Origin of the sequence: Streptomyces sp. TS71-3, from assembly GCF_018327685.1 — a bacterium.
Classification (GTDB): domain Bacteria; phylum Actinomycetota; class Actinomycetes; order Streptomycetales; family Streptomycetaceae; genus Streptomyces.
This window is the reverse complement of the sequence record NZ_BNEL01000001.1, coordinates 3,048,847-3,164,189: the sequence shown is the minus strand read 5'-3', so window position 1 is coordinate 3,164,189 and position 115,343 is coordinate 3,048,847. Positions and strand designations below refer to the sequence as shown.

Genomic DNA, 115,343 nt, shown 5'->3' with positions numbered 1-115,343 from the left:
CGCTCGTCGAGCCCCGGGTCGCCCTCGGCCTGGGTGATGAGCCGTTCGACGATCGCGTCGTACTCGCGGCGCATGCTCCAGAACCGGCCCCACGGGGTCCACTTCCCCCAGGCGACCGTCGGCAGCGGCACCACGGCGATCCGCGATCCGAGGGTGACCATCCGCGGCAGCAGGTCGCGCAGCTCGCCGAACTCGGCGCCCTCGGCCCCGAAGACCGCGCGCAGGATGATGTTGAGCGTGATGCGCATGGTCGACGGCAGCGTCGGGAACTCGCGGTCCTGCGGCCACCGCGCCATCTCGCGCTCCGCCTCCTCCTCGACGATCCTCTCGTACGCCGTGAGGCGGCGGCCGTGGAACGGAGGGATGAGCAGCTTGCGCTGCTTGCGGTGCTCCTCGCCGCTGAGCGCGAACAGCGACCCGGGGCCCAGCACCCGGCCCAGGTTGCGCCCGAGGTTGGAGGCGACGTCGTCACCGGTCATGAACAACTGCCTGATCTCGTCAGGGGCGCTGATGACGACGGCGTGGCCGAAGATCGGCAGGTTGACGGTGAAGGCGTCTCCGTAGCGCTCGCGCATCCGGCGCATACCGCGCCGGGAGACGAGCAACGTGTAGGCGCCCTGGACGAAACGGGGGGCCGACGGGCCCGGCGGAAGTGTGGCGGTCGTCATCGGTTCAGTACCTTCCCGGCGTGGTACGCGAGCGTACCAGCCGTACGGTACGCCGGCGTACCATCGGCCCCAAGGGGCACGTGCGAATAAGGAGATAAGGTGACCAGCGTGATGATTGCGGGTCGCGTCAGGCATGCCGGGGGGCCGGCCTCCACCTCCGACGACGCGGACACCTTCCGCAGGCGGCTGCTCGACGGCCTCGCCGACTCGATCGCGGCGAACGGCTACCGCAACACCACCATCGCCGACATCGTGCGCCAGGCGCGCACCTCGCGGCGCACGTTCTACGAGCACTTCCCCAGCCGGGAGGCGTGCTTCGTCGCGCTGCTCACCGAGAAGAACGCGGAGATGGTCGGCAAGATCTCCGCCGCCGTCGACCCGGCCTCGCCCTGGGAGGTCCAGGTGCGGCAGGCGGTGGCGACCTGGATCAGGAGCGCGGAGTCCGCGCCCGCCATCACCGTCAGCTGGATCCGTGACGTGCCCTCACTCGGCGCCGCGGCGCGCGAGTTGCAGCGCGACATGATGGAGTCCTTCATCACCATGATCCAGACGCTGTGCGACACCGAGGAGTGGCACGCCGCCGGCGCCGGTCCGGTCTCCCGGCAGGTCGTGATCATCCTCCTCGGCGGGCTGCGCGAGCTGATCGCGACAACGGTCGAGGACGACGGGCGCGTCGGCGACATCACCGAGCCGGCGGTGCGCGCCTCGGTGGCACTCCTCGGGCCGCGCGCCTGAAGCGGGCTCGAAGCGGGCTCGAAGCGGGCTCAGGGTCTGGAGGTCTGGAGGTCTGGAGGTCTGCCTCCGCGCGTCGATGCTCAGGATCAAGGACCTCGGCCGGGCCGCTCGATGATCCCGACTCGGCTGCTACTCCGTCGCTGACCAGGGAGCGGAGCGCAACTGCGCGACGCTGCGCCGGTCACGGCCCTTGGGAGGTCCGCCTGCCGCCCTGCCCACCGCGACCATGGACACGATCGCCCAGCCCGGGTCCGGGTCCAGCTCCTTGGTGAGCCCTGCGAGGTCGAAGGCCCGGAACTGGTGCCCGGCCAGTCCCATGGCCTCGGCCTGAACGGTCATGTGGGCGACGGCCTGGCCGAGGTCGTAGTCCGCGAACTCGGAGTAGAGCAGCTGCGTGCCATCGACGTACCGGCGCGTCAGCGTGACGACGAGCAGGCCCGCATCCGCCGCCCAGCGGGCCGAACTCGCGGCAAGGTGAGGGAGCACCCGGTCGTGCTCCGGCTCACCGGGCCTGGCGGTGAAGAAGCCCCACGGTTGGGAGTTTCCCGCCGACGGCGCCCACCGCGCGGCTTCCAGCAGCAGCCCGAGGGCATGGTCGTCGACGACCGCCGACGGGTCGAACCGGTAGGGGCTGAAGCGCCCGGCAAGCAGCGGGTGAATACCGCCGGGCCTCTCCTGAGGATCCTGCACGTTCCGCTCCAACCGGCTGCCGTGAGCCCGTATTCCGGCCGGCGCGAGCACGGGCACCGGCCCGCCGGCCGGTTTGCCGCCGGCCGCCTCCCCGGCCGCCGATTTCCAACGTTCAACCGGGGTTCGCGTTGCGGTGCGGCATGCATCCGATGCCTGCCGCACTGTCTCTCGCAGCCAGGGCTGCGATGTGATGGACAGACGCAGCGGAACGAGCGGAAGGGCACCTACCTATGAACGGCAACGGCAGACCGTCCCGGCGAACATCGGCCAACTCCCGGCTCGGTGGGGCGGTTCTCGCGGCACTCCTCGCCGCCTCGACGATCGGATCCGTCCCGACCACGGCGTCGGCCGCCCCGGAGCAGGACCGCAACGGCACCCGCGTGGCGTCGAACGTCATGGTCAAGCGCGGGCAGCACGCCCGGACGACGGCGTTCGTCGCCCCTCGCACCGGCGAGGCCGTGCTCACCCTGACCTCGCGGGCGCCCGGCGCCTCGTGGCAGACGGAGGGCAGCGAGTCCGGTGTGGTGTCGGTGCACGTCGACAACCGCTACGTCACCGACATCGTCATCCCGTCCGACCAGGCGACCGCGCGGAGCTTCACCATCGGGCACCTCACCAAGGGAGTGCACACGCTGCGGTTGCAGTTCGCCTCCGACCGGTCCCCGAGCGGGGTGGACAGCGCGCGGCTGAGCAACATCTCCGTGCGGGTGCACGACGAGAACAGCGAGGAGGGCCTGGTGCTGAGGCACTCCCCCGTGATGTACGGGAGGAACGTCGCCGACCTCGGCAGCCGGTTCCAGAGCGCCACCACCGACACCCCGCTGATCGCCTACCACGAGGTGCTTCCCGCGACGGCCCCCGGGCACAGGATCCTCCAGTACACGATCGTCTGGAGCAACGAGGACGGCGGCACCGACTCCCCCGCGCTGATGGCACGGTGGGGCCGCACCACGGACATCGAGTGGGCCTACCGGGTCGAGGTCGACGCCCGCGGCGACGCCGTCCCCGGCACCGGGGTCTACCAGGCAGCCAACCACCAGACGCTCGTCTTCGCCGGCACCCGCGAGGGCGACCGCCCGCTGCTGGAGACCTGCACGTCCAACAACAACATGTGCGACGAGGTCGACGACCCGATGCGCTTCTCGCCGTCCACCCTGGAGGCGCTGCCCGCCGGGGCGGCCCGCGAGCACCAGATGGACGTCAATCCGTGGACGTACCCGGTCATGGCGCAGGAGATGCTGCGCGAGGGGCAGATCGAGTCGCCGTCCGACCCGGCGACCGTCCAGGTCGGCGACCAGCGCACCTACCTGTACGTCGCGGTGGCCCACACCGCCACGCCGGCCGCCGAGACGTCGGCCGTGGGCCTCGCCGTCGGCGTCCGCCTCAAGGGCGACGACACCCTCTACACCTCGGACCACGACGTCCCCACGTCCTCGGTGAACCGGGACGGCACCGCCGCGACCACCGTGGAACTGCCGGCGGGCACCCGGCAGTCGGACATCTCCGAGATCGTGGCGCTGCGCAGGCCCATCCAGGAGACCGGGGCCACGCTGACGGTGACCGGGATCAGCCGGGCGTTCCTCCTCAAGGACGACTACTACCCCGACGCCTCGTTCGTGGACGTCAGCGGGAGCCGGACCCTGACCCAGGAGGCACCGACGGCCGTGCTGTGGAGCGCGAACGGCTGACGGGCGCGGAGCGGAGGCGGGGGCGCGGCGGCGCCCCCGCCGCCTTTGCCCGCCCTTCCGGTCGACGGGGAGTCAGGGCCGTTCAGGGCTCTCAGAGCCGGGGAGCCCTGGCCCGGAGAATCCTGGACCGGGAAGTCCTGGTCCGGGGAGCCCCGGGCCGGAGACTCCCGCGATACTCTCGACCGGAAGGGCGTGCGCGACGCGGCCGCCGGTGGACCGGACGGTCGTGGCCGCCAGCAGCGCGTCGAGGACCGCTTCCTCGACGGCGTCCATGGCCGCCTCGAACGCCGCCGACGTCTGGTGGTTCGTCAGGGCGACGGTCGGGCGGCCGGCCTCCGAGGTCGAGACGGCCAGCGCGTAGTCGCCGCTGCCGTGGCTGAAGCGGGCGCCGACCCGCGCGAGGGCGTACACGGCGCGGGAGGCCAGGCGCCGCAGCAGGTTCGCGTCGAACGGGGCGTCGACGGCGATGACGATCACGCACGAGCCGCCGTCCGCCCGGGGCCCGGCGGCGGGCAGGCCGTGGTCGGCGGGCAGCACGGTCCGGCCGAGGGCCCTGAGACTCCCGCCCATGTTGATCTGGGCGAGCGCGCCGATGGCGACTTCACCGGTGGCGGCCTCACCGGTGGCGGCCCCACCGCCGAGGTCGACGACCCGCGAGGAGGACCCGATGCCGCCCTTGAACCCGAGCGCGCAGGCACCGGTGCCGCCGCCCACGTTGCCCATGGGAACGGCCTCGGTGGAGGCGCCGTCGATCGCCTCCAGGACGTGCTCAGCCGTGACCGGACGGGGCTCGGCCGTGGAGAGCCAGGAGTCGTTGACCTCCCCGACGACGGGATTGACGGACGTCACCGCCCGCCCGTGCCGGCGCAGCACCCACGTCACCACGGCGTCGGCCGCGCGGAAGGCGGAGAGCGTCGAGGTGAGCACGATCGGGGTCTCCACCTGGCCGAGCTCGGCGATCTGGGTGGCCCCGACGAACTTCCCGTAGCCGTTGCCCACGAACATGCCGGCGCGCACGGGCGTCGCCGACGACGCGCCGTCCACGACGATCGCGGTGGCACCGCTGAAGGTCGCACGACCGTCGCTGACGGTCCTGTGCCCCACCCGCACCCCGCGCACGTCGACGATCGAGTTCGTCGCGCCGACGGGGAAGCCGCCGACCGCCACGCCCGCCTGGCGCAGCCGAATCCCTGCCACGTCCGGACATCCCTTGCTCTCGAATCCCGCCGGTGCAGTGGACACACTGCCGTACGCCGACACGCGCGTGCGGGCCAGCATGCCTGGCCCCTTCGGACACGACGGAGACTGCCCCTTTCGGCCGGTGACGACGCATCATCGTGGCTGCTCGCGGCCGTGATCGGGGCGCGGCCCCGTCCCTGGGCGCCGGGGAACTCGCGCGAATGGGACCCGGAAATCCTGCGCGAAGGCCCCCACCGGCCGGTATCAGGTGATCGACGTCACCAGGATCGCGATACAGGCGCCACCAGGATCGCGATACATGGGATGTTAGGCTGTTTGGGTCGTAGGATGAATATCAGGAGACCGAACACGAGAGGGATCCATGCCGCTCCGCAGCCCCGCGCGCTCCAATCTCGTCGACTCGGTCATCGAGCAGGTCGAGGACCTGATCCGGCGCGGCGAGTGGCCGGTCGGCAGCAAGGTCCCCGCCGAACCGGTGCTGGTCGAGGAGCTGGGGGTCGGGCGCAACACCGTGCGCGAGGCCCTGCGCGCGCTCGCGCACACCGGGCTTCTCGCCCCCCGCCCGGGAGACGGCACCTACGTGCTGGCCGACAGCGGGCTGGGTGCCGCGGTCCGGCGCCGGCTGCGGCACAGCGACACGATCGAGGCGTACGAGGTGCGTGCCAGCCTGGAGCGGGACGCCGCGAGGTACGCGGCGCTGCGCCGCACGGAGGCGGACGTCACCCGGCTCTGGGACGCGCTGGCCGTGCGCGAGGACGCGTGGGGCGAGGACGGCGCGGACACCTCCGCGTTCGTCGAGGCCGATCTCCAGTTCCACCGAGCGGTGGCCGCCGCCGCCGGCAACGCGGTCCTCGCCGAGCTCTACGACCAGTTCAGCGACTCGCTCCGCCGCGCGCTCCGCTCGGTCGTGGGGGCGCCCCTGCCGGAGGCCGCGCGCCGGCAGGTCGCCGAGCACACCGCCATCGTCGTCGCCATCGAGAGCGGCGACGCCGAGGCGGCCGAGCGTGCCGCGCTGCACCACCTGTCCGCTGCCATGGACGCGCTGCGCGACCTCTCCGGGTAGCGGGCCGCGCACGGGCGCACGGGCCCACCAACCCCCGGGGGCCACGCGGCCCTTCGACTCCCCACGAACCACGCAGAGGAAGCGACGATGGAACACGAGATCGCGAAGGCGGGCCCCGAGCGGGTCCCCGCTGGACCCGAGCAGGTCTCAGCGGACCCCGAGCGGGTCTCAGCGCGCTCCGAGCAGGTCTCAGTGCGCTCCGAGCAGGTCTCCGCGGGGCCCGGCCGGGCAGGCGACGAGGGGACGGGCCGGGGCCGCGCCGGATGGCTGCTGGTCGCGGGGATCGTGCTGCTCACCCTGAACCTCCGGCCCGCGCTCGTCGCGGTGTCGCCGCTGACCCCGCTCATCGGCGGTGGCGGCACCGGCGGGCTGTCCTCCTCCGCGATCAGCCTGCTGACGTCGCTGCCGCTGCTCTGCTTCGGACTGCTCGCCCCGGTCTCCCCCCGGGTCGGCCGGCGCCTCGGCATCGAGCGTTCCCTCGTCGTCGCCATGGCGCTGGTGATCGCGGGTACGGCCGTGCGTGCGATCCCGGACACGGTCGCGCTCTTCGCGGGGACGGTCGTCATCGGGGCCGGCATCGCCATCGGCAACGTGCTGTTGCCCAGCCTCATCAAGCGGGACTTCCCCCAGCGGGTCGGGCCCATGATGGGGATGTTCTCCATGACGCTGTTCGGCGGAGCCGCCGTCGCGGCCGGCCTCACCGTGCCCCTTCAGCACGCGTCCGGGCTCGGCTGGCGCGCGATGCTGGCCTGCTGGGGCGCGCCGGCCGTGCTCGCCGCGGTCGTGTGGCTGCCCCAGCTGCGCAGCCGTTCACGGCTGTCCGCCCAGGGCGTGCGGGACGCGGCACACCCTGTCAGGGGACTGTGGCGGCAACCGCTCGCATGGCACGTCACGGCCTTCATGGGCCTGCAGTCCCTGACCTACTACGCGGCCACCGCCTGGATTCCCACCCTGCTCCAGAGCAGCGGAACGAGCCAGGGGACCGCCGGCTGGATGCTGTCCTTCTCGTCCCTGCTCGGGATCGCCGGCTCGTTCCTCGCCCCCGTTGTCGCCGAGCGGCAGATGCCGGCCGGAGCGGTGGCGGTGCTGTCGTCCGTGCTGTGCGCGGGCGGCATAGCGGGGATACTCGCGGCGCCGGCCGCCGTCCCCTACCTGTGGATGGTCCTGCTGGGCCTCGGCCAGGGCGGGGCGATCAGCCTGGCGCTGCTGTTCATCGTGCAGAGGGCACCCGACACCCGTCACGTCGCCCAACTGTCCAGCATGGCCCAGAGCTTCGGCTACGTCCTGGCCGCCTTCGGCCCGCTGGCCCTGGGCGCCCTCCACGACGCGACCGGCCACTGGACCCTCCCCCTGGTCGTCCTGCTGGCGCTGCTCGTGCCGCAGGCGTGCTTCGGGGTGGCGGCGGGGCGCAACCGCCACGTACGGGCGGACGACACGACCACCGCCGTCCCGAGCCGTTGATCGCCCAGTAGCCCCGCACCGGCGCCGCTCGACCGGGATCCCGTGAGCGCTCACGCCGGGTAGCCATCACCCGCACCAACCACCCCATGCCTGAACGGCGGCAACCGGCGGCGCCCGGGGGCCAGAAGCGCTCCGCCTGCACATTTGATGCGCCCGGATGCTGCCGTTGTGCGGTCCGTTTCAGATGAGGAAAACTTCACACAAACTCTAGATGAACGGAAGGTATATTAGCTGTAGATATTCGTGGGTCGTAGTTTGCGATTCACGTATACACGGCATCTGTAAGTGAGATGACCGAGATGCCGAACCACCCCCCGACGGTACTCCGGACAGTGACCGCTTCGTTCGCACCGGAGACCGCTCCGCCGCCCCGCTCCCCGGGCCGCGGAGATCCGTGCGCCGGAGTACTTCCGGCCCGCACACCCACCCCGAGCACGCTTGCGCGCACCCGCCGCGCGGCGGGTCCTCCCCTTCACGTCCCCCCACCCCACCACGCCGCTCCGTCGTCCCCTTCGTGCGGCCGCCGACCCCCGTGTCCGGGGTTCCGGTGATCACCGGTACTCGCAAGGCCCGGGTGCCGTTCAGACCTGAGTGACGAGCCGCCCTCTCCCGAGGGAACCGCCACCATGGTGAACACCCGGCGTGCGCACCGCCCTCGTCACGTTCTCCCGCAGCAGACGCCCCGTCAGGGCGTGTCGCGCGTACGTGGCACCTACGCCTTCCGGCACCGACCACGGACAGGTTCACCTGATCAAGAGGTGAGGCAGACACGTGCCACTTCAACTCTCCGGTATCCGCTTCCTCGTTCTGGGCCCTCTTGAGGCGTGGGAGGGGGAGCGGCGGATACACCTCGGCGGCGTGGTGAACGAACGGGTACTTGCCGTCCTGCTGCTGGAGGCGGGGCGCGTGGTCCCGATCTTCCGGCTGGTGCAGGCGGTGTGGTCGGAGACCCCCCCGGTCACCGCGTCCCACCAGATCCGCAAGGCCGTCGCCGAACTGCGCCGGCGGATACCCGACGGCAGCGACCTGATCAACACCGAGCCGTCCGGCTACCGCATGACCCTCCAGGAGTGGCAGCTCGACCTGAGCCTGTTCACCGCACGCGAGGAGAGCGCCCGGCAGGCGCTCGCGGTCGGCGCACGGGCGGAGGCCGCCGAGCAGCTGGACGAAGCCCTCACCCTGTGGCGGGGCCCCGTCCTGCCGGACACGGGCAGCGCCACCATCGACGCGGCCGCCGCCGTGCTGGAGGAGCGCCGGCTGACCGCCACCGAGACGCTGTTCGACCTGCGGCTGTCCAGGGGCGAGGCCGCCGGGATCATCGGCGAGCTGCGCGGCGTCGTCGCGGCCCACCCCTACCGCGAGTCGGTGCGCCGCCAGCTCCTGCTCGCCCTCTACCGTGCGGGCCGCCAGGCCGAGGCGATCGACGAGTACGCGAACGCCCGCAAGCTGCTGTCCGACGAGCTCGGCATCGACCCGGGCCCCGAGCTGTCCGCCCTGTACGAGTCGATCCTGCGCAAGAGCCCGGAACTCACGCTCTCCCAGGAGCTGGACGAGGCCGCCGGCCGGCGGGCCGTCCCCCGCGCCGAGCCTGCCACCGAGCCGCCCTGCACCCTCCCCTACGACCTGGGCGACTTCACGGGCCGGCAGGAAGAGGTCAGCAGGCTGCTGGAGGAGGCGGCGGGCTCCCCGGGCCGCTTCCCCCGCATCGTGGTGATCGACGGCATGGGCGGCAGCGGCAAGACGACCCTGGCGGTGCACGTCGCCCACCGCATGGCGGACCAGTACCCGGACGGCCAGCTGTATTTAGATCTTCGGGGCTACAGCCTGGACGAGGAGGCGGTCTCGCTGTCCACCGCCCTCGACACCCTGCTGCGGGTGCTGGGCCTTTCCGGCAACGACATCCCCGACGACGTCGGCGGACGCCTCGCCCTGTGGCGCGTCTTCACCTCCCAGTTCCGGCTGCTGCTGATCCTGGACAACGCGGCCAACCGCGACCTGGTGCGCCAGTTGATGCCGCCGTCGCAGGACAGCTTCGTGATGGTCACCAGCCGCTCGCCGCTGGTCGAGCTCGACGGCGCCGAGCGCCTGTCGCTCGGGATGCTGCCCGAGAAGGACAGCATCGAGCTGCTCAGCCGCTCCATCGGCGCCACCCGCGCGGGTGCGGAGGCGGACGCGACGGCCGAACTCGCGCGGCTGTGCGGGTACCTGCCGCTGGCCCTGCGGATCGCCAGCGCCCGGCTGCGCAAGCGGCGGCACTGGACCGTCCGCTACCTCGTGGAGCGGCTGCGCAACGACGGCCACCGCCTCGACGAGCTGCACTCCGGCGACCTCAGCGTGGCCGCCGCGCTGACCATGTCGTACGAGTCCATGCAGCCCCAGCTCCGCAGCGGTTTCCAATTGCTGAGTCTGCATCCCGGACCCGACTTCGACGTGGTGTCCGCCGCCGCGCTGCTCGGCACCGACCTGACCGGCGCCGAGGAGACGCTGGAGTACCTGCTCGACGCGCACCTCCTCCAGCAGTACGACCAGGGCAGGTACTCCTTCCACAACCTCGTGCGGGCCTTCGCGCAGACGCTGCCCAGGCACCCCGCCGAGCAGGAGGTCGTCAAGCGGCTCGTGAGGCAGTACTTCGCCTTCGTCGAGCGGGCCTGCGACACGCTCTACCCCGGGCGCGTCGACTACGGCGAGGCGCACCCCTCCGGCGCGGGCGTCGTGCTGCCCGACCTGACCACGCCCGAGCGGGCGCTGGCCTGGTTCGACAACGAGCAGCCCCGGATCACCGGGATCATCGACCTGGCCTTCCGGCACGGCCTGCACCGGCAGGCGACGCGCATCGGCCGGAGCCTCTGCTTCTACCTGCACGACCAGAGCTATTTCGAGCAGTTCGAGGCGGTGGCGGGCACCGCCGTGGAGGCGGCGCGCGCCGGCGGCGACCCGGAGCTGCTGTGCGTCTCCCTGACCAACCTCGCCGTCGCGTACTGGCAGCGCGACCAGTACCAGGACGGGGTCGCGTCGCTGGAGGAGGCGCTGAAGACGGCGGCCGGGCTGAACGACTCCCGGGCGGAGGGCGCGTGTCTGAGCCGCCTGAGCGTCTTCCATACCAGCCTGGGCAACTTCGGCTCCGCCCTGCGCTACCTGACCCAGGCCGTCCGCACGCACAACGAGACGGGAAGCCTCCGCGAGGAGGCGGAGGCGCTGGCCAACCTGTGCCATGTCACGGAGTCCCTCGGCCGGTACACCGAGTCCGTGAACGCGGGGCGCCGTGCGGTGGCCCTCGCGCGGGAGACGGGGGCCCGCGGCGTCGAGACCACCGGCCTCGCCAACCTCTCGCTGGCCCACCTCGGGCAGGGCGATCCGGCGGCGGCGCGGGACTGCCTGACCCGGGCGCACGCCCTGTGCGAGGAGATGCGCGTGCCCGCCAGGACGTCCCTGGTCCTGACGAACCTCGCCCGGTTCCACCTGGACGCCGGCGACCTCGCCGACGCCTCGGACCACGCGGCCCGCGCGCTCCTGCTGGCCAGGGACATCGGCTCCGTCTCGCGGCAGGCGACCGTCCTGAACGTGCTCGGCTCGATCGACCTGGCGGCCGGCAACAGCAGTTCGGCGCTCACCCGCTTCCGCGCGGCGCTCAACCTCGCGGAGTCCATCGGGCTGCGGCTGGAGGCGGCGCGCGCGCTCGACGGTCTCGCCCGCGGGACGCAGGCCCTGCACCTGAGGCGGGCCGCCGTGCGCCTGCGGAACGCCGCCCGGGAGTACCTCGCGAGGCTCGACCTGCCCTCCGACTACTTCTCCTTCCGCGGCCCGGAGGGGTCCCTCCAGTCGCAGGGCGACGGCAGCCTGCTGGGCACGGGCAGCGGCGCGACGGGGGTACAAGGGGCCTGACGCCTCCACACACCGGCCCCTGACTCCACCGCCACGGCCCCTGGCTCCACCGCCACGCAAGAGGGCGCCGGACCGTCGCCCTCGCGACGGTCCGGCGCCCTGAACGCTGTCAGTGGTGAGTCGGGCCTATGTCCGTCGCCACGGTGCGCAAGCCTGTCGTGCCGTGGCCGCCCTCACCTGCCGCGGCGTACGCACCGCACATCATCGCCGTCGCCAGGGCCACTGCTGCCGCGTACCGCAACCGTCGCATCTTCCGTACCTCCTGTGACTGTTCGGACACCCAGTCGTCTACCGCCCGCTCATCCCGTTCGGTTCCCCCATCGATCCCGCCCTGGCCGCGTACCAGGTCACGGCCTTGCCGACGTGCCGGGAACCGGACGCCATGGCTCCGGCACCTCTGGCGGACCCCGTGACGGCGGCCGGCGCCGGCCCGAGCCGCCCGTTCCGCGGGGCCCGCCCCGTCACCGGCACGACAGCGCCGGTGACGCACGGGAACGGATCGGGAACCGATCGGGAAAGCGACGCGGCAGTGTTCTTCCCGTCAGCGACGGATCCCGTCGGATCAGGGCCCAGGCCCTGGACGGCGGCCATGTCCCAGGCACCGAGGAGACCAGGTGACCCGCATCGTTCTCATCTCCGGCAGCATGCGCGGCCAGTCGGTGAACACCGCGGCCATCGCCACGCTGCGCCGGATCCTCACCGGGGGCCCCGATCCCGTCGAGACGCGCGTGCTCCTGCCCTCCCGCATCCCGTTCTACGACCAGGACGCGGACGCGGAGGACCGGATCGACGCGGCAGCGCGGGGTGCGCGCCGGCTGGTGGAATCCGCCGATGCCGTGGTGATCAGCACCCCCTCGTACAACGGCCTGATCTCCGGCCTGCTGATGAACGCCCTCGACTGGCTGTCACGGCCCTGGCACCAGGGTGCGATCGCCGGCAAGCCCGTCGCCATGCTCAGCGCCTCACCAGGCGCGCGTGGCGCGGTGGACGCGCAGCCCGTGCTGCGCTCGGTGCTCCTGCGGGCCGACGCGGTGATGATCGACGCCCCGACGGTGGCGATCCGCTACGCCGAGGACCTGCCGAGAGCGGACGGCCACTTCACCGATCCGGGCGTGATCGCCGACCTCACCGAACTCGCCCGCGCGGTGCTCGACCACCTGGGTCGCTCGCCGTGCACCGGCGGCCTGGACGGCCGGCTGCTGTCGGCCCAGCACACCTGATCCCCCGACGGGCGCGCCGGCACCGCCGGCACGCGCCGCGGGCCAAGCGCCCGGCGGCCGCCCGCCAACCCCACAAGCCTGTCTCCGACGGCGCCATCTCGGAGACACGCCGCGCCCCGGCCCCGGGCCCGCGGACCGACGAGCAAAGAGAGGAGGTGTGTGTCATGACCATCGTTCGCCGCAGCTCGCGCCCCAACGTCTGAGCCCCACGCGCTCAGACACGCTAGGAACGCTGCCCCGGAAGGAAGGCACGGCTTTCCTTCCGGGGCAAGCCTGCAAACAAGCCCCTATGGGCGGTGGCGCCGCTCACCCCGCGGCGCCGTGCGCGGGCCGTCGGTCCGCAAGCACCAGAGTTCATGACTGACACAAGTGGGGTTCTCACCATGGAAATCCGAGAGAGGATCACTCGGATCGTCAGCGACGCCGGCCGCGGCATCCTGGTAGCAGATGCGCGCGGCAGCCTTCACTGGCTCGACTCCGAGCTGCGGGTGCTGCGGTCCTCGTCCGACAGCGCGATCGCCCAGTCCATCGCGGCCCACCCCATCTACGGGGTCAAGATCGTCGGCGACTGGATCATCACCCGCGACAAGGTCGGCAACATCTGCCGCTGGGACGCGAATTCACTCCGCCTGATCGACCACCTGGACGCCGCCGCGACGGCCGACGAATCGCTCCTCCTGGAGGGGGAGCAGCCCTCGCTGGCCATCCTGCGCGGCATCGGCGTGTGGAACGGCAAGGTCTACGTCGACAACGGCTACTACCAGCTGGTCATCCTGGACCTGGAGACGTTCGCCGTCGAGCGGATCGTCCTGTGGCCGCACGGCTACGACATGCTGGAGTGGTTCTCCACCGCCGCGCCGGGCGTACACGCCGTCGCCGACCGGAACGGCCGCATCCAGTTCGGGGACCTGGAGACCCTCTCGTTCCCGACCGTCGTCAAGGTCGACAACTCCAACGTGCACCGCCTGGTCTACGACAAGCGCCACAACCGGTTCTGGGCGACGCTCGACGGGGGCCTCGACGACAAGCGCCTCGTCGAGAACGGCGTGCTCACCATCGGCGTGGACGGCGTCGTGCAGTGGCGGCACCTGTACGCCCGCAACGACGTCGAGGGCCTGGCCTTCTCGCCCGACTACACCAAGGCGTACGTCGGCGGGTTCGACGGCGAGCTGATGATCTACGACAACACCGAGCCGGAGATGAACCTCCAGGCCCGGGTCGGCGGGTTCAGCCACCAGCTCCTCGACATCACGGTCGACCCGGACGGGCAGGTGTACGTCCTCACCCAGGACGGCGACATCACCGTCTGCACGCCCGACGGCCGCTTCGTGCGCCGGCTCGGCTACGAGCGCAACTGCGTGTGGGAGCTCCAGCCGCTGCCCGGCGAGGACCGCGCGCTGATCGCCTCCACCGACAGCGGCACCCGCGTCGTGCGCATGGTGGACCCGCTGCCCGGCAAGCCGACGCTGGTGCCCGGCGAGAGCTACACCAGCGGCCTCGGCTTCACCCGCCGGATCGTCCTCGCCGACGACGGCTGGGCCGGGATCTTCTGGCCGCGCACGGTGCGGCGGGTCGACGGCAAGGGGCGCACCGTGTGGGAGCGCGAGCTTCCCGGAATCGTGCACACCCTCGCCCTCTCCCCCGACCAGTCGCGGCTGCTGGTGGCCTGCAACGCCGGCGGCTTCGAGTTCGACGCCGAGACCGGCGACCAGCTCGACCACCTGGACAAGCTGCCCACCAGCGCGTGGGTGGCCGGCTACCTCGACGACGGCCGCAGGCTGCTGGGCTCGCGCAACGGCATCCTGTCCGCCTACGACGCCGACGGCGAGGAGACCTGGACGGTCGACCTCGACAACTACCCGAAGCGGCTGTTCGTGAACGGCGACGAGCTGCGGATCACCGGCGGCGTCGGCGTCAAGGAGTACGTGGTCGGCGAGGACAAGGAGCGGCGGCAGTTCATCGAGCTGCTGGACAACACCGCGGAGAACGCGGCGCTGATCGAGAACACGATGTGCGTCGTCACCTACGGCTTCCAGCTCGCCGCCTACGACCACGACACGTGCCAGTTGCTGGCGCTCCACGAGGACCTGCCGGACTTCGCCAAGGCCATCGCCACCATGCGGGGCAGCGGCGGGGAGCCGTACGTCATCGTCGGCGGGCGCGGGGGCTGGCTGCGCGTCTTCCGCGTCGACCGCGGCGGCGGCCCCGTCCTCACCCCGCTGCGCGACCTGTGGCTGCCGGGTGCGACCTCCGCGTATCCGTCGCTGGCGGAGGCGGAAGCGACCGGGCAATGACCCGGATCGACGACGAGGTGTCGCCGGCCCGGAGTCCCGAAAGCGGTGAGGCGACCGAGCCCTCACCGTTTCGGGACCGGCGCTTCGTGACCTTCGCCGTCGGCAACGTGGCGAACAACCTCGGCGAGGCGCTCTACGCCGTGGCCCTGCCACTGCTCGTCTACCACGTCACCGGCTCGCTCGGCTCGATGACGCTGCTGGCCGCCGCCGTTCCGGCGGCCATGCTGCTCTCCCCGACGCTCGGCTCCATCGCCGACCGCCGGGGGGTGCGGGGGCTCGTCCGGTACGGGCTGCTGGTCCAGGCGGCCGCCGCGACGGCGATGAACCTGCTGCTGCTCCGCCACGACCCGCCCGTGTGGCTGCTGTTCGTCTGCGCCCTGCTGGTCGCGGCCGGCGGCGTGGCGTACCGCACCGGGTGGATCACCGGGGTACCGGCGACCTTTCCGAGCTGCCCCACGCGGGCCCGCGGCACCCTCAACAGCTCCTTCCTCGCCACCACCATGGTGGGGCCCGTGCTGGTGTCCGCGCTCCTTCCGGCATTCGGGTACACGGGCCTCCTCTGGCTCAACCTGCCGACGTTCTTCGCGCCGCTCGTCGTCATGGCGATGGGCATCGGCCCGCCGCCGGTGCCGAAGGAGCAGGCCGACGAGAAGGACCGGCGGGAGTGGCGGCCGGCCGTGCGGGCGGTCTTCAAGGACCACCGGATGCTGGCCCTGCTGATCGTGCAGCTCGTTCTGGACATCGCCTGCGGCAACGGCCTGACCACCCTCGTCCTCTACGACCTCGCCCACTCCTGGCGGCTCAGCGGGGAGCAGGCGTCTCTCGCGATCGCCGCGATGAACCTCAGCAGCCTCGTGGGCAACCTCTTCGTCTCCCAGCGCCGCCGGTTCCCGGCCTGGCTGTGGCTGACGTCCGGCATGGCGCTGCGCGCGGTGTCGCTGGTGCTGCTCGCGACACCGATGTGGCCGGTGTTCCTGACCGTGCTGGTCGTGGGCCAGTTCGGGCAGGGCATGGTGCTGGCCACCGTCGTGATGGGACGCGTCAAGTACCTGCCGAAGGCCGTGCTGGGCCGCGCCTCCGGCGTGCTGTGGCTGCTGACCGGCGGCGCCGGTCTCGTCTCGTCCACCGCCGTGGTCGTGGTGAACGGTGCCCTGGGCACCCCCGCCACCTTCGTCGTGCTCGGTCTGGCGGCCTCCACGGTGCTGTGGTACCTGGCGCGCTCCCGCTCCGCTTGGACCGGCCCCAACCCGGCGAAACCACAGCAGGCATAGGAGAAACCCCGATGCGACACGTAGAAACACCCTTGGTGAACCAGGTTCACGACGCTCCGGCAGCCGCCTCCCCCGAACCTCCCGCCCCAGGCGGCACCGATCCCGACGACGGCACAGGACCGGAGGCGTCCGTCCCGGGCGGCGTGGCGCTGCCGGGACCCGCCAGGGTCCGGCGGAGCGTGGGCGTGCCCCTCAAGCACGGTCCCGACGCGCTGATGCAGGCCGAGCTGATGACCTTCGACGGGCTCGCCGACATGGGCGAGCACCTGGCGGTCCGGCTCGGCCCGCAGACCGACGTGCCCCTCGTCCGCGTGCACTCCGAGTGCCTGACGGGCGAGGTGTTCGGCTCGGCGCGCTGCGACTGCGGGCCCCAGCTCAACGAGGCCCTGCGCATGATCGACACGGTCGGCGGGGTGCTGCTGTACCTGCGCCAGGAGGGCCGCGGCATCGGCCTCTACAACAAGCTGGACGCCTACGGCCTCCAGGAGCAGGGCCTCGACACCTACGAGGCCAACCGCGCGCTGGGCCTCGACGACGACCTGCGGGACTACGCCGTCGCGGTGCAGATGCTGCACGCACTCGGCCACACCGAGATCGACCTGCTGACCAACAACCCCGACAAGCGCGAGCAGCTGCTCGGCTACGGCATCAAGGTCCGCAACACCCTCTCGACGGGGGTCTTCGTCAACCCGCACAACACCGGCTACCTCAGGGCGAAGATCGCCCGAACCTCGCACACCATTCAACTGGAAGGCTCGTCATGATCCGTCATTACGGCCCCATCAGCGGCATCGCGACCTTCAACTCCGAACTCGTGGCGACCGCCGGCTATGACAACCAGGTCATCCTGTGGAACGCGAAGGGGCACGTCCCCCTCGCCCGCGCCTACCATGACCACCTCGCCAACATGGTCGAGTTCAGCCCGGACGGCACCATGCTGCTCACCGCGTCCAGCGACTACACCGCACGGTTGTGGTCGCTACCGGACCTCAAGCTCAAGACGGTGCTCAGCGAGCACAAGGACGACGTCGACATGGCGGCGTTCCACCCGACCCGCCCGCTCGTCGCCACCGTCGCCCGCGACCACCTCATCCGCGTCTTCGACCTGAACGGCGCGGTCGTCGCCCGGTTCCAGGGGCACACCGCCGACATCCTCTCCGTCGCCTGGCTGGGCGAGGGCGAGGAGCTGGTCACCTCCAGCGACGACGGCACGGTCAAGCGCTGGTCGCTTCAGTCCGGCGAGATGACGGGCGACATCGACCTCGGCGACGTCGAGACCGACACCATCGCCATCACCCGGACCGGGGTGATCTACGCGGGCAACGACGACGGCGAGATCATCTCCATCGCCGACGGGCGCACCGGCCGGGCCCGCGCCCACGAGGCCGGCATCAAGCGGCTCGTCTACCACGCCCCCACCGAGACGCTGGTCAGCCTCAGCTACGACCGCACGTTCCGCGTGTGGGACGCCTCGGACGCCCTCGCCGGCCTGACCCTGACGCACATGACGGAGTACCCGGCCGAGGTGTGGGCGCGCTCGGGCGCGTTCCTCGACGACCGCACCCTCGTCTTCGGCACCTTCGGGTCCTCCTACGCCACCTACAGCCTGGACACCGGCGAGTGGGACCTCACCGGCGTCGAGCCGACGCGCTGCGTGAACGCCGTCTCCGTCATCGACGGCGAGATGTGGACGACCGGCGACGCGGGCCTCGTGTGGCGCGACGGGCGGCTCGCCGCCAGCACGGGCAGCCTCTGCAACTTCCTGGTGAGCGCCGGCGGCCGGGTGCTGACCGGCGGGCAGCTCGGCCGGCTCTTCGACGCCGGTGACGGCTCGGTCCTGCACCAGCACCGCTCACCGCTGAACTGCGGCGCGGCCTTCGAGCGGAACGGCGTGCCGCACGTCGTGGTGGGCGCCTACACCGGCGAGGGCCTGGTCTTCTCCCTGGGCGAGCAGGTCGAGCACGTGGCGACGCTCCCGCTGCACACCAACCCCGTCAAGGACGTCGCGATCTCGGGCGACACGCTCTTCGCGGTCTGCGCCGACACGTCCGTGTGCTGGTTCTCCCTCACGGACTTCGAGGAGACCGGGCGCGTCGAGGGGGCGCACGCCCAGATCGCCAACGGCTGCGCGGCGCTTGCCGACGACTCGTTCGCCAGCGTGGGCCGGGACCTCACGATGCGCATCTGGCAGGGGCACGACCAGCGTTCGGTGCCGACGCCGCACGACCACTCCATCAAGTGCGTCGCCGCCTCCGACGACGGCCGGTTCGTCGCCAGCGGCTCGTACTCGGGAGTGGTCGCCGTCTACGACACCCGGACCGACACCTGGTCGCACATCGGCAGGCCCACGGCGGCCGGCATCTCCAACCTGACCTACGACACCGCGGGCGGCCGCTTCCTGGCCTCGTCCTACGACGGCTCCGTCAGCATCGTTCCGGCCGGCGAGAGGGTCGCGGCATGAACACCGTCATCACGCCCGCGGTCGACCCGCACGCCGTCGAGGACCGCGCCTGCATGGGCCTGCCGGCCTCCTACGTCGACCGCGTCGACGAGAGCGAGCTCGCCGCACGCTGCCGGCTGCTGGCCATCCGCGGCCCCGTCCACCTCGCCCGCACCGTCGAGGACCCGGCCGCCGAACCCCTCACGCGGCTCGCCGCCGGGCGGCTGCTGGCCCTGCTCGGCGACCCCAGGATCGTCCCCGACGACCCCGCGATGGTCGACGTGCCCGCCGCGCGGGTCCAGCTGGGCCTGCCGGCCGACCGGATCGACGCGGTCACCGCGCGGTGGAGCAGCGTCGGCGTGGTGCGCGACTGGATCGCCAAGGAGGCACCGCAGTACGAGGTGGACGTGCCGGCCTTCCGCATCGGCCGCTACCCCGTCACCAACCAGGAGTACCGCGCCTTCCTGCTGGCGGAGCCGGACGCCGCGCTGCCACCCACGTCGTGGCGGTTCGGCGGCTATCCGGCCGAGCTCGCCAACCACCCCGTGTGGACGGTCGGCCCCCAGGACGCGGAACGCTACGCCGCCTGGCTCGCGGCCCGCACCGGCCGGGGCTTCAGGCTGCCGACGGAGGCCGAGTGGGAGTACGCGGCGAGCAGCGGCGACGGCCGCGCCTACCCGTGGGGCGATCAGGCGGGCCCGGACCGCACCAACACCGTCGAGTACGGGCCCCTGTCCACCACTCCGGTCGGCATGTACCCCGCCGGGCTCTCTCCGTTCGGCGCGTTCGACATGGGCGGCAACGTCGAGGAGTACGTCTCGGACGACTACCACCCCTACCCGGGCGGCGAGGCGGTGGACGACGACCTCGGCGGCGCCGCGGCCTACCGCGTCGCCCGCGGCGGCAGCTTCACCCGCTTCGCGGACCTGGCCCGCTGCCGCCGGCGGCACGGCTGGTACCACAGGGACATGTACGCGATGGGCTTCAGGCTGGCCGAGTCCTGATCCGGTCCCCGGGCGTCCCGCCTCCCCGCGGCCCGGCGAAGGCCCGCGGGAGACGCTCCGATCCAGGGTCGAAGGGATACGCCGAATCCAGGGTCCGGATGCATTCCGCCGAGACAACTCCAGAGAATTCGGGGCGGCGTGATACGGCCACCGGCACGCACTGCCGGCGGAGCTCGTTCACGCCGCCCCCACCCTCCCTCTCACCTGCTTGGACCGGGGCCGGAAGTCCCCGAGGTCAAGCAGGTGTTCCGCTTGGGTGGCCCGTGTTTCGGCAGGCCCCGGGCCGGCGTCCCGTCACCCCCCGCGGACCGCATCACTGAGACGCGTCCGGCCGGGTAGGCAAGAGGGAGCCGATCGGCCGGTGCCGCCCGGGCACCGGCTGCCCGGCAGCTCAGTGGGCGTGTGCCACGCCCGGGAAGGAAGCACCCGCATGACCGTTCCCGACGCGCCGATCCCGCGGTTCCACCTGGCGATGCCGGTCGACGACCTGGCTGCCGCCCGGCACTTCTACGGCGCGGTGCTCGGCCTGGAGCAGGGCCGCAGCTCCGACACGTGGGTGGACTGGAACCTCCACGGCCACCAGTTCGTCACCCATCTCGCCCCGGCCGGCGGTGAGCGCGCCCGCAACCGGGTGGACGGCCACGACGTGCCCGTGCCGCACTTCGGCCTGGTGCTGGCCATCCCGGAGTTCCACGCGCTCGCCGAACGGCTCCGCGCCGCGGGCACGTCCTTCGTCATCGAGCCCTACCTGCGCTTCGCGGGACAGCCCGGCGAGCAGTGGACGATGTTCCTGCACGACCCGGCGGGCAACGCGCTGGAGTTCAAGGCGTTCGCCGACGAGTCCCAGATCTTCGCGACCTGACACGGGCCCGCCCCCGGGGTCGGCCGCTCGGGCCGGTCCCGGGTTCGCCCCCGTGCCCTCCCCTCCCGTCAGCCGGCGCTCCCCGCCTTCTTGACCAGGCCGAAGAACTGCTCTCCGCGCAGCAGCACGAAGCGGTCGTCGAGGGTGGCCGCGACCGCCGCCGCGTCGCTCGGGGTCATGGTCCACGCGTGCAGGAAGACCATGGTGAAGACCGGCGCCTTGCCCCCGGCCGCGGTCCAGGCGTCGGCCGCCCGGGTGAGGCCGGCGTGCAGCTCGTCCTGGTCCAGCGCCAGGCGGGAGCGGGCGATGGGGGTCCCGGACAGGAGCAGTTGCTCGGTGTAGAAGTCGTCGTAGTTCTGGAAGATGCCGAGTGGGGCCATGCCCTTCGCGTAGGCCGCCACGGCCGCGTCGGTCAGCGGCTCGTAGGTGCTGTCCAGCCGGTTGATGATGGCCGTGCTGTTCATCCCGAGGCGCCTGGTGTAGTCGGCGGTACGGGACACGTAGGAGTCGAAGGTGGCCGCCGGGTAGGCGCTCGGGAAGACGTAGCCGAGCCCCGAAGGCCCGCTGAGCAGGTAGTCCTTGGTCGTCGCCGTCCGCTGGTAGTGGGCGTACAGCGCGGGCGCGGCGTCCAGGATCTCGGGCGGCACCGGCCAGTTGACGGGGATCTGCCCGCGGGCGGGGTCGTCCCACAGCTGCCGCATCTTGTGCTGCGCGTACTGGAGGTTGTCGCCGTCGCTGTAGGTGAGGGTGACGTAGATCTTGTTCTGGAGCGCGGGCGTGGCCGCCTGGTAGGGGTTCGTGTCGATGCTCGCGGGCACGCCGCTCCACACCGACAGGTTCTGGGCGGTGTCGGCGGCGAGGACGTGGCAGCTGCGGTTCGACAGGGTCTCCACGGCGGGGCTCTCACCGCCGCGCAGCCAGCCCATGTACGGGGAGTGGTCCGGCATGTCGTCGGCGAGGCGCTCGATCAGCGCCTTCTGCGCCGGGTCGCTGTGGTCGAGCCAGACGGTGAGGGCCCGGTTGGCTATGGCGTAGTCACGCAGGTACGCCGTCAGCGAGGTGTTCATGCTGATGACCATGCGGTGGGTGGTGCGCGGCCAGAGGGTGTCGATCTGCCACTGGCTGGCGGCCAGGTCGGAGGTGAACCTCCCCCGGAGGTCCTCGATGATCGGCAGGCCGAGCGAGGCGGCCATCTCGGGTGTCGCGATCAGCGCGTCCTCCAGGCCCGCGAGGGTCGTCGCCACGCTCACCGACTGCGGCAGCGCGGGGTCGGGGATGACGGCTCCCTTGACCTCGCTCCGGTACCTGGCCACCAGGGCGGCCAGCGTGCTCGGGGAGTCGTTCGGCACGCCGGTGTCGGGCTGCCAGGTGGCCTTCCCCTCGCCGACGTTCGCGAGGAGGTAGATACGGGGCTGGGTGCGGTTGACGATGCCCTGGAGGCTGATCAGGGTGAGCTGGTCCGCGGCGGAGTACGCGGACAGGTCGGCGGTGGCGAGCCGGGAGGGCGCGGCGAAACCCGGCAGGGCCTGCCCCGACGGCCAGCTGATGCCGGCCGCGGCGGGCCGGGGCGCGGCCCCCGCGGTGGACGTGCCGAGCAGCGGCACCGCTGCTCCCGCGGCGAGGGCGGTGGCCAGGAAAGTGCGGCGTTCCATGTGTGGCTCCTCACGTCAACGTGACGGTGGCGACCTGCCATGGGGCGAGGTCGAGCGTGAACGTCCCGCCGGTGACCGGCAGTTCGCGCAGGGGGTGTTCATCGGCCCGGCAGAGCAGCACGGTGCCGGTGTGGCGGAGCCGGATCGTGCGGGCGGCCCGGTCGAGGTTCTGCACCCGCAGCAGGAGGCCGCGCCGGTTACGGGGTTCGGCGACCGTGGCGTGGCATCCGTCGGGCAGTCCCAGGTCGAGCAGGGTCGCCGAGGCGGCGTCGAGCGGGCGCGGGGAGCCGTCGTACTTGTCGAGCCTGCTGACGTCGGACACCAGCGGCGCCGCCCGCCTCTCCAGGCCGAAGCGGGAGGCCGCGGCCGGATCGAAGGCGCCGAGCGGGCTGAAGGCGTACCGCAGGGTCAGCGGGCCGCCCTGCTCGGGCGGGGTGTTGGTGGGCCAGTAGTTGTTGAGGACCCAGGAGAACAGGGTGGCGGCGGCCGGTTCGAAGCGCTCGGCCCAGGTGCCGCGCACGATGTCCCCGACGGTGAAGAGCGGGGCGTCGGCCGACGTCCACACGATGTCGTCGACGGTGACGCCGTGCAGGGTGGTGAACCACTCGTTGCAGGCGCCCGGGGCGTGGTCGGTGGCCGGGTCCACCCAGCCCTGCTGGCGGTCGTAGCGGACCCGGAAGCGCGGCCCGCGGCGCTCCGGGTCGCCGTCCCCGGGGTCTCCGTCTCCGGGGTCTCCGTCCCCGGGTGCGTCGCCCTTCGCGGCGAACGGGAACGCCACGTACAGCGACTCCTTGGCGAGCACGCGCTCCTTGTCGAGCCGCACGGTCACCTCGACGCGGTCGTCGGTGTCGCGCAGGAGGATGTCGGTCTGCACGAACGGCAGGTGCGGCGCCGTGCCGACGGTGCGCAGCCGCCAGCCGTCGTAGGTGCGCAGCAGGCCGATGGGGCGGGTGGCGGCGGGCGTGACGGTGAGCTCGGGCGGCGGCGACTTCGGGCGGCGGGCCAGGAGGCTGCTGCGGGGCGCGCGTTCGTGCCGGTGGGGCTCACCCGTGTGGGTGTGCGACTCGCCCCTGGTGAGGGAGTCGGGGCCGCCGAGCGCGTAGAGGACCTGCCCGAGGCGGTGGGGCGAGGCGGTGTCGACGGCCCTGCGGCCCGTGGGGCGGTGGACGAGCCCGGTGACCGAGCCGGTCTCCGGGTCGAGGGACACCTCCCAGCGCTCCGTGGTCAGCGTCTCGGGCAGCGGCTGCCAGGTGGTGCCCCCGTCCCCGGCGCCCTCGCGGCGTGGCGCGGTGTCCCCGGTGGGGTCGCCCTCGTCCCCGTTGGGGGTGACCTTGTGGGCGGCACCGAGCGGCAGCGCGCGGTAGCCGAAGCCGGGCACGCCGGGGACGGTGAGGCGGATCCGGTGCAGCCCGTCGCAGTCGCTCAGCACCTCGTAGGGCAGCGGCGGCCGGCCGACGGGGGTGCCCGCGGGGACCTCGGTCTCGACGGTGATGTCCCGCAGCCAGCCGAGCGGGTTGGCGACGAGCAGGGTCGGCCCCTCGGTGGTGACCAGCTCGCCGAGCTGGCTCATGGCCCGGCGGGACTCGTCGAGGGCGGTGCGGTGGGCGGTGTGCACCCGGTGGCGCTTCCAGTCGAGCTGGTCGCCCACCTGCTCGCCGTGCGGGTGCGCGACGCTGTGGGACCAGGTCCAGGTGTGCTCGCAGGCGTACAGGGCGCCCTCCCAGCCCCGGTCGAGCTGTGCCCGGTTCGGCCGGTAGCCCGGTTCGGCGCGGGCCACCAGGGCGGCCACGCACTCGGCGGCGACGAGCTGGGACTGCGCGGCCCGGTGCTCGGCGACGACGGCGGCGCCGGTGCCGACGCCGTCCTCCCAGTAGCTGCCGCCGTCGCCGCGCCACACCGGGAGCCGGTCGGCCAGCGGCCGCACCGCGGCCAGGTAGCCGGCCAGGGTGGAGACCTGGAGCCTGGGATAGGCGTAGACGGCGTTCCAGCGGGCGGCGAAGCCGGCGTCTCCGTCGGCCAGGTCCTCGTTGTCGGCGTGGGTGCCGATGAGCGCGAGGTCGTGGGGCGCGTAGTCGGGCCGCTCGTACCGGCCGACGTACCGGGACAGGGACTGGGTGCCGCCGACCACGGTCTGCGGGTCGGCCGTGGTGAAGCGGAGCTGCGAGTAGGCGTCGGCGAAGTGGGTGAGGATCCGGGTGCCGTCGATGCCCTCCCACATCACCGGGGTCGCCAGGTGCTGGGCGTCGCTGTCGGCGTTGGCGCCCCGGCTGTGGTTCTCGATGCCGACGAAGGCGTCGATGCCGAGGGCGGTGAGCATGGCGGGCAGCGCCGAGCTGTACGAGGGGACGTCGGTGAGGTTCGCGTAGTCGACGGGGATGCCGTGCCGGTCGCGGAGCCCGGCGGCCAGATAGGCGGCGCGGTAGGTCTCCTCCAGGCTGGTGACGCCCGAGAGGAACAGGTTGTGGAAGGCGTTGACGGCGAGGCGCCGGTCGCGCAGCGCCGCGAGGACACGCTCCGCTCGCTCGGGTGACCTGGTGCCGAGGTACTCGTCGAGGATGAGCGCGCCGTCGAGGGAGAAGCGGAAGCCGCCGGACGCGTCGAGGGCGGCGAGGGCGCGGTCGAGGTTGCGGCTGTGGAGTTCGAGGACCTTTCCCTGGGTGTCGGTGTACCCGACGTCGAGATGCACGTGCGGAACGAGGTGGATGGTCCACTTGCGGAGCGGGCGGAGCCCGCAGGCCAGCCGGAGGCCCCCGACGCGGATCTCGGCGGCCGTGGTGCCGTCCGCGAGCTCCGGCAGCGGGAAGCGGACCCTGACCTGGCCGAAGGTGCGGCCCTCGCGGGTGAGGGGGTGGCGGTAGGTGTGTCCGGCGATGTCGACCTCGGCGTGCTCCGGCCAGGCGCCGCCGGCGGGCACGTCCACCGTGAGGTCGACGAGTTCGTGGAGCCCGCCGTCCCGCTCCACGTACAGGGGCGTCGCGTCGAGCCGGGCCGCGAGGCCGCCGGGGCCCCGGTCCGCGGGGAGCAGGGCGAGGCCGCGCCAGGTGATCCCGGCGCCGAACCAGTTGCCGTACGCCCTGCGCCGTTCGGGCAGATCCGTATCGAGGACCGCGCCGGGCAGGCCGGTGGCCGCGTCCCGGTCGACCGTGGTCGTCAGCGCCAGGACGTGGCGGCCCGGCGCGAGCCAGGCCGCCGGAAGCGGGATGTCCAGCTCGCACTCGCCGGCGATGGGGCCCTGCCGGTCCACCTCGGCGCGCGTCCGCCTGACCACCACGGGGTGGTAGAGGGCGCGGTGCCGGTGGTCGAGCTCCACGGCGATGTCGGGGCAGGGGCCGTGGGATCCGGCGAACCGGAGCCGCAGCACGCATCCGGTCTCCGGAACGTCCCCGGGGCCGACGGTGAACTCCACTTCGGCCCGGTGCTCGCGCCATCCGCTGCCCGCGTCGAGCGGGCTCGGGTGGAAGAGCGGCCAGTGGCCGGCGGGCGTGCTCCGCCCGACCTCGTACCGCAGAACGGCACCGTCCCGCGGCCACACGCCGCCGAACTGGGCCGGGCCGTCATCGGGGCGGCCGACGGTCCACAACACGGAAAACCTCCGGTTCGTGAGGGAGAGGGTGTTCGTGAGGGAGAGGGTGGGGGCCGCGGGCGCCTGGCGGGGCGCCCGCGGGCTCCGGTGGGCAGGCCGCGGGCGCGCGAGCCGGGTACGGCGCCCGCGGGTGCCGGACGTCGGCGGTCCGCGGAAGCCGTCCGGGCGTCCGCGGTCCTACAGGCTGAGCACGCTGCCGTGCTCGGTGAGCGCCGTCGCCAGATCGGCGTACCGGTAGCTCTGCACCGCCTGGTCCCGCTCGATGGACTGGGCGGCGAGCTCGCCCGCGGCCTCGCCGAGCATCCCGAAGTCGGGCTCCATGCGCGGCGAGGTGTAGCCGATGTGGCTGGCCGAGAAGCACACCGGGACGGCGATGTTGTCGACGGACCCCGCCGCCGGGAACAGGCACTCCGCGGGGATCTGGTAGAGGTCGACGGGCACGTTGCTCGTGGTACCGGTCAGGGAGCCCTCGCCGACGATCAGCCGGTCGCCCTCCGGGTAGTACTGCACCGTGTGGCAGTCCATGCCGTACTTCCAGCAGGCCACGGACGTGGTCTTGGTGTTGCCCGGGGCGAGCAGGTCGTGCTCGGTCAGGACGTGGGCGCCCTTCATGCGGCGGCCCTCGCGGACGTACAGGGCATGGGGGAAGCCGGCGCCGTACGGGCTGTCGGTGAACTCGTCGGCGGGCAGGCCCCACGACCGCGTGTCCGCCCGGAACGACTCCGGCAGCGAGGGGTCGTTGGCCATGAAGTACAGCTGGCCCTGGTGCCAGCGCACGTGCTCGGCGATGACCTCGTCGCGGCGCTCCCAGGTGCCGTCCGGGTAGTCCCAGCCGGCGCCGGGCAGGTCGAGTCCGATGAACGGGCCCTGGTTCGTCTGGTACTTGTCCCCGGGGATCGCCGCCGTGGTGCCGACGAGCTGGGTGAGCCCGGTGACACCGCGGAAGTCGATCAGCTGCTTGAGGTGGAGGAACGTGTCCGGGTCGTAGCCGTCGGGCTTGGGGAACGGCAGCCGGTCCGCGCTCCGCGTGAGCACACCGCGGAAGTTGTACGCCATCACCTTCTCGTCGGCCGCCCCCAGCGGGGTGACGGGCACGGGTCCCACCGGGTAGCCGGTGTTGGGCGTGAAGTCGCCGATCCTCAGGACCGTGTCGGAGCGGAATCCGGCATGGGGCTCGCCGTACTCGGCGGCCGACTCCCGGCCCACCGTGTAGGGCACCTTCGCGGCGGCCATCAGGTCGCCCTCGTAGGAGGCGTCCACGAAGAACCGGGCCCGCACCCAGCCGTCGGGGGTCCGCACCGCCGTGATGCGCTTGCCCGTGACGGTGACGTCGGCGGGCCCGCGCAGGCGGTGGCCGTAGACGACGGTGGCACCGGCCTGGTCGAGCAGGCTCCGGGCGATGTCCTCGGCGACCTTGGGCTCGAAGCGGTACTGCGCCGGGGAGCCGACCCCGTAGTGGGCCCCGATGGCGTTGAAGAACGAGGTATGGGTGAGCCCGGCGAGGGCGCGGATGTCGTTGGGGATGTCGGTCTTCACCAGGCCGCCCGCGACCACCCCGCCGGGGTGGCCGGTCGGTTCGAGCACGAGGCTGCGGTACCCGCGCCCGGCCAGGCGCAGGGCGGCCATGATGCCGGCGAGCGTGGCGCCGTAGACGACGGCGTCGTAGGGGCCGCCGGCCGCACGGGGGCGGCCGGACGGGCGGGTGGACGGACGGGTGGACGGACGGGCGCCGGCCCGGGTCGCGGAGCCGAGGGTGAGGGCTCCGGTGGCGGCGGCCGCGGTGAGGAAACGTCTGCGATCCATGAAAGGTGCTGCCTTCTTCCTCGGGCGTAGGGGCGTCGTGGGCTCAGCGCACCCTGCGTTCGGGCGTCGCGTAGAGCGGGGTGGCGCTGCGGAGTGCCTGCGAGGGCCTGGTGGTCGCGACGGACGCGGGCCAGCGCACCGGCGCGCCGAGGGTGCCGGTGAGCAGGCGCTGGACGTCCTCGGTGCGGGCGGCCGAGCCGGCCACGGCGTGCGGCTCGGTGGCCTCGTCGAGGCAGTAGGCGCTCAGCGCGCCGACGGCTTCGCCGATGGACCACTCCACGGGGTGCAGCCGGTAGCAGCCGTTCGTCAGGTGGGTGGTGCCGATGTTCTTGGCGGCCGGGAGCAGGTTCCGCATCCGCACCGGGACGAGCGCGCCGAGCGGGATCTCGAACGGGTAGCACTCCAGGTTGATGTACGACACGCCGGACGAGCTCGGGTGCAGGTCGATGTTGTAGTGGCCGATCCCCACGCTGTCCGCGAACCGTTCCGCGCCCTGGCCCTCGGGCCGGTCGACGACGGCGACGTGCTGTTCGAGGACGGTGAAGCGGGCGCGGATGCGGCGGGCCTCGCGGACGTAGACGGACTTGGCGAGCCCGTCGGGGGTGTCGACGAGATCGGGGCGCAGCCGCAGGCCCGGATATCCCTGCTCCGTCTGCATCCAGTACAGGTACGACAGGGAGAGCTCGCGGCAGCGGGCGAGCGCCCGGTCCCGGTCCTCGGGCGTCACCCCCGGGCCGACCAGCGGGGCCTCCCAGTAGTCGGTGTTGGGCCAGTTGACGAGGGTGATGTCGGAGTCGAAGGCGCCGTCCTCGAACTGGCTCCGGGCGCGGATGCGCCGGAAGTGCCACAGGTCGCGGGAGGTGCGGGCGTCGATCGGGTCCTCGAAGATGCGGTTCTCGGTGCCCCGCATCGTGCGGATGTCGATCTTCTCCCAGCTGAGCTGCGGTCCCGGCCAGAAGGGGTCGTGGTGGGTCTTCCAGTGGTCGTAGGAGCCGGGCCGCTCGACGGTGTGGTCCTCCCCGGGGCGGTATTCGAGCGGGAAGCACCAGGTGACGGCCTGCTGGTCCATGGGGTCGGCGGCGGGTGCGGCGTAGGGCTCGCCGGTGTCCTGCCGGGACTCGGCGCCCACGACGTGCTCGACGCCGGCCAGGTCGAGCAGGTCGCCGAGTTCGGTGGCGTCGACGACGAACGGCGCGGTGACGGTGGTGTGCTCCCCGGTGCGGTCGTCGCGGAACGTCACGGAGTCGACGCGGTCCCCGGTGGTCGCGGCCGAGACCGGGGTGTGGTGGTACAGCACGGTGATGCGGCCGGACGAGCGGTGCGGCGCGAGGAGTTCGTCGATGGCGGCGACGGCGGCGCGCGGCTCGTGGCAGAGCCTGCTGACCATGCCGAGGCCGGGGTTGAGGTCCGGCTGTGCGGCGACCTCCGCGCGCAGGGGGTAGGTGCGGCGGTAGTGGTCGCGGATGCGGGTGCGCAGGTCGGCGTAGCCGCTGCTGGTGTGCCCGCTCTCGATCCACGGGTGCTCGTCGGAGGGCACGGCCTGCGCGGTGAGCTGGCCGCCGAGCCAGTCGGTGGGCTCGGTGACGACGACGTCGCGGCCGAGGCGCGCGGCGGTGAGGGCGGCGGCCACCCCTCCGAGGCCGCCGCCGGCCACCAGGAGGTCGGTGCGCAGTTCAGTGGGCATCGGCGTACGCCGCCTCGTACTCGGCACGGATGGCGTCGCCGCCCTGGGTCCGCCAGCTCCTGACGGCGTCGTCCCACGCGGAGACCGGCTTGTTGCCCTGCATGATCTGGGAGAGCGCGTCCTGCATGAGCTTCTGGATCTGGAGCTTCTTGGTGGTGTCGGTGTCGGAGTACAGTCCGGCGCCCGCGCCGCGGAGCAGCCCCGGCACGATCCGCTGCTGGTAGTCGTGCTGGGCGCGGACCCTGTCGGGTGCGCCGGGGCCGAGGAAGGGCGGGCCGTCGACCAGGTACTCCAGGGGCAGCGTGGTGTCCTTCTTGCCTCGCCCGGTGAGCGCCGGGAGGCCCTTGGCGAAGGTGAAGTCGTCGCCCTGGATGCCGTAGTTGCGGAACAGGTGCTCCTCGGTGCCGAGCGGCGCGGCCAGCCAATTGGCCATGGAGAGCAGCTGGCCGACGCGCTTGGCGTCGCTCGTCTTCTTCAGGGCGGTGAGCGCGAACGTCGCCCCTCCCGCGTAGTGGCGGGCGTCGCCTCCGCCGTCGTACCTGGGGGCGACGAGGCCGCCGACGGTGACGCCGTAGGTGTTGGCGAGCAGGTCCCAGGCGGCGGCGCCGTCGCGGTTGAGGGCCGTCCTGCCGGTGCCGAACCACACCCTGGGGTCGGAGGTGGCGGCGAAGGAGTCGGGGTGGAAGACGCCCTTCTTCACCAGGGTGCGCAGGTCGTCCGCGGCCTGCTTGGCCTCCTCGGTCTCGAACCAGGAGGTGAACCTGCCGCCCCGCTGGCCCCACTCGTTGGGCGCGCCGAGCATCTGCATGAGGAAGGCCCAGGTGGACAGCGGTCCTGCCGCGCCGAAGCCGAGGGCCCACTGCTTGTTCCTGGCGTCGGTCAGGCCGGTGCAGAGCTCGGTGAACTCCGCGTAGCTCTTCGGGTCGCCGCCGAGGCCCTTGTCCTTGATCAGGTCCGCGCGGCAGAACATGACGCTGCCGATCACCGGGCGCGGCGTCGGCAGGGCGTAGATGCCGCCGTTGTAGACGCAGGCGCGCCAGGACTCGGTGGGGATGTTGGCGAGGAAGGGGTACTTCTTCACCGCGTCGCCGGACAGGTACTCGGTGAGGTCGGTGAACTGCGCCTTGAGGATCTGGGCGCGCTGCGGCTGGTCCATCCTGATCTCGACCAGGTCGGGCAGGTCGCCTCCGGCGAGCACGGTCGCGAGCTTCTGGAGGTAGTCGGCGTCCGGGACCATGCCGAGGTCGAGCTCGGTGCCGAGGCGCTTGTTGAGCTCCTGCCAGAACGGGTTCCTGCCGGCGGCCGGCGGGACGGGTTCGAAGATGTTGACCAGAGCGCTGATCTTCGGGCCCGCCGCGGGCTTGCCCCTGACGCCCGTCACGGGGTGCGCCGGGTAGCCGTAGAACCCGGCGAGCACGCCCTTGGCGGTGCCGGGCAGGTCGGGTTTGACGCCCTGGTAGGGGACGTAACTGGGCAGGCGCACGGCCGCGTTCGCCGCGCCCTGGGCCTTCGAGGTCCCTGCCGAGTCCGTGCCGCTGCATGCCGTGAGCAGCGGCCCCGCCGCCGCGGCGGCCACCGCCCCGGCCAACAAGCGCCGCCGGCCCATCCCTTGTGTTCCCACGGTGAAACTCCTTCTCGATGAGGAGGATGTGCAAGTCGCTGGCGCAGCGCTGATACTGACGCACCGCTTATTACTAATACGATTGCCGAGGTGCGCTTCCGGCGCAGCCGGTTGCCGGTGAGGTTAGCGGCGGATTCCGGCGCCAAGTCAAGGGGCGTGACAGGGCTTTCCATTTCTCGGTATTAGCAATATCAGTTATGGACGTACGAGTTTCGTCGATGCTATGAATGCCCTACACCAACAGCCCATCGGGAGGGGAAACATGGCGCACGGCGAAGCGCTCGCGGGGCTGCGCTACTGGCGGCAGCCGGAGCCGGCGGCGTCCGCGGGGGTGCCTGTGGACTGCGATGTCCTCGTGTACGGCGGCACGTCGGGCGGCGTCGCCGCGGCGGTCCGCGCCGCCCGCGCCGGCCTCGACGTCGCCCTGGTCGCGCCCGGCGAGCGGCTGGGCGGCATGAGCTCCTGCGGACTCGGCTTCACCGACACCGGGCATCCGGCGACCGTCGGCGGCCTGTCCCGTTCCTTCTACGACGAGGTGGCCCGGCACTACGGATCGCCCGCGCCCCGCTGGAACTTCGAACCGGGCGTCGCCGAGGGGATCTACGAGCGCTGGGTGTCCGAGGCCGGTGTCACCGTGCACCGCGGGCGCCACCTCGACGCGGTGTCCCTGCGGGACGGCAGGATCGAGGAGCTGCGCACGGACGACGGCACGGTCCACCGCGCCCGCTGCTTCGTGGACGCCACCTACGAGGGCGACCTGATGGCGGCGGCCGGGGTCGGCCACACGCTCGGCCGGGAGCCGGCCACCGCGTACGGCGAGTCCCTGGCCGGCGTCCAGGCCAGCACGAACCACCAGTTCGAGCGGCGGGTCGATCCGTACGTGGTGCCGGGCGATCCCGGAAGCGGGCTGCTGCCCGGCATCTCCGACGGCGGCCACGGGGACACCGGCGAGGGCGACCGGAGCATCCAGGCCTACAACTTCCGCCTCTGCGTCACCACGGCCGACGACCGGGTGCCCTTCCCCGAGCCGGACGGCTACGACCCGGGGCGCTACGAACTGCTCCGCAGGTACGTCGACGCCGGTGTCTACGAGCTCTTCGGCCGCACCTGCCTGGTGGAGTCGGGCGAGCACGGCGACGTCTTCGACATGAACAACCACGGCGCCTTCTCCTCCGACCACATCGGCGCCAACCACGAATGGCCGAAGGCCGGTCCGGCGCGGCGCGAGGAGATCTTCCAGGACCACGTGCGCTACCAGGCCGGGCTGCTGTACTTCCTCGCCAACGACCCCCGGCTGCCCGCCGAGGTGCGCTCCGCGACCCGGGCCTACGGCCTGTCGCCCCGGGAGTTCGCGGACACCGCCCACTGGCCGCCGCAGCTCTACGTCCGCGAGGGCCGCCGCATGGTCGCCGAGCACGTCATCACCCAGGCGGACGGCGAGGCGCGCACCTCCGTCCCCGACCCGGTCGCCCTCGCCTCGTACGTCATGGACTCGCACAACGTGAAGCGCGTCCTCGTCGACGGCTCCCCGCGCAACGAGGGCAACGTCCAGCAGAGCGTCACCGCGCCGTTCGGGATCTCCTACCGGTCGATCGTCCCGCGCGCGTCCGAGTGCCGGAACCTCCTGGTCGCCGCCGCCATCTCGGCGTCCCACGTGGCGTTCTCGTCCGTGCGCATGGAGCCGGTCTTCATGATGCTCGGCGAGGCCGCGGGCGCCGCCGCCGCGCTCGCCTGCGACGCCAGGTCGGCCGTCCAGGACGTGCCGTACGCCACCCTGCGGCGCGATCTGACCACGGGCGGTGCGGTGCTGACCTGGCCGCCGCTACATTCGGCGGCCAGCCAGTGAAGACCAGCAACCCCACGTAAGGACGGACTGTGGCATCTCCCCAGGCACGCGGACCGCGCCAGGCCGATGTGGCACGCGAGGCCGGCGTCTCCCAGTCGACGGTGTCCATGGTGCTCGGCGGTGCCACCGAGGCCCAGCGGATCTCCGGCGAGACCCGCCGCCGGGTCATCGAGGCCGCGCGGAAGCTGCGGTACACCGCCCAGACGGCCAAGCCGTCCTCCCGTGCCTCCACCCAGGGCCTGCTGCTGGGCGTGCACACCTTCGAGCCGGTCTTCCCGACGAACACCGGCGACTACTACTTCGAGTTCCTGCGCGGCATCGAGGAGCAGGCCGTCGCCGAGTCGTGCAACCTGGTGCTCTTCACCGCCACCCAGACCGAGGACGGCATCCGCCGCATCTACGACGCGGACGGCGTCAACGCCCTGCGGCACGCGGCGGGTTCGGTACTCCTCGGCCACCACGCCGGGCCCGACGAGCTCGCCCGCCTGGAGAACGACGGCTACCCGTTCGTCTTCATCGGCCGCCGCGAGGTCCCCGGCATGGACATCGCCTACGTCGGCGGCGACTACCGCGGCGCCACCGCACGCATCGTCGGCGACCTGGTCGCCCAGGGCCACCGACGCTTCGCCTACCTCGGCGAGGCGAGGCGCCGCGAGACGCAGACCGACCGGTGGGAGGGCTTCGCCGGGGCCCTCACCCGCTTCGGCCTCGCCGTCCCCGAGCCCGCCTTCACCACGCCCGAGCAGCTCACCGCCCAGTGGCTCGACGCGGCGCTCGCCGACGGCGCGACCGCGGTACTCGTGGAATCCGTCAACCTGGTGCGGGTCCTCGCCGTGATGACCGGCGTCCGCGGCCTCGGCATCCCGGACGACCTGTCCGTCGTCCTCCTCGTGGACAGCCCCGGCGGCCCCACCGAATCCCACCCGTGGGCCTGCCTCCACGTGCCCCGCAACGGCATGGGCCGGCGCGCCGTGCGCCTGCTCGTCCAGCTCCTCGGGGACCCGGCCGGCGACCACGAGCGTCAGGTCCTGCTGCCCTGCACCCACAACCTGACCGGCACCGTCGCCCCGCCCCGCCACACCGGGAGTGCCCCATGAGCCTCGCCCTGAGAACCCGCCTGCCAAAGACGGAGCCCGCACCCGCCCGGCAGCGCCGGCCCACCACCCGCCTGGCCCGGCTGCGCCGCGACAGATTCCTGCTCCTCCTCGCGGTGCCGGGCATGGCGGCCATCGTCCTCTTCCACTACGTACCGCTGCTCGGCAACGTCACCGCCTTCCAGGCCTACCAGCCGTTCCTCGGTATCACGGGCTCCCCGTGGAGCGGCCTGGACAACTTCCGGATCCTGTTCGCCGGGGACCCGGCCTTCCTCAATGCCCTGCGCAACACGCTGCTGATCTCGTTCATCCAGATCGTCCTGGTCTTCCCGATCCCCATCGCGCTCGCGCTGCTCCTCAACAGCCTGCTGTCGGAGCACGTCAAGCGGCTGGCGCAGAGCGTCCTCTACCTGCCGCACTTCATGTCCTGGGTGATCGTCGTCGCGCTCTTCCAGAACATGCTCGGCAACGGCGGGATGCTCAACGACTGGCTGCGGGACCACGGCCACTCGACGCTCGACATCATCGGCAACCCGGACTTCTTCGCGGTCCTCATCACCTCCCAGGTGGTCTGGAAGGACTCGGGGTGGGCGATGATCCTCTTCCTCGCGGCCCTGTCCCGCATCGACGCCCAGCTCTACGAGGCGGCGGCGGTGGACGGTGCGAGCCGGGCCAGGCAGACGTGGCACGTCACCCTGCCGGGCATCCGGGGTGTCATCGTGCTGCTGCTCATCCTGCGCCTCGGCGACTCCCTCACCGTCGGCTTCGAGCAGATCATCCTCCAGCAGCAGGCCGTCGGCCTCGACCACTCCGAGGTCCTCGACACCTACGTCTACAACCAGGGCGTCCTCGGCGGCTCCTGGGGGGTGGCCGCGGCGGTGGGGCTGGTCAAGGGCCTCGTCGGGGTGGGCCTGGTGCTCGGCGCCAACAAGGTCGCCCACATCTTCGGAGAGCGAGGGGTCTACCAGTCATGAGCGCCACCGCCACCCCGCACCCGGTCGCGCGCGGCGCCAAGGGCGTCGTCGTCCTCGCCGCCTGCGCCCTGGTCGTCCTGCCGTTCCTCGCCGTCGTCTCCACCAGCCTCGCCTCACCGGACCAGGTCAACCGGGCGGGCGGATTCGTCCTGTGGCCGGACCACCCCACGCTTCAGGCGTACCGGACGATCCTGTCCGGCGCGACGGTCACCCAGGCGCTGCTGGTCTCGGCCGGGATCACCGTCGTGGGCACCCTGCTGTCGCTCTCGTGCACCGCGCTGCTGGCGTACGCGCTGTCGAGGCCGGGCAGCTTCGGCGCGAAGCCCATGCTCCTCGCCGTGCTCTTCACGCTGCTCTTCAGCCCCGGCATCATCCCCAGCTACCTGATGGTCAAGCAGCTCGGCCTGTTCGACTCGTACTGGTCGCTGATCCTCCCGGTGGTCGTCAACGGCTTCAACGTCATCGTCGTCCGCGCGTTCTTCATGGACCTGCCGGCCGAGCTGCTGGACTCGGCGAGGCTCGACGGGGCGAGCGAGGTGCAGACACTCGTACGGCTGGTGCTGCCGCTGTCCAAGGCGGTGCTCGCCGTCACGGGGCTGTTCTACGCCGTCTCCTACTGGAACAGCTTCTTCACCGCGCTGCTCTACATCAGCGACACCGCCAAGTGGCCCCTGCAACTGGTGCTGCGCACCTACGTGGTGGGCGGCTCGGAGATAGGCAGCACGGAGGCGGTGCTCCCTCCGCAGCAGTCGCTCCAGATGGCGATCCTCGTCATCAGCATCGTGCCGATCCTGGTCGTCTACCCCTTCCTCCAGAGGCACTTCGCCAAGGGGGTCCTGGTGGGCGCGGTGAAGGGGTGAGCCCCTGGCCGCTGCCGTCCGCCGTGCCCCGGCGGTCCGTGGCGGCCCACGGCGGTCCGTGGGGGACGGTGCTGGTCCGGGGATTGACAGCGTGATCCACCGCGGGCAGGCTGCCGACCCTGCCCGACCCGGCCCGTCCTGAGGGAGCGACGATGAAGCCACTGCCGGCGGACGAGGTCACCGGCGTGTGGGCGACGCTCCTGCTCCCCGTCGAGGGCCGGGACGCCATCGCCTGGGACCGGCTGGACGGCCAGCTCGACGCGCTGCTGGCCAGCGGCGTCGACGGCGTCTACGCCCACGGCACCGCGGGCGAGTTCCACACCCTCGACGAGGCCGGGTTCGACCGGGTGAACACGGTGCTGGCGGGGCGCTGCGAGGCGGCCGGGCTGCCGTACCAGATCGGCGCCTCGCACCCGGCCGCGCCGGTGATGCTCGGCCGCATCCGGCGCGCGGCCAGGCTGCGGCCGGGCGCCCTCCAGGTGATCCTGCCGGACTGGGTCCCGCTCAACGACGACGAGGTCGTACGGTTCGTGGCCGGCGCGGCCGAGGCAGCCGGCGACGTGCCGCTGGTGCTCTACAACCCGCCGCACGCCAAGACCGCGGTGCGGCCGGCGCTCCTCGGGCGGGTGGCCCGCGAGGTCCCGGGGCTCATCGGCGTCAAGGTGGCCGGCGGCGACGACGCGTGGTACGCGGCGATGGCCGAGGCGGCGCCCCGGCTGTCGGTCTTCGTGCCCGGCCACCTGCTGGCGTCCGGGCTGGCCCGCGGCGCGCACGGCAGCTACTCGAACGTCGCGGCCCTGTCGCCCCGCGGAGCCGTCGCCTGGTACCGGCTGATGAGGACGGACCCGGCCGCGGCCGCAGACGTGGAGCGCCGCATCGCGGAGTTCTTCGCCCTGCACATCGCGCCGTTGCAGGCGCGCGGGCTCTCCAACCCCGCGCTGGACAAGTTCCTTGCCGCCGTCGGCGGTTGGGCGGACATCGGCGTGACGCTGCGCTGGCCGGCGTCGTCGGCACCCGCCGAGGCGGTCGCACCGGCCCGCGCCGACGCCCACCGGCTGCTGCCGGAGCTCTTTCCGGCGTAGGTCTTGCCGCTGTTCGGCACCGCTTTCGCAGGTCTCCCGTGCTTCCCACGGGTGAGGCGGGCCCAGTAGCGTCAAGGGGTGGACGGGGACACGAGCGAGGACGTGGATTTCCACTTCAGCGGGGCCTGGTGCGACCTCATACTCCGTCTGGGAGCGCATCGGCACGCGTTCCGCACGCCCGGCGTCAACGACCCGTTCGCGGAGTTGGCGGAGGCCGTCGCCACGCTCGCCCGCCCGGCGTCCGGACCGTCCCTGCGGGCGGTGCTCTGGGGCGACGAACCGGGCGGGGTCTTCCTGGACTTCGGCTGGGCCCCGGCCGACCACCTGGCCCTGGTGGTGCACGCGGTGGCGATCCGCTCCTGGATCACCGCGCCCAACTGGATGCCGATGCGCGGCGAGGCGGTGGCCGGGTATGTGGCGCCGCGCCGCACGTTCGCCGGTGCGTTCCTGCGCGGCTTCGAGGCGGTCGGGGCGGCCGCGGGGCCGGACGGCTCGATCGCGGGCTGGCCGCACCCCTTCCCTGCCGGTGCCGTGGGCAGGCTCCGCGCCGCGCTCGGCTGATCCGCGGCTCCTGACCGTCATCGGCGCGCACAGGCTCCCCTGAACCCCGGCCGCCCTGGCCACCCCTGCCACCCCTGCCACCCCGGGTGGGACGTGCCCACCGGTGCGTCCAAGCCCTGTCCGCTTCCGATGGACGTGTGGCATCATCCGCTGCCATGTCACCGTTATCCACCCGATCGTCAACAACAGCCCGCCGGCTGCTCGTCGTGCTGCTCGTGTGGCTCATGGCCCAGGGCGCCGCGGTGTCCGGCACCTTCGCGGCACCACCGGTCGCGGGGAGGGGAGCCGCCGGCACGGCGACGCCCGGCACCGCGACTCCGGCCACCGCGACACCCGACGGCGCGACACCCGACGGCGCCCGCTACGACGTGAGTCTGCGCGCCGACACCGACGGCTCCCACTGGACGGGCCGGCAGAGCGTGTCGCTGCGCAACGCCTCCGACCAGCCACTCCGAGAGGTGTACCTGCGGCTCTGGGGCAACGGCGAGGACAGGTGCGGCACGCCGGACGCGCCCTCGCCCGTGAAGGTGTCGGGTGTGCGGGGCGGCACCGCCGGCCCCCTCACCGTGGACTGCACGGCGCTGGCCATCACCCTGCCGAAGCCGCTCGCACACGGCCGGCGCACGTCGATCGCGTTCGACGTGTCCATCACCGTGCCCGAGCGGAACGCCCGCTTCGGCCGCGACGGAGCGTCCCGATTCCTGGGCAACGCGCTGCCGGTGCTCGCCGTGCACGACGGGAAGGGCTGGCACCTCGACCCGTACGTGTCGACCGGTGAGAGCTTCTACACCCTCGCGAGCGACTTCCGGGTGCGCATCGACCACCCCGCCGCCCTGGAGGTCCCCGCGACGGGCCGCACGTCGACCCGCCCCGGTGGCGCCGGACGCGTCATCACGTCGAGCGTCGCGCACCGGGTACGTGACTTCGCCTGGGCCGCCGGCCCGTTCCGCACGGCGACGGACACGTCGCCCTCGGGGGTGCGCGTGAAGTCGTACTGGGCACCCGACACGCCTGCCGCGGGCATGCGCCTGAACCGCGAGAACGGCGTCGCCGCCGTCGACCGGTTCGGCGAGGAGTTCGGCCGCTATCCGTACGGCGAGATCGACCTCGTGATGACCAGCGGGTTCGGCGGCGGCATGGAGTACCCGGGCCTGGTTCTCCTCGGCACCGCGGAGGACGGCGGTGCTGTCGCCCACGAGGTGGCCCACCAGTGGTGGTACGGCATCGTCGGCAACGACGAGTACGGCGCGCCCTGGCTGGACGAGAGCTTCGCGCAGTACGCCAACGAGCTCTTCTACGGCATGGACATGAAAAACTGCTGGTCGGATACCGCCGTCTTCCCGAGCGAGGACACGGCGCTGACCAACTCCATGGCGTACTGGTCCGCGCACGGCAACGAGTACCACCTTCTCTACACGGCCGGTCCCTGTGCCCTGGCCGACCTGGAGACCACCCTCGGGTCCGGCACCATGGCGCGCCTTCTGAAGCAGTACGCCCACGACCACTGGTACGGCGTCTCCACCACCGCCGACTTCAAGAAGGCCGCTCAGGCGGTGACGGACAAGGATCTGACCGCCTTCTGGGACGAGCACAGGATTCGGTGAGCCTGCCGCCTCCCGGCCGGCCGTCCGTCTGTCCGTCCGGGAGGCCCACGGTCGGCAGGCCCGCGGTCCAGGAGGCCCCGGCCCGGGAGACTCCCGGTCCGGGAGGCCCGCGCCCCTGCGCCGCCGGTGCCCGGCCCGCCGCCGCCGGTGACACGTGCGGATGCGGGAGGCCGGCAGCGCTCCGGTCACTTCGGGCGAACGTCCACCCTCTCAACCGGGACGGTGGAGCGCTACGGGGTACCGGGAAGCGCTACCGGGCGCCGGGGTGCGTTACCGGCCGCCGGAGGTGCGTTACCGGCCGCCAGAGGTGCGCTCTCGGCCGCCAGGCGTGCGCATTCGGCCGCCTAGGTCGTGTCCGGCGGATCTTCGTGGGCCCGCGACTCCCCCACTGCCTCAAGGGCGTGGGTGGGGGTACCTCCCACGCCCTTCAGGCAGTGGGGGAGTGCCCCCAGTACCGCACCTCGCCGCGTTGTCGGAGTCATCCGAGTACGCCCCGTACGAGGACGATCCTCCGCCTTGCGATGCACGGCACCAGACGCCGCAGGCTGATCCACGAAGATCCGCCGGACACGACCTAGCGGTTCGGCTTCTGGAGTTCGAGGAACTTCCGGGCCGCGGTCTGCCCGCTGGCGAACAGCTTCTTCTTGTTCTCGTCGGATATGCCGAAGTCGAGCGAGCTGATGCCCATCGTGTCGACGAACACCGTCCGCCGGTTGACTCCCTCGTCGTCCAGCGCGTAGCGGTTCCACTCGGACGTCAGGGTGCCCAGCAGACGGATCAGCAGGCGGGCCGCGGAGGTGATCGGCTCGTCGTGCTCGGTGTCCGGCTTGCTGGACAGCTTGATGCCCCAGGTGGGCCACCGCTCGGGCTTTCCGTCCGTGCGGTCGAAGGCGGTGATCGGGAAGTTGGACAGCAGCCCGCCGTCGACCCACGTCACCGATCCGGAGTTCGAGGCAACGGTGACCGGCCGGAAGTACCCCGGGACCGACATGGACGCGCGTACCGCGTCGACCACGAGCTGCTCGTCGCCCTTGAGCCCGTACTGGTCGTAGTCCCAGGGCATCCTGACGAGGGTTCCCCTGCTCAGGTCGCTCGCGTGCACGACCAGGGAGTACCGCTTGTCCTGCGGCAGCGACGAGTCCGCGTCGTCCTGGCGCAGGTCGGCGAAGGTCTTCACGCCCACCCCCTCAAGGATCGGCCCCAGCCACTCCTTGAGGTAGTTGCCGTCGTGCGCGCCCTCGTGCAGCAGCACGTTGATGCCGTCGCCGAGCACGGGTATCCGCTCCAGCAGCGAGCCCTCCGCGAACTCGTGGTACTGGAGGCCGTTCATGATGTCCTCGAGCTCGTGCAGGTCCCGGCCGGCCTTCTGGTACGAGGCGACCAGCGCGCCCACGATCGCACCCGCGCTGGTGCCCGCTATGCGGGCGAAGGTGTATCCGGCGTCGTACAGCGCCAGCACCGCTCCGAGCAGCGACGTGCCCTTGACGCCACCACCCTCCAGCACCAGGTCAACCGTCTTGCTTGCATCGGTCATTTCGGTCCTTCCGGCCATAGGATCAGGTCTGCCCCGGCTCTCCGGGCCGTTGCCCAACTACCCTGTGATTTGCCCAATTTGATGAGGCATCACATCCCGGATGCCCTACATCGCAGGACGTGGGAGACGGGGCTCCGGTTCACACCGGCGTGGCCCACACCGGTGCCCGCGGGCGCCGGGGAACCGTACCCGCGGCCCGTGACGCGCAGGTTGACGCGAGATGCAGGTGATCGCCGGGGCCTGTGACGCCGGCGGGCACGGACGACCGGGACTCCGCTCCTCCCCCACGGAGGCGGGGACATCCGGACGCGGGGACACCCGGACGTGGGAGCCCGCACATGGGCCGGGACGCGGCACACCCGGACGCGGCACACCCGCACATGGGACCCGGTGGGGACATCCGGTCGATACGTTCAGCGGGAGTTCCGTCGGGGGCCACCCCGAAACGGTCCGACGAGCGCTTGCCCCGGTGAGGGTGTTCCAGCGCCCCCCACGTTGGCTTCCGGCCAATCCGGAAAGGACCCTGATGGACACTCCTCAGACGCGGGACCCCAAGGCGAAGCTGACCCGGCGCAGACTCCTCGGCTCCGCGGCCACCGTCGCCGGCATCGCCGCCGTCGACTCCGCGCTGCCGGCCAACATCCGCAACGCGGTCGCCGCGGGCCCGGTACGCCGCGGCAAGCTCTCCGACATCGAGCACGTCGTCCTGCTGATGCAGGAGAACCGCTCCTTCGACCACTATTTCGGCACCCTCTCAGGGGTGCGCGGCTTCAGCGACCCCATGGCCGCGAAGCTGCCGACCGGCGACTCCGTCTTCAAGCAGCCCGACCCCGCGGGCGCCCAGGGGTACATGCTCCCGTACCACCTGGAGACGAAGACGACCAACGCGCAGGCGATCCCCTCCATGAGCCACGCGTGGAAGGTGCAGCACGCGGCGTGGAACGGCGGCAGGATGGACAACTGGCTGCCCGCCCACCGCGCGGCCGACGGTGACGGCGACGGTGTCTACACCATGGGGCACTACACCCGTGAGGACATCCCGTTCCAGTTCGCCCTCGCCGAGAACTTCACCGTGCTCGACCACTACCACTGCAGCGTGATGGGCCCCACGCACCCGAACCGCTACATGTGGATGACCGGCACGATCGACCCGGGCGGCCTGGCCGGCGGCCCCGCCCTGGACAACAACGCCCCGACGGGCACCTACTCCTGGACCACGTACCCCGAGCGGCTGCTCCAGGCGGGCGTGGATTTCAAGTTCTACCACGAAGAGGGCAGCGTCACCGGTGTGGCGCTGATCCAGCACATGAAGCAGTACATGTCGCTGACGCCGGACTCGGAGCTGTACAAGCGGACGATGGCGTCCTCGCCGGTCGGGCAGTTCCAGTACGACGCGATGAACGACCGCCTGCCCACCGTGAGCTGGATCTGCCCGCCGAGCAGCATGAACGAGCACCCCGCGAACCTGCCGGCGGCCGGCGCCACCTTCGTGGCCTCCATCGTCGACGCCATCGCGGCCAACCCCGAGGTGTGGGCGAAGACCGCCTTCATCCTCTCGTACGACGAGAACGACGGCCTCTTCGACCACGTCGTCCCGCCGACCCCGCCGGCCGGCACGCCGGACGAGATCGTCACGAAGACGTCGGTGACGGGTGTGGACGGGGCCGGGCTCCCCGTCGGCCTGGGCTTCCGGGTGCCGTGCATCATCGTCTCCCCGTGGACGGTAGGCGGCTGGGTCAGCTCCGAAGTGGCCGACCACACCTCCCAGCTCCGCTTCCTGGAGGCGGTCACGGGCGTGAAGGAGCCCAACATCAGCGACTGGCGGCGCCGTACGGTCGGCGACCTGACCTCCGCGTTCCGCTTCCACGAGGCCGCGAAGCCGGCCCCGGTGCTGCCGGGGACCACGGCGCAGTACGACCTCGCCCAGTACGAGGTCAAGGAGCTGCCGAAGCCGACCATCCCGCCGGCCGACCAGCAGATGCCGCGCCAGGAGCCGGGCAAGCGCCCGCACACTCCCTGACGCCGCCGGGCCCCGGTCGGGCACCCCCGACCGCGGCCCGGCCACGGCCCGCCTCCGCCGGAACACCTCCCGGCGGAGGCGGCGCCGTTCGGGCAGGACGTGGGCCGCCCCGCCGGCGGCGGTGTCGAAGGGGACCGACCACGTCCGGGTGAGATGTGCGAGAACGCCGGGCGCCGCCCCGGCGCTCGGAGCAGCATGCCGAGTACTCCGGTCCCGTACCGGGTTGACGGCATCTCACCACAGGAGTGCGGATGAAACGTTTACGGAGAACGCGACTGCTGGCTCTCGGCGTCATGGCCCTGCTGTTCGGCCTGATCGCCTCCCCCACCGCGCAGGCGGCACCGGCGAAGACGGCTGCCGCCGCAGCTGCCACCGACTGCGCCGGCAGCTGGGACGGCAAGACGTACTGGGCGAAGAGCCCTTCCGGCGCGAACGGCGGCGGCTACGCGCGCACCTACTGGGACAGCTCGACCAAGCGGAACTGCGCGAAGTTCTGGTCCAGCCCCTACGACGGCCTGGCGTCCCACATCACGCTGTACCTCTACTCGGAGGACAGCGACTACGCCGCCGACCCGCCCCAGGAGCACCCGGCGAACTACCACTACTACGCCGGCCCGCTCTACACGTGGTTCGACGCGACAGGCCAGTGCATCCACCTGGGCGGCTCGCTGGTCCGCGGCGGGGTGACCTACCGCCTCAGCACCGGGGACATCCGCTGCGGCTGATCCCCCACGGCTGAACCCCCGCCGGGCGGGACACCGGGCCCGGCGGGCGGCCCCGGCGGGCGGCGATGCGGCCGAGCCCGCCGGGGCTCCACGCTCGACGACGATCGCCGGCCCCCGGCGGGACCGCGCCGCCCGCGACATCCACGGGGGCGGTCCCGTCAGCCGGATCCCGGCCGGTTGACGGCGCTGAGTGCCTGCCGCAGTACCCGGTCATCCGGCGGCCCGTCCGGCCAGCGGGCGGCGATGTGGCCGTCCGGGCGGACCAGTAGGGCGCCGTGCGGGCCCAGGCCGCAGAGGTCGAGGTGCTCCTCGGGGAGGGGTTCGACGTGCACCGGCGGGCCTGGTGCGGTGGCCTGGCGTTCCCAGGGGGCGGGGTCCGGGGTGACCAGGGTGAACCACTCGCCGACGGTGTCGAGCGTGGAGCGGTCGGGCCCGAGCCAGAGGTGGGGCATCCAGCGGCCGGGGTCCGCGGTGGGGACGTAGTCCGTGCCTCCGTCGGGCGGGTCGGAAGGCGTGCCGCCCTCGGTGAGGACGGCGTCGGAGCGGTAGCCGGCGCCGAGTACGAGGCCGAGTTGGGCGAAGTACCGGTCCGTCCAGGGGAGTTCGATCCTCTCGGCGGCGGCGGCACCGTCGGCACTGGTGGGCTCCGGGCCGAGGGTGGCGATCAGGGCCCGCGCCTCCTCCTTGCCGAAGGCGTCGATGGCCGCCGTCCGCAGGACCTCCTGTTCCTGGCGGACGCCCGCGTCCGGAGCAGGTTGTCCTTGTTCGCCCGCACCCAGCGCTGGGCCTCGGTGAGCGGCCGGGCCTCGGCGGCGGAGGCGGGCCTGGCGCCCATCACGCCCGCTGCCAGCGCCAGCCCACCGGTCAGCCGCAGGAACTGCGCCCGCCCGATCACCCGGCCGCGCCCCGCGGACTCCTTCTCCCCTCCGCTCGAAGCCTGCCCCGCGGCGCCGCCCGCTCCGCGCAGTTCGCCGAGCGCCGCCAGCGCGCGGACCGTGGCGCGTGGCCCCAGCCGCAGGGCCAGCCGTACCGTCATCACGGGGCCGGTCCAGGCCCGGACCTTCTCGCCGCTCCGGCCCGTGGCCACCTTGATGAGCGTCGGGACGAACGGAGCGTCGTCACCGAGCGCCTTGCCGCGCCAGGCGACGACCTCCGGTTGCGTCAAGGGCTTGACGTCGAGCCGGTCGCCTCCGGACCGCGCGATCCTCTCCGCCACCTTCCGGCACTGGCAACAGGACGCGTCGAACGCCAGGACCCACGTCTCGGCCGTTCGCGTACCACACCCCTTCTGGATGGAGTCACTCCGACATGCACCCAGATCCGCCCGTCACGGAACAGATCAGGCGCACTCTCCGAGTGTGGGAGAGCCATCGCCCGCGCACCAGGAACGCGGCGGACGATGGCTAACGCCCGCCCTGTCATTGACTGATATGGAAGAGGACAGAAGAGGACGGAAGAGGGCTGTTTCGAACACTTGATACAGGATCGCACTCAGAGACGAGATGAAGTGCGGGCCATGGCTCCGCCCGGCCGCCCGCATCCGCTTCGACGTCGGGTGCACGTCCGCCCACGTGCCGTCACCCGGGAGAGCCCAGCCCCCTTGCGGGTATATCAGGGGTAAACGGCGGGAAAAGCGGTTGCCGTTGCGAGAACCGGTTTGGTTTTCCGTACAACCACCGCCCGGGGTGCGGTGTCTAAGCGTGTGATCGGAGGCAACGGATAACAACACCGTCCGCAGAGGACATCTGTGGACTCAGTCCGCTCTCTCACCGGCGGCAATGCGGTCGGTGAGCGGATAACCCGTGTGCATTTCCGACGGAAGTCTCCGCACCGAATTCCGCGAAGGGTTTCTTCTGCATGCAAGCGTCCAGGAACACCGCCGCCACCGCCCCCCGTGCCGCCGCGGGCGGGGCCGTGCCCTGGGTGCCCTTCGCGCGGGCGGCCGGGAAGGGCACAGCCCCGGACCTGCTCTTCGGCGGCCCGGTCACCGGCCGGGTCCACCAGAGGTAGCCGGCGGGCCGTCAGGCGTGGGGGAGCCGGGGACTCCCCCGTGCCCGGACCCTGGACGGAGCCCGGACGGAGTCCCGCCGGTCCGTCCGACGTGGTCATCTGCACCCCCCCACACCTTTTACCACCGCCCCTAATACCTGTGAGGGTCACAGAGCCATGCGAACCATACTCACCAGCAGGGTCGCCCGGAGCGTCCTGCGCCCGGTCGCGGATCTCATCGATCAGCGTATAGAGCGCCGGGTCCGCGAACTGGACAAGCTGAGAAACAGACAGCGCCCCGTCGAATTGCTCTTCGACGGAACGGGCCGGGGAGTTTCACGGCTTCCGGCGCAGGTCCATCTCGACCGCCTCGTCGGGGAACTGGCGCGGATCTCGGGCGACCGGGCGGCCGCGGAGCGCAACGTCGCCCAGTCGTTCCGGCTGCTGATCGCCATGGAGGCGCTGGGGGTCGGCCGGATCGCAGGCGGCACGATGAACATCTGCGGCAAGCTCTCCGCCGTACCGCTGCTCGATCCGCCGAACGACGAGATCCTGGAGATCGGCACCCTCTACGGGCTGTTCGGCGCCGCTCTCATCCGGATGATGGAGCGCGCGGGGCGCGACCCGCACCTCACGATCGTCGACCCGCTCGCGGGCCTCCAGTTGCAGCCGGGCACCACGGAGGGGGCCGACCCGACGGGCACGCCCGTGCGCGGACCGGCGGTCCGCACCAACCTGGCCCTGGCGGGCGCGGCCGGCACGGCGGCCCGTGTCCAGCAGGGCTTCTCCGAGGACCCCGAGGTGCGCGCCCTGGTCTCCGACCGCTCGTACGGAGTGATCATCGTCGACGGCGACCACTCCGCGCCCGGTGTCGCGGCGGACCTGGAGTGGGCCGAGCAGATCATCGCGCCCGGCGGCATCGTCGTGCTCGACGACTTCGGGCACAAGAAGTGGCCCGGCATCAAGGAGGCCTTCGAGAAGCACATGGCCACGGACACCCGGCTGAGGTTCCTCGGCCAGGTGGCGAACTCGGGGTATCTGCGCGCCGAGTGACCGGCCGGGGGCCGGTGACCGGTAGAGGGGAGCCGGGGCCCGGGGGCCCGCGGAGGCGGCGGGGAGCCGACCGCGCGGCGCGGCGAGTCGTATCCTTCGCTGCGACAAGGCCGCGCACCCGGGAGAGAGACCAGCGCAATGGAGCCGCTTGGGCCGGACGATCCGGAGTCGATGGGCGCCTACCGGCTGCTGGGACGGCTCGGCGAGGGCGGGATGGGCCGGGTCTACCTGGCCCGCTCCTCGCGCGGGCGGACCGTCGCCGTCAAGACCATCCAGCCCGTCCTCGCCCGCGAGCCCGCCTTCCGGCACCGCTTCGCCCAGGAGATCGCCGCCGCGCGCCGGGTGGGCGGGGTGTGGACGGCGGCGGTGCTCGACGCCGACACCGCCGCGGCGACGCCCTGGGTCGCCACCGGATACATCGCCGGTCCCACGCTCCACCATGTGGTGGCCCGGGACTTCGGCCCCCTGCCGACGCGGTCGCTGACCACGCTCTCCGCCGGGCTGGCGCACGCGCTGCGCGACATCCACGAGACCGGCCTCGTGCACCGCGACCTGAAGCCGTCCAACGTCCTGATCACCATCGACGGCCCCCGCGTCATCGACTTCGGCATCGCCCGCGCCCTCGACGCGGCGGCCGCCGCCGGGCTGACCCGCACCGGCGCCCTCATGGGCTCGCCCGCCTTCATGTCGCCCGAGCAGGTACGCGGCGAGCGGCTGACGGCGGCCAGCGACGTCTTCAGCCTCGGCTCCGTCCTGGCCTACGCGGCCACCGCCAGGCTGCCGTTCGGCACGGAGGACAGCGGCGGGCACGCGCTGATGTTCCGGATCGTGGAGGCGGAGGCGGCCCTCGACGGCGTACCGGACGGGCCGCTGTCCGAGCTGATCGGCGACTGCCTCCGCAAGGAGCCGGACGACCGCCCCACCGTCGCCGAGTTGCTGGCACGCACGGCGGCGGGCGCGGAGCCGCGCGGTGAGTGGCTGCCGGCGCGGGTGCTGGCACAGCTCGGCCGGCACGCCGTGGCACTGCTGGACCACGAGGGCCCGGCGGGCGGGGCCGGTGGGGGCGGCACGGCGGACCCGGCCAGTGCGGGCGACCCAGCTCGTGCGGCCGCCCCAGCCGCCGCGGGCACCCCTGGTCGCGATGCCGCCCCTGACCGCGATGCCGCCCCTGACGGCGAGGCCACCGCTGACGGCGCGCCCGCCACGGACAGTGAGGCGCCCGCGGGCAGGAAGGCATCCGCGGGCAGCGCGGCCGGAGCGGCGGAGACGGCCGGCACCGCGGACACGGCGCCCACCGCGGAGACCGTCGCCATGGCGGAAGCGGCCGGCCCGGGCGCCGCCGGCGCCCCGACCGTCGCCGGCCACCCCGCGCCCGCCCCCACCCGCCATCTCACCGGGGCAGTACCGGCGCGCCCCGCCACCGGCCCGGGGCCCCGGCCGCCCCGGCACTCCCCCGCCGTGCCACCGCCGGCGCCCCCGCGGCCGTCCACGCGTCCCGTCGCGGGCACACCGGCACCGGCACCGGCCGTACCCGCCTCACCGCCCGGAACACCGCCGGGACCCGCCGCCGCTCCCGGGCCCGGAACGCCACCGGGGTCCATCCCCGCTCCCCGGTCCGGGCGGCGCGGAACGCGACCGGGCCCCGCCCACGTCCCCCGGCCGGGGACGCCGGCATCACCGCAGTCGCCGCCGTCACCTCATTCCCCGCCGTCACCCCAGTCGCCACCACCCCATCCGGTGTCCGGTCGCGCCACCACCGGCGCCCGCCGCATCGGCCGCCCGGCCGTCCTGCTGTACGTGCTCCTCGCCGGCTTCGCCGCCACCGCGCTCTACGCCATGGCGGCCTACGCCCAGCTCTTCGGCGAACTCGGCACATGGCGCGCGCGGGGTCTCCTGTACGGCACCCGCCGAGGCGAGCTTGCAGGGCGGCAGGACCTGCTGGACGAGCGGGTCCTCAACCTCATGGACCTGCTGTTCCTCGCAGTGCTCGTCGTCTGGCTGGTCTGGTTCTGGCAGGTCAGGCGGAACGCCGAGGTGCTCGCCCCCGGCCGCGTCCGGTACCCGCCGGCCATGGCCGTGGTCCTCTGGCTCGTCCCGCTGGTAAACCTCGTCCTGCCGAAGCGGATCGCCCGGGACATCTGGCTCGCCTCCCAGCCGGCCCGGGGGCACCCGCGGGCCGGCCTGCGGACGGTCCACACCTGGTGGGCGCTCCTGCTGCTCTACGCCGTGCCCGGGGTCCTCGGCGTGAGCCGGTGGTGGCAGAACGGCGAGGGCTACGCGGACGCCCGCGCGCTGGTGGCGCTGGCCGCCCTCCAGAAGGCCGCGGGCTTCACCGCGGCCATCGCCGCGATCATCTTCGTCCACGAGCTCACCACGATGCAGAACGCGAGGGTCGCGGTGGGGTCCCGCCGCTGACGGGCAGGACGGGCGGGACGGGCGAGATCGCGGTCACGCGGCGGGGCTGGCCCCGATGTGCTGACGGCCGGGATCCCGCCGCACGGCCGCCTGCTCGTCTCCGCGGCCCCGGCAGTCCGCCAGGCACCGGGTGTGCGAGAGCACGAAGGTGCCGTACAGCAGCAGCGCCGCGCCCAGCACGGCCGGGATCAGCCGCAGGCCGGTGTGCGGATGCTCGCCGTAGAGGACCACGCCCAGGCAGACGCTGACCGCCGCGTCACCGAGCGTCAGCGCGGGCTGGGAGGCGATGAGCGGGCCGCCCTGCATCGCCGTCTCCAGGATGAGCAGGGCGACGCCGCCCACCACCGCGAAGCCGTACGTCTGCCAGGCCAGCAGGAACCCCGTGATGCCGTCGTGCGCGAGGATCGCCACGGACGACTTGATCAGGGCCGCCGCCAGCGCGTTGCCGATCGCGGCCGCCGCGGCGAGGCTCGCGGCGCGGGCGGGCCCCACGGGCAGCCGGGTGCCGATCACGGTCAGCACGGTGCCGAGCGTCCCCGCAGCGATCAGGACCGGGGGCCACGAGAGCCCCGGGACCTGCTCGTGCCCGCCGCTCGGGGCCAGCGAGCCGAGGCACACGGCAAGCCCGAGGACGATGCACCCCACGGCCGTCCAGGACCTGCGCGTGCGGCGGACGTGGAAGACGAGGCCCCCGATCACCAGGGCGAGCGGCAGTTCCAGGACGAAGACGGGCTGGACCACCGCGAGGGGGCCGGTGGCCAGCGCCACGGCCTGGAGCGCCGCCGAGGCGACGACGCCGAGCATGCCGGCGAACCAGATCGGGGTGTGGGACAGATCCCGGAGCAGTCCGACGCGCAGCGTGTTCGACGACGGCACGGCCAGTACCGCACGGCGTTGCAGCACCGTTCCGAGGGCGTTGCTGCCGGCGGCGGCCAAGGCGAACAGAACGGACAGCACGAGCATCGTCACGCGTGGTCTCCTCAGCCGTGGGTGCGGGCGGTGGGTGTCTTGGGTGGCGGGCCGGGCGTCGCCGGATGGGCGGCCGGCTCCCGAACACGTCGGGCGGCCTCGCACGGCGTCGGACGTGCAGCGGCCATGACAGGGTAACCGGCCCCGGAGGCTACCGGAGGGCCAGGTTCCGTTAGCTGGAGCCTCCCCTGCGCACCCATATGGCCCCGGTTGCGAGCCATGCGGATTCAGGCAGCATATGGAGGAGTTGGACACCCGACCGGGCGTATGCCGTGAGGCCCGCGCCACTCTCCGTAGCACCCGGTGCGTGTCGCCCGGGGGGCGGTTGCCCGGCGGTGCCCGGATCGCGACCGATCCCGACTCGATCGCGACCGATCCCGACACCGAGACCGATCCCGACACCGAGACCGGTCCCGCCCGACAGCGACCCGACCCGACAGCGACTCGATCCCGATCCGATCGGAGGTGCGAGTGATGGCCATCGAGGAGCCCACGCGCGATCGCTTCATGAGGTTCGTGCGGACGGTCATGCCGCACAAGAGGGGCGGCAACGGCGCCCGGCACGACCCGGCGAGGTCGCGGGAGGTCTACCAGAGCTCCACCATGGGCGCCCTCCTCGACGGCGTCTACGACGGCGACGTGTCCGTGGGGGAACTGCTGGAGCACGGCGACTTCGGGCTCGGCACGTTCAACCAGCTCGACGGCGAGATGCTCGTCCTGAACGGCGTCCCCTACCACCTGCGCGCCGACGGTTCCGTGCGGATCGCCTCCGAGAGCGACCTCTCGCCGTTCGCTGCCATGACGTGGTTCGGGGCGACGGACACCGAAGAGGTGGCGTCGCCCATGACGCACGACGAGGTGACACGGCTCGTCGACGGCAGGGTGCGCAGCGCCAACCTGATGTACGCGATCCGGATCACCGGGCACTTCGGCGAGGTCCGCACCCGTACCGTGCGCAAGCAGGAGCAGCCCTACCCGTCGCTGGGCAAGGCCACCGAGGGGCAGGCCGAGACGGTCTTCACGGACGTGGACGGCACCCTGGCCGGCTACCGCACCCCCGACTACGAGCAGGGCATCTCGGTCGCCGGCTACCACCTGCACTTCCTCGACGACACCCACCACCACGGCGGCCACTGCCTGGACTTCCGGTTCGAGCAGGGCACGATCGCCCTCGGCGAGCGCTCCGAGCTGCACCTCAGCCTGCCGACGACGGACCAGTTCCTCAGGTCCGACCTGACCCCGTCCGACCTCGGAGACCGGATCCGCGAGGCGGAGGGCGGCTGAGGCCGCCGCCGCTGCGCGACCACAGCCGCGCGAAGGCGTCCTCGAACGACCGCACCCGCCTCCCGCCTGGGTCCGGGCCGCCCCGGACTCAGGCGGGAGGCGGGTGCCAGGCGTCTTATCATTCGGATGCCCGAAGAGACACGCCTGGGAGGCACCTGCCGTGACCCCCGTACTGCCCGACCGCCACCCCCGCGCCCCGCACACCCGCGGCGGCGCGCGGTGAGCGCCGGGCCCGTTCCCGCCTCTCTCCCCGACTCTCCCCCGTGGCGGCAGTTGCTCGCATACGTTCGGCCGCACCGCTGGATGCTGCTCCTCGGGGCCGTGCTGGCGCTGGTCACCGGTGCCACCGGGCTCGCGCTGCCGCTGGTGGCCCGCGCCCTGATCGACCGCCTCTCCCACCACGAGTCCCTGCTGGGTGCGCTGCTCGGCATGTCGGCGCTGGTGCTGGGCAACGCCGCCATCGGCGGGCTGGGTTCGTACGTGCTGCGGCGCACCGCCGAGTCGGTGGTGCTCGGCGCCCGGCACACCCTGTCGTCGTACCTGCTGCGGCTGCGCATCGGCGCGGTGGACCGCACCGAGCCCGGCGACCTGATGGCGCGGATCACCTCCGACACGACGCTGCTGCGCGAGGTCACGACGGACTCCCTGGTCGGGTTCGGCACCGGCGGGCTCACGCTCGTCGCCACCCTGGTGATGATGGGCGTGGTCGACCCGGTCCTGCTCGGCGTCACCCTCGCCGTGATCCTCGGGGCGGGCGTGGTCATCGGCCTGATCGTGCCGCGGATCAACCGGGCCAGCCGCCGTGCGCAGGACGCGGTCGGTGCGATGGGTGCCTCGCTGGAACGCGTCCTCGGCGCGCTGCGCACCATCAAGGCCTCGGGCGCCGAGCACCGCGAGGAGCAGGCCGTCCACGAGGCCGCCACCGAGTCCTGGCGGCAGAGCGTGCGGGCCGCCAAGTGGTCGGCCGCCGCCGGGAACACCGCGGGCCTCTGCATGCAGATCGCCTTCATCACCGTGCTCGCGGTGGGCGGCGCCCGGGTGGCGACGGGCGCGATCGGCGTGGGCACCCTGGTCGCCTTCCTGCTCTACGTCTTCTACCTGTTCTCCCCGATCCAGCAGGTGGTGGGCGCGGTCACGCAGTACCAGACCGGCGCGGCCGCCCTCGCCCGCATCCAGGAAGCGCTGCGGCTGCCCGCGGAACCGGCGGCGGAGCCCGCCCCGCTGCCCGAGCCCGGCGCCGCACCGGCCGCCGTCGCCTTCGACGACGTCCGCTTCCGCTACGCCGACGACCTGCCCCACATCCACCACGGCGTGACGTTCACCGTCCCCGCCCGCGGCATGACCGCCTTCGTCGGGCCCTCCGGCGCGGGCAAGACCACCGTCTTCTCGCTCATCGAGCGGTTCTACGACCCCGACTCCGGCAGCATCACCGTGGACGGCCGGGACATCGCCGACTGGGACCTGCCGGGCCTGCGTTCCGCCATCGGGTACGTGGAGCAGGACGCGCCCGTGCTGTCCGGCTCGCTCCGCGACAACCTGCTGCTCGGCAACCCGGACGCCGACGAGGCCGACCTCATGCGGGTGCTCAAGACCACCCGCCTCAGCGAGCTGACCGCCCGCCTGCCCAAGGGCCTCGACACCCTCGTCGGCCACCGCGGCACCAAGCTGTCGGGCGGCGAGCGCCAGCGCGTCGCCATCGCCCGCGCCCTGCTGCGCCGCCCGCGGCTGCTGCTCCTGGACGAGGCCACCTCGCAGCTCGACGCGGTCAACGAGGCCGCGCTGCGCGACACCGTCGCCGACGTCGCCCAGACCACCACCGTCCTCGTCGTCGCGCACCGGCTGTCCACCGTCACCATGGCCGACCGCATCGTCGTCATGGACGCCGGAAAGGTGCGCGCGGTCGGCACCCACCACGACCTCGTGACCGCCGACCCGCTCTACGCGGAGCTCGCCGCGACGCAGTTCCTGACCGCCGCGAGCCAGCCGGGCTGAGGCCCGGTCTCCGCCGACGTCGCGCGTTCACCGACGGCGCCCCGGCAGGGGCGCGGGGCTGTATCGATGTGCGGCTCCGCCGCGCCACCACCTGACGGTGGTCCGGCTGCGACAGAGGCGCCCCCCTCGGGCCGGTGACGACCTGACCGCCCCGTCGTGACTGAGCGCGCAGTTCCCCGCGCCCCTTGACAGGGCGCTACGCGCCCACCAACCACGCACCCCAAAGGGGCACGGGGCCGTGTCGATGTGCCGCTCAGCCGCGCGGGCACGAGCAACCGCCCTGGGGGGTTAAGGAAAGGGGGGACGGTGGCCCGGACTCGACAGGACCTGTCCGCTCGGGAGGGTGACGGCCCGACGGTCTCGTCGTGGTTACTCGCGCCCCCGGCCGGCCGGACCGCCGCGAGGTCACCCCTCGTCCCCCCGCTCCTCGCCGTCCCTCCCGCCCTCGCCGGGCCGTGCGCCGCCGTCGCCGCTCGCCGCGGCCTTCGCGGCGCTCGCGGCGGGGGGCCGGCGCCGCATCTGGTGGATGACGACCCTCTCGGAGTCGTTCACGTTCTGCGCGGTGACCGGGTTGCGCCGCGACACGGCCACGATGCGGGCGGCGACGACCAGCGCCGCGGCGGCGGCCAGGACGATGCCGAAGGTGCCCCCGTAGGTGACGGCCACCGCCGCCACCGCGCCGGCCGCTCCCGCGGCGGGCAGGGTGATCAGCCAGGCGGTGGCCATGTGCCCGGCCGTGCTCCAGCGCACCTTGGCCGCCTTGCCGATGCCGGTGCCGATGATCGCGCCGGAGCAGACCTGGGTCGTGGAGAGCGCGAAGCCGAAGTGGGCGGAGGTGAGGATGACCGTCGCGGAGGAGGTCTCCGCGGTGAAGCCCTGCGGCGCCTGGATGTCGGTGAGGCCCTTGCCCATGGTGCGGATGATCCGCCAGCCGCCCAGGTAGGTGCCGAGCCCGATCGCGAGACCGGCGCTGATGATCACCCACAGCGGAGGTCCCGCGCCCCTGCTCAGCAGGCCGGCGGAGATCAGGGTGAGGGTGATGGCCCCCATGGTCTTCTGCGCGTCGTTGGTCCCGTGCGCCAGGGAGACCAGGGAAGCGGAGACGACCTGCCCGAGCCTGAAGCCCCTCGTCACGGTGGCCTTCCTCGCCCGGTGGGTGATCCGGTAGGCGACGAAGGCGGCCACCATCGCGGCCACTCCCGCGACCAGCGGTGCCGCCCCCGCCGGAATGATGATCTTCTGGAAGACCTGGGTGAAGTTGATGGCGGACGCCCCCGCGCCCACCCAGATGGCACCGATCAGCCCTCCGAACAGCGCGTGGGTCGAGGACGACGGGAGGCCCACGAGCCAGGTGGTGAGGTTCCAGAGAATGGCGCCCACGAGGCCGGCGAAGATGATGGCCGGCGTCACCTTCACGTCGTCGACGATGCCGTCGGAGATCGTCTTCGCGACCTCCGTGGAGACGAAGGCCCCGGCCACGTTGAGCACCGCGCTGATCAGAACGGCCACCCTGGGCCGCAGGGCGTGGGTGGCGATGGACGTCGCCATGGCGTTCGCGGTGTCGTGGAATCCGTTGGTGAAGTCGAAGGCCAGGGCCGCGAGCACGACGGCGACCACGATGACCGGTACATGGTCCATATAGATGGTTGTCGGCTTGGTGCGCCCGCCGCCGCATCACCCCTTCTGGTGATCGCTGCGGCATGCACCTTCACACGGTGGGGGGCGGGGCGGACCTCCGCTCGGCGGACCTCCGCCTCTCCCCCGGCACCCCGCGGCCCGGCGCTCAGGACTCCCCCACCCCCACGGGCAGCGACTTCAGGCCATTGATGAAGTTCGACACCAGGCGGCGCGGCGGGGCCGCGAGGTGGAGCGGGCCGGGCAGGACGCGGCGCGCCTCGTCGTACAGGGTGTGCAGCTGGAGGCGGGCGAAGTGGGCGCCCAGGCAGACGTGGGGGCCGTCGCCGAAGGAGATGTGGGGGTTCGGGGAGCGCGCGAGGTCCAGGACATGGGGGTCGGGGAAGACGCGTTCGTCGTGGTTGGCCGAGGCGTGGAAGACGACCACCTTGTCGCCGGCGCGGATCCTCGTGCCCGCGAGTTCCGTGTCCCGGGCGGCGGTGCGCCGGAAGCTCAGGACCGGGGGGTGGCGGCGGAGCAGTTCGTCCACGGCGGTGGCGAGAGCGACCTCTCCGGAGCGCAGGGCCCGGTAGGCGTCGGGGTGCCGGGCCAGGAGGTGCAGGCCGCCGGGGGCCGCGCTGCGCACTGTGTCGTTCCCCGCCACCACCAGCAGGAAGAAGAACATCTCCAGCTCGGGAGCGGTCAGCTCGGGGTCGGTGGCCAGCGCCGTCATCACGTCGTCGCGGGGGTGCTCCCGCTTGTGGGCGGCGAGCGAGAGGGCGTAGTCGAACATGTCCCGCAGCGCCGCCGGGGATCTCGGGTTGACGGGCTTCGCGCCCTTGCCGGGTTGCGGCGCCCCGGCCTCGTCGGGGTCCTGATAGCCGATGACGCGCTGCGTCCAGTGCAGCAGGAGGCCCCGGTCGCCGTCCGGCACGCCCAGCAGGTCGGTGAGGTTGAGCAGGGCGTAGTCGTCGGTGACCTCGGCGACGAGGTCGCAGGTGCCGCCGCCTGCCCGCGCCTCCTCGACCGCCCGGGTGAGCAGGGCGCGGGCGCGCTCGCGGACGGTGGCGGCGAAGCGGTCCACGCGCTTCGGGGTGAAGGCGCGGCTGACCAGCGCCCGCAGCCGCCGGTGGTGCGGCGGGTCCTGGTTGAGCATCATGCGGCGGATGAACGGCAGGTCCCCGGGGTCCGGATCGCGGATCTGGGTGGCGCCGAGGTACGAGGAGTACGCCGCGGAGTCCTTCAGCACGCGCACGGCGTCCTCGTGCCGGGTGACGGCCCAGAAGCCGGGGCCGGCCGGCCAGCCGAGCACCTCGGGCTCCTCCTGCCACGCCACGGGGTGGTGGTCGCGCAGGTGCCGGTACCGGTCGTGCGGGACGCCCCGCGCGTACAGCCGCGGGTCGAACACGTCGGGGACGGCGGCCCGTTCCTCCGTCTCGGACGGCTTCGTGCTCACGCGGCCGCCCTGCCGCCCTGCCCGCCACCCTGCTCGTCACCGTGCCCGTCGCCCTGCCCGTCGGCCCTCAGGAAGTCCTCCATCACGCGGATCAGGTCGAGCGGGGCCTCGTCCATCGCGTAGTGGCCGCACGCGGGCAGCTCCACCAGTTCGCCGCGCGGGAACCAGCGCATCCAGGTGGAGCGCTGCACCTCGGCCGTCAGCGCCGGGTCCAGCGCGCCCACGAGCGCCAGGGCGGGCACGGGCGAGCCCTCGATCCGGTCGTGGAAGTCCTCGCCCGCCCAGGAGTCGAGCCAGGCCCGGAACGCCTTCGCGTCGACGCGTTCGAGCGAGCGGCGCACCATGCGGTCCAGCCAGGCCGAGGGGCATCGCCCGCCGGTGGTGATGTCGAGGATGGCGCGCCGGTTCTCGGGCCTGCTCGCCGCCGAGGAGAAGAGCAGCCACTGCTCGGGCGGCAGGGGCAGGCCGGACGCGGGGACCGGCGAGACCCCGACGATCCTGCGCACCCGCCCGGGCGCGAGGGCCACCGCCCGCTGCACGACGCTGCCGCCCATCGAGTGGCCCACCAGCGAGAACCGGTCCCAGCCGAGCCCGTCGGCCAGCGCGAGAAGGTCCTCGGCGCCCTCGGCCGTGGTGTACGCGCCGCCCGCCTCCCGGGCCTCGCCGTACCCCCGCAGGTCCACCACCGCGTACTGGAACGCGTCGAGGTCGAGGTCCTTCAGCACCGGGTCGTACGCGGAGCGGTCGGCCAGCCAGCCGTGCACCGCGATCACCTTGTGGGGGCCGTCGCCGTGCAGTCCATGGGGCAGAACAGGAAACGCGCTCACGCTGACTCCCGTCACCGAACGGAGCGGGCCGGTCGGCGTGCCGGCCCGACCCCGACCACGGTGGCGCCAACTCCCCGCGCACGCAAGGCCGCAGGCGGGACCGTACATGCGTGCGGCCGGCGAGGCAGCGGGACGGCCGGGGCGGAGGGGGTCGCGAGGGTGGCGGGGGTCGCGGGGTGGTGGAGCAGCCGGGTGGGCGGAGCAGCGGGTGTGCGTCGGAAACCGTCGCGGTTCACCGGATGTGGCGGCTATTTCTGACGTATCGCCAATTCACCCAGCAGGACAACCAGAAGTGCGTACGCATATTGCGCGGGTTCGTCGTCCGGTCACACTTCTTCCACCCGATCCGAACAGGTGCGTTGCGACTGAAGGGCGGCGCGGTGGCGACCATGTAACGAATTCCCATCGGGCGGCGCAGTCAGGAGGGAATACCCGGCTCCCGCGGTCAGCGCGGGAAATGGTCCCGTGCGGGGACGGACCTGCGCCGACCGCGGTCCATTCAACGAGGGCGCGTTCAGCGCCAGATTGGGACAGTAATGACCGACACCGATCCCTTTCCCTACCGCCAGGAGCCTCCGGGCCACGGCTACCGGTCCTCCGGCCCCGGCTACCAGTCCTCCGGCCCTGGCTACCAGCCCGCACCGCCCCCCTACCAGGCTCCGAGCCCCGACTACGAGCCCGCCGGCCGCGCCCGCCGGCCGCGCGACGGCTCCGGCGTCCGGCGCACCGCGCTGATCATCCACTCGATCGCCGACGTCGCCGCCGCGTTCCTGGTCCTGTGGATCGTGCTCTACATGTTCGACGCCAATCAGGCCAATGTCTTCGTGCAGTTCGTGAAGGGCGTGGCGGACTGGCTGGCCGGGTGGTCACAGGATATTTTCACCATGGACACAGAGCAGCTTCGGGTCCTTCTCAATTACGGGCTGCCCGCCCTGATCTACCTGGGCGCCGGACACGGCATAGCGGCGCGGATGCGGCACCTCTGAGAAATGCGCTCGCCCCGATTCCGCCCTGATTCCCTGCCGATGGAATGAGCATCCTGTACTGAATGTGAAACCGCGGGGTGCGCGGGCGCGGCCCCGCGGATCACATCATCTTGGCCTGGCCTCCGTCGATGATGAACTCGGCTCCCGTGATGTTGCCGGCGAGCGGGGAGGCGAGGAAGAGGGCCAGGTCGGCGACCTCGTGGGGTTCGGTGACCCGCCCGGTGGAGATGCCCATGCTCTTCGGCACGACCACGTCGATGGCCTCCTGCGGGGTGGTGCCGGCCTGGGCCGCCGTGAGCTCGGCGAAGCCGCCGGGTGCGGTCCAGAAGGGCGTGCGGACGGGCCCCGGGGAGATCGCGTTGACCCGGATGCCCCTCGGCGCGAACTCCTCGGACAGCGACTTGGTCAGGCTGCCGAGGGCGGCCTTGGCGGCGGAGTAGTCCACGACCATGACGTAGGGCAGGTGCGCGTTGATCGAGTTGAGGTTGACGACGCACCCTTCGCCCGCGTCCAGCATGCGGGGAAGCGCCGCACGGGTGGTCCGGACGGCGCTGAAGAGGTTCATGTTGATGATCCGCTGCCACTCCGCGTCGTCGACGTCCAGGAAGCTCGAACGCTGCCTTCCGGCACCCAGCGTGTTGACGAGGATGTCGAGCCTGCCGTACTGGTCCACCGCGTGCCGGACGAGCTCGTCGGGCCCCTCCGAGGTGGACAGGTCGACCGAGACCGACGTCAGGCCGTACTTCTCCCGCAGCGCTTCCAGCTCGGGAGGGGTGCTCCGGCTGCCGGCGACGACGTGTACGCCTTCACGGGCGAACGCCTCGGCGATGGCGAGCCCCATGCCCTTGCTCGCTCCGGTGACGACGGCGACCTTGTCGTTGAGCTTGAGGTCCACGACAGCCCCTTTCTGGGGATTATCGGCCCGATACGCCCAGATTAGGTGGATCCGGCATGGGCGGCTCGATCAGGCGCCCGGCCCGGCCCGGCCCGGCTCGGGCCGGGGACCGGGTCCGCCTGCGCGATGCACGCGACGCCAGGTAGCCGAACACTCCTCCGGCACCGGCACCGGCACCGGCACCAGCTCAGGCCGAGCCGTCCTGGAACTGCGCCAGGGTGGCCGCCGTCAGGGGCCGGGGCTCGGTGTCCGGGTCGACGAGGACGACGGTGCCGGGGGCCGCGTGGGCGAGTGCCGTCGTGAAGCTGCCGTCGGTGAACTGCGCGAAGGGGCCCCGCGGGGAGCGGCCTATGGCGACGGTCGCGGCCTGGACGTCGGCGGCGTGCTGGGCGAGGGCGCGGCCGGCGGCGGCATGGTCGCCGACGCTGCCCAGTATCTGGCCGGTGGCGGTGATGCCGCGGGCGGTGAGCCGGCCCAGGTGGGCGGCGACGGCGGCGCGGGCCTGGTCGAAGGTCTCGGTGTCGACGGCCTGCTCCTCGACCACGGCGGTCTGGTGGACGTGGACCACCTCCAGGGGGCTTCCGGCGTCACGGGCGAGCAGGGCCGCGGCGTCGACGACGGCGGCGGCGTCGTCATAGGCGGCGACGGCCACGATCAGCGGGGGCCGGCCGGCGGGCGCCGGGGTGCCGACCTGCGTGAGGGTGGGACCGACGGGCTCGCCCTCGTCGGCCTGCCGTTCGGCCCTGCCGAGCAGCCGGTGGCCGCTGGCCAGGACGGGGATGGCCAGGAGGAAGGTGGCGGCGCCGAGGTAGAAGGGGACGCTCAGGTCGGTGGCGTCGGCGAGCTTGCCGGCGACATACGGGGCCAGGCCGCCGCCGATGAAGCGCACGAAACCGTAGGCGGAGGACGCCACGGGCCGCTCGACCGGGGAGACGAGCATGACGGCCTGCGTGGTGAGGGTGTTGTTGATGCCGATGAAGGCACCGCTGACGATGACCGCCACGATCACCACGGCCGGGGAGCCGACGCCGGCCGCGATGGCGGCCATCACGATGCCGAGGCAGAGCAGGTTGGCGTAGAGGACGGGCGCGGTGCCGTAACGGGCCTGCACGCGCGGGGCGACGAAGACGCTGAACACCGCGACCAGCAGCCCCCAGCCGGTGAAGACCAGCCCGAGCTTGTGGGCGTCCAGGTCCATCGGGTACGGGGCGTAGCCGAGCATGGTGAAGAAGCCCCAGTTGTAGAGCAGGGCCATGATGCCCATGGTCAGCAGGCCGCGGTGGCGCAGCGCCTTGAGCGGCGCGAGGGGTGAGGTGGGGCGCGCCGGCCTGGGCAGGGAGGGGACGAAGGCGATCGTGGCGGCCAGGGCGATGGCCATGAGGACGGCCACGCCGAAGAAGGGGCCGCGCCAGCTGATGCTGCCCAGCTCGCCGCCGAGGAGCGGGCCCACCGCGATGCCGAGGCCGAGCGCCGTCTCGTACAGGATGATCGCCCCGGCGAAGCCGCCGCTGGCGGAGGCGACGATGACGGCCAGGGACGTGGCGATGAACAGGGCGTTGCCCAGTCCCCAGCCGGCCCGGAAGCCGACGATGCCGTTGATGGAGCCGCTGGTGCCGGCGAGCGCGGCGAAGACGACGATGACGGCCAGGCCTATGACCAGGGTGCGCTTGGCGCCGATGCGGCTGGAGACCCAGCCGACGATCAGCATGGCGACCGCGGTCACGATCAGGTAGCTGCTGAACAGCAGCGAGACCTGGCTCGGCGTGGCGTGCAGGCTGTTGGCCAGGGCCGGCAGGATCGGGTCGACCAGGCCGATGCCCATGAACGAGATGACACAGGCGAACGCCACGGCCCAGACGGCCTTCGGCTGCTTGAAGGGGCTGGGGGCCTTCTCGTGCGGTGCACTCATGCGCGGTTCTCTCCGATGGTGGTGCGAACGAGGGGAAAGCAGGAAGAGGGAGGAGCCCTCCCGGGGGCGCTCTGGGGGGCCCTGGGGACCCTGAGGGGAAGGCCCCGGGGCGGGCAGGAGGCAGGTCAGGAGCGCGCCTGCTGGTCCTGGATCACGCGGGCGAGGGCCGGGAGCGCGATCCTCACCGCGTCCTGCTCCGGCCAGGTCAGCTCCTCGACGATCCGCTGGAGGGCCTCCGCCCGTTCGGCGCGCCGCTGCCGGGCCACCTCAAGACCCGTCTCGGTCACCTCCACCAGCACGCCCCGGCCGTCGGTGCTGTCGGCACCGCGCGCGACCAGGCCCGCGCGCTCCAGGCGCGTGACGAGTTGCGTCATGTTCGGCTGGGAGACGCCCTCGGCGCGGGCCAGCTCGGTCAGGCGCTGCGGACCCTCGCGGCCCAGGCGGTTCAGCGCGCTGGAGGCCGCCGTGCTCAGGCCGCCGACCGTGGCGCTCTGGCGCACGAAGCGGACCACCTGCTCCACGGCGGCGATCAGCTCTTCCTGCGACACCTTGATATCCATAACCCGCTTATGCATAGGCCCATTATGCATCTACGTGTACCGTGAAGCAATATCATCGGCCTCACAGGTGCTCGGTGACCCCAGGGGCCGCTGGGGCTCCACCGGTCGGCGAAGACCTCATCGGCCAGCGAAGACCTCACCGATCGACGAAGGCCCCACCGGTCAGCGAGGACCCGCATCGCGACTCCAGCCGGAGCGAACGCCCCGACCTGCGCGGACAAGGTGCCGGCACGCGCCGGCCGAGTACCCGATCGGGCGACTGCGCGCGCGGGGGGCCTTCGGAAGAGTTCCCCGCATGCGCCTTTCTCCATCACGCACGGTGGTCTCCCTGGTGGCGGTGCTCTCCGCGACCCTGACCGCCGCGTTCGCGGGTGTGCCTGCGAACGCCCAGACCGTTCCGGTCCGCTTCCTCGGGGAGTCGATCGTGCCCCACAGGCTCTCCTTCGAGGGGACGACCGTGGGCGGCCTGTCCGGTATCGACCTTGACCCCTGCACCGGCGAGTACGCACTGATCAGCGACGACCGCTCGTACCAGCAGCCGGCGCGGTTCTACACCGCGCGGATCGACGTCGACGGCGACGGCGTGCACGGCGTCCGGTTCACCGGCACGCACGCGCTGCGGCAGCCGGACGGGACCACGTACCCGCCGCCCACGCTGAACGACGGCAAGGCGATCGACCCCGAGGACATCCGCGTCGACCCGGCGACCTGCCGCTACTGGTGGAGCCAGGAGGGCAACCGGCCGAAGACCAAGGACGCGCCGGATCCGGTGATCCAGCCCTCCATCCAGGTCGCCGGGCGCCAGGGCGAGTACATGGGCACGCTGCCCCTGCCGGAGGACTACCGGATCACCACCGGCGACCGCGGCCCGCGCCGGAACCTGGCGCTGGAAGCGATCACGTTCAGTCCGGACGGCTCGCGGCTGACCAGCGCGGTCGAGGGACCGCTGCTCCAGGACGGCCCGGAGTCCACCACCGAGCACGGCTCGCTGGCCCGCGTCACGCAGCAGAGCCGCACCGGCGCGGTCCTGGGCCAGTTCGCCTACCCGCTGGAGCCGCTGTTCGCCGAGCCCGACCCGGACAGCCCGTGGAGCCCCGACACCGGGATCCCCTCGATCCTGGCGTATCCGGGTGACGCGAACCGGTACCTGGTCATGGAGCGGACGTACGTGCCCGGCTCCGGTTTCAGGATCCGGATCTTCGACGCCACCACGCGGGGCGCCACCCGGATCCAGAACCGGGATTCGCTGGCGTCGGCCGCCGCCCTCCGGCCGATGGGCAAGCAACTGCTCGTCGACCTGGACGACCTCCCGCTGTCCACGGTGGACAACGTCGAGGGCATGACATGGGGGCCGCGACTCGCCACCGGTGAGCGGACCCTCGTCCTCGTCAGCGACGACAACTTCTCCTCGGACGAGGTCACCCAGGTGATCGCCCTGGCGCTGCCCTGACGGGCACCCGACTCCGCCTGCCTTACCCCCTGCCGTCCGGTGCGTCCGCGGGTCGCGGACGCACCGGACGGCGCGAACGCCCTCCCCGGCGGGCCGCCGGCACGGGTGCCTCCCTAACGGCCCGCCGACGCGAGCGCCTTGTCCAGGACAGGCGCCAGGGCCTCGGAGTACGCCTCGGACATGTGGCTGTCGTCGCGGTAGACGAGGGTGTTTCCCACCACCGCCGGGCAGTTCCCCCCGGGCGCGCACAGCCAGGGCACGGGGTCGATCACCGACACTCCGGTCCGCCGGGCCGCGGCACGGATCTCCGTCGCCTTCCGGGGGTCCTTGACCGCGCGGCGTACGTCGGACGCGCAGGCGTCCAGCCCCAAGGGGTGCTCGCCCGCGCAGTCCACGGCGTCACCGTGGGGCCAGGGCGTGTCCAACAGGGCGACCACCCGGTCGGCGCCGGCGTTCAGGCGCCGGAACGTGTGCGCGAAACCGTCGGTCCACTGCGCGGCCAGGTCGCCGGACGGGTGCGAGGGGTCGCCCGCGTCGGACGAGGACGCGATGACCAGCGAGGGATGCATCTCGGCGATCCGGTCCAGCGCCTTGTCCCGCCATGTGTCGCACGAGGAGTAGGGCTTGCCCTGCACCGTGATGGTCACGTCGGCCACCTTGCAGGACGCCTTCGTCAGCGAGACGAGTCTCCAGTGCCTCTCCCGTGCCAGCAGGTTCAGGCCGGGAAACCACTGGGCCGCGTGGGAGTCGCCGAAGAGCACCACGGTCCGCTTCGCGGAGGGGTCGCCGTAGACGCAGGGGCGCACCTGCGTGCTCTGGTAGTCCACGTGGCACCCGTCCCGGTAGATCTCGGACTCCGTGGCCTTCACCTCGGTGAGCGCCGGTGTCAGGTTCTTCGGCACGGCGGTGGCGGGTGCCGCCAGGAACTCGCCGAGACGGGCCACGGGGTCCTCGGCGTCCGCGAGTTCCGCGCTGAGGACCGGAGCGGACTTTCCGGAGCTGATGGAGGGCGGGAAGTCGGCGGCGACCAGCGCGACCACCACGCCACCGGTCGTGAGGGTGAGGCCCAGCGCCAGCGCGCGCCGCGGCCGTCTCTTGAACGCCGTGTGGTAGCGCATGGGGTTCTCCACGAACCGCAACGTCAGCCACGCCAGCAGCAGCGCGACCGCGCAGAGCGCGAGTCCGAACCGGGCCGTCAGGGGCCTGTCCAGCGCGGCGGGCATGACGACCAGCAGCGGCCAGTGCCACAGGTACCAGCTGTAGGAGACTCCGCCCACCCAGGTCACCGGCCGCCTGCCGAGCAGCAGTTCCGCGCCGAACCGCGTGGAACGGCAGCCTCCGGCCAGCACGAGGAGCGTCCCGAGAACCGGCAGGAGCGCGTGGTATCCGGGAAAGGGTGTCGCGTTGTCGAACGTGAGCCCCGCGAGCAGGATGCCCCCGAGCCCCGTCCACGACAGGGCCGCCCTGAGCCCCCCGGGCAGCCGGCCGATGCGGTCGGCGAAGAACACGAGGAGGGAGCCGGCGCCGAGTTCCCAGAGGCGGGCGTGCGAACCGAAATAGGCCCAGGACGGCGATTTCTCGGTGACGGCCACGCACACCGCCAGCGAGGCGAGGCAGAGCACCGCGAGCGGCAACGGCAACAGGCGCGGCCGGCGGCGGGCCAGCCTCCAGCTGAGCAGCAGGAGCAGCGGCCACACCACGTAGAACTGCTCCTCGGTCGCAAGCGACCAGAAATGCTGGAACGGCGAGGGCGGGCTGCTCTCGTTCAGATAGTCCGTGCCGGTCAGGGCCAGCCGGAAGTTGACGGAGTACAGCGTGCTGGTCAGCGCGTCGAGGGCGTAATCGACGAAGCGTATCTTCGAAAGAAAGAGATAAGAGCCCGCAAGCGTGGCCGCGACGACGACCGTCGAGGCGGGAAGCAGGCGCAGCACGCGGCGTGCATAGAATTTCTGAATGGATATTCGTCCGGCCAGCGATATTTCGCGCACCAGCATCGAGGTGATGACGAAGCCCGAGACCACGAAGAAGACGTCGACACCTGTGTAACCGCCTCTGAAATGGCGCACACCGGCATGCGAGAGAATGACCAGCGACACCGCGAGCGCGCGCAACCCCTGGATGTCGAGCCGCCACGCCGGTCCGCCGGCCGCGGTTTCGGAGTGTGACGTCCGCTTTACTGGACGTACGGTGGCCTGAGCCAAGAGGTCCCCTTTTTTCGGTTCGGTGACGTTCGTCGGTGCGCACCTCCGGGGGCCGCACGGGACACCCGTTGGATCAGGGGCCGCAGGGAACGGTTGCTCCACTCGACCGTCTTGTCACCATGAATTCACCGGGAATTCGGATTTTTTCGCCGCGCGCCCGCGAAAACCCCACGGCCCGCCTGTCGAGCGCGGCGCCAACGCCCGTGCCGCGCCCAAACGGCGGCGAGGACCGCGCCGGGCACCGGCCCCGAACGGGACGACGGGCCTGGTGGCGGCCCCGCTCCCGCCGGCGCACCCGGCACCCGGGCCACGCCTCCGCCGGGTCGGGACGCCGCGCCTGAGGCATTTCATCACACCGCGGCGACCGCTCCACCCCTGCTCGACCGGAGCGCGTCGAAGACGGTTCCGGACCCCCGCCAACAGGCTCGTCGAGATTTATCTGAACGATTGCCGACCTCTGGCGCGTGTGCCTGTCGGACTTGCCGAAGCGGGTCCGCGGTGCACGGACGAGGTGCGCCGCAAGCACAGTGCGACAAGCGCAGCCAAGGAGTAAGTCCCATGTCCGGCAGACACAGCAGGAGAAGTTTTCTCAGCGTGGCAACCGGCACCGTCGCCGGTTTCGGCCTCACGGGTGGCGCGGTCTACAAGGCGACCGAAATGGTCACGGCGAGCGCCGGCGAATCGGATTTCGGCGGTGTCTCCACCCCGCAGTACAAGGAGCTGACCCCTTTCCGGGACCAGCTGCGCATTCCCCCGACGTTGCGGCCGGACCGGACCGGCGTGACCGAGATCGACATGGTCAACAAGAACGTGCGGCTGCACTCGCAATTGCCGCCCGTGCCGATGTGGACCTACGCCGGTCATTTCCCCGGGCCGCAGATCGAGACCGAGCGGGGCAGGCCCGTGCGCATCGCCTGGACGAACCGCCTGACGGGCACCAGCCCCCTGAAGTCGGTCTTCGTCGCCCCCGAGGGCCCGCCGCCCGGCATCCGGCCCTACAACTCCCCCGGCTCGGGCGGCGCCCCGCTGCGGCCCGACCTCACCGCCCTGACCCCGTGGACCTCGGTCCACCTGCACGGCGGCCACCAGCACTCCATCTCCGACGGCCAGGCGGACGGCGCCATCACCCCGGGCACCAGCCAGCTCGCCGAGTACCTCAACGAGAAGACCGCGCACCTCTTCTACCATGATCACGCCATGCCGGTGACCGGCCACAACTGCCTGAGCGGGCTCGTGGGCAGCTACCTCGTCCGCGACGCCGGCGAGGACCGTCTCGGCCTTCCCAAGGGCGCGTACGAGGTCGTCCTGTCGATAGCCGACATCAACTTCGAGACGGACGCCGAGGGCCGGCTCGAAGGCCGGATACTCAACAAGCGGATCGCGCTGGGCGAGGCGGCCGGCCCCGACGCCAACCCGCCCTCCATCGCCTTCGAGGGCCCCTTCACCATGGTCAACGGCGTGGTCTGGCCCTACCTCGACGTTCAGGCGCGCGCCTACCGGTTCCGCATGGTCAACAACTCCGTCACCCGCCAGTACCTCCTGGCGCTCGTCGACGAGGAGAGCGGAAAGCCGGTCAAGGGTGCCATCAAGATCATCGGCACCGACGTCGGCCTGCTCGACCGCCCGGAGGACGCCGGCGAGACGATCTCGATGATGCCCGCCGAACGGGTCGACGTGGTCATCGACTTCGCGGCCTTCGCCGGCAAGCGGCTGCGGTTCGCCAACAGCGCCGCCGGGGCCCCTCCCGGCGTACCCGTCCCGGACGCGGGCCTCGCCCGCCCCGAGGTCATGCAGTTCCGGGTGGGCACCCGCCGCCACCCCTCGTACAGCCTGCCCAGGAAGCTCGCCGCGGACTTCACCCAGCTGACCTCGGCGAAGGTGCCCGCGGAGGCCGTCGAGCGGTTCGTGACCCTCGTGGTCGACAAGACCGGCATGCCGATCCTCCAGGAACTCCAGGAGATCGCGCCCGGCACCAAGCCCGGACCGGGCATCGTGCAGCTCACCGAGGACGGCCGGACGCGGACCTTCCGCTCGGTGGCCAACTACTTCGAGGACCGCGCCAGCTTCTACGTGAAGGCCGGCGGCTTCGAGGTGTGGACGTTCCTCAACGCGGGTGCCGCGCCCATTCCGCACCCGATCCACATCCACCTGATCGAGTTCCAGATCCTGAAGCGCAGCGCCCTCGTCGGCACCGTCGATCCGGCGACCGCGGGCACCCGCGACCCCCTCACGCTCGGATCGGCCCTGCCCATCGCCCCGGAGGAGTCCGGTTGGAAGGACGTCGTGCAGGTGCCGCCGAACTCGCTGGTACGGGTGGGCGGCCGGTTCGGCGAGCAGACCGGCCGGTTCATGTACCACTGCCACCTGCTCGACCACGAGGACGACGGCATGATGCGGCCGCTGATCGTGCTGCCGGCCTCGGTGCTCGACGTGCAGAAGCGGCAGATGGCCATGCTCGGCATGCCCATCGGGACGGGGTCGCCCATGTCCGGTGCGATGCCCGGGATGAAGATGCCCGGGATGAAGATGCCCGGCATGCGGATGTCCGGGATGCGGATGTCCGGGATGCGGATGTCCGACACGGAGATGTCCGGCATGCAGATGTAGCGGCGCGGGAGGGGGGAGGCGCGCCGGGCGCTCGGGCGGGACACCGTCTACGAGCGTCCGGCGCGCCGTGCGTTTGGCGCCAGGTGTGTTCGACGCCCTCCCCATGCATATACGTCACCGCCTTGACCGGTGACGTCATCTCCTGAAACTATCTCGTCACCACTTGAACCGGTGACGATATGAGGTCTCGTCACCGGGTCGACTCATGAGACGAGAGGAGAGCAGCCCATGGCAGCCAGCTACACCGCCGTGGTCGGCGTGACCGGCGAGGGCCGCAACGGAGGTCAGGTCCGGTCCGGGGACGGCGCCCTGGAGACCACCCTGTCCATCCCGAAGGAGCTGGGCGGCGCCGGTGGCGCCACCAACCCCGAGCAGCTGTTCGCGGCCGGATGGGGGGCCTGTTTCCTGGGCGCCGTACGCCGCGCCGCCGCGGCCCGGAAGGTCAGGCCGACCAGCACGGCCGTCACGGCCCAGGTCACCCTCGCGCACGGCGACGAGGGCGAGTTCGGCCTCGCGGCCGTCCTCGACCTCGAACTCGGCGGCGTCGACCAGGACACCGCCGCGGAACTCGGCGCCGCCGCCCACCGGATCTGCCCCTACTCGAAGGCCACCCGGGGCAACATCCCGGTCACCGTCAAGGCCGTCGCGGTCTGAACCGCCACCCACCAACCCCAGAAAGGGCAGCCCGATGACCACCGGCCTCCAGACGTCGGCGACGACACCCCCCGCGACCACCGAACGATCCTTCCTGCTGAGGCTCTACCTGGGCCGAGGCGTCCTGGCCCTGGCGTGGGCCGCGGCGTTCTCCGCCGCCCACTCCTCCCTCGACACCGTGGCGGTCACCCTGCTGGTGGTCTATCCGCTGATCGACGCGGTGTCCGGCCTGATCGACTTCCGGCGCTCCCCGAACGGCGGCGAGCGCCGGCTGACGTTGTTCAACGGTGTGCTCAGCACCGTCGCGGCCGCCGGCGTGGGCCTGGCGGGAACGGCGGGAACGGAAGCGGTACTGCACGTGTTCGGCGCCTGGGCCATCCTCTCCGGAGCCGCCCAGGCGGCCGTGGGCCTGCGGCGGCGGGGCCCTCAGACGGGCAAGCAGTGGCCGATGCTGATCGCGGGCGGCCTGTCCTTCCTCGTGGGCATCTTCTACAACGTCCAGGCCCTCGGCGACACCCCGTCGCTCGACGCCCTGGTCAACTACGCCGCGGCCGGTGGCGCGTTCTTCGTCGTCCAGGCCGGCCTGCTGGCCTGGCGCTCCCGCCAGGCGCGAAGCCGGGCCGCCTGACCCCCGGCCACACGACTCCCACGGCCACCCCCCGAGGCATCCCTCACCCGTTGAAGGGTGACGACGAGTAAGCACGCACATTCGTCACCCACCAAGGCAGTGATGCACTCATCCCGCGCCGAGATGCATTGTGGCCACCTCTCCGTCCGGAGCCACGGGCTCGGTCGGTGTTCCCACGGTGTCCGTCACGACGGCGTAGAAGCGGGTGCGGTGATCGGCAGACGTGTCCTCGGCCAGCTTCGCGAGCAGGGAGCCCTTGTCGCCGGGCATGTGGATCAGCGGCCGGTGCTCGATCTGCGCCAGGGCCCGGTGCCCGCTCGGTTCGTACTCCCAGGTGGTGACGGTGCCGTCGGACGACCACTGCTCGGCGATGCGGTTGTCGTCCCACACGAAGTCCACGTGTTCGACGACGGCGTCCTCTTGCGTCAGACGTTGCTTGGATATCCGGCGGCCCATGGGGTCGTACCGGTAGAGCCATCGGTCCTCGTCCGGCGTCGTCACCTCGGTCAGCCGGTCCTCCGCGTTCCAGGCGTAGGTCCAGGTCTTCCGCTTGCCGTTGAGTAGTTTGCGGGTCTTGCGGATCAGACGGCCCTGTCCGTCGTACGCGTACGAGGTGCGGCCCGCGCGCCGCAGCATGAGCCCCGCGAAGTCACGGGTGCCCGGGGAACGGTGGGCCGGGGCTTCGGCCTCCGTGACGTTTCCGGAGCCGTCGTAGGCGTACTCCTCGCGCCATCCGAAAGCACGAACGCCCGTGACCCGCCCCATGGCGTCCAGCTCGTATGTGCGGGTTCCTGATGCCAGATCCCGTATTTCGGCGACATGCCCGCTTGCCCGGTAGGTGAACGTACGGTGCTGGAGAAGCCGGTTCGTAGCCTGCGCATCACCGGATTGACTCGAATCCGCGCCCTGCGTATCGCCGAACATCGACTGGCCGAGGAGCTGTCCCCGGACGTTCCAGCGCTGGTCCAGCCTCACGTCCGGCCCGATGTCGAGCTGCGTCCGGCGTCCCGCGGCATCGCGGCGCTGCGGTACGCGGAACACGTCGGGGCCACCGTCATCGCGACCGCGGGCAGCCCGGCCAAACGGCAGTTGCTGCGGCTGCTCGGCTGCCGGCACGTGCTGGACTCGCGGAGCCTCGCCTTCTCCGACGAGGTCCTGGAGATCACCGAGAGCCGCGGGGTGGACGTGGTGCTGAACTCCGTCGCCGGCCAGGCGCTGGGCCGCGGGGTGGAACTGCTGCGCCCGCACGGCAGGTTCGTGGAGCTCGGCAAGCGCGACATCCTCGCCGACAGCCCCCTGGGGCTGCGGCCGTTCTCCCGCGATCTCGCCTTCTTCGGGTGGACATCACCAGCCTGCTGCAGAACGGCGGCCGGCTCGCCGGGCAGATGATCGGCGAGCTGGCCGAGCGCGTCGCCGCCGGGGTGTACCGCCCGCTGCCGCACGTGACCTACCCGCCGGACCAGATCGCCGAGGCCATGGCGCTGCTGCGCGACTCCCGGCACATCGGGAAGATCGTGATCACGCTGGATCCCGCGGAGCCGGTCCCCGTGCACGTGCCGCGGCGCCCCGCCCTGGATCCGGAGGGCACCTACCTCGTCATCGGGGGGCTCGGCGGCTTCGGGGCGGCCACCGCCGCCTGGCTGGCCCGGCGCGGGGCGCGGCATCTCGTGCTGGCCTCACGCAGCGGCGCCGCCCACCCGGAGGCCCGCGCCGTGCTCGACCTCGTGGCCGAGGAAGGGGCGAGCGCGACCGCCTACGCCACCGACGTGACCGACCGCGCGGCCACCCGCGAGCTGCTGGACGCCATCGCGGCCACCGGCCACCCGCTGCGCGGGGTCGTCAACTCCGCGATGGTGCTCGACGACGTACCCGCCGTGGAGCTCGACGACGAGCGGACCCGCGCGGTGGTGAGCCCGAAACTCGGCGGGATGATGAACCTCGACGAGTTCACCCGGGACCTACCGCTGGACTTCTTCGTCTTCTACAGCTCCATCGCCGCCCTCGCCGCCCTCGCCGGCAACCTGCGGCAGAGCACCTACGCCGCGGGCAACCTGGCGGGCGAGGCGGTGATCCGGCGGCGGCGCGCCGCGGGGCTGCCCGCTCTGGCCGTCGAGTGGTGCGCCATCTCCGACACCGGATACTCCGACCGGGCCGGCATGGCCGAGACGATGAGGCGGGCCGGCTTCGGCGAGCTCGACTCCGCCTCCGGCACCCGGATCCTCGGGGACCTGATCGGAGATCCGGACGCGGACGTCGTCATGGTCGGGAACACCGACTGGGCGCAGACGGCGAAGCTCCTGGCCACCGTCTCCGCACCGCGCTTCGCCGACGTGCTGCCCCCGCCCGGCACCGGCCCGGACGAGGCCGCCGGGAACCTCCGGGAGCGGGTGCGCTCGGCGACGGAACCGGAGGCGCTGTCCCTGGTCACCGACGCGCTCGTCGCCGCGCTGGCCACCGTGCTCCAGACGCCGCCGGGGCGGATCGATCCGGACGCCCGGCTGGACCAGCTCGGCCTGGAGTCGCTGATGGCGGCCGAGCTCAGCTCGCTGCTGCAACGCAGGCTCGACTGCGTCGTCCCCGCGATGGAACTGGCCACCGCGGGCAGCGTCCGGCAGCTCGCCCCGCGCATCCTCGGACGCGTCAGGCGGTCCGCATGAGCACGAACGCGCCGCTTCCCACCGCCACGAGCACGAACGCACCGTTTCCCGCCGTGGAACTCGCCCGCCTCACCGACCGGGAAGCCGCGCGGATACGGCTCTACTGCGTGCCGCCCTCCGGCGTCGGGTCGAGCTTCTACCGGCCGTGGCTCGGCGAGCTGTCCGACCTCTTCGACCTGGTGGCCGTCGACCTGCCCGGCCGCGGTGCCCGCTCAGGGGAGCCGTCCATCACGGACATCGGCTGGGCCGCCGAGAGCATCGCGAAGGCCATCGCCGGGGACCTCCGAAGCCGGCCGCCCGCCGACGGCTTCCACGCCGTCTTCGGGCACAGCTTCGGCGCGCTCCTCGCCCACGAGGCCACGGACCGGCTGCGGTCCGTGTGGGGCGCCGAGCCGGACCTGCTCGCGGTGTCCGCCGTTCCGCCGCCGAGCGCGAGGGCCTCGGCGACTACATCGCGCGCAACCTGGGCTCCGGAATCTCCGCGATCACCGAGATCATGGGCTGGGAGCAGCCGGAGGACGACGCGGTCGCGGTCACACGGGTCGTCTACACACCGTTCCTGGCGGACGCGGTGGCACTGCTGCAACACGCCCCGAAGCACCTCGCGCCGCTGCGCGCGCCGCTGAGCGTCTTCGGCGGGCGTGACGACCCGATCGTGGACCCCGGCTCGCTGAAGGAGTGGGACGCCTGCACGACCTCCGGCGCCCGGGTGCACCTCTACCCCGGAGGCCACCACTACGTACGCGCCCAGGTGCCTCAGGTGGTCGCCCAGCTCACGCGCGACCTGCTCGCCGCGTACCGGGGGGCCGGGGGCGTACCGGGGTAGCACGCCGCGGACACCGCACCTCACCGCACCGGCCCGGGGCGGCAGGCTTCACCGCCCCGGGCCGGCCGCGCTCACTGCTGGAAGTCGCCGGGGCCGACGACCTTCCACTGCCGGCCGGTGGGGTCGCTGATGGACTTGTAGGGCGCCTTGAACGTCAGCACCTGCTTGGTCGAGCGCTTGATCGTCCACAGCTCGGGGTCCTTGGTCGACCGGTCCCAGGCGATGGCCTGGCCCTCGACGTTCGGGAGGGTGACGGTCGCCACCCACTGGAGGTCGGAGCCCTCGGAGGGGAGGTTCATCACGTAGGCCTCGCCGAAGTCGTGCCCGGTGAGCCAGAGCCGCCCGTCGGGGCCCCACGAGCCACCGGAGTTGCTCATCGGCCTGACCTTGTCGAGGATCGCCTGCGGCACGGTCCAGGACTCGACGACCTGGAAGTGATCGTCCAGCTTCACGATCTGGGTGTTGTCCGTCTTGCCGTACGGCTCGGTCGTCCCGTCCGGGATCTCGTCGTAGTTGGCGAAGGCGGCGTACCAGGCGCCGTCGTGCCGGTCCAGCCAGGTCAGGGAGCCGCGGTAGATGCCGAAGCTGAAGGTGCCGGTGTGCTTCATCGTCCTGGTGTCGAACACCTCGACGGAGCTCTTCTCCGGGGTGGTGTCGTAGTTGGACGTCGCCGCGTACAGCTTGTCGCCCACCACGGTCGCGCTGTCCATGTGGATGATCGGGCCGTCGTCGTCACCGACGAACTGCAGGAGCGGCTTGCCCGTGGCCTTGTCGTGCTTGGTGATGGTGCGGTTGTTGACGGCGTAGAAGTAGTTCTTGTCGACGGCGACGCCCTGGTTGGCGTCGAAGGTGTCGAAGGTCCTGTCCAGGGTCGCCGTCAGCACCGGCGGCGCGGCGGCGCCGGCCGCGGTGTGCCCCGCGGGCGCGGAGGCCTGGGCGGAGCCGAGGACGGTGACCAGGGCGAGCGTCGCCGCGGCGAGCGAGGCGGCGGCTCCGGCGGCAATCTTGGTTTTCGCGCGCATCAGTTCCCCTACTGGGAGTGGTTCCGGATGAATCGAGCAGACGGCCCGGCCTCCGTGACCACCGATGGTCGGCGTGCCGGACGCCCCGATCTGTCCGAAGGGACACTTACGGGGCCGATGTGCTTTTCCGGAAACACTGTTCGACGGTTCGGTGAACCGAGCACGTAGGGGAATTCCAGCCAGTGGCGAGAACAATCGAGGTCGCGCCCGGAAAGGAGGCCTCAGCCGTTCTCCGGGTAGCGCTCACGGCCGTTGGGCAGCTCGCCGGACGTGGACTCCTCCAGCAGCTCGGTGTACTTCCGGGAAAGCTCCTCGTAGCGCTCGTCCGCACCCTGCTTGCGGTGCTTGCCCCGGGTCATGACGTACAGCGCCACGGGCCCGGTGATCATCGAGACGACCGGAACCAGTGCCCACCACGGCATGGGTCCTCCCCCTTGTGCGGTTGTCCGGGGGCACCCCTGCACCCCGTCGCAGGCTATGCCCTGGGGGGCGGTGAGCAAACGGCGCCCGCGCGACGGGCGGGGGCGCGAACCTCCGCGGACCTCACAGCACCTTGTACCGCACCAGCATCCCCAGCGTCACCACCCCCGGCAGCAGCGGCAGCCACGCCGATATGAGGCGGAAGGCCAGCACCACCGCCGTGGCCGTGGCCGGGGGCGCGCCCGCGGTGATCAGGACGACGACGAGGGCCGCGTCCACGGAGCCGACGCCGCCCGGCGTGGGCACCAGGGCCACCGCGACGGTCGCCGCGAGGTAGCCCACCACCAGGTACATCGGCTCCACGGGCACGTGCAGCGACATGCCCACCGCCACCAGGCCCGCCGCCTGGAGGGCGGGGAACGCCAGCGAGCCGCCCCACAGCGCGAGCACCCGCGAGGGGCGCGCGTGCAGCGAGCGCGCCTCGCTCAGCGCCGTGCGGAGGAACTTCGCCATGATCTCGCGCAACCGTCGTACGCACACCAGCGCCAGGACCACGGCAAGCGCCAGCACCCCCGCGCCGACGCTCAGCGGCAGCCCCACGCCGTCCGGCAGCAGTTGCGCGAGCGGCAGCGCGTGCGGGAACACCGCGAACAGCACCACCAGCAGCGTGACCCGCCCGACGGACTCCGCGAGCAGGTAGAGCGCCAGCGCCGCCGACGAGCGTGCCAGCGGTATGCCGCACACCGTCATGAACCGGAGGTTCACGGCGCCGGCGCCGAAGCCCGAGGGCAGGATGTGGTTGGCCGAGCCGGCCGCGAACTGCGTCGCCAGCAGCCGCACCGGCGGCAGTTGCTCCACCACCGAACCCTGCCGGGCGCACGCCGCGGCCACCCACGTCAGCACCGTCGTCGCACAGGCCACCGCCAGCCACGAGGGCTCGGCACCCAGGACGCGCTCGAAGCCCTGCTGGACGGTGTGGTGGTTCTGGACCACCCAGAGCGCGAACGCCACGAGGACGATCACGCACACGACCGTGCGCACGGGGAACCGCTTCACCGAACGACGCTCTCGCGCACCGCCGGCCGAGTCCATCACCATGCCTGGACCGTCCTATTTCCGTGGGACGGCCCAGCGACGGAGGGGCGAATTCCCGACCACGTGCATATGGCGTCTTGCATAACCTCGACCCAACCACAGGCCAACTCGCCCGGGTTCGCGGCCCCCGCGCCCCAGGCCGGGGGCGCGGGGGGCCGGTGGTCAGCTGCCGGGGGCCGGGGAGGCCACGGGGCTGCGGTGCCCGCCGCGGCCCACGGCGCGGATGCCGAAGAACACGTTGTCCTTGGAGAGGTCCACCGTGTACGAGGTCACCCGGCCGACGTCGATGACATGGGTCCACTCCGGCGCCGTCGTCTCGCGCCACACGACCTCGTACCCGGCGAGGTCGTCCTCCGTGCCCGGCTCCCAGACCAGTTCGGTGTCGTTGGTCAGGTTGCTGGTGACGATCTTCGCGCCGCGCGGGGTGCCGGGCGCCTGCGCGAGGCTCCACAACGCCGCGCCGTTGACCCGTGCCACGCACGCGATGTAGCCGAAGTCGCAGAACTCGGGCAGGTCCCCGTACTGCTTGCCGTTCTCGACGCGTACGTCCTGGTGCTGGTGGGCGAAGTCCTCCGCGGGCTCGGTGAAGCGGGCCGCGGGGTAGGCGCGTTCGAGGAACGGGATGTGGTCCCCGCCGCGCAGGTAGCGGTCCCGGCGGTAGACCACGCGGACGTTCATGCCGGTGGCGTCGTTGTCCGCGACGTCGCGGACGAACCGGGCGAGCTGGCGCGTGGGCGAGTCGTTCTCGCCGCCCACCGAGAGCCGGACCTGAGCCTGCGCCGGTGTCTCCGAGGTGGGCACGCCCTCCGCGAACAGCCGCACCGTGTGCGGGTCGCGGGTGCCGTCGTCGGCGCGCGGGCTGCCGACGATGTCGTTGGTGAACATCGCCTGGACGTCCGCACCCGCGGCCCGGTACGACTCGGCCAGGTGCGTGGCGCCGTACAGGCCCTGCTCCTCGCCCGCGACGGCGGCGAAGACGAGGGTGGCGGCGGGGCGCCGGCGGGACATGATCCGGGCGAGTTCGATGACGACCGCGACCCCGGAGGCGTCGTCGTCGGCGCCGGGCGCGTCGCTGGTGCCGTCCATGACGTCCGTGCACCGGGAGTCGTAGTGGCCGGAGACCACGTGGATCCGGTCGGGGGCGGTGGCGCCGCGCAGGGTGGCGACGACGTTGGTGATGCGGGTCGCGGTGGGGATGCGGGAGGCGGGCTCCTGCACGTACGACTGGAGCTCGACGGTCATCCGGCCGCCGGAGGCCGCCGCGTACCGGCTCATCTCCGCGTGGATCCAGTCGCGCGCGGCGCCGATGCCGCGGTCCGGGTCGTCCTGGGTGGAGAGGGTGTGGCGGGTGCCGAAGGCGGCGAGGCGCCGGACGGTGGCCTCGATCCTGTCCGGGTCGATCTCGTCGAGCAGGCCGCGCAGTTCCCGGTCGGGGCGCTGCGCGGTGGGGGCCCGGTCCGGGGTGGCGGTCCCGTCCGCGGTGGGCGGCGCGGCAGCGGCGGCGGGCGCGGCACCCGCGGCGAGGGGCACCCCGGCCGCGACCGCGGCGGCGGTCGACAGCACGGCTCTTCGGGTGGCGCGCTGGGGATCGGACATGCGGGGTCCTTTCCGTGACTGCGGCGAAGGGCACTTCGGCCGCCCATAGTCATGGACAGGACAACAGGTGACAAGACCGGCGACGGCCGGCGGCGGGGACCGGCGGGGCGTTCACGGCGTCGGCGCGTCCGGCCGACGGCATCTCCGCCAACGACCTTGGCGCGTCCGGCCAACGGCATCTCCGCCAACGACCTTGGCGCGTCCGGCCAACGGTCCCGGCGCGTCCGGCCGACGGCCTCCGCGCCCCCGGCGCCCTCAGCCCCCGGCGCCCGGCCCCTTCCCGCCACCGGGCGCCGGGCAGCCGGCCGGGCTGGGCGGCGGCGCGGCGCCCGCACCGGTGCCCCAGCCGGACGGCCGCGGGCCCACGGTGAACGACAGCGAGCCGGCCGTGCGCAGGTCGTCCGTGCTGATCCAGGTGCGGGACAGGTCCTTGCCGCCGAGCGACGCCGACTGGGTGTAGCGGTCGGTGCCGCTCGTGCCCTTCGCGGTGATGGTGAGGCCGCCCCGCGGGTAGTACGCGCGGTCCAGCGTCAGGTCCACGCGGTCGAAGACGGGCGTGGACAGGCCCCAGGTGTCCGTTCCGGGGAACACCGGGAAGATGCCGAGCGAGGAGAGCACCATCCACGACGACATGGTGCCCAGGTCGTCGTTGCCCGTGACGCCGTCCGGGCCGCCCGTGAACAGGCCGAGGGCCGCGTGCACGACGTCCGTGGTCTTCCACGGCGCGCCCACCGACAGGTAGGTGTACGGCGCGATCAGGTCGGGCTCGTTCTGGGGGTTGTACTTGTCGGCGTTGTCGTAGTCGTACGGGCCGTTCACCCAGACCTTGCGGGCCGTGGCGTCCGGATCCTTCACCAGCCGGTCGTACGCGAAGAAGGAGTCGAGCCGCTTCTCGGTGGCGTCCCGGCCGCCGATCAGGGACATCATGCCCGGCACGTCCTGCGGCACCAGCCACTGGTACTGCCACGCCGTGCCCTCGTGGAACCCCTCCGCCCGCGCCGGGTCGGCCGGTCCCGTGAACGCGCCGTCGGCACCCCGGGGCCGGAAGAAGCCGGTGGAGGCGTCGAAGATGCCGCGGTAGTTCCGCGACCGCTTGGCGTAGCGCGCGGCGTCGTCGTGGTGGCCGAGCCGCTCGGCCATCTCGGAGAGCGCACCGTCGGCGAGCGCGTACTCCAGGGTGGCGGACGCACCGTGTTCGAGATCGGAGTCGCCGCCCTTGAGCTTCGTGCGGCCCGGCACGAACGGCACGTAACCGTCCTTGGTGTACTGCTCGTTGCCCGACCGCCCCGCGAACTGCGAGCCGGCGGGCGGCACACCGTCGGCGTGCTTCCTCAGGGCCTGGTACGCCTCCTCCTCGTGCCCCTTCAGCAGGCCCTGCCGGTAGGCGTTGGTGAGGAAGGGGGTGACCGGGTCGCCCGTCATGATGTTGGTCTCGACGGGTCCGTAGCCCCACTTGGGCAGCCAGCCGCCCTCGGCGTTCACGTCCAGCAGTGACAGCGCCATGTCACGGGACTCCCGCGGGGCCAGCAGCGCCAGCAGTTGCGCCTGGGTGCGGTAGGTGTCCCACAGCGAGTAGTTCTGGTAGTAGGTGTGGTCCGTGGCGCGGTGGACCCGGCCGTCGTAGCCGGTGTAGCGGCCGTCCACGTCCTGGCCGATGTTCGGGTGGAGCAGCGCGCGGTAGAGCGAGGAGTACAGCACCCGCTGCCGCTCCTGGCCGCCCCCGCTGACCCGCACCTGCTCAAGACGCTTCTCCCAGGCCGCGCGGGCGGCGTCGCGGGCGTGGTCGAAGCTGCCGCCGCCCTCGGCCCGCAGGTTCCGCTCGGCACCGGCGGCGTCCACGTAGGAGATCGCGGTGGTGGCCTCGACGTCGCGGTCGCCCTTGCTGGTGTCGAAGCGCACGTACGCCCCCCGCTTGCCGGCGCCCCCCGAGGAGTCGCTGCCGCCTGTCACGGTGGAACCGCTCCAGGTGCCGTGCGAGGCGAAGGGGCGGTCGAAGCGGGTGACGGTGTGGACGGTGTACGGGTTGCTGCCCCGTGCGCAGAAGCCGTGGCCGGTGACGGTGGCCTCCACCGTGCGGTCGTCGAGGACGCGTATGGAGCTGCTGTCCACCGAGTGGAGGGCCTGCCCCGAGTCGAGCATGACGTTGGCCTTGCCGGTGGCCGGGAAGGTGTAGCGCTGGCGGCCGGTGTGCTGGGTCGCGGTGAGCTCCGCCGTTATTCCACCGTAATCACCCATTTTCACCTTGTATGCCCCAGGCGATGCGGACTCGTCGTCGTGGCTGAAGCCGGCGGCGTAGTCGGCGTTGTCGGTGCTGGTGATGTCCCCCGTGGTCGGCAGCACGGGCAGGTCGCCCCCGAGGGCGCAGCCGACGCCGGACAGGTGCACGGCCGAGAAGCCCCGGATGCTCTTGCCGTTCCAGTCGTAGCCGGTGTTGTGGCCGGTGTCGGGCGAGAGCTGCACCATGCCGAAGGGGACGGCCGCCCCAGGGAAGGCGTTGCCGGCGTTCTGCGTCCCGATGAAGGGGTCGACGAGGTCGGTGAGGTTCCCCGCCCGCGCCGACGCCGCCGGATCCGTCCCGTTCTCCGGGGCACAGGCGGTGGCGGCGAACGCCGCCACGGCCAGCGCGGCGAGACCTCTGGCGGCTCTTGCTCGCAGCACGGGTGGCCTCCGGGACGGGAACGACGACGCGGAGCAGCCTGACCAGCAGAATGTCTCTTTGTCAACAATTTCCCGCTGGTCCTGGCCCCCGGACGCCGTCCCGTCCGGCCCCTGCCTACGCGGCCTCGGCCAGGTGGGCCCGGAAGAAACCGGCCAGCTTGGCGACCGCGGGTGTGACGTACTCCTCCTTGTCGTAGAGGTCGACGTGCGTCGCGCCCTCGATCCAGTGCAGGTCCTTCGGGCCGGGCACCTTCTGGAACGCCTCCACGCTCATCCACGAGGTCTCGGCCTCGCGTCCGACGATCATCCGCACGGGGCGCGGCGCGAGCAGGTCGAGGGAGCGGAAGGCGTCGAAGCCGGCGATACGGTCGACGCTGGTCCAGGTCAGCTCCTTGGCCGAGCGGGGGTGCCCGGCACGAGGGGTGCGGTAGTACTCCCAGCCTTCGAGGACATGGGATCCACCCTGGCGTGCCTCCTCCTCGGTGCCGGGGAAGAGCGGGAAGGTCCGGACGCCCTCGCCGCGGGCCTCGGCGGTGCGCGCCGCGCCGGCCGCCTGGAGCATGCCCCGGAAGACGGCGGGGGCCTGCGCGCCGTCGGCGCCGAGGCGGAACTGCCGGGCGATGTCGGCGGCGCTGACGGTGCCCACGGCCCTGATGCGGGGGTCGGTCGCGGCGGCGGCCAGGACGTACCCGCCGGAGGCGCAGATGCCCAGCGCGCCGATCCGGTCCGGGTCGACGTCCTCACGGGTGGTGAGGAAGGAGACGGCGGCCTTCAGGTCCTCGACCCGCTGGGCCGGGTCCTCCAGGCCGCGCGGCTCGCCCGCGCTCTCCCCCTGGTAGGCGGCGTCGAACGCCAGGGTGAGGAACCCCTCCCCGGCCAGCCGCCGCGCGTAGAGCCCGGCGGCCTGCTCCTTCACGCCGCTTCCGGGGTGGCCGACGACGACCGCCGGATACGGCCCCGCGCCGGCCGCCGGGTGCGGCCCGGCGCCGTCCGGGGTGTACAGATGGCCGGCGATCTTCAGGCCGGCGCTGGGGAAGGTGACATCGATCCGCATGGGGGACGCGCTCCGTGACGTGGCGGCACGGGCCCGGCAGGAGCCCGGTGGCCGGCGATCCGGGCCACGCCTTCACACTCGCGCCGCGCGGAACGCGGTGCCAGGGAGGACCTTGCCTATGCAGGCCGGTACCAGGCAGGGACCGGGCAAGGGCGGGGCGGGCCCCTGCGGCGGTCACCGCTTGGTGCCGACCGGCGATCACCGCTTGATGCCGACCCCGGCCCAGACGCTGACCTCGGCGTCCGTGGGGGTCTCGCCGTCCTCGCCCTCCTCGGCGTCCTCGACCTCCGGGTGCCAGCGGTGGGCCACCTCGATGCCGGGCGCGATGAGGTCGAGGCCGTCGAAGAACCGCGCGACCTCGTCCTTGTGACGGGCCCGGCCGGCCGTCCCGCTGTCGTTGTAGATCCTGACGATCTTCTCCCAGCTCTCCGGGTCGAAGTCGGGGGTGACGTGGGAGATGGACAGGGAACTGCCCGAGGGGAGGGCGTCCATCAGGTGGTTCACGATCTCGTACGGCTTCTGGCTGTCGGGGATGAAGTGCAGCAGGCCGTTGAGGGCCAGCGCGACGGGCTCGGACAGGTCGAGGACCTGGGACAGCTGCGGGGCCTTCAGGATCGCGTCGGGGTCGGTGACGTCCGCCTGTATGTAGGCGGTGCGGCCCTCCTTGGTGCTGCGCATCAGGGTCTGCGCGTACTTCAGGATCAGCGGGTCGTGATCGGCGTAGACCACCCGGACCTCCGGGGCGATGCCCTGGGCGACCTGGTGCAGGTTGGGCTCGGTCGGGATGCCGGTGCCGATGTCGAGCCACTGCCGGATACCGTGCTCCCCGACGAGGACCCGGGTGGAGCGGCGCATGAAGGCCCGGATCTGCCGGGCGGTCGTGATGATCGACGGCCAGGTCTCCACGACCTTCTCGGCCGCTTCCCTGTCGACGTCGAAGTTGTCCTTGCCGCCCAGGTAGTAGTCGTACATGCGGGCCGAGTGCGGCCTGCTGGTGTCGATGTCCCGCGCTGCGGGGGAGCTGCTCATGTGGGGGCCCCAATTCAGTCTGTGCGGTCGTGACACGCCGGTGCGCGGCCGGCGAGGACGGTCATGCGTGTTCCTTGCGCCTCTCGTCCAGGAGAGTCGCGCTCTCCTCGTGCGAGGTCAGCAGGATCTACCGTCGGCCCGCCGGCGACCCGGCGCGGCATCGCCTGCACCGGTCACCGCCCACAGGGTGGGCGCCGGCACGCCGCCTGATCGGCCTTTCTCCACAGCACACCTCCTGAGCGCCCGGCCCGAGGGGGCCTGAGTACCCGTCACCGGCACGAGTGTGTCATGTAAGTCTCAGATCGCTAACAGCCGGTCCGAAATCAACTCTCTGAAATTATCAGGGAGTAGCCGGTGCGAGCCGCGATCCGGGCCACGCCTTCACGCACGCGCGGGAGCGTGGTCGCGGTCACGCACGCGCGGGAGCGTGGTCGCGGTGCCGGGAAGGACCCTGCCCATGCAGGCCGGTACCAGGCACCGCGACCACGCTCCGAAGTCCGAGGGACCTCCGCCGTCAGAGGACGACGATGCCCTCGCCGCCGACGGCGTCGGGGACGGGCTGGGTCTCGACCTTGTGGAGCGTGCCGTCGCCGCCCACGCGGAAGACGTCCACGGATCCCTCGCCGCCGGTCTGCACGTAGAGGAAGCGGCCGTCGGGCGACACGGCGGAGTCGACGGGTCCCGTCCCGGTGGGGGTGTTGCCCAGCGGCCGGAGCCGCGCGTCCGCCGTCTGCTGGAACCCGGAGAGGGTGTTGCTGCCCGCGTTCGACACGTAGAAGCGGTTGCCGACGCGCACGATCCAGCAGGTCGCCTGCTGGCCGGTCGCGGCCTCGTCGACCAGGACGGCCCGGCCCCGGCGGTCCAGCCGGAAGGTGGGCACCGTGTTGAACACGGTGTCGGCGACCACCAGGCGCGCCTCGCGGTCGAACGTGAGGCCGAAGGGCCCCGAACCCGGTCTGGTGCTGACCACGGGGCGGGCGGAAGGCTCCCCGGACCGCGCGAGCGGAAAGACCTCGATGCTGCTCCCGCCCACCTTCGTGGTGACCACCAGGCGCCTTCCGTCGGGCGTGAAGGCCACCTGCGCGGGAGTGTGCGTGAACTCCGGGGCCGCGCCGGTGTCCAGGTGCAGCTCGCGATGCCACGACGCGACGCTCGCCAGCCGGTTCCCGCTGAGGCGGTAGCCCTGGACGGAGCCGCCCTTGCGGGCGTTGAGCACGAAGACCTGGTCGCCGTGGACCGCGACGCTGACCGGGAACGTGCCGCCGGAGGAGATGACCTGACGGCGCCGCAGCCGGTCGCCGTCGACGGAGAAGACGGTGACCGTGTCGCTGCCCGCGTTGACCGCGAAGAGCAGATGGTGACCGGGGTCATGGGTGAGGGAGCCCTGCGAGGCGAGGTGGTCCACGACCGACCCGCCGAGGATCCCGCCCCTCCCCCCGGTGCCGTACACCGCGCGCTGCCGCAGCGAACCGTCCTCGGCACGCCGGTACGCCACGATCTGGTTGCCGCCGGTGTCGTCCGTCTGCACGAACGCGGCTCCGCCCGCGCCGGGCCCGCCGGGGGCGGGTCCGGGCCCGGCCGGGGAGGCCTCATGAGCGACGGCGGGGGTGGCGACCACGGCCGCGCACACGGCGGCGGCCATGGTGGTCCGGACTCTACTGATGATCTTCGGCATGCTTCCTGCACCGATCCTTCTGGAGTCAGACGTCGGGCCACGGCGCCGACCCGTCCCCGAGACACCGGCCCGCACCGCGGTCCGGCCATCGTCGAACGGATCGCGCGAGGGGGCCCGGGGAGATCCGCACCGGGCAGCCGATCGCATGAGAGATCACCACGAATGGAGCCGCGCCGAACCGGCCGGGCACGCCTACGCCCCGCTCGTCCCCTGTCCGCGCCGGTCCGCGACGTTCCAGACCTGGCCGGTGTCGGGGAGATCCAGCCGTGCCACCAGGGATGCGGCCGATTCCTCCGGTGTGAGGAGGGTGCGCGCCGCGTACGCGTCCACGAAGCGCGCGTGGGTGGCCGCGCTGAGGCTTCCTTTGCCGTTCTCCCGTATCCACCCCTGCATGGCGGTGTCGACGGAACCGGGGCGGTACACGTTCACGGTCACACCCGTGCCCCTCACCTCCTCCGCGAGGTTCAGGGTGTGCGCCTCCAGAGCCGCCTTGGTCGTGGCGTAGGCGTTGGCGCCCGCCATGGACCCGGGCCTGGCGACGATGCCGCTGGACACGTTCACGACGCGCCCCCAGCCGCGCTCGACCATCCCGGGGACGAGAGCGAAGGCCAGGGCCGCCGCGGCGAACACGTTGACGTCGAAGGCGGCGGCCCAGACCCCGACGTCCATGCCCGTGCTGGAGCCGAGCGGGCGCACCGTCCCCGCGTTGTTCACGAGGATGTCGACGGGTCCCACCTCGCGGCCGGCGCGCCGGCCGACCTCGGCCACGGCTGCCGGATCGGACAGGTCGGCCGGTACGGCCACAGCCGACCCTCCCGCCTCGCGGACCGAGCGCTCGGTCACGGCCAGGTCGTCCGCCGTCCTCGCCACGAGCACGGACCTGACCCCCGCACTCGCGAGCCGGACGGCTATCGCCCGCCCGATACCCCGACCAGCGCCCGTCACCAGGGCCGTCCTGCCGTCCAGGGACATCCCGACTCCCCTCCGCCCCCGGCCCCGCCCATCCGGAGCCGTCGATTGCCTCACCACCATCCGCGTGGCTCCGGCGCAGCGTCTTACCGACGTGGCGGGCGAGGAGGGGGGAACCGGCCCGCGGTCGTGCCCATGACCACGGCCACGGCGAACCGCGGGGCCGCCAGCGGCGACAGGAGGCGGCCCCGTTCGCGAACGGCCGCAGCGAGCCGCCCGCGAACGCGGCCGATCAGGGGGCTCGGGATCGCCCCCGCCCGCTCAGCCCGCGTCGCCCCCCGCCGCCGCACGGGCGACGACCCGCTCGTGTGCCGCCACCAACTCCGCAATCGGCAACACGGACCCGTCAGGGTCCTTCGCCGCGTCGTCCCACCGCCGCAGCTTCACCGCGTCCTCGGCCATCGGGTGGGCGCCGAACTCGGCCACCTCCCGCTCGTCCATCGGGCCGCCCTGCCGCTTCAGCGACGCGACCGAAACGGGACTGAGCAGGTCGTGGTAGACGGCGTCCGTGGCCACCAGGTACCGCTTGGCCGGGACGTGCTGCGCGATGATCCACGCCACCCGCTCGCCGACGCGGTCCCTGGCGAACGCGGCGCCGGCCAGCTCGTGGGGCATGTTCGGGTACTCCGCCCGGACCGACTTGGCCCTGCCGATGTCGTGCAGCGCCGCGGCCACCACGAGTTCGTCGTCGGAGCCGGCGTCGGCCGCGAACCACGCGGCCTGCAACGCGTGCGTGCGCTGGTCGACCGCCTCTCCGCCGTAGGGCAGGCCGGCGAGCGAGTCGATCAGTTCGGTGAGCTGCGGACCGGTCAGCGGGGTCATGCGGTCTCCTCCTGCGTAGGTGTGTGCTCGGACGATCCGCGGATGGCGTCCGCGAGTTCCTCGGCGAGCTGCGGGGTCGCCGCGACCACGCCCGACCAGCGCCGGGTGAGGTCGTTGTCGATCTCCAGCGGGCGGCCGTGCACGTCGATCACGGCCCCGCCCGCCGCGGTCACGGTCACCATGGCGGCGGCGAGGTCGACGATCCGGTGGGTGTCGGAGCCGGCGTCGGCGAACGCGTCCGTCGAACCCTCGGCCACCAGCGCCGCCTCAAGGCAGCTGGTGGACAGGATCCGCACCCGTGCCGCCCGCTTGGCCACCCGCCACCACGCGTCCGCGATGTGCTTCTGCGGCCGCAGCAGGCTCACCGCGGCGCCGTCCAGCTCCCGGCGCCCGCTGGTGCGGTACGGGGTCGGCTGCCCCGCCACCGTGTGCCAGCAGCGGCCGGTGTCCAGCCAGCAGGTGAGCGCCTCGACGGGGACGCCGTCCACGGCGACGACGCCCGCGAAGGCGGAGAGCGGCACCCCCGCCGCCGCGTTCGCCGTGCCGTCGACCGGGTCGGTGACGAGCGTGACCGCGGAGCCGTTGTCGATGCTGCCCAGCTCCTCGCTGAGCAGGTTGATGCCGTGCGCGTCGACGACCTCGGCGATGGCGGTGTCCACGAGGATGTCCAGCCGCATCGTGGGCGTGCCGTCAGCCCCCATCTGGGTCTTCTCGGCCAGTTCGGCGCGGTCGTAGCGTTCGCGCGCGGTGCGGAAGGCGGAGACGGCCGCCTCCGTCGCCGCGGCCAGCGCCGGGTGGACGCCGGGGGGCAGCACCGGTGCGGGCACCGGCCACAGGATCTTGGTGCTCATGCGCTCTCACTCTCGGAGGTCTCGGAAATCACGGAACGGGCCCGCAGTACCGCGGCGACGACGGGCCAGGGGCGGCCGGGGCTCGCGAGGACCAGGTCGGCCCGCTGCCCCGGGGCGAGCCGGCCGCGGTCCGCCAGCCCGGCCACGTCCGCCGCGCCCCTGGTCACCAGGCCGATCGCGGCCGGCAGGGTGGCCAACCCCTCCTCGGCGAGCAGCAGGGCCGCCGCCAGCAGCCCCGACGGCAGGTAGTCCGAGGCCAGCGCGGTGACCAGGCCCCGGGAGACCAGCTCGCGGCCGGAGGCGTTGCCGTTGTGGGAGTTGCCGCGCAGGACGTTCGGGGCGCCCATCACGGTGGGCATGCCGTGCTCCCGCGCGGCCTCGGCGGCGGCCAGGGTGGTGGGGAACTCGGCCACCTGGCCGCCGCGCGCCCGCAGGGCCTCGATCTCCCCGGCCGAGCTGGGGTCGTGACCCATCAGCCGCAGGCGGCCGGCCCCGGCCTGGACGCCGAGCCAGCCGAACGCCTCCTCGCGCACGTCCAGCCGCCCGTCGCGGTCCACGATGAGCTGGTCGACGTGCAGGCGGGCCTCCTCGGGCGACATGCCCCGGGTCCCCACCAGGTACCGCTCGTAGTAGCCGCGGTCGGCGTACTGGCCCTGACCGGGGGTGTGGTCCTCGTGCGACACCAGAGCGGTGCCGTCCACCGCCTCGATCCTGCGGCGCAGGGCGGCGAGGCCCTCCGGGGAGCGCACGTCGAGGCGGTGCAGGATCCGGTGGTCCACCAGGCCGTCGGTGCGGCCCTCGACGACCGCGCAGATCTGCTCGGCGGTCTCCACGTCGCGCTCGACCCCGCGGCCGTGGCTCTGCTCGAAGGCCGCGCCGTGGAACACCGTCGTCACGCCGGCCGCGCGCAGCTTGCCCTCGAAGGACAGGAGGGCGAACTCGACGGGCAGTTCGGCGCCCGGGCGCGGCAGCTTCTCCCGCTCCAGGCCGTCGCTGTGCACGTCCACCAGGCCCGGCAGGCAGAGCAGCCCCTGCCCGTCCACGTCCGCCTCGACACCGGCCGGGTGCGGCTCCACCGCGGTGATCAGGCCGCTCCTGACGGCGATCAGCGCGTCGTCCACCACCCGGTCGTCGAGCACCGCGCGCACGTGCCCGAGCACGTAGTCGTCCGGCGGGGTTCCGAGCCCCCAGGCCCGCTGGGACGGCTCGGCCAACGGCGTACTCATACCGCTTCCTCCAGGATCTCCGCGGGAGCGCCCTGCCGGACGATCCGGCCCTCCCGCACGTACACCACCCGGGACGCCAGCCGGCGGATGGCGTCCATGTCGTGGAAGACGGCGAGGACCGCGACCCCCTGCGCGGCCAGCTCGCCGACCAGGTCGATCGCCGCCTCGCGGTTCGCCGGGTCCAGCGCGGAGACCGGCTCGTCGAGCAGCAGGAGCCGCGGCGGACGGACGGTTCCGGCCGCGAGGTTCACGCGCTGGCGCTCGCCGCCGGAGAGCACCCCGCAGTCGACGTCCCACAGCGCCTCGTCCAGGTTGAGGCGGCGCAGCGCCCGTGCGGCGGCCTCCCGCGCCTCCGCGCGGTCGAGCCCGCGCCGCCTGGCGACGGCCGCGACCACCTCCAGCGGACCGGTGCGCGGCGGCGCGGTGAGGAACTGCGAGACGTAGCCGAACTCGCGCCCGCGCAGCCGGGCCATGGCACGGTCGGCCAGTTCCGTGAGCTCCACGGGGCCGGCGGCGGTGCGCAGCAGCACCGAGCCCGCGTCGGGCAGGTAGGTGCGGTACACGCAGCGGAGCAGCGAGGACTTGCCCGCCCCGCTCGGGCCGGCGAGGGCCACGTGCTCCCCCGCCCGGACGTCAAGGTCGACGCCGTTCAGCGACGGCACCGTGCGCCCGTCGATGCTGTGCAGGGTGAAGGACTTCCGCAGCGCGCGCACCGACAGGACCGGGGCGTCGCCCCCGGCGCCGGCGGGCGCGGTGAGCGGTTGGCCGGCGTACACAGGGCCGTTCACGGGGCTCACCTCCGGGCCGCGGCTACCAGCCGCTGGGTGTAGGGGTGGTGCGGGTCGTGGAAGAGCTGGTCGGTCAGGCCGCGTTCGACCACCCGGCCGAGCTGCATGACGAGCGTGCGGTCGGTGAGCGCCTCGATGACAGAGAAGTCGTGGCTGACCACGACGGCCGCGATGTCGCGCTCGGAGAGCAGCCCGCGGAGCAGGTCGAGCACGCCGGCGGCCACGGAGGCGTCGAGGCCCGTGGTGGGCTCGTCGAGCAGCAGCACCGGGGGCTCGGTGGCCAGGGCCTTGGCGATCTGCACCCGCTGCCGCATGCCGCCCGAGAACGTGTGCACCGGGTCGTCCATCCGCGACAGCGGCACCTCGACCCGGTCCAGCAGTTCCGCGGCCCGGCGGCGGATGTCGCGGTAGCCGCGCCAGCCGGCCGCGGTCAGCCGCTCCGCGATGTTGCCGCCGGCGCTCACGCGCAGGTCGAGGCCCGCCGCCGGGTCCTGGTAGACCACGGCCATCGAGTCGATCCGCAGCCTTCGCCGGTCGGCGTCCGGCAGGCCGAGGATGTCGGTGGCGCCCCGCCCGGCGGCGGCCAGCCGCACCGTTCCGGCGGTGGCCGGCTCCTCGCCGACCACGCAGCGCAGCACCGTGGACTTGCCGGAGCCGGACTCGCCGATCAGGCCCAGCGCCTCGCCGGGCGCCACGTCGAAGGAGACGTCCCAGGCGGCCACCACCGCTCCGGTGGCGGGGCTGACGGCGGTGCCGTGCTCGGGCCCGGTGCCGGGGACGGCCGCCGCGCCGCCCGCGCCGTGCACCTTCCCGATGCCGTCGACCCGCAGGGCCCACTCCGGTCCGTCCGCGACGATCTCGCGGGGCACCGCGGGCCTGGTGATCTCGTGGCCGAGCGGGTCGGCGAGGAGCGGGCGGGCCGACCGGTCGGGCAGCAGGTGCAGGGGGGAGTGCCGGCGGTGTCCGGCGACGTCGGCGTCCCCGGCCCGCACCCGCGCGCACCACTCCGTGTCGCTGCACGCGTAGTCGCCGCTGGTACCGGCGTCCACGAGGTAGACGTCGTCGCTGCCGCAGTACCTGCACCGCGCGCCGGGCGCGTGCTCCACCTCGAAGGGAACGTCGTCGAAGGTGAGCGGCCGGACGTCGGTGTGCGGGGGCACCGCGTAGATCCGCTTCTCGCGGCCCGCGCCGAAGAGGTTGAGGTGCTCCGCCTCGTGCAGCCGCGGCACGTCCCACCTGGGGATCGGGCTGGTCGCCATCACGTACCGGCCGCCGACCAGGACGGGGTATCCGGTGCTGGCGGTGATCATGCCGTTGCGCACGATGTCCTCGTAGAGGCTCACCCACATCGCGGAGTAGTCGTCCTCGGCGTGCATCCTGTCGCACTCGGCCACGGACTTCTGGACGCCGCGCAGCGGTTCCGGGACGGGAACCTGGTAGACGAGCACGTGGTGGGCGCCCATGGCCTCCTCCGGGACCCGGTGCCGGGTCTGCACGACGGTGGCCTCGCGGGTGTCGGTGGACTCCTCGGCGCCCGTGGTCCCCGCGATCATCCTGCGCAGGTTGGTCGCGTTGACCCCGGCGTCGTCGCCCTGGTCGATCACCTTCACGGTGTCGTCCGCGCCGATCACGGCAAGGGTGACCTGGAGCCCGCCCGAGCCCCAGCCCCGCGCGACCGGCATCTCCCGGGAGCCGAAGGGGACCTGGTATCCGGGCACGCAGACGGCGGCGATCGCCGCCCGGCGGATCTCCCTCTTCGCGCCCTCGTCGAGGATCCCGGCCGGCGGGCTGCCCGCGTCGCTCTCGGCGAGCAGCAGGTCGATCTGCGAGGGGCCGGCCGCTGGGCCGGCCGTCTCTACGGTGGTCGTCATCGGGGATCCTTCCCGGCCGGTTCGGCGGATACGGCCGGTTCGGCGGGCTCGACGGGCACGGCGGACTCGGCCGGTCCGGCGGATACGGCCGATTCGGCCAGTTCGGCGGGCTCGACGGGCACGGCGGACTCGGCCGGTCCGGCGGATACGGCCGATTCGGCCAGTTCGGCGGGCTCGACGGGCACGGCGGACTCGGCCGGTCCGGCGGATACGGCCGATTCGGCCAGTTCGGCGGACTCGGCGGACTCGGCGGACTCACCCGGTTCGGCGGACTCGGCCAGTTCGGCGGGACGGGCCGCCGCTCCCGGCTCCTCGCCGCTGCCGGCCGCCGCCCGCATCGCCCGCTTCCGCTCGACCATCGAGCGGAAGGTGACGTAGTGCGGCAGCTTGAGGTGTTCGAGGAAGCCTCCGGAGTCGAGGCCGTCCACGGTCAGCAGCAGGAGCTGCTCCAGCGGCCCGCTCCTGCCGAAGCGCCGGTTCGCGATGTCCAGGTTGGCCATGGCGATGGCCTTGCGCTCGTTGTGGCCGAAGCAGAAGCCGTAGCCCACGTCGAACCGGGCCCGGTCCTCGTCGGCTCCGTCGAGGTCCTCGATGGCCTCGGCCTCGGTCGCCCGGAACTCGCCGACGGAGACAGCGTTCCCCGTGTGCGGGTGGCGGACGGAGAGCGGCAGCCGGCCGTGCCTCAGCTCGCCGAGGGTGACCTCGTGGACGTGGCCGTCGGGTCCGAGGATCGAGCGGTACCAGAGCCCGACCAGGGCGCCGGTCTCCGCGCGGGCCATGGCGGCCAGCACGGCGGAACGTTCCGCCGGGGGCCTGGCCGGCCTCCTGGTGATGTCATACGGCTCCGGGTCGTCGCCGCTGCGCTGATCGGCCACCAGGTCGAGCTTCCTGAGCAGATCGAGGAACCGCCGCGGACGGCGCTCGTCCTCGGTGCGCTCGGGGGCCTGCTTGCCCTCCCCCCGCTCCGGCGCCGGCGGCTGACCGTCCGGCTGCTCCAGCATCCGCCCGGTGTAGTCGGTGGTGCGGCCGAGCAGCTGGGGGCCGTCGGGCTGGCGGAAGGCCGGCACGATGCGGCGCATGACGACCATGTCTGACGGGTCGACCGGTTCGCTGACGGCCAGTCGCGGCAGGGTGGACCGCTGCGCCCGCATGAGGTGGGAGGCCTCCAGGGTGTCCCCCTCGGCCTGGCGGAAGGCGGCAGCGGCGGTGGACTCGTCGTAGAGGCCCGCCTCGCCCATCACCCGGTCGACGGCCAGCCGGAAGCGGCCGGTGATCTGCCCCGCCGACGCCCACGGCGACGGGGCGTGGTCGCGCTTCGTGCGGACCAGGTCCTCGGCGGCGAGGATCGCCTCCAGGCCGCCGCGTGCTCCCGAGTACCCCATCAGCCGTCCTCCTCCACGATCGCGGTGCTGCGCGGCAGCCCGATCACCCGTCCGCCGGGTGTGGTCAGCAACAGGTCGATGCCTGCGGGGAAGGCGGCGACCGCCTCGGCCCGTGCGGCGAGGAGCCCGTCCGGCACGCCCTGCGGCGCGACGGCGAGCTCGCCGGGCACGCCGGGTCCGGACAGGCGCCACGTGCGCCCGCCGCCCTGGACGTCGGAGATCGGCACGCACAGCAGCGCCCCGTCCTCGGGCCGCCTGGCGTCGCCCCTGCGCAACCGCCGGACCTGGTCCGGGGTGATGGTGCGCAGGGCGGTAACGAGCGCGGCCTCCTCCAGCGGCGCGACGGGGGCGCTGGTGGCCACGCCGGCCACCGCGGACCAGTTCTCGGGGTCGCCGGCCGCGTCGGCCACGCAGATTCCGGTACCGAGGTCGGCGAGCGCGAGGACGGGCAGCAGGACGGCGGGGACGGAGCCCGGGGCGTCCCCGGGGAGCCGGCCGGGGGTGCCGGGGCGCGCCAGGGCGTCCAGCACGGCGCGGAACGTGCGCTGGGCCTGGGTGGGGTGCAGCCGTGCGGCGGCCACGAGTTCGGCGGCGGGGTCGGTGGCCGCCGCCGCGCCGGCCGGGGCCCGCTCCGTCCGGATGCCTGTCACGTCAGCTCCTCGAACTCGACGACGGTGGGGGCGAGCTCCGCCCACTCCTCGGCGTCGCGCCGCTCCAGGCGCAGGGCCACCCGCCGGCACAGCGCGTCGACCTCCTCCGCACCCGGGCGCTCGGCCTGGACCTCGGCGTCGAGCACCGCGGCGGCCAGCACCGCCGCGCGGTCGTCGCCCAGACGCATGGCCCAGCCGCGGTGGCCGGCGAGCTCCACCTCGGCCCGGCACGCCAGCACGTCGCCGGCCACGAACCGCTGGGCCAGGACGGGTTCGCGCACCTGCGCGGTGATGCACCCCACTTCCGGTGCGACCAGGATCCGCACCTGCGCGCCGTCGGCGAGGCAGGCGTCCGCGGACGCGATCAGCTCGTCGCGGTCCGCCCGGGCCAGCAAGGCGCAGCGGCGCTCCCTACTCAACGCTTCGGTCACCGGATCTCCTGGATCTGCATGAGTCACCTCGGGTTCGGTGGGTGAGGTGGTGGAAACCACCCGGATGGTCGTGGCGGGGTTTCTGACCGGGTTCACGACGGGTGCGCGGGCCATCCCGCCGCGAGCCCGACCGCCCTGGGCGTCACGCGCCTTCGCCGCCGTCGTCGCAGCGGCGCTGCTCGTCCATCTCGACGATGATGCGAACCGCGTCGGCACGGGTCCACGTGCTGCTGCACATCAGCACCGTGCCGCTCACGGCGTCCCGGCTGACGCTCTCGATGAGCCAGGCGGGCTGGCTGCTCTCCAGGCGCAGCCCCTCCATCACGTCGGCCGGCGGGATGTCGATGCTGACCCGGCACCAGTCGCGCATGGGGCGCGCGTGCGCCATCTGCCGCAGGACACGTTCGATCGAGTCCACGGCGTGCAGGGCGAGGTCCAGGTCGGGCACCGCGTCCACCGGGATCCACTCCTGCACCCGCGAGGCGAGGAGCGCGTCGATGTAGAACTCGCGCACGACCTCGTGGACGAGCTGCCCCGCGGGACATTCGAGGCGGGTCCGCAGGCTCTCCGGAACGGGGATCCGGCGAACCGACTTGACCAGCGCACGGGGCACGGCTCCCGCCGCCGAGACCGTGCTCGACCAGGACGGCGGCACGCTGCGGGAGATGACGTAGTCGATGCGGCGGTTGACGAACGTGCCGGAGCCCTGGACACGGCGGACGACGTAGCGGCGCTCCAGCTCCTGCACGGCCGCGCGTGCCGCGGCGCGGCCGACGCCGAAGCGCTGGGTGATCTCGGCCTCGCTGGCCACTCTCGTTCCCGGGGCGCAGCCGGCGAGTTCGGCGGCCAGTTCCTCGGCTATCTCGACATACCTGGTCGAACTCACATGGAGAACCCTGCGCCGCCCGCTTGTCCGGACAACCGCCTGCCAGCCAACCGGTCCGGCCGCGGAAGTGAACTTCTGCGACAGTTGTTCCGCGACTTCCCCGCGCCCCGCCCGGGGCGCGGGCGGTCACCAACTGTGCAGGGCACGCACTTCGCCCTGAAGGGGCGCGGGGCTGTGTCGATGTGCGGCTCCGCCGCGTGGGCGCGAGCAACCACCCACCGGCCCGCGGCCCGAACACGACAGAACCAGCCCCTTCAGACCGGCGACAACCCGACCCTCTCGTCGTGGCTATCGCGCAGTCCGCCGCGCCCCTGAAAAACGGGCCTACGGCCCGACAGGGGCGCGCCCTCGCCACCGGAACCCCCGCGCCCCCCCTTAGGTGCCGGCCGCCTCGATCAGGTGATCGTCAAGGTCAGCGAACCACGCTTCCTGTCGCCAAGGCCGGAGGCTCGTGCGCGCCCGGCGCAGTCTGATCGAGGCGACACGGCCACCGGTTGCCGAGGTCGCGTCGATGCATCCGTGGAGCAGTTCCACGGCCGCCTCCGGATCGTTGAGGCGAATGCGAGCGAGCGCCTGATCAGTCGAGATGATCGCCCGCTGTACCTGCTCGCGTGGTGCCCGAAGCACCTCGGCCGACCGGGCGAAGTAGTCATGTGCCTTATAAGGGTCACCCACGTGGAGTTCGGTCAGGCCTTCGAATCCTCGTAGGTGGGCTTCCGAGAAAGAGGTTGGCGCCGGATCGCCGTCACGGTCACCCTCCATGTCGTACCGAGCAAGCGTGAGCGCAGCTTGCGCGGGCCGCTCAGAGCCGGCGCGTGCGGCGATTTCCGCTTGTAGGGCGTGCGCTCGTGCCCGGACCATGACGCTCTCGCCGGTGCGGGCGTCACGCACCGCAGCGTCGACCAATTCCTTCGCCGCTCCGACGCCCGGGGTCGAGTAGAGCGTCACCAGGGCGTGGCTCATATGGACGACGGCTCGGCGCCACGGTGCGCCTGCGCCACCTGCTGCGGCGGTGGCCTCGGCGTACAGTCGGCGAGAGGCCTCGTCGTCACGCGTCTCGAATGCCGCTCTTCCGGCAAGGGTGTACGCCTGCGCTGCGACTGCGCCCAGATCCGGGAGCAACGCATCAGGCACGGTCGCTTGGAGCAGGTGACGGCATGATTCGACAATTGGTGCGAGCAGAAGCTGAATGCGCACAAATGGCAGACTGCCGACCTGCCCGTTCACGTCACCAACGGCGATGCGCACGGCGTCCAGCAAGTCTTCGTCAAGCTTTGACGGGTCGGCGAGGGCGGCGGAGAGCACGCGCTGTGTGGAGGGCCCGAGGAGCACGAGCAGTCCGCTGGTGCGATCTGTCGCCGTGCGTACGAGCAGCGTTCGTAGCTCATTGAGGCGCCGCTCGCTCTCGCCGAGGTGCGCGAGCGCGTCAAGCAGCTCGCTGAAATCCGAGCCGAGGCCGAGCGAGGTATGTCCGTGATTATCGGAAGCGTACAGATGTGAGAGCAATAACTGGTAACGCTCACCGGGCAGTTTAGGAGACTTACTTGATTCCCACCGTGCGACGGAACGCTGCACACTCTCCACGCTTGCGTCGAGCGGCTGCCCGAGTTCACCGGCCTGCGTGGTGAGGGCTCGGGCGAGGCCGGCGAGGGACCAGCCGCGGGCGAGCCGTAGCCGTTTGAGTGTGGCAGCACCCACGAGTTCGTCGTGCGCGCTCATGCCCACATCATGCCCGTTCGGGGGTTTACACGGGCACGATCAGCCGCGGTTTTCCCCCGGTGGCCGCGTAGTTGATGGTCTGCCATGTCCCCGAAGTGCCTTGTGGACCTTCGAGTGGGAAGCCGATCGCCATCTGGGCGCGGTCGACCATGTATCTGTTTCGTGCGTGATATGCGGGTGTCCGCAGCTCGGACGCCTTGAGCTCGACGAGCTCGTCGACTCTACTACCGCACCGCTCGATGGCTTGCCGGGCCTCGTCCGGCTGCTGCTCGACCGTGCCTGGAACGACGACGGTGATCCGACTTGACGAATTGCCGGCCAGCCACAGGAGGCAGAGGCTGTCGATGCCCTGAGCGCCGCCGACGTAGAAGTGCGCACCGTCCGTCGCCCACGGCGAGAGGTAGACGAAGAACAGATCGTTGAACCAGTTGAGTTCCCGATGCCCTGTCTTCCTCGTGCCGGTGATCACAGCAGCTAGAGGCACTGATCAACTCCGTGTCATAGGGTGTCGTATCCCGCGACCGCATGCCATGCGGTGGGATCGGGGCATGGACGCGATGACCGCCTCGGCCATTCTGGCTGACCAGCCGTGGAGAACGATGGCTCCCGGGTCGCCTCGGACCACCTGCCGAAGGTGCTGGACATGGCCGGCTAGGACTGGAGTCCTCTCCCCGTCGCGAGCCCTCGCCCCCGTGCGCAGAGGCCCAGGCTGAGGAGACGGCCGACCGCGTGCCCCGGCCGTGCCCCTCGAAGAGGGAAGCGGCCGGCCCACGCAGTGCCCGCCTGCCGGCGGCGACCGGCTGCATCACCCGTTCCCCTGCGCGCCCCGGACCGCACCGGCGCGTTGCAACCGGTGACCGGCCTGCCTCTCGAACACGTACAACCGAAGGAACTCCATGACGAACCTGATCGTCGAGCCCGACGACGCGACCCGCCTGCGGAAGCAGGTGGTGGACGAACTGTGCGCGGATGGCACGATCTCCTCCCCGGAGATCGAGGCGGCCATGCGCAAGGTGCCCCGCCACGCGTTCACCCCCGACACACCACTGGACAAGGCCTACGACACGTACGCCGCCGTGATCACCAAGACGGACGAGCACGGCGTGCAGCTCAGCTCCGTCTCCGCCCCGCAGATCCAGGCCATGATGCTGGAGCAGGCTCGGGTGCGGCCCGGGATGCGGGTGCTGGAGATCGGCTCGGGCGGGCTGAACGCGGCCTACCTCGCCGAACTCGTCGGTGAGGACGGTGACGTCGTCACCGTGGACATCGACTCCGTCGTCACCGACCGCGCGTCCCGGCTCCTGGAAGAGCACGGCTACGACAGGGTCCGCGTGGTCACGGCCGACGCGGCAGAGCCCATCCCCGCCCTCGGCGAGGTCGATGTCGTCATGGTGACCGCGGGGGCCTGGGACATCGCCCCGGCCTGGACCGCCCAGCTCAAGGACGGCGGCCGGCTCGTGGTGCCGCTGCGGATGCGAGGCCTGACCCGGTCGGTCGCTTTCACGCAGATCGCAGGCGAGCACTGCAGCTATCTGGAGAGCGAATCGGCGCTGATCTGCGGCTTCGTCCCGATGCAGGGCTCCACCGGGCACCGGGAAGAACTCCTCCTCGTCAACGGCACCCCGGAGATCGGGCTGCGGTTCGATGACGGCCTGCCGGCCGCACCGCACCGGCTGGACAACGCCGTCACGACACCGCGCCACGAGCTGTGGACCGGCGTCACCATCGGTCTCCAAGAACTTCTCGACACCCTTCAGATGACCATGGCGATCAGCCTGCCGGGCTTCTGCGTCATGGCTGTGGATGACGACCTGGACACGGGCCTGGTCGCCCCGACGAACAAGCGGTTCGCCCTCGCTGCCGTCGAGGACGACTCCTTCGCCTATCTCGTCACCCGCCGCACCGAGGACAACAAGCACGTCGAATACGGCGTGCACGCCCTCGGCCCGAACGCAAAGCAGCTCGCCGACACGATCGCGGACGTCCTTCGCGACTGGCAGACCAACCACCGCGGCGGCCCCAGCCCGGTCATCCGGGTCTATCCGGCCGGCACCCCCGACGACCAGATCACGGCCGACCGGGTCATCGACAAGGTGCACAGCCGGATCTCCCTCTCCTGGCCCCCGGCGTAAAGCACAGGGGCCAGGCCGTCCCGCACCACTCGAAGAAGAGGAAGGGCACCATCATGACGACGAGCGCCATTCTGAACCCGCCCGCCGCCCCGGCGGATGAGGACGACGACTTCGCGCCCCTGGACGTGAAGGTCGTCGTCGCGGAGTACCCGCACGGCAAGCTCATGTGCACCACGGGCGACGGCTGCGGCACCACCTGCGCGACCGGCTCCTCCGCCTGCAACTCCTTCGTGGAGGACCCCGCCTGATCTGGCCCCGGCTGGTGGGCCGGACAGAGCACCCCGTCCGGCCCACCAGCCGACTCCTTCCCCCTGCCTCCCGCGCGCCGCCTGAAGGAAGGGCCTTATGGCTTCCCGAGCAGTAGCCGACTACGAGTGGCTGGGCACCGCGATGCTGCGCGCCACCACCAGCCCCGGGCCGGCAGACGTACCCCGCACCCTCAACCTGGACGACGTGGCCGTCACCCGGCGATGGCTGAACCGCATCTGGCAGCGCGAAGACTTCCGCCACGCGCTGGAGCTGGCCACCCCCGTCCTCTCCGACGCCATCGAGTCCGTCATCCAGGGCCAGCAGGCCGAGCCCCGTCACGTTCGCCGTACCGCGCTGTCAACGGTCTCCTACCTCCTGCGGTGGCAGCACCGCCCGACCCCGCTCGGACTGTTCGCCGGCACCGCACCCCTGGCCGTCGGGCCACGGGCGAGCGTGCGATGGCGCGACAAGCACCACGCGACGATCCGCCCGGACGCCGAATGGGTCACCGACATGGTCCTGCGGCTCCAGCGCAGCGCCTCGTTGCTGAAGCGGTTACCGCTCGTCGCCAACAACGCCGCTCGCACCCGTGGTAACCGGCTCGTTGCGCCGGGCCCGCCCTCCGACGGCCACGCCCTCCTCCTGCCCCCCGTCGAGATATCCGTCCGCAACTCCCGGCCGGTGGCCGCCGCGATGAACGCGACCCGAGCGCCCCTCCCTTACGGCGACCTCCAGGCCCACCTGCGCGACAGCTTCCCGCAGGCCACCCCGGAGAAGATCGACGCTCTCCTCATGGGCCTGGTCGAGCAGCAGTTCCTGATCAGCAGCCTGTGGGCGCCCGCGACCACCGTGGACGCCTTCCAGCACCTGTGCCGCGAACTGGACCGGCACCACGCGGACAGCGTCCCGGACGTGCGCGACCTCGTCCACGCGCTGTACGCGGTGCGCGAAGACGTATCCTCCCACCGGCCGAGGCTCTTCGACACCAGCGTGAACACGGTCGCCGCGCGGATGCGCGCCCTCACCTCCGTCACCCCGACACCGCTGCTCATCGACACCGTCCTCGACTGCGAGACACAGCTCCCGCAGTCCGTGATCACGGAAGTGCAAGCAGCCGTCACGGCCCTCTACCGGACCACTCCGCAGCCCTATGGCTACCAGCACTGGCGCGATTACCACCGCCGGTTCCGGGCCCGGTACGGCGTCGGCGCCCTGGTGCCGGTGATGGACCTGGTCGCCGACAGCGGCCTCGGCCTGCCCGCCGGCTACCTCGGCTCCGAGCGCGGCACCGCCCCGAAGCTGCTCACCGACCGCGACGAACTCCTGCTCGCCCTGGTGCAGGAAGCCCTCATGGACAGCCGCGACGAACTCCGGCTGACGGACGCGACAGTCGAGGCCCTGGAGAAGGCCGCCGGAAGTGACGAGCGGTTGTTCGTACCCCGGGTGGAGGCCGCCTTCGAGGTCCACTCGCCCAGCACCACGGCTCTGGCGCGCGGCTCCTTCGACGTGGTGTTGACCGCGGTGCCGCGGCCCGGGAGCAGCATGGCCGGCCGGTTCGCCCACCTCCTGCCGCCCGAGCAACAGGACGCGCTCGCCACCACATACCAGGGCGCCCCGGACGCCCTCCTCACGCAGCTCGCGTTCCCGCCGCGCCGCCGCCGCAGCGAGAACGTCACCCGTACACAGCGGTTGCTGCCGAACGTCATCGAGCTGTCCGGCCATCGCGAGGCGGACGGGGCAACGATCCAGCTCACCGACACCGCCGTCACCGCGGACTCGCGCAGCTTCCACCTCCTACAGCTCTCCACCGGCCGGCGCATCGACGTGCGCGTCCTGCACGCCCTGGAAGGCGGGACCCAGACCCCGCCGCTGGCCCGCTTCCTCGCCGAGGTGGCCCACGCGCGGTACGCCGCCTACAAGCCATTCGACTTCGGCGCCGGCTCCCGGCTCCCGTTCCTGCCGCGGGTGCGCTACCGCCGCACCCTCCTCACCCAGGCCCGATGGCTGCTGATGGCCGACGAGCTGCCCGGCCGCAGAGCCCCGATGGAGCAGTGGGAGCACGCCTTCGCCGCCTGGCGAGACCGGCTGCGGGCCCCGATGCGGGTCGCCGTGATCGAGTACGACCAGCGCCTTCCCCTCGACCTGTCCCACCCGGTCCACCGTCGGGTGCTCCGCGCGCACCTCGACAACATCCGGCGCCTGGAGCTGCGAGAGGTCCCGGACGGCGACGCCCACGGCTGGATCGGGCGCGCACACGAAATCTGGCTCGCCCTCGGTCGGCCCCAGCCCGAGACCGCCGACGTGCCCCGCCCGCGCCCCGTACCACCGGCCGCCACGAAGCGGCATCTTCCCGGCGCCGGCGACATCCTCCACGCACAGCTCCACGCCCATCCGCGCCGCTACGACGAGATCCTGAGCCGGCACCTGCCCAGCCTCCTGGCCGCGTTCGGCGAGAACGCGCCGACCTGGTGGTTCACCCGGCACCGGGAGATGGCCCGCCCGGACGCCGACCAGCATCTCGACCTCACACTGCACCTGCCTTCGGGCACGTACGGCACCGGGGTCGAGCACACCCGTGCCTGGACGGACGGTCTTCACGGGCTCGGCCTGGCCTCCGGGCTGCTCCTGGCTCCCTACCGGCCGCAGACCGGGCGCTTCGGCCACGAGGCGGCCATGGACGCCGCCCACCAGGTATTCGCCGCGGACTCCTCCGCCGCGCTCGTACAGATCCAGCTCGCCGAGCGGACCGACGTCTTCGCCCCGCAGGCCCTCGCCGCGGCCAGCGCACTGGACCTCGTCACCCACCTCGCCCCGAGCGTCATCAAGGCCGAGGAGTGGTTGGTGCGCAACCTCCCCCAGGGCACGGGGCGCCTGGACCGGGCGTTACGGAACCAGGTACTCGAACTCACGGCTCCCGACGGCTTATCCGTCCTCGCGGCTCTTCCCGGCGGCTTCCAGGTCGCCGATGCGTGGCGGGCCCGCGCCGCAGCCCTGATCACCTACCGGAACACCCTGACCCGGGAGCGCCACCCGCTCGCCGTCGCTCGTACTCTGCTGCACCAGCATCACGTCCGGGCACTGGGCGTGAGCCCGAGCGCCGAGGCGACCACGCTACGGCTCGTACGGACAGCGGCCCTCCAGCACCAAGCGGCGAGCCGATGACCGCGCCGGCCGCCACCGCCGGGGCGATCCTGGAGCAGTACGCCGCCGGCCTGGCAACACCTGCCCCGCCTCCCCCGAACGAGCCTTGGGCGGTGCAGTCCCTCGCAGACGGCGCCGCCGGGATCAGCCTGCTGCACGTCGAGATGGCCAGCCGGTTCGGCGGCTCATGGCGCCCGGCCCACCGGTGGATCACCACGGCCGCCGGCGGGCACATCAGCGCGGCCGACACCACCGGGCTGTTCCTCGGCGCCCCGGCCGTCGGCTTCCTCCTCGCCACCGTTCCCCAGCCCTTCCAACACCTCTACGCCCCGGCGCGCCAAACCCTCCACCAGCACATCACCGACCTCGCCCACCGCCGCACCGAAGCCGCGCTCGCCCGTATCAGCAGCCGCGTCCTGCCCACCTTCGCCGAGTACGACATCTGCTACGGCCTCACCGGCATCGGCGCATACCTCCTGCGCACCGACCCCGAAGGGCCGGCCCTGGAACGAATCCTGCGGTACCTCGTCACCCTGACCCGCCCCCTCACCGCCGGAGACCGCGACCTGCCCGGATGGTGGGTACACCACGACCCGGCCCGTGGCCGATCCGCCGACTTCCCCGGAGGCCACGGCAACGTCGGCGCCGCGCACGGCATCACCGGCCCGCTCCTCCTCCTGGCCCAGGCGATGCGCCGCGGCATTATGGTCAGCGGCCACCGAGAAGCCATCTGGACCATCTGCGAACACCTCGACGCCTGGTGCCGGCACGGACCCGCCGGCCCCTGGTGGCCCGAGCACCTCTCGCGCGGCGACCTCGACCGCGGGCGCCCCCACCACGACGCCCCCACCCGCCCGAGCTGGTGCTACGGAACAACGGGCATCGCACGCGCCGGGCAACTCGCCGGGCTCGCTCTGCGCGCCCCCGACCTCCAGGCGTTCTACGAGGACGCCCTGTACCGGGCCCTGACCGACCCCGAACAACTCGCCCAGGTCACCGATACCGGCTTGTGCCACGGCTGGGCAGGCATCTACCAGACCGCCGTCCGCTCCGCCGCCGACGCCCTCGACCTCCGCCTCCCGACCCTCCCGAGCCGCCTCGGCAACACCCTCGCCGCGCACGCCCGGCCCGGCGGCCTCCCGGCAACCGGACTGATCAACGGCGACGCCGGCACCGCGCTCGCCCTCACCACCTTCGTCTCGCAGCAGGCGCCGACCAACGGATGGGACGCATGTCTCTTGATCGACTGATCCAGGCCGATCCCAGCCCGGCACAACGCGCGGTCCTCGCCGTCCTCACCGGCCTGCCGATCACCGACTCCGCACACCAACACGGGATGGACCCGGTGACCCTGTCCGACGCCGTCGCGGTCTACCACCAAGCCGGCGGGGAAGCCCTGGCACGCCACGCCTCCGCCACCGACTGGTGGCAGGCCTGTCTCCACTTCACCGACTGGGCAAACGCCGACGCCACCTTCACCACGCACGTCCTGCCCATCCTGCGAGAAGCGGAGGCCGCGGGAACCATCAGCGGCTGGTGGTACACCAGAAAGCACCCCTGCTGGCGCCTGCGCCTTCACCTGCAACCACAGATCGGGACAGAGCTGGTCGGCGACGGCCTCGACCGTCTTGTTGCAGCCGGGCACCTACAACGCTGGTGGCCCGGCATCTACGAACCGGAGACGGCCGCGTTCGGAGGTGAGGCCGGCATGACGGCCGCCCACGCCCTGTTCATCACCGACAGCCGTGAAGCCCAACGATTGCGGCAGCGCGACCTGGCCGTGGGGCCGCGTGAGCTGTCCGTCCTCCTGTGCACGATCATGATGCGCGCGGCGGGGCTGGAATGGTACGAGCAAGGGGACGTCTGGCACCGCGTCATCACGAGCGAACACCGCTCGGCACTCGGCAATGTTCCGGCGGACCGCCTGAGCTCCCGGGCCCAGGAGATCCGGCCCCTCCTCTTCGCCGACAGCGACGACCTGCTGCGCCCTGGCGGCCCGTTGGAGCAGGTCGCTGAATGGGCCGCCGCCTTCCACCACACGGGCCAGACCCTCGGCCACGCCGTCCAGTCCGGGACCCTCGACCGTGGGTTGAGACAGGTACTCGGCTACCACGTGATCTTCCACTGGAACCGACTCGGATTGTCCATGCGAGGCCAGAGCGTGTTGGCCTGGGCGGCCAGGGCGGCGATCCTGCACAACGGCCCTGCCGGGCCGCTTCAGCCCCGGTAGGGGCGCGGGCGGTCACCAACTGTGCAGGGCACGCACTTCGCCCTGAAGGGGCGCGGGGCTGTGTCGATGTGCGGCTCCGCCGCGTGGGCGCGAGCAACCACCCACCGGCCCGCGGCCCGAACACGACAGAACCAGCCCCTTCAGACCGGCGACGACCCGACACTCTCGTCGTGGCTGGTCGCGCAGTCCGCCGCGCCCCTTGAAAACGGGCCTGCGGCCCGACAAGGGCACCGCCCTCGCTACCGGTACGCCCGGTACCCCCAAGGGGCGCGGGGAACTGCGCGAGAACCACCCGCCCACCGGTGGTCCGGAGACGACAGAACCAGCCCCCTCGGGACGGTGACGACCCGACGTCCCCCACTGCCTGAAGGGCGTGGGAGGTGCCCCCAGTCGTGGCTGGTCACGCACGGGGCGACGTGCGCCGCCTGCGCACCCCACGGTCACGGATCCGTCGGCCGGGCCGTCCGCTCAGGACGTCACGCACTGCTTGTCCTTGGTGACCTCGCAGACGTCCCGGACACCGTCGTAGAAGGAGTCCGTCACCTTCGCGTAGCCCCAGTCCCCGGAGTCGTCGACCTCGCACTTGCTGCCCGTGCAGTAGCCGTGCGCCTTCAGGTAGTCGACGTTGGCCATCTTCTGGTAGACGTCGGAGATCTGCTGCTTCAGCTTGGGGTCGAGGCTGTCGCTGATCGCCACCGGGGAGCCCGGGATGAGGGGCGACTTCCACACGGTGGTGATCTCGCCCTTCTTGATCTGGCCCTTCTCGACCAGCTGCTTGTCGACCATGGTGTCGTAGGCGAACCCGGCATCGCACTGGCCGCTCTTCACCGCGAGAACGGAGGCGTCGTGGCCGCCGGCCATCACGGAGGTGATGCCCTTCGCCGGGTCGACCCCGGCCTTGAGCAGGCCGGCGTGCGGGTAGAGGTAGCCGGAGGTCGAGTTCGGGTCGACGAAGCAGACCTTCTTGCCCTTGAACCCCCGCAGATCGTGAATGGTCGATCCGGATTTGACGATGCCGTAGGACTTGTAGCCCGGCAGCGCGCCCTTGGTCTGGACCGATGCCGCGACCGGAGTCGTCTTCACACCGGAACTCTTCGCCTGCACATAGGAGAAAGGACCGTACTGGGCAATGTCGATCTTCCCGGCCCGCTGCCCCTCGATGACCGCCGCGTAATTGGTGGCCTTCTGGAACTGGATTTTCTTCCCGGTCTCCTTCTCCAGAAGCTTGATGACGGTCTGGTAGGAGGACTGGAGGTCCGTGGAATTCTCGGCCGGCACCGCGGCCAGGACCAGGGTGTCCTTGCCACTCCCCCCGGACGTGGAGGCGGAGGAATTCGAGTCGGCACTCTGACCGCAGGCGGCCAGGGCGAGTACGGAGGCCGCACCGATCGTGAGAAGGCCGAAGGCGCGCCGGATCCTGGGGAACATTGCTAAGATCTCCTCTACGCCCCTGAAAAGCGGCATTTGAGTAGGCTCTGGTGCGATCCAGGCTGGGACCGAGCCATGCCGGAGCAGAGAAGACGTGGTTACGGGCGGCCGAATTCGTCGGGGCGCTTGCGCACACCCGACCGGACGAGTTCCGACCCTCGGGTGCGAATCCGTTCCGTGGCGTTCCATGGAAATGAACGGCCGCCGCCCCGGATGAACTCCGCGTGAATGGCCCAGGGCGGTGGCGGCGGCGTTTGCTGCGATGTGCCCATGTGGAAGAGGAGCCGGAACGGCAGGGAACGTCGCGCGGCGAGCCCTCACCCCAGATGCGGCCGCAGCCTCGGAGGCGAGAGCAGCCCGCTGGGGTCCGGCGGGCCCTGCCGATGGCTGCTGCCGGCGTAGTAGGCGTTGGCCGCCGTAGACGCCACCCTGATCCGCAGCAGGTTGGGGCCCTCCCGCAGCACGTCGGGGCCGAAGGCGGCACGGAACGGCCCCCACCCCCAGCGGCCGACCGGGTGCCCGTTGATCTCGGCCTCCGCGCTCGCCCCGACACCGTCGAGCAGCAGCTCCCACCGGGGCCACGCCGCCTCCGCCGCCGTCAGCACGACCTCCGTGCGGTACTCCCCGATCCCGGAGAAGGCCTCCTCGCCCTGCCGCTCCCACCCCCGGTACACGTCCACGGGTCCCACCCGGTCGCCGGCGGCGAGGGTCCATTCCCGGTCGAGCACCCGGGTGGCCGGAACGGGGTGCGGGCCGGGGGCCACGTGCACACAGACCAGCTCCCCCGGATCGAGCGTGAGGACCAGTTCTCCGGGGACCTCGTAGGGCTCTCCGATCGTGCCGTCCGCGGTGTTCCAGACGGTGACCCGCGCGGGCAGCCCCGTCGGCCTGACGGAGACGGTGCGCCGCCCCGGGTCGTCGTTGAACAGCGCGACCCTGGTGCCCGTGGCGTCCCGGCCGCGGCGCGACCACACCGTGCCCTCGGCCTCCACACGGGTGTGGCCGGCCAGGGCGGCACCGAGGCGGGCGTCCGCCTCCGCGCCGGTGGGGAGGTCCGGCCAGTAAGCCCCGGCCCCGCGCTCCGGCGCCAGCAGCGCGCGCATCCGGTCGAGCACCCGCCCGCTGAGCCCGGTGCGCTGGGTGGCCGCCGGCAGCGGTCCCGAGGCGAGGACGCTGCCGCCCCGGGCGGCGAACTCATCGATGGCGTCGACCGTCGTCTCACCGGCGACGACGGACGCCCCGGGCAGGATCAGTACCGTGAACCGCTCGGGCAGCCGCCCGCCCAGCAGGTCGCGCTCGTCCACCAGGCTGAAGTCGTAGCCGCGCCGGGCCAGGTGCTCCGCCCAGAACGCCAGGTGCTCCCCGTACGGGTGTCCCGGGCCGCCGGCCCAGCTGGTCCGCAGCGGGTAGAGCAGGGCGATCTCGTCCATCGGACGGGTCTCGTCGAGGAATTCGGAGAGCCGTCCCGACTCCTCGGCGAAGGCCCGGTGGTGGACGAACCAGGGCTCGAAGTTGACGCCGGGCGGGAAGTCGAAGCGCGGGTTGGTGAAGACCTCGTCGCGCTCGTCGCCGTCCGCCAGCCAGAACGCGTGCGTCAGCAGCTGCCGCATGCCGAGCAGGTGGTGCCGTACGGTCTGCTCCCGCAGCTGGCCCAGGGTGAGTTCCCAGCGTCCGGCGGCGAAGTGCGAACCGTGCTCGGTGCGGGCGAAGTACTGCTCGACCAGGCAGCCCGAGCGCCCGTGGGAGCGGGCCATGGAGTCGCCGAACTTGGCGCTGATCTGCGGGTGCTCGTTGCGGGCGTCGACCGCCGTCAGGTCCCGGTGGGCGTCCAGGCCGAAGTAGTCGGTGCCGAAGTTCACCCGGGGGTCGTCGGTGATGATCGTGCTGGTGGGGTCCCAGGACGAGACGTAGCCGAGGACCTCGTGGCCGGACAGCGCCACGCCGTGCGCCCGGCACCACGCCGACAGCGTCCCGAAGAAGGCGTCGATGCCCACCGCCGCGTACCGCTCGAAGAAGTCGCAGCGCCAGGCCGCGGTGAGCGGTCCCACGTCACGGGCGAGCGCCAGCAGCACCCTGCGGTCGGCGGGGACGACGGACGGCGCGTACATCAGCGACGAGCCGACGTGCCCCGAGCGGCCCCGCCAGTCGAAGAAGCAGCCGTGCGGCTGGTCGAAGAACACGTAGCGGACCGTGCTGCCCAGATGGTCGCCGAGCGCCGCCGCGTACGGCTCGTAGCCGACGTCGAGGAACCGCTCGGCGGCCCCGGGCAGCAGGTAGTTGATCATCCGGCTGGAGGCGCACCGGGCGGCGGCGAAGACGGTCAGGGCCGACTGCCCCCGCAGCGCCTCGGCGGCGACGCGGACCCGGCAGCCGGAGGTGCCGGCCTCCACCAGGACGGCGTCCGCGGTGACGTCCATGATCGACTCCGGGCCGTCGACCACGCCGTCGGGGTGGGCCAGCGCGGCGACGATCTCCCACTCGTCCCAGCGGATCGCGCCGTCCTCGAACACCCAGTTCCTGCCGGGGTCCAGGAGGTAGTCGACGTCCGTGGCCCGGATCCCGTCCACGGCGCACTCGGCGAACGCGCCCTCGGGCCGGGCGGTGACGGAGAACATGTGCCGCTCGCGCAGGTCGTCCCGGCCCGCGACGGTCCGGCCGCCGGCGTGCCCGGAGAGCCAGTTGTACTCGTCGTAGAGCCCCATCATCAGGCCCCGCGAGGCGGCCTCGTCGGCGACGGTCCGGCATGCGGCGAGGTACTCCTCGCCGAGGTACTCCTCCCGTGGGAAGGAGAGCCGGGTCTGGATCTGGAACGAGCCGAACCCGGCGGCGGCCAGCGCGTCGAGCTGGTCGCGGATCTCCTCGCGGGTCGGGATCCGCTGCCAGAACCAGTACGTGGCCGGGGCGTGCCACTCGTCGGGCCGCGCGAAGCTCATGCCACCCCCTCCAGGTCGCGGCTCGTCTCGGCACGTCGCGCCGGGCCCTTCGGGTCGAGCTTCAGCACGAAGGTCAGGAGGGCGTAGAGGGCGGCGCCGACCGCCATCGCGACGAGGACGCCGACGTTGGTGGTGCCGATGACGCCCTTCTTCTGGCCGTCGGTCAACAGGAAGCCGACGACCCTGGCGATGTTCGGGTCGGAGGAGGTGACGAGGCCGAGGCCGACCACCGTCGCGGCCACCAGCGACACCAGCGCGGTCCAGCGCCCGGAGCTGCCGCCCCGCCCGGCCGGCATGGCCAGGTCCGTCGGCCAGCCGAGCCGGCGCTGCCGGATGAAGTCGAGGAGCTGGATGCCGCCCATCGTGCCCATCACCACGGCGATCAGCGCGAGGAACGCCTGGAAGGTGGCGAGGAAGGAGTCGGAGACGAACAGCAGGTAGAAGGCGCCCGCCGAGATGACCACCATGTTGATGACCGTGGTGCCCGCCCGGGAGACGGGCACGCCGAAGGCCAGCAGCGCGAGGCCGGACGAGTAGAGGCCGGTGATGGCCGCGGCGATCAGCGAGATCACCACGACGATGCTGAACGGCACGAAGAACCAGAACGGCAGCAGGTCCGTGAGCGCGCCGACCGGGTCGTCGGCCGCCGCGGAGCCGAGCTTCGGGTCGCCGGCCGCCAGCAGCACGCCGAGGACCAGCAGCACGGCCACCGGGAGCGTGATGCCGCCCGCGGTCCAGCCGACCACACCGCGCGCGCCGGTGCGGCGCGGCAGGTAGCGGGCGAAGTCGCCGCCGTAGTTGAGGAATCCGAGGCCGACCAGGGTCATCGCGAGGACGGTCCCGCCGACGAACTCGGCGAACGAGCCGTTCGGGGTGTGCCCGATCCGGCTCCAGTGGATGTGCGGCACGATCATGCCGATGAAGACCACCGTCATCACGGCGGTGAGCCAGGCGATCCACTTCTCCACCTTCAGGATCACCTGGTGGCCGAAGACCGCCACGGTGACCGTGAGGAGCAGCACGACGACGAACCACATCACCACCGCGGGCACGCTCTCGTGCCCCTCGCCGTCCGCGAAGGCGCCGGGCCACAGGCGGGCGAAGAGCTTGGCGCCGGTCGTGGAGGCCAGCGTGATGATGGTGACCTTCCAGCCGACGTTCGACAGGTAGGCGAAGAACGTCGGGAACTTGTTGCCGTGGAACCCGAAGGCGAACCGCGTCTGGGTCAGCGTCGGCAGTCCCGTGCGCGGCCCGCCGACGGCGAGGATGCCGACGAGGACCGACGAGATCACGTACCCGAGGACGCCGGCGAGGGCGGCCTGCCACGCGCTCAGCCCGACACCGTAGACGTAGATGCCGTAGCTCACCCCGAGGATGGAGATGTTCCAGGAGAACCACACCGCGAAGAGCCCGCGCGGGGTGCCGTGGCGCTCGCCGTCCGGTACCGGGTTCACACCATTCTGCTCGACCGCCGCCGCGGCCGGTTTCTGGTCCTGCGTCATGAGCGGCCTCCCAAGGCTGCGGTGACTTGCTGACGTGGGTTCGGGGGGTGTGGTCTCACGTGGTGCACGGGTGCCTCACCTGAGCCCCGGGTCGGCCGCGCATCCGCACGACCTGCGGACGGCGAGCGTGAAGTCGAGCAGCACGTGCTCGGGGGCCGCCGAGGCGAGCAGGTCCAGGGCGCGCTGGGCGGCGGCCTTGACGGGCTGCTCGACGACGGACATGGCGGGGTCGGAGTAGGCGCTGCGGCGGGTGCCGTCGAAGCCGAAGACGGCGAGGTCGCCGGGGACGGTGAGGCCGAGGCGGTGGGCCACGGCGAGCAGCCCCTCCGTCTGCGAGTCGCTGCTGACGAAGACGGCGTCCGGTGCCGCCGTGGTGAGCAGGGCGCGTCCGGCCCTGACCCCGCCTTCCACGGAGAAGTCGTCGACGTGGACGAGCGCCGGGTCGGGCGCGATGCCGGACTCCTCAAGCGCGGTCCGCCAGCCCGCCAGCCGGTCCGCGGCGTTGCGCTGGTCGCCGGGGCCCGCGACGCACGCGATGCGGCGGTGCCCGTGCTCGATCAGGTGCCGGGTGGCGGCGCCCGCGGCGGCGGCGTTGTCGATGCCGACGAAGGAGTGGCCGGAGCCGTCCAGCGGCCGGTCGAGGACCACCGCGGGGACCCCCGCGTCGGTCACCGTCCGCAGCGAGGAGCCGCGCCGTGCCCCGATGAAGACGATGCCCTCGACCTGCTGGTCGAGGAAGCGGCGCAGGTAGGCCGTCTCGCGCTCGTCGTCGCCGCCGGAGTCGCCTATCAGCAGCACCTTGCCCTGCTCGAACGCGCTGTCCTGGACGGCCTGGGCGAACTCGGCGAAGAACGGGTTGGAGATGTCCGGCACGAGCATCGCCACCGTCTGCGTCTCCTGGGTCCGCAGGGCCCGTGCCACGGCGTTGGGGCGGTAGTCGAGCTCCTCGATGGCCGCGACGACCCGCTCCCGGGTGGCCGCGGCCACGGGGCGCGGCCCGTCGTTGACGACGTAGCTGACGACGGCCGTGGAGGTGCCCGCCAGGCGTGCCACGTCCGCGCGCGTGGGCGGCTTCCCGGTGCGCATCAGGCGCCCTGGGCCGGTGAGGGCACCCGTACGGCCGCTCCTGCCGCGCCCGCGACCCGTACGGAGCGCGAGGCGGCGGCCACGCCGTGCGCGACGGCGCCGGCCAGGTCCTCGCCGGCGGCGAGGCGGGCGGCGAGGACTCCGACGAAGGCGTCCCCGGCCCCGGTCGCGTCGACCACCTCGACCGCCTCGGGGACGGGCAGGTGCACCGGCGGCGTCCGCTCCCCGGCGACGACGGCGCCGTCCGCCCCCAGGGTGATCACCGCGTTCCGCGCGCTGCCCGCGAGCAGCCGCACCGCGTCCAGCGCGGCCGGCACGCCGGGCGGGGCGGCGGCGGAGAGCACCTGCCCGGCCTCGGTGGCGTTGACCACGAGCACGTCGACCCGCTGGAGCACCGGGCGGGGCACGGCGATGTAGGGGGCGAGGTTGAGCACGGTCAGCCGGGGCCCGAGGCGCACGGCCTCCACCACGGCGTCGACGGGGATCTCGCCCTGGACGACGACCACGTCCGCCGCCGCGACCGCGGTGGCCTCCTCGCGCACGCGGTCCGCGCCGGTCGCCGCGTTGGCGCCCGGGACCACCACGATCTGGTTCTCGCCCCGGTGGTCCACCGTGATCAGGGCGGTGCCGGTGGCCAGGCCGGGCGCCCGGTGTATCGGGGCGGTGCCGACCCCGGCCGCCGCGAGGGCCCGCAGCAGCTCGGTGCCGTGGGCGTCGTCGCCGACGGTGGCCAGCAGCCGGGTGCGCGCGCCGGCCCCCGCGGCCGCGACGGCCTGGTTGGCGCCCTTGCCGCCGAGGCCGGTGAGCAGGTGGTCGCCGAGGACCGTCTCGCCGGGGGCGGGGAACCGCTCGGTGCGCACCGTCAGGTCGCGGTTGACCGAGCCGATCACCAGAACGTCGCCGACGTCGCCGTTGCGGGAATCGCGGCTGCCGAGGTCGCGAGAGCCGCCGCCATCGCCGTTGCCAGGCATGATCCGATCCATTCTACTCGTGTTGTCTATTCGTGTTGTCTATTCGTGTAGATATCGGATCGGAGACTGTTCGGGCACTGATCACGGCAGGAGACGCGCAGGTCACGCCGTCGGGCGGCGCTCAGAGGTACGCGGCGCGCCGCGTCCCGTTCGGCGGGAGTCAACCTGTTGGGGGACTCTCCCCCCTCCGGGTGCGGCGCGTCAAGACTTTCCGGAACTTCTGATTCCGTCGGGCTTGACCGGCCGCGCGCACGGCCGCTCCCCCGGGTCTCACGCGGCTCCGGCGCCCCGCTCGGGAAGTGCCGCCAGGAGCAGGGCCACGTCGTCCTCCTGCATCCGCCGGCCCGCGACGCCCTCGATGATGTGCTCGGCCAGCTCGCCCAGGTCGCCGGGGCCGTTCCGGAGGAGCTCCCCCACCTGCCGCTCACCCGTGTCGAGATCGGAGTCGCGGTTCTCCAGCAGCCCGTCGGTGCAGAGCAGGAGCGTGTCGCCGCGCTTCATGCGGTAGCGGGTCATCGGGCACGTGGTGTCGTCGTCGTGGGGAACGCCGAGCGGGACGCCGCCCTGGACCGCGATGCGGCTGACGCTCCGGTCGGCGTGCCGCACCAGCGGCTCCGGGTGGCCCGCCCTGACGATCAGGGCGTTGCCGGAGTCGGGGTCGAGGGTGACGCAGATGCACGTCGCGAGGCGCTCGGTGTCCAGGTCCCCGAGGAACGCGGAGGCGCGCGCCATGACCGTGGAAGGGGAGTGCCCCTCCGAGGCGAACGCGCGCAGCGCCGTGCGGAGTTGGCCCATGACGGCGGAGGCGTCGATGTCGTGCCCCTCGACGTCTCCGACCACCAGCCCGATGTGCCCGTTCGGCAGGGCCACGACGTCGTACCAGTCGCCCCCGATCTTCCGCCTGTCGCTGGCCGGCCGGTAGCGGACCACCGTCGTCACGCCCGCCACCTCCGGGATGCGTGCGGGGAGCATCGCCTGCTGGAGGCCGATGGCGACGGCGTGCTCCTCGTCGTACAGCCGGGCGCGTTCGAGGGACTGCGCCACGGCCGCGCCGAGGGCGAGGAGGAGGTTGCGCTCCTCCGGCGTGAAGCCGGTCCTGCCCTGGTAGACCAGGGTCAGGGCACCGGTCGACCGGCCCTGGGCGACCAGGGGCATGATCGCGACGGACGTGACGTCCGTGGGGTCGATGTAGGGCCGGAGCGCCGGGTAATCGGCCAGAAGCTCCGACCGGAGCAGGAAGAGCGGCCGCTGCGAGCGGACCGCCTCCGGGATGGGCAGGGCGTCCTGCACGTGGAGCAACGCGAAGTCGTCGAACAGCTCCCCGGGCAGGCCCTTCGTGGCCAGCAGCCGGCTCTCGTCCTCCCTGACCATGCTGAGGGCCACGCCGGAGGCGCCGACGACACTGAGGATCTCCTCGCTGGTGAGCGCCGTCAGCACGTCCTCGAAGGTCAGGGCGTGGGCGAGCGCGGTCGTGGTCACGTAGACCACGTCGCTCTGGTGCCTGCGGCCGGTGGCCAGACTCGCCCGGTCGGTGGCCCCCTGGAGCTCGGCCGTGACGTCCCTGAGGAAGCCGACGAGCCGCCGGGCCGCACCCGAGCCGTCACGCAGCACATGGACTTGGGCGTACGCCCACCGGTCGGCCTTGCCGGTGGCGGACAGGAGCTGGAAGTGGAAGCCGTGGTCGGACCGGCCGGGGGCCTGGCCGGCGATCAGCTGCCGGATCCTGCGGATCTCGCCCGGGAGGACCCGCTCGGACAGCGTCGCGATCCGCCCGTCGAACGTGGACGGTTCCAGGTTGAGGATCCGCAGGGCTCCCGGATCGAGGAAGGCCCGCCCCGAGGGCAGATCGCACAGGAAGCCGCCCATGCCGTCCAGAGCCATGACCTCGGGAAGCTCCGCCCGCAGATCCGCTTCGAGCATATGGGGAGACGGTTCCCGCTCGGGCGGAGCGCGGGGATCACTACGCGCCATACCGGATACACGCCCTGTGTCTGGGGGATGCACTTGCCCTCGTTTTCAGTCTATGGCGTGAGCGGAGCGCTCACGGCGCGGAGCCGGCTGTAGGGTCCGTGCCATGCCGGACGCCCCGCACCGCCCCGAGCCGTTCACCCCGGGCACCGAACCCGCGGCGCTCGCGGACCTGCGCGCGCGGCTGCGCGCCACGCGCTGGCCGGACGCGCCCGAGGACGCCGGGTGGTCGCTCGGCACCGACCTCGGCTACCTCCGCGAGCTCGTCGCGTACTGGGCCGACGGGTTCGACTGGCCCGCGCAGGAGGCGGCGCTCGCCCGGCTCCCCCGCTTCCGCGTCGCGCTCGGCGGCCTCGGGATCCACTTCGTGCACGCCAGGGCCGCCGCGCCGGCCGGGCCCGCCCTGCCGCTGGTCCTCAGCCACGGCTGGCCGGACTCCTTCTGGCGGTACGCGAAGGTGATCCCCCTGCTCACCGACCCCGGCGCGCACGGCGCGGACCCCGCCGACGCGTTCGACGTGGTCGTGCCGGACATGCCGGGCTACGGGTACTCGGATTGCCCCGCGGGAGCGCCCCTCGACTCCGTCGCGGTGGCCGGACTGTGGGCCGAGCTCATGGACGTCCTCGGCTACCCGCGGTTCGGGGCGGCGGGCGGGGACATGGGCAGCCACGTGAGCCGCTACCTCGCGCTCGACCACCCCGACCGGGTCGTCGCCGTCCACCGCACGGACGCGGGCCTGCCCCGCCACTTCGGCGACCCCGCGGACCTCTCGCCCGAGGAGCGCGCCTGGATGGAGTCCGCCGCGGCCTGGGGCGCGGCCGAGGGAGGCTACGCCGCCGTCCACGCCACGAAGCCCCAGACCGCCGCCTTCGGGCTCACCGACTCGCCGGCCGGCCTCGCCGCGTGGATCGTCGAGAAGCTCCGCGCGTGGAGCGACTGCGGGGGCGACGTCGAACGGAGCTTCACGAAGGACGAGATCCTCACCAACGTGACGCTGTACTGGCTCACCGGGACCATCGGCTCGTCGATGCGCATGTACCGCGCGAACGCCGCGATCCCGCCCGCGCAGCACGCCCGCCGGGTCGAGGTGCCGTCCGGCTTCTCGCTGTTCGCCGGGGACGTCGTGCGCCCGCCGCGTGCGTGGCTCGAACGCACGGCGAACGTCGTGCGCGTGACCGAGCCCGCGCGCGGCGGGCACTTCGCGCCGTTCGAGGAACCCGATCTGTACGCGCGGGAACTGCGCGAGTTCTTCCGCCCCTACCGGGCGGCGGCGGCCGGCTGAGCGCCCTCGGCGAGAGACCCCCCAGCCGGCCGCGCCCTCCGGGAGACGGGCCGGGGCCCCTCAGCCGGCGGCGCTCTCCAGCGAGCGGGCCAGCCGCAGCGGCAGCTCCTCGGCTCCGCGGATCAGCAGGCCGCCGCGCCACCGCAACTCCTCGGGGGCGACCGCGAGGTCGATGTGCCCGAACCGGTCGAGCAGCCTCCCGATGGCCACTTCGGCCTCCAGCCTGGCCAGCGGCGCGCCGAGGCAGTAGTGGATGCCGTGGCCGAAGGCGAGGTGGCCGGTGGTGTCCCTGGTGATGTCCAGCCGGTCCGGATCGGCGTACCGGTCCGGGTCGCGATCGGCTCCGCCGAGCGCCACCACCACGAACTGGTTCTCCGGGATGACCGTGCCGGCGATCTCGGTCGGCTCGGCCGTGAAGCGGAGGGTGGTGTTCTTCACGGGGCCCTCGTACCGCAGGAACTCCTCGATGGCGCCGCGCAGCAGCGACCGGTCCGCCCGCAGCAGGGCGAGCTGGTCGGGGTGCGTGATGAGCGCGAGCACGCCGTTCGCGATGAGGTTCACCGTGGTCTCGTGGCCCGCGATGAGCAGGAGGAAGCCCATGGCGACCACCTCGTCCCGGGTGAGCGAGTCGCCCCCCTCCTGCACCTCGACGAGCGTGGAGAGCAGGTCGTCGCCCGGGGCGGCGCGCTTGTCCTCGATGAGCTTGTACAGGTACGCGGTCATGTCCGCGCCCGCCCGCAGCCTCTCGTCGTCGGTGCCGAATCCGGTGATGAGCAGGTCGCTCCAGCGCCGGAAGTCGTCGCGGTCGGCCACGGGGACGCCGAGCAGCTCGCAGATCACGGTGATCGGCAGGGGGAACGCGAAGGCGTCGAGGAGGTCGACCGACTCGCCGCCGTCGCCCATCGCGTCGAGCAGGTCGGCGGTGATCTCCTCGATCCTGGGCCGCAGCCGCTCGATCCGCCGCACCGTGAACGCCCTGGTCACCAGCCGCCGCAGCCGCTCGTGGTCGGGCGGGTCGGAGTTCAGCATGTGGGTGAAGAGGACGTCGCGGCGGGCCGTGCCCGCCTCGTTGCTCAGCCCGTTGGCCTCCATCAGGGCGCCGGTGCCGCTCTTCTTCAGCCGGTTGTCCGTGAGGGCGGCGCGCGCGTCCGCATAGCGCGCCACCAGCCACACGCGCAGCCCGTCGGGCAGCAGCACGGGGTGGACCTCGCGCTCCTCCCGCAGCCGCGCGTACAGGGTGTAGGGGTCCTTGACGAACTCGTCATCGGTTAAGACGTCATGCCGGGCTATGTCGGGGAACTTCCGCGTCACCTTGGTCTCGCTTCCTGTCATGACGTCATCCTCGCCGGGGAGAAAGGTGTCCAACCAGCGTTCGACCGGGGCGATTTCGGCCGGAGCGGTGGCGAGGAGGCGGGCGTGGGGTCCCCGTGACGTGCCGGCGGACGGGCCGGCGCCGGCCGGCGCCCCGGGTGCCACCCCGCAGCGCCCGCGGCCGGCGCCGGCCCGGGGGTCACAGGCGGCCGCCCGGGACCACCGTGAACGTCGCCGGCCCCGCCGGCAACTCCACCGTGTACTGGCGCAGGTAGGTGTCCAGATACGGGGAGCGGTCGCCGGCGGTCGGGACGTCGTCGGCCGGGTCGTCGAGGGCCAGCCTGAGCCGCGCGCCCTTGACCTTGATCGTCTGTCCGGAGGGCGTGTCGAGCCAGGAGCCGGTCTGGATGGAACCGATCTCCACGGCCAGGACGTGCCCTGCCGCCAGGGTCCAGTCGGTCGCCTTGAGGTCGACGCTCAGCCGGCCCGGCTTCAGCAGGGAGACCTGCTCGTCGAACATGGCCGCGGTGCCGTCGGGGGCGACGTCGTACAGCTTGAGCATGACGTTGCCCTCGCCCTTGGCGCTCAGGGAGATGTTCGGCGTGCCGGTCACCCGGGCCGCCCGCTTCACCGGCTGGGACCACACGAAGAAGCTGGAGGTGGCCTCGCCGGCCTGCTGCCGCTTCACCTCCCCCTTGGCCAGGGTCCTCGGGGCCGCCGGGTCGACCGCGGGCGCGTGCTCCATGTCCCAGGTGGCGGACGGCTTCGGTGCCCTGAGCGCCGCCGCACCGCCGGACGGGGACTGGGCGGTGTGCGCCGAGGCGCCGCCGTCGTCCACGTACGAGCCGTCGCCGAGCGGAACGGTCACGGAGC

General features: G+C 72.4%; 89 protein-coding genes (2 of these 89 only partly in view). 41 read left to right on the top strand and 48 right to left on the bottom strand.

The window, feature by feature from the left end:
* On the bottom strand, nt 1-668 hold the 5' end (the start) of the coding sequence (locus Sm713_RS12775; RefSeq protein ID WP_212909755.1) for a cytochrome P450. Its footprint begins 679 nt before the window's first position; the window shows 668 of its 1,347 coding nt (coding positions 1-668); its start codon is at nt 666-668; the stop codon falls past the left edge of the window.
* Between the two features lie 99 nt (nt 669-767).
* Here Sm713_RS12775 and Sm713_RS12770 point away from each other — a divergent pair, with 99 nt between their 5' ends.
* Entirely contained in the window at nt 768-1,403 is a 636-nt protein-coding gene (locus Sm713_RS12770; RefSeq protein ID WP_212909754.1) for a TetR/AcrR family transcriptional regulator, read from the top strand.
* 129 nt (nt 1,404-1,532) lie between these two features.
* Here Sm713_RS12770 and Sm713_RS12765 read toward each other — a convergent pair whose 3' ends face one another.
* Nucleotides 1,533-2,093, bottom strand: coding sequence for a nitroreductase family protein (locus tag Sm713_RS12765; protein WP_212909753.1), 561 nt, complete (start codon nt 2,091-2,093; stop codon nt 1,533-1,535).
* A 230-nt stretch (nt 2,094-2,323) separates the two neighbouring features.
* On the opposite strand from Sm713_RS12765, the gene Sm713_RS12760 reads away from it, so the two are divergent.
* Nucleotides 2,324-3,781 (top strand): hypothetical protein, encoded by a 1,458-nt coding sequence (locus tag Sm713_RS12760; protein WP_212909752.1) that lies wholly within the window; start codon nt 2,324-2,326, stop codon nt 3,779-3,781.
* 72 nt (nt 3,782-3,853) lie between these two features.
* Here Sm713_RS12760 and Sm713_RS12755 read toward each other — a convergent pair whose 3' ends face one another.
* The gene (locus Sm713_RS12755) at nt 3,854-4,978 is read right to left on the bottom strand and encodes a P1 family peptidase (RefSeq protein WP_249416257.1); all 1,125 of its coding nucleotides are present in this window, start codon (nt 4,976-4,978) and stop codon (nt 3,854-3,856) included.
* Nucleotides 4,979-5,342: 364 nt separating this feature from the next.
* Here Sm713_RS12755 and Sm713_RS12750 point away from each other — a divergent pair, with 364 nt between their 5' ends.
* The 10 genes from Sm713_RS12750 (at nt 5,343) to Sm713_RS12705 (ending at nt 20,478) form a co-directional block, all read left to right on the top strand.
* Nucleotides 5,343-6,044 (top strand): FadR/GntR family transcriptional regulator, encoded by a 702-nt coding sequence (locus Sm713_RS12750; RefSeq protein WP_212909750.1) that lies wholly within the window; start codon nt 5,343-5,345, stop codon nt 6,042-6,044.
* An 87-nt stretch (nt 6,045-6,131) separates the two neighbouring features.
* Nucleotides 6,132-7,505 carry an MFS transporter gene (locus Sm713_RS12745; RefSeq protein WP_212909749.1) on the top strand — a complete coding sequence of 458 codons (1,374 nt, stop codon included), beginning with the start codon at nt 6,132-6,134 and terminating at the stop codon, nt 7,503-7,505.
* A 771-nt stretch (nt 7,506-8,276) separates the two neighbouring features.
* Nucleotides 8,277-11,387, top strand: coding sequence for a BTAD domain-containing putative transcriptional regulator (locus tag Sm713_RS12740; RefSeq protein ID WP_212909748.1), 3,111 nt, complete (start codon nt 8,277-8,279; stop codon nt 11,385-11,387).
* Between the two features lie 614 nt (nt 11,388-12,001).
* A complete protein-coding gene (locus Sm713_RS12735) occupies nt 12,002-12,607 on the top strand; it encodes an NADPH-dependent FMN reductase (RefSeq protein WP_212909747.1) in 606 nt (201 codons plus the stop codon).
* A 383-nt stretch (nt 12,608-12,990) separates the two neighbouring features.
* Nucleotides 12,991-14,901, top strand: coding sequence for a WD40 repeat domain-containing protein (locus Sm713_RS12730; protein ID WP_212909746.1), 1,911 nt, complete (start codon nt 12,991-12,993; stop codon nt 14,899-14,901).
* Complete coding sequence (locus tag Sm713_RS12725; RefSeq protein WP_212909745.1) at nt 14,898-16,172, top strand: MFS transporter; 1,275 nt, start codon at nt 14,898-14,900, stop codon at nt 16,170-16,172. The genes Sm713_RS12730 and Sm713_RS12725 overlap by 4 nt, the downstream gene beginning before the upstream one ends.
* A 143-nt stretch (nt 16,173-16,315) precedes the next feature.
* Nucleotides 16,316-16,936: a GTP cyclohydrolase II gene (gene ribA / locus Sm713_RS12720; RefSeq protein ID WP_374196044.1), complete on the top strand. Its 621-nt coding sequence runs from the start codon at nt 16,316-16,318 to the stop codon at nt 16,934-16,936.
* Nucleotides 16,933-18,633 carry a WD40 repeat domain-containing protein gene (locus Sm713_RS12715; RefSeq protein ID WP_212909743.1) on the top strand — a complete coding sequence of 567 codons (1,701 nt, stop codon included), beginning with the start codon at nt 16,933-16,935 and terminating at the stop codon, nt 18,631-18,633. Before ribA ends, Sm713_RS12715 begins: the two co-directional genes overlap by 4 nt.
* The gene (locus Sm713_RS12710) at nt 18,630-19,616 is read left to right on the top strand and encodes an SUMF1/EgtB/PvdO family nonheme iron enzyme (protein WP_212909742.1); all 987 of its coding nucleotides are present in this window, start codon (nt 18,630-18,632) and stop codon (nt 19,614-19,616) included. Before Sm713_RS12715 ends, Sm713_RS12710 begins: the two co-directional genes overlap by 4 nt.
* 430 nt (nt 19,617-20,046) lie before the next feature.
* Nucleotides 20,047-20,478: a VOC family protein gene (locus tag Sm713_RS12705; RefSeq protein ID WP_212909741.1), complete on the top strand. Its 432-nt coding sequence runs from the start codon at nt 20,047-20,049 to the stop codon at nt 20,476-20,478.
* 68 nt (nt 20,479-20,546) lie between these two features.
* Here the strand turns inward: Sm713_RS12705 and Sm713_RS12700 are convergent, their stop codons facing one another.
* The 5 genes from Sm713_RS12700 to Sm713_RS12680 all read right to left on the bottom strand — a co-directional run bounded on the left by Sm713_RS12700 (nt 20,547) and on the right by Sm713_RS12680 (nt 30,821).
* Nucleotides 20,547-22,130 carry a GxGYxYP domain-containing protein gene (locus Sm713_RS12700; RefSeq protein WP_212909740.1) on the bottom strand — a complete coding sequence of 528 codons (1,584 nt, stop codon included), beginning with the start codon at nt 22,128-22,130 and terminating at the stop codon, nt 20,547-20,549.
* 10 nt (nt 22,131-22,140) lie between these two features.
* Nucleotides 22,141-25,713 carry a hypothetical protein gene (locus Sm713_RS12695; protein WP_212909739.1) on the bottom strand — a complete coding sequence of 1,191 codons (3,573 nt, stop codon included), beginning with the start codon at nt 25,711-25,713 and terminating at the stop codon, nt 22,141-22,143.
* A gap of 177 nt (nt 25,714-25,890) precedes the next feature.
* The gene (locus tag Sm713_RS12690; RefSeq protein WP_212909738.1) at nt 25,891-27,516 is read right to left on the bottom strand and encodes an FAD-dependent oxidoreductase; all 1,626 of its coding nucleotides are present in this window, start codon (nt 27,514-27,516) and stop codon (nt 25,891-25,893) included.
* Nucleotides 27,517-27,559: 43 nt separating this feature from the next.
* Nucleotides 27,560-29,200 carry an FAD-dependent oxidoreductase gene (locus tag Sm713_RS12685; RefSeq protein WP_212909737.1) on the bottom strand — a complete coding sequence of 547 codons (1,641 nt, stop codon included), beginning with the start codon at nt 29,198-29,200 and terminating at the stop codon, nt 27,560-27,562.
* Nucleotides 29,190-30,821 (bottom strand): extracellular solute-binding protein, encoded by a 1,632-nt coding sequence (locus Sm713_RS12680; RefSeq protein ID WP_212909736.1) that lies wholly within the window; start codon nt 30,819-30,821, stop codon nt 29,190-29,192. The genes Sm713_RS12685 and Sm713_RS12680 overlap by 11 nt, the downstream gene beginning before the upstream one ends.
* Nucleotides 30,822-31,083: 262 nt before the next feature.
* On the opposite strand from Sm713_RS12680, the gene Sm713_RS12675 reads away from it, so the two are divergent.
* The 7 genes from Sm713_RS12675 to Sm713_RS12645 all read left to right on the top strand — a co-directional run bounded on the left by Sm713_RS12675 (nt 31,084) and on the right by Sm713_RS12645 (nt 38,842).
* Nucleotides 31,084-32,667 carry an FAD-dependent oxidoreductase gene (locus Sm713_RS12675; RefSeq protein WP_212909735.1) on the top strand — a complete coding sequence of 528 codons (1,584 nt, stop codon included), beginning with the start codon at nt 31,084-31,086 and terminating at the stop codon, nt 32,665-32,667.
* Nucleotides 32,668-32,696: 29 nt separating this feature from the next.
* Nucleotides 32,697-33,764, top strand: coding sequence for a LacI family DNA-binding transcriptional regulator (locus Sm713_RS12670; RefSeq protein ID WP_212909734.1), 1,068 nt, complete (start codon nt 32,697-32,699; stop codon nt 33,762-33,764).
* Nucleotides 33,761-34,735 (top strand): ABC transporter permease subunit, encoded by a 975-nt coding sequence (locus tag Sm713_RS12665; protein ID WP_212909733.1) that lies wholly within the window; start codon nt 33,761-33,763, stop codon nt 34,733-34,735. Before Sm713_RS12670 ends, Sm713_RS12665 begins: the two co-directional genes overlap by 4 nt.
* On the top strand, nt 34,732-35,595 hold the full coding sequence (locus tag Sm713_RS12660) for a carbohydrate ABC transporter permease (protein WP_212909732.1): 864 nt from the start codon (nt 34,732-34,734) through the stop codon (nt 35,593-35,595). The genes Sm713_RS12665 and Sm713_RS12660 overlap by 4 nt, the downstream gene beginning before the upstream one ends.
* 152 nt (nt 35,596-35,747) lie before the next feature.
* On the top strand, nt 35,748-36,677 hold the full coding sequence (locus Sm713_RS12655; protein WP_212909731.1) for a dihydrodipicolinate synthase family protein: 930 nt from the start codon (nt 35,748-35,750) through the stop codon (nt 36,675-36,677).
* A 78-nt stretch (nt 36,678-36,755) separates the two neighbouring features.
* Nucleotides 36,756-37,238 carry a hypothetical protein gene (locus Sm713_RS12650; protein ID WP_212909730.1) on the top strand — a complete coding sequence of 161 codons (483 nt, stop codon included), beginning with the start codon at nt 36,756-36,758 and terminating at the stop codon, nt 37,236-37,238.
* A 155-nt stretch (nt 37,239-37,393) separates the two neighbouring features.
* Nucleotides 37,394-38,842: a M1 family metallopeptidase gene (locus tag Sm713_RS12645; protein WP_212909729.1), complete on the top strand. Its 1,449-nt coding sequence runs from the start codon at nt 37,394-37,396 to the stop codon at nt 38,840-38,842.
* Between the two features lie 574 nt (nt 38,843-39,416).
* On the opposite strand, the gene Sm713_RS12640 is transcribed toward Sm713_RS12645, so the two are convergent.
* On the bottom strand, nt 39,417-40,376 hold the full coding sequence (locus Sm713_RS12640; RefSeq protein ID WP_212909728.1) for a patatin-like phospholipase family protein: 960 nt from the start codon (nt 40,374-40,376) through the stop codon (nt 39,417-39,419).
* A gap of 526 nt (nt 40,377-40,902) precedes the next feature.
* Here Sm713_RS12640 and Sm713_RS12635 point away from each other — a divergent pair.
* Both Sm713_RS12635 and Sm713_RS12630 read left to right on the top strand, forming a co-directional pair.
* A complete protein-coding gene (locus tag Sm713_RS12635; protein WP_212909727.1) occupies nt 40,903-42,396 on the top strand; it encodes an alkaline phosphatase family protein in 1,494 nt (497 codons plus the stop codon).
* Nucleotides 42,397-42,647: 251 nt separating this feature from the next.
* Nucleotides 42,648-43,121, top strand: a complete 474-nt coding sequence (locus Sm713_RS12630) for a hypothetical protein (RefSeq protein ID WP_249416256.1) — start codon at nt 42,648-42,650, stop codon at nt 43,119-43,121.
* A gap of 158 nt (nt 43,122-43,279) precedes the next feature.
* On the opposite strand, the gene Sm713_RS12625 is transcribed toward Sm713_RS12630, so the two are convergent.
* Both Sm713_RS12625 and Sm713_RS12620 read right to left on the bottom strand, forming a co-directional pair.
* The gene (locus Sm713_RS12625; protein WP_212909726.1) at nt 43,280-43,573 is read right to left on the bottom strand and encodes a hypothetical protein; all 294 of its coding nucleotides are present in this window, start codon (nt 43,571-43,573) and stop codon (nt 43,280-43,282) included.
* Nucleotides 43,574-43,785: 212 nt separating this feature from the next.
* Nucleotides 43,786-44,337 carry a hypothetical protein gene (locus tag Sm713_RS12620; protein WP_212909725.1) on the bottom strand — a complete coding sequence of 184 codons (552 nt, stop codon included), beginning with the start codon at nt 44,335-44,337 and terminating at the stop codon, nt 43,786-43,788.
* Nucleotides 44,338-44,978: 641 nt separating this feature from the next.
* Here Sm713_RS12620 and Sm713_RS12615 point away from each other — a divergent pair.
* From Sm713_RS12615 to Sm713_RS12605, 3 genes are all read left to right on the top strand, one after another.
* Nucleotides 44,979-45,131, top strand: a complete 153-nt coding sequence (locus Sm713_RS12615; RefSeq protein WP_212909724.1) for a hypothetical protein — start codon at nt 44,979-44,981, stop codon at nt 45,129-45,131.
* A gap of 156 nt (nt 45,132-45,287) precedes the next feature.
* Nucleotides 45,288-46,163 (top strand): class I SAM-dependent methyltransferase, encoded by an 876-nt coding sequence (locus tag Sm713_RS12610; RefSeq protein ID WP_212909723.1) that lies wholly within the window; start codon nt 45,288-45,290, stop codon nt 46,161-46,163.
* Between the two features lie 138 nt (nt 46,164-46,301).
* Entirely contained in the window at nt 46,302-48,578 is a 2,277-nt protein-coding gene (locus Sm713_RS12605; protein ID WP_212909722.1) for a DUF4328 domain-containing protein, read from the top strand.
* Nucleotides 48,579-48,611: 33 nt separating this feature from the next.
* Here the strand turns inward: Sm713_RS12605 and Sm713_RS12600 are convergent, their stop codons facing one another.
* Nucleotides 48,612-49,541, bottom strand: coding sequence for a DMT family transporter (locus tag Sm713_RS12600; protein ID WP_212911966.1), 930 nt, complete (start codon nt 49,539-49,541; stop codon nt 48,612-48,614).
* A 480-nt stretch (nt 49,542-50,021) separates the two neighbouring features.
* Between Sm713_RS12600 and budA the strand changes: the two genes are divergently transcribed.
* Nucleotides 50,022-50,831, top strand: coding sequence for an acetolactate decarboxylase (budA, locus tag Sm713_RS12595; RefSeq protein WP_212909721.1), 810 nt, complete (start codon nt 50,022-50,024; stop codon nt 50,829-50,831).
* Nucleotides 50,832-51,134: 303 nt separating this feature from the next.
* Nucleotides 51,135-52,823: an ABC transporter ATP-binding protein gene (locus Sm713_RS12590; RefSeq protein ID WP_249416577.1), complete on the top strand. Its 1,689-nt coding sequence runs from the start codon at nt 51,135-51,137 to the stop codon at nt 52,821-52,823.
* A gap of 405 nt (nt 52,824-53,228) precedes the next feature.
* Here the strand turns inward: Sm713_RS12590 and Sm713_RS12585 are convergent, their stop codons facing one another.
* The 3 genes from Sm713_RS12585 to Sm713_RS12575 all read right to left on the bottom strand — a co-directional run bounded on the left by Sm713_RS12585 (nt 53,229) and on the right by Sm713_RS12575 (nt 56,720).
* Complete coding sequence (locus Sm713_RS12585; RefSeq protein ID WP_212909719.1) at nt 53,229-54,461, bottom strand: inorganic phosphate transporter; 1,233 nt, start codon at nt 54,459-54,461, stop codon at nt 53,229-53,231.
* 145 nt (nt 54,462-54,606) lie between these two features.
* Nucleotides 54,607-55,893 (bottom strand): cytochrome P450, encoded by a 1,287-nt coding sequence (locus Sm713_RS12580; protein WP_212909718.1) that lies wholly within the window; start codon nt 55,891-55,893, stop codon nt 54,607-54,609.
* A complete protein-coding gene (locus Sm713_RS12575) occupies nt 55,890-56,720 on the bottom strand; it encodes an alpha/beta fold hydrolase (RefSeq protein WP_212909717.1) in 831 nt (276 codons plus the stop codon). The genes Sm713_RS12580 and Sm713_RS12575 overlap by 4 nt, the downstream gene beginning before the upstream one ends.
* 536 nt (nt 56,721-57,256) lie before the next feature.
* Between Sm713_RS12575 and Sm713_RS41455 the strand changes: the two genes are divergently transcribed.
* Nucleotides 57,257-57,706 (top strand): hypothetical protein, encoded by a 450-nt coding sequence (locus Sm713_RS41455; protein ID WP_308293163.1) that lies wholly within the window; start codon nt 57,257-57,259, stop codon nt 57,704-57,706.
* Between the two features lie 100 nt (nt 57,707-57,806).
* Here Sm713_RS41455 and Sm713_RS12565 read toward each other — a convergent pair whose 3' ends face one another.
* The 3 genes from Sm713_RS12565 to Sm713_RS12555 form a co-directional block, all read right to left on the bottom strand.
* A complete protein-coding gene (locus Sm713_RS12565; protein ID WP_212909716.1) occupies nt 57,807-58,601 on the bottom strand; it encodes an SDR family NAD(P)-dependent oxidoreductase in 795 nt (264 codons plus the stop codon).
* 187 nt (nt 58,602-58,788) lie between these two features.
* The gene (locus Sm713_RS12560) at nt 58,789-60,510 is read right to left on the bottom strand and encodes an MFS transporter (RefSeq protein ID WP_212909715.1); all 1,722 of its coding nucleotides are present in this window, start codon (nt 60,508-60,510) and stop codon (nt 58,789-58,791) included.
* A gap of 125 nt (nt 60,511-60,635) precedes the next feature.
* Nucleotides 60,636-61,085 (bottom strand): MarR family winged helix-turn-helix transcriptional regulator, encoded by a 450-nt coding sequence (locus tag Sm713_RS12555; RefSeq protein ID WP_212909714.1) that lies wholly within the window; start codon nt 61,083-61,085, stop codon nt 60,636-60,638.
* Nucleotides 61,086-61,365: 280 nt separating this feature from the next.
* Here Sm713_RS12555 and Sm713_RS12550 point away from each other — a divergent pair, with 280 nt between their 5' ends.
* Complete coding sequence (locus Sm713_RS12550) at nt 61,366-62,520, top strand: esterase-like activity of phytase family protein (RefSeq protein ID WP_212909713.1); 1,155 nt, start codon at nt 61,366-61,368, stop codon at nt 62,518-62,520.
* Nucleotides 62,521-62,633: 113 nt separating this feature from the next.
* On the opposite strand, the gene Sm713_RS12545 is transcribed toward Sm713_RS12550, so the two are convergent.
* Nucleotides 62,634-64,823 carry an acyltransferase family protein gene (locus Sm713_RS12545; protein ID WP_283249773.1) on the bottom strand — a complete coding sequence of 730 codons (2,190 nt, stop codon included), beginning with the start codon at nt 64,821-64,823 and terminating at the stop codon, nt 62,634-62,636.
* Nucleotides 64,824-65,315: 492 nt separating this feature from the next.
* Between Sm713_RS12545 and Sm713_RS12540 the strand changes: the two genes are divergently transcribed.
* From Sm713_RS12540 to Sm713_RS12530, 3 genes are all read left to right on the top strand, one after another.
* Entirely contained in the window at nt 65,316-67,328 is a 2,013-nt protein-coding gene (locus tag Sm713_RS12540) for a multicopper oxidase family protein (protein ID WP_212909711.1), read from the top strand.
* A 228-nt stretch (nt 67,329-67,556) separates the two neighbouring features.
* Nucleotides 67,557-67,982 (top strand): Ohr family peroxiredoxin, encoded by a 426-nt coding sequence (locus Sm713_RS12535; protein ID WP_212909710.1) that lies wholly within the window; start codon nt 67,557-67,559, stop codon nt 67,980-67,982.
* Nucleotides 67,983-68,016: 34 nt separating this feature from the next.
* On the top strand, nt 68,017-68,610 hold the full coding sequence (locus Sm713_RS12530; protein WP_212909709.1) for a DUF308 domain-containing protein: 594 nt from the start codon (nt 68,017-68,019) through the stop codon (nt 68,608-68,610).
* A 108-nt stretch (nt 68,611-68,718) separates the two neighbouring features.
* Here Sm713_RS12530 and Sm713_RS12525 read toward each other — a convergent pair whose 3' ends face one another.
* A complete protein-coding gene (locus Sm713_RS12525; protein ID WP_212911965.1) occupies nt 68,719-69,375 on the bottom strand; it encodes an RHS repeat domain-containing protein in 657 nt (218 codons plus the stop codon).
* 84 nt (nt 69,376-69,459) lie between these two features.
* On the opposite strand from Sm713_RS12525, the gene Sm713_RS12520 reads away from it, so the two are divergent.
* Genes Sm713_RS12520 through Sm713_RS12505 form a run of 4 tightly spaced genes read left to right on the top strand, consistent with a single transcriptional unit; the run spans nt 69,460 to nt 72,093 of the window.
* Entirely contained in the window at nt 69,460-69,999 is a 540-nt protein-coding gene (locus Sm713_RS12520) for a zinc-binding dehydrogenase (protein ID WP_212909708.1), read from the top strand.
* Nucleotides 69,948-71,267, top strand: a complete 1,320-nt coding sequence (locus Sm713_RS12515; RefSeq protein ID WP_212909707.1) for a beta-ketoacyl reductase — start codon at nt 69,948-69,950, stop codon at nt 71,265-71,267. Before Sm713_RS12520 ends, Sm713_RS12515 begins: the two co-directional genes overlap by 52 nt.
* Nucleotides 71,264-71,893, top strand: coding sequence for a thioesterase II family protein (locus Sm713_RS12510; RefSeq protein WP_212909706.1), 630 nt, complete (start codon nt 71,264-71,266; stop codon nt 71,891-71,893). Before Sm713_RS12515 ends, Sm713_RS12510 begins: the two co-directional genes overlap by 4 nt.
* Nucleotides 71,839-72,093, top strand: a complete 255-nt coding sequence (locus Sm713_RS12505; RefSeq protein WP_212909705.1) for a hypothetical protein — start codon at nt 71,839-71,841, stop codon at nt 72,091-72,093. The genes Sm713_RS12510 and Sm713_RS12505 overlap by 55 nt, the downstream gene beginning before the upstream one ends.
* A gap of 71 nt (nt 72,094-72,164) precedes the next feature.
* Here the strand turns inward: Sm713_RS12505 and Sm713_RS12500 are convergent, their stop codons facing one another.
* The 20 genes from Sm713_RS12500 to Sm713_RS12405 all read right to left on the bottom strand — a co-directional run bounded on the left by Sm713_RS12500 (nt 72,165) and on the right by Sm713_RS12405 (nt 94,721).
* Nucleotides 72,165-73,115 (bottom strand): hypothetical protein, encoded by a 951-nt coding sequence (locus Sm713_RS12500; RefSeq protein WP_212909704.1) that lies wholly within the window; start codon nt 73,113-73,115, stop codon nt 72,165-72,167.
* A gap of 221 nt (nt 73,116-73,336) precedes the next feature.
* Nucleotides 73,337-73,537: a hypothetical protein gene (locus tag Sm713_RS12495; RefSeq protein WP_212909703.1), complete on the bottom strand. Its 201-nt coding sequence runs from the start codon at nt 73,535-73,537 to the stop codon at nt 73,337-73,339.
* Between the two features lie 121 nt (nt 73,538-73,658).
* On the bottom strand, nt 73,659-74,591 hold the full coding sequence (locus Sm713_RS12490; RefSeq protein WP_249416254.1) for a lysylphosphatidylglycerol synthase transmembrane domain-containing protein: 933 nt from the start codon (nt 74,589-74,591) through the stop codon (nt 73,659-73,661).
* Nucleotides 74,592-74,792: 201 nt separating this feature from the next.
* On the bottom strand, nt 74,793-76,226 hold the full coding sequence (locus Sm713_RS12485) for a M20/M25/M40 family metallo-hydrolase (protein ID WP_212909701.1): 1,434 nt from the start codon (nt 76,224-76,226) through the stop codon (nt 74,793-74,795).
* 255 nt (nt 76,227-76,481) lie between these two features.
* Nucleotides 76,482-78,884, bottom strand: a complete 2,403-nt coding sequence (locus tag Sm713_RS12480) for a GH92 family glycosyl hydrolase (RefSeq protein WP_249416253.1) — start codon at nt 78,882-78,884, stop codon at nt 76,482-76,484.
* A 115-nt stretch (nt 78,885-78,999) separates the two neighbouring features.
* Nucleotides 79,000-79,938, bottom strand: coding sequence for an alpha/beta hydrolase (locus tag Sm713_RS12475; protein ID WP_212909700.1), 939 nt, complete (start codon nt 79,936-79,938; stop codon nt 79,000-79,002).
* Nucleotides 79,939-80,136: 198 nt separating this feature from the next.
* On the bottom strand, nt 80,137-80,967 hold the full coding sequence (locus Sm713_RS12470; protein WP_212909699.1) for an SAM-dependent methyltransferase: 831 nt from the start codon (nt 80,965-80,967) through the stop codon (nt 80,137-80,139).
* A 514-nt stretch (nt 80,968-81,481) separates the two neighbouring features.
* On the bottom strand, nt 81,482-82,642 hold the full coding sequence (locus tag Sm713_RS12465) for a beta-propeller fold lactonase family protein (RefSeq protein WP_212909698.1): 1,161 nt from the start codon (nt 82,640-82,642) through the stop codon (nt 81,482-81,484).
* Between the two features lie 192 nt (nt 82,643-82,834).
* Complete coding sequence (locus tag Sm713_RS12460; protein WP_212909697.1) at nt 82,835-83,614, bottom strand: SDR family NAD(P)-dependent oxidoreductase; 780 nt, start codon at nt 83,612-83,614, stop codon at nt 82,835-82,837.
* Nucleotides 83,615-83,872: 258 nt separating this feature from the next.
* Nucleotides 83,873-84,433, bottom strand: coding sequence for an HD domain-containing protein (locus Sm713_RS12455; RefSeq protein ID WP_212909696.1), 561 nt, complete (start codon nt 84,431-84,433; stop codon nt 83,873-83,875).
* Entirely contained in the window at nt 84,430-85,284 is an 855-nt protein-coding gene (locus tag Sm713_RS12450; protein WP_212909695.1) for an inositol monophosphatase family protein, read from the bottom strand. Before Sm713_RS12450 ends, Sm713_RS12455 begins: the two co-directional genes overlap by 4 nt.
* Nucleotides 85,281-86,510 carry an alpha-D-ribose 1-methylphosphonate 5-triphosphate diphosphatase gene (locus tag Sm713_RS12445; protein WP_212909694.1) on the bottom strand — a complete coding sequence of 410 codons (1,230 nt, stop codon included), beginning with the start codon at nt 86,508-86,510 and terminating at the stop codon, nt 85,281-85,283. The genes Sm713_RS12450 and Sm713_RS12445 overlap by 4 nt, the downstream gene beginning before the upstream one ends.
* A complete protein-coding gene (locus Sm713_RS12440) occupies nt 86,507-87,298 on the bottom strand; it encodes an ATP-binding cassette domain-containing protein (protein WP_212909693.1) in 792 nt (263 codons plus the stop codon). Before Sm713_RS12440 ends, Sm713_RS12445 begins: the two co-directional genes overlap by 4 nt.
* A 5-nt stretch (nt 87,299-87,303) precedes the next feature.
* The gene (locus Sm713_RS12435; RefSeq protein WP_212909692.1) at nt 87,304-89,169 is read right to left on the bottom strand and encodes an alpha-D-ribose 1-methylphosphonate 5-phosphate C-P-lyase PhnJ; all 1,866 of its coding nucleotides are present in this window, start codon (nt 89,167-89,169) and stop codon (nt 87,304-87,306) included.
* The gene (locus Sm713_RS12430; protein ID WP_212909691.1) at nt 89,166-90,551 is read right to left on the bottom strand and encodes a carbon-phosphorus lyase complex subunit PhnI; all 1,386 of its coding nucleotides are present in this window, start codon (nt 90,549-90,551) and stop codon (nt 89,166-89,168) included. Before Sm713_RS12430 ends, Sm713_RS12435 begins: the two co-directional genes overlap by 4 nt.
* A complete protein-coding gene (gene phnH / locus Sm713_RS12425) occupies nt 90,551-91,201 on the bottom strand; it encodes a phosphonate C-P lyase system protein PhnH (protein ID WP_212909690.1) in 651 nt (216 codons plus the stop codon). Before phnH ends, Sm713_RS12430 begins: the two co-directional genes overlap by 1 nt.
* Complete coding sequence (locus Sm713_RS12420) at nt 91,198-91,632, bottom strand: phosphonate C-P lyase system protein PhnG (protein ID WP_212909689.1); 435 nt, start codon at nt 91,630-91,632, stop codon at nt 91,198-91,200. The genes phnH and Sm713_RS12420 overlap by 4 nt, the downstream gene beginning before the upstream one ends.
* Before the next feature lie 142 nt (nt 91,633-91,774).
* Nucleotides 91,775-92,518, bottom strand: coding sequence for a GntR family transcriptional regulator (locus tag Sm713_RS12415; protein WP_212909688.1), 744 nt, complete (start codon nt 92,516-92,518; stop codon nt 91,775-91,777).
* A 375-nt stretch (nt 92,519-92,893) separates the two neighbouring features.
* On the bottom strand, nt 92,894-94,237 hold the full coding sequence (locus Sm713_RS12410) for a hypothetical protein (RefSeq protein ID WP_212909687.1): 1,344 nt from the start codon (nt 94,235-94,237) through the stop codon (nt 92,894-92,896).
* Between the two features lie 25 nt (nt 94,238-94,262).
* Complete coding sequence (locus Sm713_RS12405) at nt 94,263-94,721, bottom strand: hypothetical protein (protein ID WP_212909686.1); 459 nt, start codon at nt 94,719-94,721, stop codon at nt 94,263-94,265.
* A gap of 412 nt (nt 94,722-95,133) precedes the next feature.
* Here Sm713_RS12405 and fxlM point away from each other — a divergent pair, with 412 nt between their 5' ends.
* From fxlM to Sm713_RS12380, 5 genes are all read left to right on the top strand, one after another.
* The gene (fxlM, locus tag Sm713_RS12400; protein WP_212909685.1) at nt 95,134-96,369 is read left to right on the top strand and encodes a methyltransferase, FxLD system; all 1,236 of its coding nucleotides are present in this window, start codon (nt 95,134-95,136) and stop codon (nt 96,367-96,369) included.
* A 53-nt stretch (nt 96,370-96,422) separates the two neighbouring features.
* Complete coding sequence (locus tag Sm713_RS12395; RefSeq protein ID WP_212909684.1) at nt 96,423-96,617, top strand: FxLD family lanthipeptide; 195 nt, start codon at nt 96,423-96,425, stop codon at nt 96,615-96,617.
* Nucleotides 96,618-96,714: 97 nt separating this feature from the next.
* Nucleotides 96,715-99,780 (top strand): lantibiotic dehydratase, encoded by a 3,066-nt coding sequence (locus tag Sm713_RS12390; RefSeq protein ID WP_212909683.1) that lies wholly within the window; start codon nt 96,715-96,717, stop codon nt 99,778-99,780.
* Nucleotides 99,777-101,009 (top strand): lanthionine synthetase C family protein, encoded by a 1,233-nt coding sequence (locus Sm713_RS12385; RefSeq protein ID WP_212909682.1) that lies wholly within the window; start codon nt 99,777-99,779, stop codon nt 101,007-101,009. Before Sm713_RS12390 ends, Sm713_RS12385 begins: the two co-directional genes overlap by 4 nt.
* Nucleotides 100,991-101,989 carry a thiopeptide-type bacteriocin biosynthesis protein gene (locus tag Sm713_RS12380; protein ID WP_212909681.1) on the top strand — a complete coding sequence of 333 codons (999 nt, stop codon included), beginning with the start codon at nt 100,991-100,993 and terminating at the stop codon, nt 101,987-101,989. The genes Sm713_RS12385 and Sm713_RS12380 overlap by 19 nt, the downstream gene beginning before the upstream one ends.
* 468 nt (nt 101,990-102,457) lie before the next feature.
* Here Sm713_RS12380 and Sm713_RS12375 read toward each other — a convergent pair whose 3' ends face one another.
* From Sm713_RS12375 to Sm713_RS12350, 6 genes are all read right to left on the bottom strand, one after another.
* On the bottom strand, nt 102,458-103,417 hold the full coding sequence (locus Sm713_RS12375) for a phosphate/phosphite/phosphonate ABC transporter substrate-binding protein (RefSeq protein ID WP_212909680.1): 960 nt from the start codon (nt 103,415-103,417) through the stop codon (nt 102,458-102,460).
* 317 nt (nt 103,418-103,734) lie between these two features.
* Nucleotides 103,735-106,350, bottom strand: coding sequence for a hypothetical protein (locus Sm713_RS12370; protein WP_212909679.1), 2,616 nt, complete (start codon nt 106,348-106,350; stop codon nt 103,735-103,737).
* On the bottom strand, nt 106,347-107,852 hold the full coding sequence (locus Sm713_RS12365; RefSeq protein WP_212909678.1) for a cytosine permease: 1,506 nt from the start codon (nt 107,850-107,852) through the stop codon (nt 106,347-106,349). Before Sm713_RS12365 ends, Sm713_RS12370 begins: the two co-directional genes overlap by 4 nt.
* Before the next feature lie 75 nt (nt 107,853-107,927).
* Nucleotides 107,928-108,938, bottom strand: coding sequence for a LacI family DNA-binding transcriptional regulator (locus Sm713_RS12360; protein ID WP_212909677.1), 1,011 nt, complete (start codon nt 108,936-108,938; stop codon nt 107,928-107,930).
* Nucleotides 108,938-109,909 carry a ribokinase gene (locus Sm713_RS12355; protein WP_212909676.1) on the bottom strand — a complete coding sequence of 324 codons (972 nt, stop codon included), beginning with the start codon at nt 109,907-109,909 and terminating at the stop codon, nt 108,938-108,940. Before Sm713_RS12355 ends, Sm713_RS12360 begins: the two co-directional genes overlap by 1 nt.
* 270 nt (nt 109,910-110,179) lie before the next feature.
* Complete coding sequence (locus Sm713_RS12350) at nt 110,180-111,829, bottom strand: SpoIIE family protein phosphatase (RefSeq protein ID WP_212909675.1); 1,650 nt, start codon at nt 111,827-111,829, stop codon at nt 110,180-110,182.
* 154 nt (nt 111,830-111,983) lie between these two features.
* Between Sm713_RS12350 and Sm713_RS12345 the strand changes: the two genes are divergently transcribed.
* Nucleotides 111,984-113,159, top strand: a complete 1,176-nt coding sequence (locus tag Sm713_RS12345) for an epoxide hydrolase family protein (RefSeq protein WP_212909674.1) — start codon at nt 111,984-111,986, stop codon at nt 113,157-113,159.
* Nucleotides 113,160-113,219: 60 nt separating this feature from the next.
* On the opposite strand, the gene Sm713_RS12340 is transcribed toward Sm713_RS12345, so the two are convergent.
* Nucleotides 113,220-114,491 (bottom strand): cytochrome P450, encoded by a 1,272-nt coding sequence (locus Sm713_RS12340; RefSeq protein WP_212909673.1) that lies wholly within the window; start codon nt 114,489-114,491, stop codon nt 113,220-113,222.
* A 178-nt stretch (nt 114,492-114,669) separates the two neighbouring features.
* Nucleotides 114,670-115,343 carry the end of a CocE/NonD family hydrolase gene (locus Sm713_RS12335; protein WP_212909672.1) on the bottom strand. Its footprint extends 1,222 nt past the window's final position, so only the last 674 of its 1,896 coding nucleotides appear in the window; its start codon lies beyond the right edge, outside the window; it ends in the stop codon at nt 114,670-114,672.

Bases quoted from the DNA above. Each gene is read 5' to 3' on its own strand.
- Sm713_RS41455 (WP_308293163.1), top strand. From the start codon at position 57,257: ATGACCGACACCGATCCCTTTCCCTACCGCCAGGAGCCTCCGGGCCAC.
- Sm713_RS12690 (WP_212909738.1), bottom strand. From the start codon at position 27,516: ATGGATCGCAGACGTTTCCTCACCGCGGCCGCCGCCACCGGAGCCCTC.
- Sm713_RS12445 (WP_212909694.1), bottom strand. From the start codon at position 86,510: ATGAGTACGCCGTTGGCCGAGCCGTCCCAGCGGGCCTGGGGGCTCGGA.
- Sm713_RS12510 (WP_212909706.1), top strand. From the start codon at position 71,264: ATGAGCACGAACGCGCCGCTTCCCACCGCCACGAGCACGAACGCACCG.
- Sm713_RS12590 (WP_249416577.1), top strand. From the start codon at position 51,135: ATGCTGCTCCTCGGGGCCGTGCTGGCGCTGGTCACCGGTGCCACCGGG.
- Sm713_RS12395 (WP_212909684.1), top strand. From the start codon at position 96,423: ATGACGACGAGCGCCATTCTGAACCCGCCCGCCGCCCCGGCGGATGAG.
- Sm713_RS12615 (WP_212909724.1), top strand. From the start codon at position 44,979: ATGCAAGCGTCCAGGAACACCGCCGCCACCGCCCCCCGTGCCGCCGCG.
- Sm713_RS12410 (WP_212909687.1), bottom strand. From the start codon at position 94,237: ATGAGCGCGCACGACGAACTCGTGGGTGCTGCCACACTCAAACGGCTA.
- Sm713_RS12710 (WP_212909742.1), top strand. From the start codon at position 18,630: ATGAACACCGTCATCACGCCCGCGGTCGACCCGCACGCCGTCGAGGAC.
- Sm713_RS12370 (WP_212909679.1), bottom strand. From the start codon at position 106,350: ATGAGCTTCGCGCGGCCCGACGAGTGGCACGCCCCGGCCACGTACTGG.
- Sm713_RS12465 (WP_212909698.1), bottom strand. From the start codon at position 82,642: ATGCCGAAGATCATCAGTAGAGTCCGGACCACCATGGCCGCCGCCGTG.
- Sm713_RS12500 (WP_212909704.1), bottom strand. From the start codon at position 73,115: ATGCGCGCGAAAACCAAGATTGCCGCCGGAGCCGCCGCCTCGCTCGCC.
- Sm713_RS12430 (WP_212909691.1), bottom strand. From the start codon at position 90,551: ATGGGGTACTCGGGAGCACGCGGCGGCCTGGAGGCGATCCTCGCCGCC.
- Sm713_RS12630 (WP_249416256.1), top strand. From the start codon at position 42,648: ATGAAACGTTTACGGAGAACGCGACTGCTGGCTCTCGGCGTCATGGCC.
- Sm713_RS12745 (WP_212909749.1), top strand. From the start codon at position 6,132: ATGGAACACGAGATCGCGAAGGCGGGCCCCGAGCGGGTCCCCGCTGGA.
- Sm713_RS12560 (WP_212909715.1), bottom strand. From the start codon at position 60,510: ATGAGTGCACCGCACGAGAAGGCCCCCAGCCCCTTCAAGCAGCCGAAG.
- Sm713_RS12705 (WP_212909741.1), top strand. From the start codon at position 20,047: ATGACCGTTCCCGACGCGCCGATCCCGCGGTTCCACCTGGCGATGCCG.
- Sm713_RS12385 (WP_212909682.1), top strand. From the start codon at position 99,777: ATGACCGCGCCGGCCGCCACCGCCGGGGCGATCCTGGAGCAGTACGCC.
- Sm713_RS12340 (WP_212909673.1), bottom strand. From the start codon at position 114,491: ATGACAGGAAGCGAGACCAAGGTGACGCGGAAGTTCCCCGACATAGCC.
- Sm713_RS12750 (WP_212909750.1), top strand. From the start codon at position 5,343: ATGCCGCTCCGCAGCCCCGCGCGCTCCAATCTCGTCGACTCGGTCATC.
- Sm713_RS12600 (WP_212911966.1), bottom strand. From the start codon at position 49,541: ATGCTCGTGCTGTCCGTTCTGTTCGCCTTGGCCGCCGCCGGCAGCAAC.
- Sm713_RS12380 (WP_212909681.1), top strand. From the start codon at position 100,991: ATGTCTCTTGATCGACTGATCCAGGCCGATCCCAGCCCGGCACAACGC.
- Sm713_RS12645 (WP_212909729.1), top strand. From the start codon at position 37,394: ATGTCACCGTTATCCACCCGATCGTCAACAACAGCCCGCCGGCTGCTC.
- Sm713_RS12470 (WP_212909699.1), bottom strand. From the start codon at position 80,967: ATGAGCAGCTCCCCCGCAGCGCGGGACATCGACACCAGCAGGCCGCAC.
- Sm713_RS12485 (WP_212909701.1), bottom strand. From the start codon at position 76,226: ATGTCCGATCCCCAGCGCGCCACCCGAAGAGCCGTGCTGTCGACCGCC.
- fxlM (WP_212909685.1), top strand. From the start codon at position 95,134: ATGACGAACCTGATCGTCGAGCCCGACGACGCGACCCGCCTGCGGAAG.
- Sm713_RS12450 (WP_212909695.1), bottom strand. From the start codon at position 85,284: ATGAGCACCAAGATCCTGTGGCCGGTGCCCGCACCGGTGCTGCCCCCC.
- Sm713_RS12435 (WP_212909692.1), bottom strand. From the start codon at position 89,169: ATGACGACCACCGTAGAGACGGCCGGCCCAGCGGCCGGCCCCTCGCAG.
- Sm713_RS12345 (WP_212909674.1), top strand. From the start codon at position 111,984: ATGCCGGACGCCCCGCACCGCCCCGAGCCGTTCACCCCGGGCACCGAA.
- Sm713_RS12535 (WP_212909710.1), top strand. From the start codon at position 67,557: ATGGCAGCCAGCTACACCGCCGTGGTCGGCGTGACCGGCGAGGGCCGC.
- Sm713_RS12455 (WP_212909696.1), bottom strand. From the start codon at position 84,433: ATGACCCCGCTGACCGGTCCGCAGCTCACCGAACTGATCGACTCGCTC.
- Sm713_RS12585 (WP_212909719.1), bottom strand. From the start codon at position 54,461: ATGGACCATGTACCGGTCATCGTGGTCGCCGTCGTGCTCGCGGCCCTG.
- Sm713_RS12495 (WP_212909703.1), bottom strand. From the start codon at position 73,537: ATGCCGTGGTGGGCACTGGTTCCGGTCGTCTCGATGATCACCGGGCCC.
- Sm713_RS12625 (WP_212909726.1), bottom strand. From the start codon at position 43,573: ATGCCCCACCTCTGGCTCGGGCCCGACCGCTCCACGCTCGACACCGTC.
- Sm713_RS12555 (WP_212909714.1), bottom strand. From the start codon at position 61,085: ATGCATAAGCGGGTTATGGATATCAAGGTGTCGCAGGAAGAGCTGATC.
- Sm713_RS12530 (WP_212909709.1), top strand. From the start codon at position 68,017: ATGACCACCGGCCTCCAGACGTCGGCGACGACACCCCCCGCGACCACC.
- Sm713_RS12350 (WP_212909675.1), bottom strand. From the start codon at position 111,829: ATGCTCGAAGCGGATCTGCGGGCGGAGCTTCCCGAGGTCATGGCTCTG.
- Sm713_RS12375 (WP_212909680.1), bottom strand. From the start codon at position 103,417: ATGTTCCCCAGGATCCGGCGCGCCTTCGGCCTTCTCACGATCGGTGCG.
- Sm713_RS12675 (WP_212909735.1), top strand. From the start codon at position 31,084: ATGGCGCACGGCGAAGCGCTCGCGGGGCTGCGCTACTGGCGGCAGCCG.
- Sm713_RS12525 (WP_212911965.1), bottom strand. From the start codon at position 69,375: ATGGGGCGGGTCACGGGCGTTCGTGCTTTCGGATGGCGCGAGGAGTAC.
- Sm713_RS12605 (WP_212909722.1), top strand. From the start codon at position 46,302: ATGGAGCCGCTTGGGCCGGACGATCCGGAGTCGATGGGCGCCTACCGG.
- Sm713_RS12725 (WP_212909745.1), top strand. From the start codon at position 14,898: ATGACCCGGATCGACGACGAGGTGTCGCCGGCCCGGAGTCCCGAAAGC.
- Sm713_RS12655 (WP_212909731.1), top strand. From the start codon at position 35,748: ATGAAGCCACTGCCGGCGGACGAGGTCACCGGCGTGTGGGCGACGCTC.
- Sm713_RS12730 (WP_212909746.1), top strand. From the start codon at position 12,991: ATGGAAATCCGAGAGAGGATCACTCGGATCGTCAGCGACGCCGGCCGC.
- Sm713_RS12640 (WP_212909728.1), bottom strand. From the start codon at position 40,376: ATGACCGATGCAAGCAAGACGGTTGACCTGGTGCTGGAGGGTGGTGGC.
- Sm713_RS12355 (WP_212909676.1), bottom strand. From the start codon at position 109,909: ATGCCTGGCAACGGCGATGGCGGCGGCTCTCGCGACCTCGGCAGCCGC.
- Sm713_RS12685 (WP_212909737.1), bottom strand. From the start codon at position 29,200: ATGCCCACTGAACTGCGCACCGACCTCCTGGTGGCCGGCGGCGGCCTC.
- Sm713_RS12475 (WP_212909700.1), bottom strand. From the start codon at position 79,938: ATGCGGATCGATGTCACCTTCCCCAGCGCCGGCCTGAAGATCGCCGGC.
- Sm713_RS12715 (WP_212909743.1), top strand. From the start codon at position 16,933: ATGATCCGTCATTACGGCCCCATCAGCGGCATCGCGACCTTCAACTCC.
- Sm713_RS12460 (WP_212909697.1), bottom strand. From the start codon at position 83,614: ATGTCCCTGGACGGCAGGACGGCCCTGGTGACGGGCGCTGGTCGGGGT.
- Sm713_RS12365 (WP_212909678.1), bottom strand. From the start codon at position 107,852: ATGACGCAGGACCAGAAACCGGCCGCGGCGGCGGTCGAGCAGAATGGT.
- Sm713_RS12390 (WP_212909683.1), top strand. From the start codon at position 96,715: ATGGCTTCCCGAGCAGTAGCCGACTACGAGTGGCTGGGCACCGCGATG.
- Sm713_RS12550 (WP_212909713.1), top strand. From the start codon at position 61,366: ATGCGCCTTTCTCCATCACGCACGGTGGTCTCCCTGGTGGCGGTGCTC.
- Sm713_RS12610 (WP_212909723.1), top strand. From the start codon at position 45,288: ATGCGAACCATACTCACCAGCAGGGTCGCCCGGAGCGTCCTGCGCCCG.
- Sm713_RS12360 (WP_212909677.1), bottom strand. From the start codon at position 108,938: ATGCGCACCGGGAAGCCGCCCACGCGCGCGGACGTGGCACGCCTGGCG.
- Sm713_RS12760 (WP_212909752.1), top strand. From the start codon at position 2,324: ATGAACGGCAACGGCAGACCGTCCCGGCGAACATCGGCCAACTCCCGG.
- budA (WP_212909721.1), top strand. From the start codon at position 50,022: ATGGCCATCGAGGAGCCCACGCGCGATCGCTTCATGAGGTTCGTGCGG.
- Sm713_RS12660 (WP_212909732.1), top strand. From the start codon at position 34,732: ATGAGCGCCACCGCCACCCCGCACCCGGTCGCGCGCGGCGCCAAGGGC.
- Sm713_RS12635 (WP_212909727.1), top strand. From the start codon at position 40,903: ATGGACACTCCTCAGACGCGGGACCCCAAGGCGAAGCTGACCCGGCGC.
- Sm713_RS12665 (WP_212909733.1), top strand. From the start codon at position 33,761: ATGAGCCTCGCCCTGAGAACCCGCCTGCCAAAGACGGAGCCCGCACCC.
- Sm713_RS12700 (WP_212909740.1), bottom strand. From the start codon at position 22,130: ATGGAACGCCGCACTTTCCTGGCCACCGCCCTCGCCGCGGGAGCAGCG.